The 115343-nt window shown below is 46.8% G+C and carries 90 protein-coding genes and 1 riboswitch (2 of these 91 cut by a window edge); of the genes, 67 read left to right on the top strand and 23 right to left on the bottom strand.

Annotated features, from left to right (window positions below; all coding sequences use genetic code 11):
• A protein-coding gene (locus AC58PV_RS05955; protein WP_497431345.1) for a response regulator crosses the window boundary here: on the top strand, nucleotides 1–198 show its 3' end. It extends 1596 nt beyond the left edge of the window; only the last 198 of its 1794 coding nucleotides appear in the window; the start codon falls outside the window, past its left edge; it ends in the stop codon at nucleotides 196–198.
• Nucleotides 199–289: 91 nt separating this feature from the next.
• Complete coding sequence (locus AC58PV_RS05950) at nucleotides 290–1084, top strand: hypothetical protein (protein WP_497431344.1); 795 nt, start codon at nucleotides 290–292, stop codon at nucleotides 1082–1084.
• A gap of 413 nt (nucleotides 1085–1497) precedes the next feature.
• Here AC58PV_RS05950 and AC58PV_RS05945 read toward each other — a convergent pair whose 3' ends face one another.
• A complete protein-coding gene (locus AC58PV_RS05945) occupies nucleotides 1498–1677 on the bottom strand; it encodes a hypothetical protein (RefSeq protein WP_497431343.1) in 180 nt (59 codons plus the stop codon).
• Nucleotides 1678–2049: 372 nt separating this feature from the next.
• On the opposite strand from AC58PV_RS05945, the gene AC58PV_RS05940 reads away from it, so the two are divergent.
• The 10 genes from AC58PV_RS05940 to AC58PV_RS05895 all read left to right on the top strand — a co-directional run bounded on the left by AC58PV_RS05940 (nucleotide 2050) and on the right by AC58PV_RS05895 (nucleotide 16892).
• Nucleotides 2050–4953: a polysaccharide lyase family 8 super-sandwich domain-containing protein gene (locus AC58PV_RS05940; RefSeq protein ID WP_497431342.1), complete on the top strand. Its 2904-nt coding sequence runs from the start codon at nucleotides 2050–2052 to the stop codon at nucleotides 4951–4953.
• 110 nt (nucleotides 4954–5063) lie between these two features.
• Complete coding sequence (locus tag AC58PV_RS05935; RefSeq protein WP_497431341.1) at nucleotides 5064–6575, top strand: hypothetical protein; 1512 nt, start codon at nucleotides 5064–5066, stop codon at nucleotides 6573–6575.
• 5 nt (nucleotides 6576–6580) lie between these two features.
• Entirely contained in the window at nucleotides 6581–7483 is a 903-nt protein-coding gene (locus AC58PV_RS05930) for an ABC transporter permease (RefSeq protein WP_497431340.1), read from the top strand.
• Nucleotides 7484–7495: 12 nt separating this feature from the next.
• Complete coding sequence (locus AC58PV_RS05925) at nucleotides 7496–8368, top strand: carbohydrate ABC transporter permease (RefSeq protein WP_310500902.1); 873 nt, start codon at nucleotides 7496–7498, stop codon at nucleotides 8366–8368.
• 38 nt (nucleotides 8369–8406) lie between these two features.
• Nucleotides 8407–9939, top strand: a complete 1533-nt coding sequence (locus AC58PV_RS05920) for an extracellular solute-binding protein (protein ID WP_497431339.1) — start codon at nucleotides 8407–8409, stop codon at nucleotides 9937–9939.
• A gap of 91 nt (nucleotides 9940–10030) precedes the next feature.
• Nucleotides 10031–11836 (top strand): sensor histidine kinase, encoded by a 1806-nt coding sequence (locus AC58PV_RS05915; RefSeq protein WP_497431338.1) that lies wholly within the window; start codon nucleotides 10031–10033, stop codon nucleotides 11834–11836.
• Between the two features lie 12 nt (nucleotides 11837–11848).
• On the top strand, nucleotides 11849–13480 hold the full coding sequence (locus AC58PV_RS05910) for a response regulator transcription factor (protein ID WP_497431337.1): 1632 nt from the start codon (nucleotides 11849–11851) through the stop codon (nucleotides 13478–13480).
• Nucleotides 13481–13540: 60 nt separating this feature from the next.
• On the top strand, nucleotides 13541–14725 hold the full coding sequence (locus tag AC58PV_RS05905; protein WP_497431336.1) for a glycoside hydrolase family 88 protein: 1185 nt from the start codon (nucleotides 13541–13543) through the stop codon (nucleotides 14723–14725).
• Nucleotides 14726–14990: 265 nt separating this feature from the next.
• Complete coding sequence (locus AC58PV_RS05900; RefSeq protein WP_497431335.1) at nucleotides 14991–15614, top strand: TetR/AcrR family transcriptional regulator; 624 nt, start codon at nucleotides 14991–14993, stop codon at nucleotides 15612–15614.
• 72 nt (nucleotides 15615–15686) lie between these two features.
• On the top strand, nucleotides 15687–16892 hold the full coding sequence (locus AC58PV_RS05895; RefSeq protein WP_497431334.1) for a YhgE/Pip domain-containing protein: 1206 nt from the start codon (nucleotides 15687–15689) through the stop codon (nucleotides 16890–16892).
• Nucleotides 16893–17053: 161 nt separating this feature from the next.
• On the opposite strand, the gene AC58PV_RS05890 is transcribed toward AC58PV_RS05895, so the two are convergent.
• Together AC58PV_RS05890 and AC58PV_RS05885 are read right to left on the bottom strand one after the other, a co-directional pair.
• The gene (locus tag AC58PV_RS05890) at nucleotides 17054–18088 is read right to left on the bottom strand and encodes a sensor histidine kinase (protein WP_497431333.1); all 1035 of its coding nucleotides are present in this window, start codon (nucleotides 18086–18088) and stop codon (nucleotides 17054–17056) included.
• Entirely contained in the window at nucleotides 18085–18756 is a 672-nt protein-coding gene (locus AC58PV_RS05885) for a response regulator transcription factor (protein WP_274318784.1), read from the bottom strand. Before AC58PV_RS05885 ends, AC58PV_RS05890 begins: the two co-directional genes overlap by 4 nt.
• 190 nt (nucleotides 18757–18946) lie before the next feature.
• On the opposite strand from AC58PV_RS05885, the gene AC58PV_RS05880 reads away from it, so the two are divergent.
• Both AC58PV_RS05880 and AC58PV_RS05875 read left to right on the top strand, forming a co-directional pair.
• On the top strand, nucleotides 18947–19714 hold the full coding sequence (locus tag AC58PV_RS05880; protein WP_497431332.1) for an ABC transporter ATP-binding protein: 768 nt from the start codon (nucleotides 18947–18949) through the stop codon (nucleotides 19712–19714).
• Nucleotides 19701–21626, top strand: coding sequence for an ABC transporter permease (locus AC58PV_RS05875; RefSeq protein WP_497431331.1), 1926 nt, complete (start codon nucleotides 19701–19703; stop codon nucleotides 21624–21626). Before AC58PV_RS05880 ends, AC58PV_RS05875 begins: the two co-directional genes overlap by 14 nt.
• Here AC58PV_RS05875 and AC58PV_RS05870 read toward each other — a convergent pair.
• The 5 genes from AC58PV_RS05870 to AC58PV_RS05850 all read right to left on the bottom strand — a co-directional run bounded on the left by AC58PV_RS05870 (nucleotide 21588) and on the right by AC58PV_RS05850 (nucleotide 26337).
• On the bottom strand, nucleotides 21588–23174 hold the full coding sequence (locus AC58PV_RS05870) for a HAMP domain-containing sensor histidine kinase (RefSeq protein WP_497431330.1): 1587 nt from the start codon (nucleotides 23172–23174) through the stop codon (nucleotides 21588–21590). The two genes, AC58PV_RS05875 and AC58PV_RS05870, sit on opposite strands and share 39 nt — an antisense overlap.
• Nucleotides 23171–23869 (bottom strand): response regulator transcription factor, encoded by a 699-nt coding sequence (locus tag AC58PV_RS05865; RefSeq protein ID WP_497431329.1) that lies wholly within the window; start codon nucleotides 23867–23869, stop codon nucleotides 23171–23173. Before AC58PV_RS05865 ends, AC58PV_RS05870 begins: the two co-directional genes overlap by 4 nt.
• 101 nt (nucleotides 23870–23970) lie before the next feature.
• On the bottom strand, nucleotides 23971–24777 hold the full coding sequence (locus AC58PV_RS05860) for a hypothetical protein (protein ID WP_497431328.1): 807 nt from the start codon (nucleotides 24775–24777) through the stop codon (nucleotides 23971–23973).
• 189 nt (nucleotides 24778–24966) lie between these two features.
• Entirely contained in the window at nucleotides 24967–25809 is an 843-nt protein-coding gene (locus AC58PV_RS05855; RefSeq protein ID WP_497431327.1) for an SDR family oxidoreductase, read from the bottom strand.
• 111 nt (nucleotides 25810–25920) lie between these two features.
• On the bottom strand, nucleotides 25921–26337 hold the full coding sequence (locus AC58PV_RS05850; protein ID WP_497431326.1) for a MarR family winged helix-turn-helix transcriptional regulator: 417 nt from the start codon (nucleotides 26335–26337) through the stop codon (nucleotides 25921–25923).
• 231 nt (nucleotides 26338–26568) lie between these two features.
• On the opposite strand from AC58PV_RS05850, the gene AC58PV_RS05845 reads away from it, so the two are divergent.
• Complete coding sequence (locus AC58PV_RS05845; protein ID WP_497431325.1) at nucleotides 26569–28794, top strand: sensor histidine kinase; 2226 nt, start codon at nucleotides 26569–26571, stop codon at nucleotides 28792–28794.
• Nucleotides 28791–29492 carry a response regulator transcription factor gene (locus AC58PV_RS05840; protein ID WP_497431324.1) on the top strand — a complete coding sequence of 234 codons (702 nt, stop codon included), beginning with the start codon at nucleotides 28791–28793 and terminating at the stop codon, nucleotides 29490–29492. The genes AC58PV_RS05845 and AC58PV_RS05840 overlap by 4 nt, the downstream gene beginning before the upstream one ends.
• Nucleotides 29493–29620: 128 nt before the next feature.
• Here AC58PV_RS05840 and AC58PV_RS05835 read toward each other — a convergent pair whose 3' ends face one another.
• The gene (locus AC58PV_RS05835) at nucleotides 29621–30802 is read right to left on the bottom strand and encodes a YncE family protein (RefSeq protein ID WP_497431323.1); all 1182 of its coding nucleotides are present in this window, start codon (nucleotides 30800–30802) and stop codon (nucleotides 29621–29623) included.
• Between the two features lie 144 nt (nucleotides 30803–30946).
• A complete protein-coding gene (locus AC58PV_RS05830) occupies nucleotides 30947–32428 on the bottom strand; it encodes an S-layer homology domain-containing protein (protein WP_497431322.1) in 1482 nt (493 codons plus the stop codon).
• A 207-nt stretch (nucleotides 32429–32635) separates the two neighbouring features.
• Between AC58PV_RS05830 and AC58PV_RS05825 the strand changes: the two genes are divergently transcribed.
• Together AC58PV_RS05825 and AC58PV_RS05820 are read left to right on the top strand one after the other, a co-directional pair.
• Nucleotides 32636–33490 (top strand): AraC family transcriptional regulator, encoded by an 855-nt coding sequence (locus tag AC58PV_RS05825; RefSeq protein ID WP_497431321.1) that lies wholly within the window; start codon nucleotides 32636–32638, stop codon nucleotides 33488–33490.
• 83 nt (nucleotides 33491–33573) lie between these two features.
• Nucleotides 33574–34971: an ADP-ribosylglycohydrolase family protein gene (locus tag AC58PV_RS05820; RefSeq protein ID WP_497431320.1), complete on the top strand. Its 1398-nt coding sequence runs from the start codon at nucleotides 33574–33576 to the stop codon at nucleotides 34969–34971.
• 52 nt (nucleotides 34972–35023) lie between these two features.
• On the opposite strand, the gene AC58PV_RS05815 is transcribed toward AC58PV_RS05820, so the two are convergent.
• The gene (locus AC58PV_RS05815; RefSeq protein ID WP_497431319.1) at nucleotides 35024–35254 is read right to left on the bottom strand and encodes a hypothetical protein; all 231 of its coding nucleotides are present in this window, start codon (nucleotides 35252–35254) and stop codon (nucleotides 35024–35026) included.
• A 1262-nt stretch (nucleotides 35255–36516) separates the two neighbouring features.
• On the opposite strand from AC58PV_RS05815, the gene AC58PV_RS05810 reads away from it, so the two are divergent.
• The 9 genes from AC58PV_RS05810 to AC58PV_RS05770 all read left to right on the top strand — a co-directional run bounded on the left by AC58PV_RS05810 (nucleotide 36517) and on the right by AC58PV_RS05770 (nucleotide 49219).
• Nucleotides 36517–39636 carry a hypothetical protein gene (locus tag AC58PV_RS05810; protein WP_497431318.1) on the top strand — a complete coding sequence of 1040 codons (3120 nt, stop codon included), beginning with the start codon at nucleotides 36517–36519 and terminating at the stop codon, nucleotides 39634–39636.
• 160 nt (nucleotides 39637–39796) lie between these two features.
• Complete coding sequence (locus AC58PV_RS05805; RefSeq protein ID WP_497431317.1) at nucleotides 39797–40927, top strand: amidohydrolase family protein; 1131 nt, start codon at nucleotides 39797–39799, stop codon at nucleotides 40925–40927.
• Entirely contained in the window at nucleotides 40924–41307 is a 384-nt protein-coding gene (locus AC58PV_RS05800) for a Rieske (2Fe-2S) protein (RefSeq protein WP_497431316.1), read from the top strand. The genes AC58PV_RS05805 and AC58PV_RS05800 overlap by 4 nt, the downstream gene beginning before the upstream one ends.
• A gap of 134 nt (nucleotides 41308–41441) precedes the next feature.
• Nucleotides 41442–42314, top strand: coding sequence for an AraC family transcriptional regulator (locus AC58PV_RS05795; protein WP_497431315.1), 873 nt, complete (start codon nucleotides 41442–41444; stop codon nucleotides 42312–42314).
• Nucleotides 42311–44065: a sensor histidine kinase gene (locus AC58PV_RS05790; RefSeq protein WP_497431314.1), complete on the top strand. Its 1755-nt coding sequence runs from the start codon at nucleotides 42311–42313 to the stop codon at nucleotides 44063–44065. The genes AC58PV_RS05795 and AC58PV_RS05790 overlap by 4 nt, the downstream gene beginning before the upstream one ends.
• Complete coding sequence (locus tag AC58PV_RS05785; RefSeq protein ID WP_497431313.1) at nucleotides 44046–45644, top strand: response regulator; 1599 nt, start codon at nucleotides 44046–44048, stop codon at nucleotides 45642–45644. Before AC58PV_RS05790 ends, AC58PV_RS05785 begins: the two co-directional genes overlap by 20 nt.
• Nucleotides 45645–45809: 165 nt before the next feature.
• Nucleotides 45810–46757 carry an ABC transporter permease gene (locus AC58PV_RS05780; RefSeq protein WP_497431312.1) on the top strand — a complete coding sequence of 316 codons (948 nt, stop codon included), beginning with the start codon at nucleotides 45810–45812 and terminating at the stop codon, nucleotides 46755–46757.
• Between the two features lie 22 nt (nucleotides 46758–46779).
• Nucleotides 46780–47646, top strand: a complete 867-nt coding sequence (locus AC58PV_RS05775; RefSeq protein ID WP_497431311.1) for a carbohydrate ABC transporter permease — start codon at nucleotides 46780–46782, stop codon at nucleotides 47644–47646.
• Between the two features lie 52 nt (nucleotides 47647–47698).
• Nucleotides 47699–49219: an extracellular solute-binding protein gene (locus AC58PV_RS05770; RefSeq protein WP_497431310.1), complete on the top strand. Its 1521-nt coding sequence runs from the start codon at nucleotides 47699–47701 to the stop codon at nucleotides 49217–49219.
• Nucleotides 49220–49638: 419 nt separating this feature from the next.
• On the opposite strand, the gene AC58PV_RS05765 is transcribed toward AC58PV_RS05770, so the two are convergent.
• Nucleotides 49639–50253, bottom strand: coding sequence for a biotin transporter BioY (locus AC58PV_RS05765; RefSeq protein ID WP_497431309.1), 615 nt, complete (start codon nucleotides 50251–50253; stop codon nucleotides 49639–49641).
• Nucleotides 50254–50394: 141 nt separating this feature from the next.
• Between AC58PV_RS05765 and AC58PV_RS05760 the strand changes: the two genes are divergently transcribed.
• The 5 genes from AC58PV_RS05760 to AC58PV_RS05740 all read left to right on the top strand — a co-directional run bounded on the left by AC58PV_RS05760 (nucleotide 50395) and on the right by AC58PV_RS05740 (nucleotide 58389).
• Nucleotides 50395–51279: an energy-coupling factor ABC transporter ATP-binding protein gene (locus AC58PV_RS05760; protein WP_497431308.1), complete on the top strand. Its 885-nt coding sequence runs from the start codon at nucleotides 50395–50397 to the stop codon at nucleotides 51277–51279.
• Nucleotides 51270–52964 carry an ATP-binding cassette domain-containing protein gene (locus tag AC58PV_RS05755; RefSeq protein ID WP_497431307.1) on the top strand — a complete coding sequence of 565 codons (1695 nt, stop codon included), beginning with the start codon at nucleotides 51270–51272 and terminating at the stop codon, nucleotides 52962–52964. Before AC58PV_RS05760 ends, AC58PV_RS05755 begins: the two co-directional genes overlap by 10 nt.
• A 116-nt stretch (nucleotides 52965–53080) precedes the next feature.
• Complete coding sequence (locus AC58PV_RS05750) at nucleotides 53081–54145, top strand: polysaccharide deacetylase family protein (RefSeq protein ID WP_497431306.1); 1065 nt, start codon at nucleotides 53081–53083, stop codon at nucleotides 54143–54145.
• Nucleotides 54146–54313: 168 nt separating this feature from the next.
• The gene (locus tag AC58PV_RS05745; RefSeq protein ID WP_497431305.1) at nucleotides 54314–56884 is read left to right on the top strand and encodes a diadenylate cyclase; all 2571 of its coding nucleotides are present in this window, start codon (nucleotides 54314–54316) and stop codon (nucleotides 56882–56884) included.
• 14 nt (nucleotides 56885–56898) lie between these two features.
• Complete coding sequence (locus tag AC58PV_RS05740; protein WP_497431304.1) at nucleotides 56899–58389, top strand: alpha/beta fold hydrolase; 1491 nt, start codon at nucleotides 56899–56901, stop codon at nucleotides 58387–58389.
• Between the two features lie 113 nt (nucleotides 58390–58502).
• Here the strand turns inward: AC58PV_RS05740 and AC58PV_RS05735 are convergent, their stop codons facing one another.
• The 3 genes from AC58PV_RS05735 to AC58PV_RS05725 form a co-directional block, all read right to left on the bottom strand.
• The gene (locus tag AC58PV_RS05735) at nucleotides 58503–58982 is read right to left on the bottom strand and encodes a hypothetical protein (protein WP_497431303.1); all 480 of its coding nucleotides are present in this window, start codon (nucleotides 58980–58982) and stop codon (nucleotides 58503–58505) included.
• Between the two features lie 177 nt (nucleotides 58983–59159).
• Nucleotides 59160–59672, bottom strand: a complete 513-nt coding sequence (locus AC58PV_RS05730) for a hypothetical protein (RefSeq protein WP_497431302.1) — start codon at nucleotides 59670–59672, stop codon at nucleotides 59160–59162.
• Between the two features lie 57 nt (nucleotides 59673–59729).
• Nucleotides 59730–61829 carry an ABC transporter transmembrane domain-containing protein gene (locus AC58PV_RS05725; RefSeq protein ID WP_497431301.1) on the bottom strand — a complete coding sequence of 700 codons (2100 nt, stop codon included), beginning with the start codon at nucleotides 61827–61829 and terminating at the stop codon, nucleotides 59730–59732.
• Nucleotides 61830–62026: 197 nt separating this feature from the next.
• Here AC58PV_RS05725 and AC58PV_RS05720 point away from each other — a divergent pair, with 197 nt between their 5' ends.
• Nucleotides 62027–62791 carry an EcsC family protein gene (locus tag AC58PV_RS05720; protein ID WP_497431387.1) on the top strand — a complete coding sequence of 255 codons (765 nt, stop codon included), beginning with the start codon at nucleotides 62027–62029 and terminating at the stop codon, nucleotides 62789–62791.
• An 82-nt stretch (nucleotides 62792–62873) separates the two neighbouring features.
• Here the strand turns inward: AC58PV_RS05720 and AC58PV_RS05715 are convergent, their stop codons facing one another.
• Nucleotides 62874–63446: a GbsR/MarR family transcriptional regulator gene (locus AC58PV_RS05715; RefSeq protein WP_497431300.1), complete on the bottom strand. Its 573-nt coding sequence runs from the start codon at nucleotides 63444–63446 to the stop codon at nucleotides 62874–62876.
• 222 nt (nucleotides 63447–63668) lie between these two features.
• Here AC58PV_RS05715 and AC58PV_RS05710 point away from each other — a divergent pair, with 222 nt between their 5' ends.
• The 4 genes from AC58PV_RS05710 (at nucleotide 63669) to AC58PV_RS05695 (ending at nucleotide 68040) form a co-directional block, all read left to right on the top strand.
• Nucleotides 63669–64871, top strand: a complete 1203-nt coding sequence (locus AC58PV_RS05710; RefSeq protein WP_497431299.1) for a quaternary amine ABC transporter ATP-binding protein — start codon at nucleotides 63669–63671, stop codon at nucleotides 64869–64871.
• Entirely contained in the window at nucleotides 64868–65698 is an 831-nt protein-coding gene (locus AC58PV_RS05705; RefSeq protein ID WP_497431298.1) for an ABC transporter permease, read from the top strand. The genes AC58PV_RS05710 and AC58PV_RS05705 overlap by 4 nt, the downstream gene beginning before the upstream one ends.
• A 4-nt stretch (nucleotides 65699–65702) precedes the next feature.
• Nucleotides 65703–66590, top strand: coding sequence for a glycine betaine ABC transporter substrate-binding protein (locus AC58PV_RS05700; protein ID WP_497431297.1), 888 nt, complete (start codon nucleotides 65703–65705; stop codon nucleotides 66588–66590).
• Nucleotides 66591–66807: 217 nt separating this feature from the next.
• Complete coding sequence (locus AC58PV_RS05695) at nucleotides 66808–68040, top strand: NAD(P)/FAD-dependent oxidoreductase (RefSeq protein WP_497431386.1); 1233 nt, start codon at nucleotides 66808–66810, stop codon at nucleotides 68038–68040.
• Between the two features lie 64 nt (nucleotides 68041–68104).
• Here the strand turns inward: AC58PV_RS05695 and AC58PV_RS05690 are convergent, their stop codons facing one another.
• Nucleotides 68105–70399 carry a helix-turn-helix domain-containing protein gene (locus AC58PV_RS05690; protein ID WP_497431296.1) on the bottom strand — a complete coding sequence of 765 codons (2295 nt, stop codon included), beginning with the start codon at nucleotides 70397–70399 and terminating at the stop codon, nucleotides 68105–68107.
• Between the two features lie 285 nt (nucleotides 70400–70684).
• On the opposite strand from AC58PV_RS05690, the gene AC58PV_RS05685 reads away from it, so the two are divergent.
• Genes AC58PV_RS05685 through AC58PV_RS05670 form a run of 4 tightly spaced genes read left to right on the top strand, consistent with a single transcriptional unit; the run spans nucleotide 70685 to nucleotide 75107 of the window.
• Complete coding sequence (locus AC58PV_RS05685; RefSeq protein ID WP_497431295.1) at nucleotides 70685–71632, top strand: ABC transporter permease; 948 nt, start codon at nucleotides 70685–70687, stop codon at nucleotides 71630–71632.
• Nucleotides 71633–71646: 14 nt separating this feature from the next.
• Nucleotides 71647–72549, top strand: coding sequence for a carbohydrate ABC transporter permease (locus AC58PV_RS05680; protein WP_497431294.1), 903 nt, complete (start codon nucleotides 71647–71649; stop codon nucleotides 72547–72549).
• A 33-nt stretch (nucleotides 72550–72582) separates the two neighbouring features.
• Nucleotides 72583–74223 (top strand): type 2 periplasmic-binding domain-containing protein, encoded by a 1641-nt coding sequence (locus tag AC58PV_RS05675; RefSeq protein ID WP_497431293.1) that lies wholly within the window; start codon nucleotides 72583–72585, stop codon nucleotides 74221–74223.
• Nucleotides 74224–74246: 23 nt separating this feature from the next.
• On the top strand, nucleotides 74247–75107 hold the full coding sequence (locus tag AC58PV_RS05670; protein WP_497431292.1) for an MBL fold metallo-hydrolase: 861 nt from the start codon (nucleotides 74247–74249) through the stop codon (nucleotides 75105–75107).
• Nucleotides 75108–75344: 237 nt separating this feature from the next.
• Here AC58PV_RS05670 and AC58PV_RS05665 read toward each other — a convergent pair whose 3' ends face one another.
• Nucleotides 75345–76787 carry an MFS transporter gene (locus tag AC58PV_RS05665; RefSeq protein WP_497431291.1) on the bottom strand — a complete coding sequence of 481 codons (1443 nt, stop codon included), beginning with the start codon at nucleotides 76785–76787 and terminating at the stop codon, nucleotides 75345–75347.
• A gap of 441 nt (nucleotides 76788–77228) precedes the next feature.
• A riboswitch (cyclic di-AMP (ydaO/yuaA leader) is annotated at nucleotides 77229–77380 on the top strand.
• 195 nt (nucleotides 77381–77575) lie between these two features.
• On the opposite strand from AC58PV_RS05665, the gene AC58PV_RS05660 reads away from it, so the two are divergent.
• The 4 genes from AC58PV_RS05660 to AC58PV_RS05645 all read left to right on the top strand — a co-directional run bounded on the left by AC58PV_RS05660 (nucleotide 77576) and on the right by AC58PV_RS05645 (nucleotide 81876).
• Nucleotides 77576–79411: an APC family permease gene (locus AC58PV_RS05660; protein WP_497431290.1), complete on the top strand. Its 1836-nt coding sequence runs from the start codon at nucleotides 77576–77578 to the stop codon at nucleotides 79409–79411.
• Nucleotides 79412–79456: 45 nt separating this feature from the next.
• Nucleotides 79457–79717 (top strand): YqkE family protein, encoded by a 261-nt coding sequence (locus tag AC58PV_RS05655; protein WP_497431289.1) that lies wholly within the window; start codon nucleotides 79457–79459, stop codon nucleotides 79715–79717.
• An 11-nt stretch (nucleotides 79718–79728) separates the two neighbouring features.
• A complete protein-coding gene (locus AC58PV_RS05650) occupies nucleotides 79729–80622 on the top strand; it encodes a polysaccharide deacetylase family protein (protein WP_497431288.1) in 894 nt (297 codons plus the stop codon).
• Nucleotides 80623–80787: 165 nt separating this feature from the next.
• Entirely contained in the window at nucleotides 80788–81876 is a 1089-nt protein-coding gene (locus AC58PV_RS05645) for a polysaccharide deacetylase family protein (RefSeq protein ID WP_497431287.1), read from the top strand.
• A 63-nt stretch (nucleotides 81877–81939) separates the two neighbouring features.
• On the opposite strand, the gene AC58PV_RS05640 is transcribed toward AC58PV_RS05645, so the two are convergent.
• Nucleotides 81940–82155 (bottom strand): hypothetical protein, encoded by a 216-nt coding sequence (locus AC58PV_RS05640; protein WP_497431286.1) that lies wholly within the window; start codon nucleotides 82153–82155, stop codon nucleotides 81940–81942.
• A 148-nt stretch (nucleotides 82156–82303) separates the two neighbouring features.
• Between AC58PV_RS05640 and AC58PV_RS05635 the strand changes: the two genes are divergently transcribed.
• Nucleotides 82304–83716 (top strand): hypothetical protein, encoded by a 1413-nt coding sequence (locus AC58PV_RS05635; protein ID WP_497431285.1) that lies wholly within the window; start codon nucleotides 82304–82306, stop codon nucleotides 83714–83716.
• Nucleotides 83717–83942: 226 nt separating this feature from the next.
• On the opposite strand, the gene AC58PV_RS05630 is transcribed toward AC58PV_RS05635, so the two are convergent.
• Nucleotides 83943–84098: a sporulation protein Cse60 gene (locus tag AC58PV_RS05630; RefSeq protein ID WP_173108889.1), complete on the bottom strand. Its 156-nt coding sequence runs from the start codon at nucleotides 84096–84098 to the stop codon at nucleotides 83943–83945.
• A gap of 316 nt (nucleotides 84099–84414) precedes the next feature.
• A complete protein-coding gene (locus AC58PV_RS05625; protein WP_497431284.1) occupies nucleotides 84415–84786 on the bottom strand; it encodes an iron chaperone in 372 nt (123 codons plus the stop codon).
• A 191-nt stretch (nucleotides 84787–84977) separates the two neighbouring features.
• Here AC58PV_RS05625 and AC58PV_RS05620 point away from each other — a divergent pair, with 191 nt between their 5' ends.
• From AC58PV_RS05620 to AC58PV_RS05610, 3 genes are all read left to right on the top strand, one after another.
• Nucleotides 84978–85757, top strand: coding sequence for a sporulation protein (locus AC58PV_RS05620; RefSeq protein WP_497431283.1), 780 nt, complete (start codon nucleotides 84978–84980; stop codon nucleotides 85755–85757).
• A gap of 149 nt (nucleotides 85758–85906) precedes the next feature.
• Nucleotides 85907–86482: an NUDIX domain-containing protein gene (locus AC58PV_RS05615; protein WP_497431282.1), complete on the top strand. Its 576-nt coding sequence runs from the start codon at nucleotides 85907–85909 to the stop codon at nucleotides 86480–86482.
• Nucleotides 86479–86901, top strand: a complete 423-nt coding sequence (locus tag AC58PV_RS05610; RefSeq protein WP_497431281.1) for a DUF1284 domain-containing protein — start codon at nucleotides 86479–86481, stop codon at nucleotides 86899–86901. The genes AC58PV_RS05615 and AC58PV_RS05610 overlap by 4 nt, the downstream gene beginning before the upstream one ends.
• A gap of 463 nt (nucleotides 86902–87364) precedes the next feature.
• Here AC58PV_RS05610 and AC58PV_RS05605 read toward each other — a convergent pair whose 3' ends face one another.
• A complete protein-coding gene (locus AC58PV_RS05605; protein ID WP_497431280.1) occupies nucleotides 87365–88012 on the bottom strand; it encodes an SOS response-associated peptidase in 648 nt (215 codons plus the stop codon).
• A gap of 134 nt (nucleotides 88013–88146) precedes the next feature.
• Nucleotides 88147–89259, bottom strand: coding sequence for a GGDEF domain-containing protein (locus tag AC58PV_RS05600; protein ID WP_497431279.1), 1113 nt, complete (start codon nucleotides 89257–89259; stop codon nucleotides 88147–88149).
• 156 nt (nucleotides 89260–89415) lie between these two features.
• Here AC58PV_RS05600 and AC58PV_RS05595 point away from each other — a divergent pair, with 156 nt between their 5' ends.
• The 18 genes from AC58PV_RS05595 to AC58PV_RS05510 all read left to right on the top strand — a co-directional run.
• Entirely contained in the window at nucleotides 89416–91620 is a 2205-nt protein-coding gene (locus tag AC58PV_RS05595; protein WP_497431278.1) for an ATP-binding protein, read from the top strand.
• 230 nt (nucleotides 91621–91850) lie between these two features.
• Complete coding sequence (locus tag AC58PV_RS05590) at nucleotides 91851–92429, top strand: Pvc16 family protein (RefSeq protein ID WP_497431277.1); 579 nt, start codon at nucleotides 91851–91853, stop codon at nucleotides 92427–92429.
• Between the two features lie 13 nt (nucleotides 92430–92442).
• Nucleotides 92443–93246, top strand: a complete 804-nt coding sequence (locus AC58PV_RS05585) for a beta-sandwich domain-containing protein (protein WP_497431276.1) — start codon at nucleotides 92443–92445, stop codon at nucleotides 93244–93246.
• Between the two features lie 125 nt (nucleotides 93247–93371).
• Nucleotides 93372–95105, top strand: coding sequence for a phage tail sheath family protein (locus tag AC58PV_RS05580; RefSeq protein ID WP_497431275.1), 1734 nt, complete (start codon nucleotides 93372–93374; stop codon nucleotides 95103–95105).
• Nucleotides 95106–95146: 41 nt separating this feature from the next.
• On the top strand, nucleotides 95147–95581 hold the full coding sequence (locus AC58PV_RS05575) for a phage tail protein (RefSeq protein WP_056612231.1): 435 nt from the start codon (nucleotides 95147–95149) through the stop codon (nucleotides 95579–95581).
• A 145-nt stretch (nucleotides 95582–95726) separates the two neighbouring features.
• Nucleotides 95727–96098 carry a hypothetical protein gene (locus AC58PV_RS05570; RefSeq protein WP_068664310.1) on the top strand — a complete coding sequence of 124 codons (372 nt, stop codon included), beginning with the start codon at nucleotides 95727–95729 and terminating at the stop codon, nucleotides 96096–96098.
• A gap of 11 nt (nucleotides 96099–96109) precedes the next feature.
• Nucleotides 96110–96292 (top strand): DUF6760 family protein, encoded by a 183-nt coding sequence (locus AC58PV_RS05565; protein ID WP_081787256.1) that lies wholly within the window; start codon nucleotides 96110–96112, stop codon nucleotides 96290–96292.
• A 17-nt stretch (nucleotides 96293–96309) separates the two neighbouring features.
• Entirely contained in the window at nucleotides 96310–96759 is a 450-nt protein-coding gene (locus AC58PV_RS05560; protein ID WP_497431274.1) for a phage tail protein, read from the top strand.
• 35 nt (nucleotides 96760–96794) lie between these two features.
• The gene (locus AC58PV_RS05555; protein ID WP_497431273.1) at nucleotides 96795–102380 is read left to right on the top strand and encodes a hypothetical protein; all 5586 of its coding nucleotides are present in this window, start codon (nucleotides 96795–96797) and stop codon (nucleotides 102378–102380) included.
• A gap of 56 nt (nucleotides 102381–102436) precedes the next feature.
• Nucleotides 102437–103063, top strand: coding sequence for a CIS tube protein (locus AC58PV_RS05550; protein ID WP_497431272.1), 627 nt, complete (start codon nucleotides 102437–102439; stop codon nucleotides 103061–103063).
• Between the two features lie 4 nt (nucleotides 103064–103067).
• Entirely contained in the window at nucleotides 103068–104156 is a 1089-nt protein-coding gene (locus AC58PV_RS05545) for a phage late control D family protein (protein ID WP_497431271.1), read from the top strand.
• Nucleotides 104156–104881 (top strand): phage baseplate assembly protein V, encoded by a 726-nt coding sequence (locus AC58PV_RS05540; RefSeq protein WP_497431270.1) that lies wholly within the window; start codon nucleotides 104156–104158, stop codon nucleotides 104879–104881. Before AC58PV_RS05545 ends, AC58PV_RS05540 begins: the two co-directional genes overlap by 1 nt.
• Before the next feature lie 26 nt (nucleotides 104882–104907).
• Nucleotides 104908–105309, top strand: coding sequence for a GPW/gp25 family protein (locus tag AC58PV_RS05535; RefSeq protein WP_068664321.1), 402 nt, complete (start codon nucleotides 104908–104910; stop codon nucleotides 105307–105309).
• A gap of 50 nt (nucleotides 105310–105359) precedes the next feature.
• Nucleotides 105360–108434: a baseplate J/gp47 family protein gene (locus AC58PV_RS05530; protein ID WP_497431269.1), complete on the top strand. Its 3075-nt coding sequence runs from the start codon at nucleotides 105360–105362 to the stop codon at nucleotides 108432–108434.
• Between the two features lie 54 nt (nucleotides 108435–108488).
• A complete protein-coding gene (locus AC58PV_RS05525; RefSeq protein WP_497431268.1) occupies nucleotides 108489–110726 on the top strand; it encodes a putative baseplate assembly protein in 2238 nt (745 codons plus the stop codon).
• A gap of 393 nt (nucleotides 110727–111119) precedes the next feature.
• Entirely contained in the window at nucleotides 111120–113237 is a 2118-nt protein-coding gene (locus tag AC58PV_RS05520; protein WP_497431267.1) for a phage tail protein, read from the top strand.
• Between the two features lie 29 nt (nucleotides 113238–113266).
• The gene (locus AC58PV_RS05515; protein WP_497431266.1) at nucleotides 113267–114955 is read left to right on the top strand and encodes a hypothetical protein; all 1689 of its coding nucleotides are present in this window, start codon (nucleotides 113267–113269) and stop codon (nucleotides 114953–114955) included.
• Nucleotides 114956–115120: 165 nt separating this feature from the next.
• Nucleotides 115121–115343, top strand: partial view of a 3-oxoacyl-[acyl-carrier-protein] synthase III C-terminal domain-containing protein gene (locus AC58PV_RS05510; protein ID WP_497431265.1) — the beginning only. Its footprint extends 1646 nt past the window's final position; 223 of the gene's 1869 nt are visible here — the first part of the coding sequence; its start codon is at nucleotides 115121–115123; its stop codon lies beyond the right edge, outside the window.

Genomic DNA, 115343 nt, shown 5'->3' with positions numbered 1-115343 from the left:
TATGACCTGACTTACAGGGAAATAGAAATATTGCAGCTTGTTGCCAAAGGGCTCGGGTACAAGACGATAGCGTCCAAGCTGTATTTGTCGGACGGCACGGTCAGAAACTACGCCTCCTCGGCCTATTTTAAGCTAGGAGTCCGCAACAAGGAAGAAGCAGTCCAGAAAGCGTTGGAAGTCGGGATCATTGTTAGCTAACTGATGATGATAGTAGGCCAGGTTTCTTGAAGTGATACATTGAAATATAAAATGGATATTTTGAAGCATTTTGCTAGAGGGGGGGGAGAAAATGATGCTTTCCAAAGAAATACTATATTCATTTAATCTTAGTGGGGATATTGTGCCGTTGAGTGGCGGGCAGAATACATCAGTAAAAGTCGGTAATGCTGTATTAAAACCTGTGGATGACATACAACATTCTGAATGGTTACTGAATATAATTTACAATATAACTCCTCGAGGTTATAGAGTATCAAAGCCTGTTAGAAATAACTACGGTACCTTTGTAAGTAGAGGATGGTCTTGCACTCATTATGAGGTAGGTAAGAATGTAAAAGGGCAAATAGAAGAAAAACTTCTGGTGTCGAAGTTATTTCACCGTGACCTATCTTCCATTGATTTTCAGAACTTCCCTCATACTGATAATCCTTGGTCCAAGGGTCATCGCATAGCATGGCAAATAGATGAATTGCCAGGGGAATTCCCAAGAGAGACACAAGAAATAATTAATAAATTACTATGTAGCTTAAGCCTAAAAGAGCAATATAAGGTGCAGATTGTTCACAGTGATTTGTCGGGAAATATTCTTTTTGACCATGTTTTGAGTCCTTTAGTAATTGATTTTTCTCCAACAATTGCTCCAGTAGAATATGCGGAAGCCATTTTAGTTTGTGATTGTATAGCATGGCAAGGAAGCCATATTTCTGAGATCGATCTGCTTCCAGATAATGAAATATATAAAGAAATGATTATTCGGGCAATCATTTTCCGTTTATCTGTTTCCGCTATATGTTCTAATGGTGATTATTTTAAATTTTGCCAAGAGTATCAGGCATATAAACCCATAATAGAGTATATAAAGTAGCATTCGACTATTGAACTAACTCAGAACTATAGCTGAATTCAATATGATGGAACTGGACCATGATTATTGCGATGAGTTTTCAATAAATGGAAGGTTAAAATAATCTAACTGGATATTCTCCATCTATTTGAATCGGATTTGTAGAATTCGAAAGGTTAACTGTATTTCCTGTCGTTAATTCCCTTCAATTTGCTCATATCTTCAAACTTCCTGCAAATTAGCTGTAGTTTTTCCATTTAATCCTGCAAATAGGTCAGATTCGGATAAATTAACTGTAGTTTATACATCTAAACACGTAGTGGTAGCAAGGAAGAACATCCCATTGTTAAAGGTTCTACTGCGCGTCTCCCACGAGAATGAGGAGCTAAGCGAGAAAGACCGCTTAGCTCCTCTAGTTGCTGGGGGTACGCCTATTAATGCTTATTATTATTTGTTAAATTGTTAATTGCGTTAGCTGTTGCATCAACAGCGTTCATTGCAGCATTTTCAGTTGCTTCTAACCCTTCATGAACAGAATGAAATACAGCCCCTGCAGTATCCTTAATGTTCTCTGAGACATTTTTGGAGTTTCGGTTGTTGTTTTGATTAGACATTTTTTTCACCTCCTAAACGTCTTTAAGTTGTGTAAAATAAAATATGTTATTCAGATGAATAAGACGAAATTAATGACTGACTGACGAATGTGCTCAATTATTTTTACAGCAGAGTATTGTTAAATGGAAATAATGTGTTGGACAGGGAGAATAAGTTCTAGATTTAGTTCTAGATTTAGTTCTAGATTAGTTTTAGATGTTTTGCCGGTGGTAAGAATCCTAAAGAGTCAACAGGCGATTAGAAAATGTCAAAATCCGCGTGTTGAAGTTCCAATCTATCTTATCCTATGCTAAGGGAAGTTGGAGTTGCCCAGTTGACTGGTCAGCTGACAGCTTCAAGGCGATCAAACAGTTGAGAAGGAGTGTGCTGAAATGGAACGATGGTTGCGAATGATTTTGGTTGTCGCATTGCTGATCTCAGGATTAGGTTGGAAGGGAGAAGAGGCAAACGCAAGTGATGCGTATGATGATTTACGAAGCAAATGGACATTCATGCTGACAGGGGGGAGAACTTACGATCAAAATGACAGCGCTATCAATGCGGCGATTCAGCGGATTACAACGAGTGCGCAAAGCGCTTGGAACACAATGAGTCCCTCGATGGGCAGCAGCGATCCTTGGAACAGCGCTACAAATTCCGCCGCTATTGTTCAAGGGTACGGATTGATTTATCAAATGGCTCTAGCCTACCGAACGGAAGGCTCTACGCTGGAAGGTAACGCGCAATTACTTAGCGCCATTAAAACAGCGCTCGATTGGATGTATACCAATAGATACAATACGTCGGGCGGGTACGGAAACTGGTGGGATTGGGAGATCGGTGCGCCTAATCACCTCTTGAATATCGTAACGCTGATTTATGATGAGCTTACATCTGTGCAGATTACAAACTGGATGAACGTAGTCGAGTACTACTCACCTGTGGCGGGGCAGCTGCACAATGCGACTACGCCGGCGGTGGCAACAGGCGCGAATTTAGCTTGGAAGGCACGAATCGTTGCCCTTCGAGGCATCCTTGTTAAGGACAGTGACAAGCTCATAGGTGCCCGAAATGCGTTGTCCCCATTATTTCTTTATGTAACGGATGGGGACGGGTTTTATATAGACGGATCCTTCATTCAACACACGGCTCAGCCATATAACGGTGGCTATGGTGTTGCACTCATGATGAGCATTGGTGATCTTGTTCAGCTGCTGAATGGCAGTACTTGGGCTGTCATCGACCCCAATCTAAGCCGTATGTATGAGTGGGTATTCTCTGCATTTGAACCGCTGCTATATAACGGAAAAATGATGGATATGGTTCGTGGCAGGGAGATTTCACGCGCTGTCAATGCCTCGGGCAGAAATGCAATTAGTGCCCTTATTCGCATCTCGCAATTTGCCCCGACTGCTGAGCGCAATGAGATTCGAAGTATCGTCAAGTCGGTTATGGATACGAACACGTCATCCGATTATTATTTGGCTTCTTCCATTGAAATGATTGAGCTGGCACGAGAAATCCTGCAAAATGCAAGTCCACGAGGTGACCTGTATGTAAATAAACAGTATCCGGGGATGGATAAGGCTGTTCATCTTCGGCCGGGATTTGGCTTCGGATTAAGCATGTATTCAAGTCGTGTCATGAATTATGAGAAGACGAATAACGAAAATTTACACGGATGGCATACTGCGGAAGGGATGACTTATCTCTATAACGGCGATTGGAGCCAGTATGCTGATTATTGGCCGACTGTTGATGCATATAGGCTTCCCGGTACTACGGTAGAAAGGAACACGACGCAAGCGGCCAAGCAGTTTAACACCAAAGGTTGGGTCGGCGGCGTAGCAGTGGGAGATACCTATGGTGTCAGCGGGATGAGCATTAAAACGCAGGATAAGACGCTGGAAGCGAAGAAATCCTGGTTCATGCTGGATAATGAAATTGTGGCGCTAGGGGCAGGGATTTCCTCCTCCGATAGTCCGGTTGTGGAGACGATAGTCGAAAATCGCAAGCTAAATGACAGTGGAAATAACGCATTTATGATTAATGGCAGTAATCAATCTACTTCATTAACACAAGGCTATCAAGTGCATACGAATACGAGCTGGATGCATCTGGCTGGAACAGGCAGCGGTGCGGATATCGGGTACTATTTTCCGACTTCACCTACGTTAAGAACTATGAGGGAAGCCAGAACTGGGGCTTATAGCGATATTAGTCAGACAGGTTCGACGACACCGATTACGAAAAACTATTTGACCATGTGGCTGGATCACGGCACAGTCCCTTCGAATACAAGCTATCAATATGTCCTTCTCCCAGGCTATACGAGTTCACAGGTTAGTGCTTATGCATCCAATCCGGATATCCAGGTGTTATCTAATAACGCAAATGTACAGGCTGTACGAGAAAAGAACATTGGCATTGTCGGCGCGAACTTCTGGGAACATGCCGTGGAGACTGTGGCTGTAAACGGCGAACCCTATTTAACGAGCAATAAGAAATCGTCGGTCATGGTAAAGGAAACACCTACCGAAGCTGTCATCGCCATATCTGATCCTACCCAAGTGTTAAACGGTGAGATCGAAGTGGAACTGTATCGCAACGGCAGTCTTGTACTTGAGAAAGACAGCAGCGTTGTGGTCGATCAGCTGAGTCCAAGCATCAAATTGCGTGTGAATGTAACCGGTGCGAACGGGAAGGGTTTTGAAGCACGAATCAAGCTGGCGAATCGGGCGTACTGGAAGTTCGACGAAAATAGCGGCTCGACGGCTGCCGACAGTACTGGCAACGGACATACCGGAACCCTCTATAATGCCTCATTTACGAGCGGTGGATTTGCAGGTGGCGCGCTCTCTCTAAATGGCACGAGCAGCTATGTATCCGTACCGGATGCAGCGGAGTTGGATTTTACTAATAAGTTTAAACTGGATACGTGGATTCGCTTCTCAACCGGAGCGGGGACGACAACACAGAAGATTATTGAGAAGCAGGGAGCTACGCTGCCCTATTCCGTCCGTATATCGAATGCGGGGAAGATCGGATTGTACTGGAATGGGACATGGAGGGAGAGCAATGCGATTAGTTGGAACAACAATACTTGGTATCATCTAGTGATTACACATAACGGAAGTGCTATCGATTTTCAGCTTGATGGAGCCAGCAGAGGCGTCGTGTCTAACACAGAGTCGACCTTCACGAACAACGAGAATCTTTATATCGGACGCGGACGTGCGGGAACCGAATCCTGGTTTAACGGACAGATTGATGAGTTGAAGCTGATTCTCCCATGAAGATGAGGTAAAGAATCGAACAGATCATGTCAAGAACGTGCTCTACATCAGATCGTTAAAATCCTCTATGATGAATATAGGTAATATTTTCAGCAGAGAGGAAGGTAGTGATGAACGTAAGGAAGGATACCGTTAATTACGAAGATTTTGGCGCCGTCGGTGATGGTCTGTACGATGATATGGAAGCCATCTGTGCCGCACATGCGTATGCCAATCAGCATCGGCTGCCGGTGCGAACGAAGCCCGATGCCATCTATTATATTGGGAATCGGGCACTGACGGCAGTCATTGAAACAGAAGTAAACTGGAGTACAACCTGTTTTACGATCGATGATACGAAGGTTGAGAATCATAAGCTCCCTTGCTTTCTTGTACAATCCGCACAGCGCCCGTACGAGTTGGAGATTCTATCCTTAGTAAGGGACCAGAAGCAACTGGACATATCACTCGAAGAAGATTGCTATGTCATGGTGACCAATAGCAAAGTGAAACGATTTATTCGCCATGGTTTGAATCAGAACGCGGGGACAGATCAGACGGATTGTTTTATAGTGCAAAAGGATGGAGCGATTCCCACACCTATTGATTGGAACTATGAGCAGATCACAGCAGTTGAAGCATCGCTGATTGATCGTACAGTTCTTTATCTTCGCGGAGGGATCTTTACCACACTGGCTAATCGTGGGGAGTCCAAATATGACTACTATGCTCGTGGCATTGACATTACGCGTTCTAACACTGTTGTTGACGGTGTTACGCATTACTTGTCAGGCGAAATAGGGCATGGATCTCCGTATCGAGGTTTTCTAAGTGCCATGCGTTGTGCTTATATAACCATACAGAACTGCTTTTTAAGTGGACACAAAATTTATACAACAGTAGGTGCGGCAGGTGCGCCCGTTAAAATGGGCTCTTATGATTTGCATGCGAACCATGTTGTGAATCTAACGCTCATTAATTGCACCATGAATCACATTCATGATCGAACACGCTGGGGTGTAGTCGCTACGAATTTTTGCAAAAACATTCACGTTGATGGCTGCACATTTACCAGACTGGATGCCCATATGGGGGTATCCGGCGAATATTCAATTAAGAATAGCACAATCGGATGGCAGGGAGTTAAAGCCATTGGTCGAGGACATCTTACGCTGGAAAATGTCACGAGCTACGCCAATGCTCTGATTGAATTACGTCAGGATTACGGAAGTACATGGGACGGTGACGTCCATATTCGAAACTGCAAGTGGATTCCTTCCAATGGAGACATCGTCCTACCGGAGCTATTTCTGATGAGAAATAGAGGCAATCATGATTTTGGATATGTGTGTTACATGCCACGGCATATTGAGATCAGCAATCTTTTTGTGGATGATTCGCACGTTCCTGAGCATTACGAAGGTATGTACATATTTTCAGATCCCTGGGACAGCGTGTCAGTGAACATGGAGAATCAGCTTTATTCTTACGTTGCATGTCAGTCATTTGTCGCTCGTCAGCTAACAACAGCAAGCGGAATCCGTCCAACGATCAGCAGCAACCCGTTACCTTTTAGGCAGACTGTATGGTCAATGACAGAGGAAGAAGCAAGACATCAGATGCTGACTGAGGGGGATTCCTAACCGATATGCATAAAGCAAGATATTTTTATTCGCACTGGGAATTGTACGCAATGCTTATTCCCGGAGTGGCGTTTCTTCTATTATTTAAATATACGCCAATGTACGGAATATTGATTGCTTTCCAGGACTTCAATATTTTTGGCGGTATTACTGGTAGTGAATGGATCGGCCTTGAGCAATTCCGCAAACTGTTTCATTCGGATGAGTTTTACCAAGTATTTCGCAATACGCTGTTAATCAGTCTTTATAAAATCGTCATTTTATTTCCCATCCCCATTGTGGTAGCACTGCTGCTCAATGAAATAAGAAGAATGATATTTAAGCGCGTTGTGCAGACGATAATCTACTTGCCACATTTTTTATCGTGGGTCATCATTGCCGGATTGTTCGTCAACCTGCTCTCCACATCAAACGGATTAGTCAATCAAGTCATCGAACTTCTTGGCGGAACTCCAATTGGTTTCTTGATTGATAACGCTTACTTTCGAAGTATTCTCGTCTTTACTGCCGGCTGGAAAGAGACGGGCTGGAACGCAATCGTATTCATTGCGGCGATTGCCGGTATTGAGCAAGAGCAGTATGAGGCAGCGTCTATCGATGGAGCGGGTAGAATAAAGCAAATGCTGCTTATTACGCTTCCTGGAATTGTTCCGGTGATCATTCTGATGTTTATATTGAGAATCGGACACTTGTTGGACGCCGGTACAGAGCAAATTTTAACGATGTATAATCCGCTCGTCTACGAAACCGGTGATGTGATAGGCACTTTTGTCTATCGAATCGGTCTCGGACAAATGGATTACAGCTTTAGTACTGCAGTAGGTTTATTTAATTCCGTTGTTGGTTTCGTGATTATAATTCTTGGGAATGCATTGAGCCGGAAGTATGCCGGACGCAGTATATGGTAGGAGGAGAAAACAATGAAGAGGCTCAGCAAGGCAGATAGGATCATGGATGGCTGTATATACTTCCTTCTCATCTCCTTCTCCATTATTACGCTCGTCCCGTTTATTAATATCTTTAATAAAGCCGTCAGTGAGGAATGGGCGGTTGTGTCCGGTCAAGTCGGGCTGCTCCCAGTAGGATTTCAACTGGAAACGATGACTTTTGTAATTACATCGGCAACGTTCTTGCGTTCCTTTCAAGTGTCTGTTTTTATTACCGTTGTGGGGACCTTAATGTCATTAGTTATTACTGCGCTTACAGCATATCCGCTTTCCAAAAAGCAGCTAAAAGGCGGGAAAATCCTACTTGTCCTATTCGTCTTTACCATGCTATTTAACGGCGGTATTATTCCGAATTACCTGTTAATCCGTCAGCTGGGGTTGATCAACAATGTCTGGTCGTTAATCCTGCCTTCCATGCTGAGCGTGTTTAATCTATTGGTTATAAAAAGTTACTACGAAAGCTTGCCGGAAAGCCTAGAGGAGTCGGCCAAGATGGACGGCGCTCGGTACGGAACCATCCTGTTCCGTATTATTCTTCCCCTTAGCGGGCCTGTATTAGCAACGATAGCCTTATTTTACGCCGTACAGTACTGGAACGATTTCTTTAATGCCATGTTGTATGTGAGCGATCCGAAGCTAAAGCCGCTGCAGCTATATCTGCGAGATATTGTTATGGATGCGTCAAATTTGCGGGAAGATCGAAAGTTGGACGATGTCATGAATGTTACTCCTGAGGGGATTCGATCTGCGACCGTCATTGCCTCTACGGTTCCAATCCTACTCGTCTATCCGTTCCTTCAGAAATATTTTATCAAAGGCGTTTTAATTGGCTCCGTAAAAGGATGACCAATATTCTAAATTACAAATAGAGAGAGGTAGTTACAATGAGGAATAGCTTCAAAATTACCGCAATTACGGCTTCACTAATTTCTCTAAGCCTACTTACTACAGCTTGTGGAGGTGGCGCTGCGAATGCTCCGGCAACCGGGGGGCAAGCGACTAAGGCAGCAGCTGGGCCAAAGCCTACGCTTAAAGCACTTCAGATTTGGCAGAAGGATGATTATAATACGTATCCAGTAGCCAAGATGCTCGAAGAAAAGACGGGTTATAAAGTACAGTACGACATGCTGCCTCAGGATAAACCCGAAGATAAGCTGAATTTGCTAATGTCCACGAATGAACCTTACGATGCGGTGACGATCAGTGGGACGAGCGATTCCAAAGCGCAATGGGCCGACTATGCCAAGCGAGGTGCGTTGGTCGATTTGACACCTCTCATCGAGAAATATGGACCGAATATTAAAAAGATGATTTCTCAAGAAACGTTGGATGCCGCTAAAGTGGACGGGAAAATTTACGCGATCCCGACGAAAGCGAACCCGAATACGGGAGGAGGTATCTTGATTCGTACGGACTGGCTTGAGAAGCTGAATATGAAGATGCCGACGACATTAGATGAGCTTACTGCCGTGTTGAAAGCTTTTAAAGAGAAAGATCCAGGTGGGATTGGCGCTAAATTGCTTCCTATGTCTATCCGTGGGGATTTACCTTTTGTGGATAATATCGTAGGCGCTTTCGGTATGGCGAACGCCTGGAACGAAGACGGTGGTAAGCTGACTCCGCGTTTGCTTGATCCTGCATTCGAGAAATATATTGCATTCATGAATAATTTGTATAAACAGAAGCTGCTCGACAATGAGTTTGTGCTGAACAAAGCAGATAACGTGAAACAGAAATTTTCAAGCGGACAAGTCGGTATTATTCAAGCGGCGTATTCCGACGTACCGACACTCATTGATGCTTTAACAAAAAATATTCCAAGCGGTAAAGCACAATTCCTCTCCGTCTTGAAAGGACCGGATGGTGAGATGGGCTTCCCGGGCAATGCCGGATTCTCGGCAATTACGTTCGTACCGAAATCTTCCAAGAATCCGGAAGATGCAGTCAAGTGGCTGAACGCCAAGCTAGATTCGGATACGTTCAAGAATATGGCGATTGGGGAAGAAGGCAAGCATTATTCGTTTAAGGACGGCGCGTACAGTCCGATTCTGCCGATTTTCGTAGATGAGCGCAATGCGGCTAATAACTATCTTTCAGGAATCGATGAAAAGAATTACTTAGCTTACTGGCAAGCACGCGTTAGAAAAGATCCAAGATTATTTGAGGCGTGGGAGATTCTAAATCTAAAGCAACCGTCAGACTCCCGTGTGATTGATCCATTAGGGATTTCCCCTTACTTAGCTGTGTATTCCAAAAATAATCTACAGCTAAATCAGATGACAACGGATTACGCAGTAAAACTTATCGCAGGTGGAGATACCATCTCTACGCTTGAAGCAACAAGGCAAAAATTTAAAGCTTCAGGCGGGGAGGTCAGCTATAATGAGGTAAACGAATGGTATAAGCAGAAAAAGTAATGGCATGAATGATATGGAACGAACTTCGGGTGCATTTGCGCCTTACGCTCGTTCCTTCTGTCTCTGCGCAATCATGGAGAGGATGAAAGCTATGGAACGGAGATGGCTGCGTTGGCCGAAGAAATCGACGCAAGTCCGGTTGACGATCATTTTCGTCCTTACCCTCATTCCGCTAGTTGGAACTGCACTGTATGCAAATCTGAAGTCTAAGGATATTCTGCAGAATAGGCTGATGGAGCGAACCCAACACGGATTGACAGCGGTGATGAATTATATTGATCTGAGTTTTCAAGGTGCAGAGGAGCTTTCGCTACAGCTTGCCAATGACAGTGACTTGAATATGATGCTATCGAAGGCTGGGAGTGAGCTTGAGGGCGAGACCTTGTTTGATTTTCGCTTAATTACGAGTAAGCTATCTCAAATTGTAACGTTGAATACAATGTTTGCTCATGCAGCCATTCTACATTCCTATTCGCATACCTTGTTGACGACGCTAGGCTATCAGCGAATCGATCAGCCCGACCAGGAGGAATGGGTGAAACAAGCTGCTGCAAGCGGATTTGCGGACGCCATCTTTATCCCATCATCTAATCGTTTACAATCAAGCGGACAACCGGATCCTGTTTTGAATACCCAAAATATCGTCCTGATGCGGCTCATGAACAATTATGACCAGCATCAGCCGGCAACGCACAATGTGGTTCTTCTTGTCCTGCGTAAAAGCTATTTTGCGAATTTAATCCGTGATTTATTGCCGACTTCGAAGGCGTCGGTGTACTTATACACGGCAGATAAGAGACTCGTTGCTTCAACAGGAGCTGAAATGTCAGGTGAATCGGAACTTGCGAAGGAAATTATCGAGCCGAGGGAGAGTGGTTCAATTCGGTGGGGAGATCAGTTGATTACACAATCTGTATCGGATAAATCAGGTTTGTCGCTTGTGCTTGTTCAGCCAGCCGCTGAAATATTTCATGAAACACAGCAGCTGCAGAGATGGACGGTTGTCATTATTATTATCAGTCTATGTATTGCCTTTTGGAGTGCGTGGGTCGTCTTTATCTATATTTCCAAGCCATTGCGTCATCTTGTCAATGCGATGCAGAAAATGCGAAAGGGACAGCTCGTAACACGGATTACACATCATCGAGAAGATGAGTTTGGCTTTGTGATGGATTCATTTAATCAAATGGCAGAGGAACAGCAGCAGTTGATTCAGGAAGGATACGAGCTGCAACTCCGATTAGCAAGGACAGAGCTTAAGCGCTTACAAGCTCAGATTAATCCCCATTTCCTATATAACACACTCGATTCCATTTATTCGGCGGCCATGTTGAGCGGTGAGAAGGATATCGGCTCTATGGTTGTCAACTTATCTAAGTTTTTTAGGATTAGCTTGGGGAAGGGAAGAGAAATTATTACGGTTGGGGAATCGGTGTCCAACTTACAATATTATTTAAATTTGCAGAAACTGCGTTTTCGAGATCAATTAGTGGTAGAAACGTTTGTATCGGAAGAAGCGGTGAAACGTTCCATTTTGCGGCTGCTGCTGCAGCCGTTGGTCGAAAATGCGATTTTGCACGGTTTAGAGAAAAGGGTAGGCAGCAAGCTGTTGCGGATTGAGGCTAACGTGCAAGAAGGTAAGCTGATTATCCGCATTAACGATAATGGCCAGGGTATTTCTGACGAACGCTTGACTTTTATTAGGGATAAGCTAGCGCAAATAACAGTCGGCCAAATGTTTCTGTTGGCCAAAGAGCAGGACACGCCAGACGAAATTTTTGGATTAAGCAATGTGAAATCTCGCATGCTGCTTTACTACGGTGAAGGTGCCGATATGGATATCAAAAGCAACACGTCGGGAACCGAGGTAACGCTCATTTTTCCGCGAGAGGCATAGGGGAGATTCAGCATGATGAATTTAATTCTCGTTGAAGATGAAATTGCGATTAGAACGCGAATTGCTGTAACCATACCTTGGGAGGAACACGGGATCCAGGTTGTCGGTCAGGCAGAGAACGGGGTGCAGGCGCTTGAATTGATGAAGCGTAAGCTGCCGGATATCGTGCTGCTGGACATTCAGATGCCGGAAATGGACGGTTTGGCGTTGGCTAGGCAGATTGCTTCTGAATGGAGCGAGATTAAGCTGATTGTTCTAAGCGGCCATGAGCACTTTGAATACGCTCGAAGTGCCATGGAAGCGGGCGTGCAACGTTATTTGCTGAAGCCGGCGGAAAATGAAGAGATTTTGCAGGCGGTCTTAGAGGCTGCTGGAAAGCTTTCCAAGGAAAGGGAAAGCCGTCACAGCTTGTCGAAGCTTGAGACCAAATGGCGCAGCCACTTGCCTCGACTTCGTGATTTGTTTCTGAGCAGTTGGATGGCCGGTGCATACAAGGATTGGGAGATTGAGCGGCATAGTCAGGAAGTTCAACTGTTACTTCCGGAGCAGGGAGATCCTTATACTATTCTAGTGATGGAGATGGATGCACCGGAAGCAGGCACGGATCGTTATAAAGCCGACGATACGGATTTGCTTAACTTTGCATTACATAGTATTTCATTTGAATTATTTGATGGAGACAATACCTATGTGTTTCAGGATGATAGGGGAGCTACGGTTATGCTGCTCGCAGGAAACGAGGAGGAATCTGACGGAGATCTTCAACTGCGTGCCGGCTTCTACGCAGCTCGGGTTCAGTCTACCGTTCGTGACTGCTTGAAAGCATCGCTTAGTGTAGGTATCAGCGGCACAGGGCGATACCGGTTGGGCGGGGCTGATCTTTATCGGCAGGCTTGTGCAGCACTTAGCCAGCGAATCCTATACGGTGGTGGGGTCGTCTATCCGTTCCACGAGAATAACGGTCTAGTCAGCGTAGAAACCGTGGATGAAATCCACGTTCGCGAAGCGGTATCCTCCGATGAACGTTTGCTTGAAATCAGTATTGAAAAAGGGGACGAACCGACGGCCGTTGAAACGGTGCTTCGCTTGACCCACTCGGCGGTTAACCGATCGGGGACCGTCGAAGAGGTGAAGACAGAGGTGCTGCTGCTCGTGCATTTGCTGCTAGGCATTATCAAGCGTCGCGGTTGGTCAGTCCAAGAGATTGCCGGTACGGATTACGATACCATTCAAAATGTGCAAATGCTGCAAAGCCGAGAGCAGATCGATCATTTCTTTAAGCGTCTTGTACGGAACATCACCAAATTCGGTCGTCAATCAAACAATCTGAGTGGCAATAAACTCATTCAAGATGTACTGAACATCATTGATAACGAACTGGCTAATGATATTAGTTTATACAATGTGGCGGAACGTCTGTTTATTAACCATTCTTATTTAAGTCGGTTATTTAAATACGAGACTGGGCAACTATTTTCAAGCTATGTACTGGAACGAAGGATGACCAAGGCGAAACAATTACTTAATGAGGGCGCTCAGGTCCAGGAAGCGGCAAGACAAGTAGGGTATACAAATACGGGTTTCTTTTCCAAATTATTTTTAAAGCATTGGGGCATACTGCCAAGCGGTTTGAAACGTTCATAGCGCTTGAAGAGTAGATTTTTAGGGAGGTAACCTCCATTCGAGGTACCGGAAGGAGCACAGATGAAACAGGTTTATGATGAAGGTATAAAAGAGCGGGCGAGGTATACACAGTCCGAAATCGATACGGGCTATCTCGATCAGGCGATCGCTTATGTCATCAAGCAAATTGACAGAAAGCTTGAGGCATTTACAGAAGTATTTCCTGGCCCAACCACCGAGAATTTGGTGTATATGCCGGGTCCTAATGTCGGTTGGACGACCAGCTTCTGGACGGGCATGCTATGGCTCGCCTATGAAGTGACCGGAGAGGCGAAATATCGGGCATGCGCGGAAATCCATGTCAACAGCTTTATCGAGCGTATACAGCAACGAAGCGACATTGAGACCCACGATCTTGGCTTTCTATATACGCTCTCATGTGTCGCCGCTTATCGTCTTACTGGCAGCGATGCAGCGAAGCAGGGGGCGCTGGAGGCAGCCGATAGACTCATGGACCGGTATTGGGAACAGGCAGGTATTATTCAAGCATGGGGCGATTTACAGGACCCGAAGCAGCAGGGCCGGATCATTATTGATTGTACGAACAATTTGCCCTTATTGTACTGGGCTAGTGAAGTAACCGGAGACCCTCGTTATGCGGAGGCCGCTGTCAAGCATGTCGAGCAAACAGCTCGACATATCGTAAGAGAAGACGCTTCAACCTATCACACGTTCTACTTTGATGTAGCCACAGGCCAGCCTCGCTTCGGGCGTACATCAGGTGGGTACTCCGATGAGTCCTGCTGGGCGCGAGGTCAGGCTTGGGGCATTGCAGGGCTGCCGTTAACCTACAGCTACCAACATGACGAACAATATCTTCACTTAAGCAAAAAGCTGGCCAACTACTTCTTGAACCGCCTCCCTGTCGATCAGGTGCCTTATTGGGATCTTAGCCTGAACGGGGCCGGCGTCCCCCGTGACAGCTCAGCAGCGGCTATTGCCGCAACCGGAATCTTAGAAATGTCTCGTCATCTCCCGCTTAGCGATCCCGATAAGCGAGCTTATGAAGGAGCGGCGATTGCAATCGTCCGATCGTTAACTGACAGCTACACAGCCGCTCAAGAGCCTTCCTGCACCGGAGTACTTCTTCACGCCGTTTATAGCGTTCCGCAGAATATGGGTGTGGATGAGTGTAATCTATGGGGCGATTATTACTACTTTGAAGCCTTAGTTCGATTACGGCGCGATTGGTGCATGTATTGGTAAATGGTGAAAAACCGGTGCGCTGGTAATATCCCCTTTGGTAGACACTCAGAAAAAACCTTATGGTATCTTAAGGAGAACTGAGTACAACTTGAAGGGGATTTTTCTATGGCTAAAAAAGGACAAGAAACTGTACGCAATTGAAGGTATGGTGAAGAAATGCTCATAGTCTTGACAGTACTGAAACCCCCCCTTGCTTTTACAAAAAAAGTGGTCTATAATTCATTACACGATCGTTGAACGAAACAATGAGAGCGAGATTACATGTATGAAAAGAGTGCCCAAAACAAGCCGCGATCTGCAGGCTGCCGAACGTAGAGAGCAAATCTTACTTGGTGCTAAGCAGTTGTTTGCGGAGCACGGCTACCACGGGACGTCGATTCGCGCGATGAATAAGCATATCGGGATCACAGATGGCTTGTTGTATCACTATTTTCCAGGTGGCAAGCAGGAGATATTGGAGACCATTTTCCATGAGGCTCAGCGAGCTCGCATGGAAATTATGGATCAGTTAATTAAAGGGATTCATCCAGGCCAGCCGTTAGAAGAATCTTTATTTCTGTTTATTTCAAGATTGGTGGGTACCCTCATTGGGGATCCAGACTTTATGAAAATTATGCTGCGAGATTCGGATAATATCTTATCGGAAGATAAGAATTTTATGACGCAATTGATTTTGCAGCGGCACCAAGCGTTAACAGAGGCATTGGCGAAGAGAGCCGAGGCTGGAGAAATCCGAGAGATGGACTTTGGCTTAGCAGCCAAACAAGTGATTTCCGTCGGCATGATGGCGGTTATCGGACGATTCACTGCAGTCAAGATGATAGAGACCGATGTCGATGATTACTTGAAAAAAATGGTCGCTTTCACCGTATCACTTTGGAGAAAGTGATTTCTTTTTAATAATTTCGTTCACACAACGTTGAATGAAAAATATATTTCATAAATTTAAGGGGGCGTTACGATGAATCACTTTTTTAAACAGAAACACCCGTATATCGCTATTATTGCCGTTTTCCTCGTCATTCTATTATTAGGTATTGCGCAGCTCGGTTCGACGGTGAATCCTACGCCTAAGAATCTTCCAGTGTTGCTCGTTCAGATGGATGCGGGCGAGAAGCTGCCAACAGGTCAAGAGATGAACTTCGGTAAGCTCATTCAGGAGAAAATAACGGCTGCTCCAGCTCAAACGGACACCGTATCTCCGCTCCAGTGGAAGACTTTGGCTACTGAACAAGAAGCCATCGATGCGATGGACAGAGAGCAGGCCTACGCTGCGATTATCATCCCAGCAGACTTCAGCCATAAGCTAGCAAGCTTATTGTCCCCACTACCGCAGGCTTCATCCGTAACGGTCTATGTGAACCAAGGGATGAATAATACCGCGGCTACGATGGCTAGTGGCGTGATGAACCAGATCCTTAATGGGGTTAACGGTCAAGTTAGAGAACAACTGCTAGCACAAGTCAGCCAAAAAGGCGGGACGCTCACCGTCGATCAAACCAAAGCATTCGCTTCACCGATCGTCATTACAAGCAAGAATATCAATGCTGTTGGCACGAACAGTTCCAATGGTAACGCACCTGTGGTGTTAACCCAGCTTGCTTGGTTTGGAGCGATGGTGACGACCCTATTACTGTTCATGGCAGCCGGAAAAGCAACCCAAACGGGCTCCCGCTCGCATCGCTTCGGGATTCAACTATCCCAGATGCTCAGCGGCATCGTCATCACCGCGGCTTCTGCTGCCAGTATTCTGCTTGTAGCAGGCAAATGGCTAGGCTTATCCATCCCGAATTATTGGGAAATGGGCTTGTTTCTTGCTTTCGTCGGCTTCGCCTTCTTCCTGTTGCAAACGGCCATTGTTAGTTGGCTTGGTTTAAAAGGAGTACCATTGTTCGTCCTCGTGTTCTTCTTCGGTGCACCTGTACTCTCGTTGCCGCTAGAGCTATTGCCATCGTTCAGCCAAGATTGGCTGTATTCGTGGCTGCCGCTTCGCTTCTCTGCGGAGGGTCTTCGAGATCTGTTCTACTTCCGTCAGAACTTGAATCTGAGCAGCCCGATGTGGACCTTAGGCACGATTGGTGCCGTGGCTATGGGAATTATTTTCTTGTCCCTATTAAAAAAGCACGAGCAACCTGCAGCTAAAGTTGAGGCTTCCCGTTCTATGTAACATAGTTTTATCTGTTGTAGATACCACAGAAAAGTGATTTGGGCGAACAACGGCCCTTGCCAACCGCCTGCCCGCCCCAAGCACTCACGTTCTCTTAACCAGTGAGAAGAAGCCTCCAACCAGGTACCCAGGTTTGGAGGCTTTTCGTTTTTACTGGAACATCAACGCAAATCATTATAATGCTGCATCTTCATAAAGTGGATGGTGACCGTTGTCCCCTCGCCAACCGCACTATTAATTGAAAGGTCATGACCTAGTTTCAGCGCCATTTGTTTGGCTAAGTAGAGTCCCATTCCAGTGGAGCGGCTGTGTGTTCGGCCATTCACCCCGGTGAACCCTTTATCGAACACGCGGCCGAGATCAGCGGCATCGATGCCAATCCCCGTATCCTGGATGATCAACCGCTTCTCGGAGTCGCTTTCCTCTGAGCGGAAGGCAATGCTGCCACCGTTGTCTGTGTAGGTCAAGGCATTCGCCACGATCTGGCCAATGATGTAGCCCAGCCACTTGCTGTCACTGTTCACGATAAGGGTAAGTGATGCCATGTCGGGACGTATTCTTTTGGCGATAAACAATTTGGCAACCTTCTTGATATTCTCCTTCACAAGTGTGTTCAATGACAACTCCGAGATGAAGTAATCTCGGGAGAAGGAGTCAATTCGCGAATAGTAGAGCGCTTGCTCGACATAGCTATCGATCTTGCTAAGCTCGTCTTCGAGCTTGTCTACGAGGTATTCCGCGGTTTTGCCGGCGCGGTTCTCCATGATAAGACGGCTGGCCGCGATGGGCAGCTTCACTTCATGAATCCAGGAGAGGATGAACTCCTGATGATTGCGAATCTCCGACTGCAGGAGATGCGTTTCGTTGGCTTGATCCTTGGACAGCTGCGTTAACAGCTGTAGATAGAGCTCTTGCTCGTTGGTCTGAGGTTCGGGCATCGCCGCGATGGCCCAGTCTTGATGTTGGCTTTTGCCGAGAAATTCACTCAATTCCTTGTAGAAGGACTTTCGATAGAAGTAGCCAAAGGTTATATATAAGGCAGCGAATAGAAAACAGCCCGCATTCGTGTAGGCGATATTATTAAGGGCGGCCTGTCCTTTTACACTGACAAGCATGATCATTGAAATGAATAGCATTGTCACCGCATACATGCCCATGAAATAGCGTTTATCCTTCAAATAAGAGAGAAAACTCATGGGATCATGTACCCTTGCCCTTTCTTGGTGGTGATGAAATCATCGCGTCCAAGTTCTGCAAGCTTTTTGCGCAGGCGGGTAATATTAACGGTTAACGTATTGTCGTCTACGAAGCTTTCATCCTCCCAGAGGCCTCGCATCATCTGCTCTCGGCTGACAATAGCACCTTGATGCTGCATGAGGATAGTGAGAATTTTGAACTCGTTCCGGGTAAGCTCTGTTTTCTGATCCCCACACGCAATGTCACCATCCTTCAAGTTCAGGACGACGCCATTATGGGCCATTACGTTAGCTGATGTTTCCATATAGGAGTAGGTTCTGCGCAGCAGAGCATTGATTTTCGCCACGAGGACGTCGGTGTAGAAAGGCTTCTGGATAAAATCATCGCCACCCATATTCATCGACATGACCATATCCATGGGTGTATTTCGAGACGAGAGAAAGAGAATAGGGACATTCGAAACTTCCCTGATTTGGCGGCACCAATAGAATCCGTCGAACGCCGGTAAATTAATATCCATCAGCACGAGATGGGGGTTTTCGTTCACATAAACGGTGAGCACGGCGTCAAATTGCTCGATAATAATCGTTTCAAACCCCCAGCGGCCCAGTGCTTCAGCCACCGTATCCCGTATCGTTTTATCATCTTCCACGATCATAATTTTCACAGATAGTCGATGCCTCCTTAAGGGACGAATGAGCCGATTATACCATTTCATCAGTGATGGTAGCATAATCATGACAAAATTGTAAGGTAACGCAGAAGAGTTGTAAGCTACTTCGATGGTTGCGTGATCCCGCAGATAGTAGGATAGAGGTATCAGGAAGCAAACCATGTTTATTGGAGGAATAACCGATATGAAAACGATCGTTGAAGCTAAGCAGTTGAAGAAAGTATACGGGACCAAAGGCAATGTATTTACGGCGCTGAAAGATATCGATCTATCCATTACACAAGGTGAATTTGTGGGCATTATGGGACCGTCTGGATCGGGCAAAACGACGCTCTTGAACCTGTTGGCCACAATTGACCAACCAACTTCGGGAGAAATCGTTGTCGACGGGGTCAGTCTCGTGAAGATGAAGGAGGCAGAGTTGGCGAAGTTCCGCCGTGATAAGCTGGGCTTCATTTTCCAAGATTATAATTTGCTCGATACGTTGACTGTGAAGGAGAACATCATTCTCCCGCTTGCCCTAGCAAGAATGAAAGTGTCTGAATTGGAGCGCCGCGTTGAGGTGATCAGCAAGAAGTTCGGCATTGATCCCTTGCTGGATAAGTACCCGTACCAAATCTCTGGCGGCCAGAAGCAACGAACAGCCGCATGCCGCGCCATCGTGTCGAACCCCAGTCTCGTACTGGCAGATGAGCCGACGGGGGCGCTGGATTCGAAGTCTGCGACGGAGTTGCTGGAGAGCTTACAGAGCTTGAATGTGCAGGATCAATCCACGATTCTTATCGTGACGCATGATGCCTTTGCAGCTAGCTATTGCACGCGTGTTGTCTTTATTAAAGATGGTCAATTATTTACGGAGTTAAATAAGGGGACGTCTTCGCGCAAGGAGTTCTTCAACAAAGTGATGGATGTGCTCTCGGTGCTAGGGGGTGGGGCAAGTGAACTTATTTAGTCTGGCTAGAAGGAATGTGATTGGTAATCTGAGGAATTATTTGATTTATTTCATCTCCATGATTTTCAGTGTCGTCATCTATTATACGTTCGTTTCTTTACGATACAGTGAGGAGATCGCGGCGAATATGCAGAAATGGGAGGGTATGAAGTCCGTCTTCACGCAAGCTTCCATTATTCTCATTTTGTTTGTAGCGGTGTTTATCTGGTATTCCAATTCTTTTTTCACCAAAAAGCGGAAGAAAGAAGTAGGTCTATACGCCTTGCTTGGTGTGAGGAAGCGTAAAATTGGTACGATGTTATTTTATGAAAATATGATGATGGGAATTGGCGCGGTTGGCGTGGGGATCGTACTAGGTACGTTATTATCCAAGTTATTCGCGATGATGTTCCTCAAGCTGTTGGATTCAACAGTTGAAGTCAGCTTTAGCATTTCCTCGGAGGCGATTGTGAATACGTTGATCGTATTTGCCATCATTATCGTGGTCACTTCCATCCATAGCTATCGCTTGATCTATCGCTTCCAGCTCGTGGATTTGTTCAAGGCAGAGCAAGAGGGAGAGCAGGTTCCGAAGCCATCGGCATTCTCAGCCGTGTTAGCAGTTGCCCTATTGATAATCGGCTACTGGACGGTGTTTCAGCCTATGACGACTTCGGCTCAAATGGGACGGAACTTCCTCCTTATCTTCGGCACCCTGATCGCCGGTACGTATCTGCTATTCCGGTATGCGCTCATTTATATCTTGAAAATCGCCCAAAAGACGAAGTCTCGCTACTATAAAGGCATGAATATGATATCCACGGCCCAATTGATCTATCGCATTCGCGGGAATACGCGGATGTTCACAATGATTGCGCTGCTCAGTGCGCTGACGATTTGCGCGGTTACGGTAGGCTCAAGTTCCTATTTCACGATCACCAAGGATGCCGAGGAGGAAGCGCCTTTCAGTTACATGCACATTTCCCAAGGCGCAAGCTTCGATGGGCAAATCCGTGCTATGTTGGAGGAGGACCAAGAACACCCCATTGAAACGAAGCTGGATGTTCCCATTATCCGAGTTGCAGCGGATGTGACGAATTTCTTTTATCATCCATCGGGTCATTCACCGAATTCCGTTCCTATCAAGCTTGTGTCGGCGACCATGTACAATCGGACCTCAGAAGTATTAGATAGGGAGGGGCAGGTTACGCTCAAAGATGACGATATCGCGATCATTCAACCGAGATACTCAACGTTTACTTTGAATGAAGTGAAGGGAGATACAATTACTCTGGGTGTGCAGGGAGGCAAGCAAACACTAACGGTCCAGCAGCTTATAGTAGGCAGAATGCTCCCGTGGAGCTTCCCCGATCTCGTCTTCATCGTCAGTGATACCTTGTACGCTAAGCTGCTGCCAGGATTAGAAGAAGTGACGTACAAAGGGTACGTCGTCAAGAATCAAGGATCGACGAAGACGACGTCGAATTCCCTTATGAAGCTGAAGACAGAGCAGAACGGAATGTCCACCTACTACTATCAATATCGTCAAAACATGGAGGGGGCAGGGTTGGATATATTCACGCTGTGCTTCTTAGGACTTGTCTTCCTTGCAGCGACAGGATGTATGATTTACTTCAAGCAGTTAACGGATACGAACGAAGATAAAGCACGCTATGCGATGCTGCGCAAGATCGGTGTAAGCCGCAAAGAAATTAGGACGACGATCGCCAAACAGACCTTGTTCGTGTTCATGTTGCCTCTTCTGCTTGGCGTTACCCACAGCATCATGGTTCTTAAAGCTTTGACGACCATCCAGCTCATTAGCGGAGAGATCCTCATCCCAGTGCTGATAACGACGATTCTATATGGGGCTATATATTTCTGCTACTTCGTGCTATGCGTCGGAGCCTCGAACCGTATTGTCAGCAGGTAAAATGGTAAACGTGACGCCATCGGTCTCATTCTTAGCCCCAACGTTCATTCCGTGATGATCCATGATTTGTTTCACGATGGCGAGACCGAGACCGAACTGTCCCTTGCCGCCCGTGCGGAAGGGCTCGAACAGATTGTCCGCGATATCTTGATCAAGCAGTGGACCATCGTTATTCATCCGAATTTCAAAATGAGGAGCGAGAGTCATGCGGATTCGAATGCAAGTTTCGGCATAGCGCAGCTGATTATCCAGCATGTTTTCCAGAGCGATCTTCCATTGCTCTTGATCGCCAAGGAGCGTGTGAGGAGCGATGTTCAGCTCCCACGTGATCTCAGGGCGCTTATAGCGCAGTCGCTCGACGACATCTTCAATAACCGCTTTGATGTCAAAAACATGGAAAGGCTTCTCTTTGGCCGTGAAATAATTCAATTTGTTCAGCAATAACAGATCGCGGATGCGCTTCTCTAGGCGTTCGCCTTCTTTCATAATGACGCCTAAACTGGCACTTAACGTGCCTTTGGGAAAAACACCGTCTTGGATGGATTGCGCATAACTGCGGATGACCATGACGGGTGTTTTTAGTTCGTGCGACGTATGCTGCAGGAAGAACTGCTGCGCACGATCTTGCTTCACAAGCCGCTGCCGCATAAGTTCGATCGCTTTGCCTAGGCGCCCAATCTCATCTTTGCGGCGGCCCGTATCGATGGGATCGTGCCAATCGCGTTCCGCCATGCGCCCCACATGCTGTTCCATCTGTACGAGCGGGCGTGTGAAGTAGCGCGCCAGCAATAAGCAAGGCATCCAGCTCACGACAATGAGGCCAACCATCAGCAGCATGAGTCTGCCGAACATCGACATAATGAGGTCGTTGCGGTAGTTGCCCCAGGCATAGGAAACGATGAAGTTAGGTGCTCCTTGGACGGTTTCTTTGCGGATAACATAGAAGATACTGTTGTTATCAATCATGCGCGTATACTTGGCCACAGGCTGCATTTGGGCCAAAGCATCCTTCTCCATGGCCGCCATGAAGGGTTCTGCAGCACGCAGAGTTGTCGTAGTAGCAGTTGTAGCTGCTATGGCCTGAGCTGCTTGTGTGCCGCTAATGGTGAAATGGCGGATGGACGGGCCGGTCAATGTACCCTCTAAAGGCGCTGTTATCTGAGCGGATAGCGTAGCGGCTGCTGTCAATGTGCCAGCAGTTGTGCTAGAACTCAGCGGTGTCCCCATAGTGGCCATGCCACTGGCTTCCATACCAGGCACAACAATGACACGGTTACCTTGCAATGGCTGTGCTTGTGATTTGATAAGGTCTATAGGACTTTGCGCAATCGGAATGGCAAAAACAGGGCTAGGAGGCTGTGCGAGGGTCGCTTCTACTTGAAGACCGCTTTGGGTATCCAGCAGAATATTATAAAGCTGCTCGGTGAAGAAGCCTTTTAACGTCCAAGGCAATAGCACTGCGAGCAGTGTGAATATCAGCAGGGTTAGTGCAGCAAAGGCACCCCATAATTTCAAAGCGAGCGGCCACTGGCCAAGTCGAACACTCATGATTTCACCATCCTATACCCGTATCCGTATACGGTTTCTAAACGCAGATCAGGTAATTTGCGGCGGACTCGTCGCACCAAATCATCCACAACACGATCGGTGCCGAAGTAGTCGATGCCCCATACGGAGCGAAGCACTTGCTCCCGTTCAAGCACGTGTCCTTGATGCTGAACGAAATAGAGCAGCAGCTCGAATTCCTTCGAGGTCAAATCGAGCGTTGCGCCATCGCTATCGGTTACCGTGCGAGCGGGCTCGTCGATGGTGTAGGAAGCTAACGTTGTGAGCTGTGCGCGTCGCTCCATGGAGGCTGTTAGCGGGCTGTTCCCTTGTCGCGCATAGACGCGCTCTAGCAACTTGCGACAGCGGATGACTAGCTCGCGAGGCAGGAACGGCTTGGCCATATAGTCGTCGCTCCCAAGCTCAAGGCCAATAACGCGATCGATATCGGCATCGCGGGCCGAGATGAAGATGACCGGCTGCGTCGGTTGATCAGCTTTAATCTCGCGGATAAGCTGGAAGCCATCCACGCCAGGTAGCATAATATCGAGGACCCACAAGTCCGGCCGCTCCGAGATTGCCTCTCTAGCTGAAGTTCCATCGGGGAACGAACGCACCTGCCACCCCTCTTTCTCCAAATAGGCTGCTAACACGCCTCGTAAATGTTCTTCATCTTCGACTAAATAGATGCTGTACATCTTATATCACGCCTTCCATGCCTTCTCTAACACCTTCTCTAACATGAGGAAAAGTGGAGCCGAATCGCAGGGTATGCGATCGGATCCACCATACGTACCATTTATTTTTTCTCAGCTTCTGTTGCTTGCTGCTCTTTGATTTTCGCCGTCATTTCACGCATGTCTGCTGTACCTTTTACGAAATCCTTCAACACATCCGGCAAGATTGCACGGATGGCTTCTGCATCATCGGCTTCTATTGCCTCTGTTAATTTTTGTTGAAGTTTCATGCTCTCTGATTCTACCGGCTTAGCTATCATTATATCACTCGCAACACCAGCCTCAACTGGAAGAACACGGGTAATCTGCTCGGGAAGTGTTCCATCGGACTTCGTTATGCTTGTAAAAATGCCTCTAGTAGGATGAGCTACCCCTTCTGGAAGGTCTTTGATCTCTGCAGCTGAGAGAGTAGGTAATGAAGGCAGTGTTTCAATGGCTGTGCCACCTTCCAATGAAGTAACGAAAGTAGCGCCTTCAGCAGGGACGACTTGTAGGGCACCATCCGCAGCATCTTTGCTTGAAATGGTCACGGTCTGAGCGAAAGTAGGCTTAGGCAGATCTGCTTCTGCTTGCTTCCGATCGTCGAGTGCTTTCTTCCAGTCGGCAAGGGTGTCTGGTGCGTATGTCGTGGCTAGCATTTTCAAGTAGTTGCGCTCATGAGCAGGTTGGTTAAGCAAGCCTGCACTCGAAGAGCGGAAGAGCAGGGCTGGCGCTGCTCCAACAGCCTTTACCATTTGTACTGCCTTGACGGTGGGGGGTGTTTCACTTGTTGTATCTGCCGCAGATGCACTTACTGCACCGAATGCGATGGTTGTCATAATAGCTAGCAGGCTCGTTTGAACGGCGCGTTTTTTCCATGTTGTTTTCATCGTGTGAAAACTCCTTTCGATTTATGTAGCATGCAGGGATGGTTGATTTCCCTTACACCCTTACTGTACCGAAAGATTATGGACATCCTATCGTAAAATTGTGGGAAATTATGTGATGGAACGCCAAACACCACCTTAGAGGAGTAGGCCTCTGTGGTGGTGTTCGGTGTATGTTGCTGATAGGTTCGCTTACATCCCCAAATGCAGCTTCCGCGTATTCAGAACCCCTGCAAGTCCTGTTGGATCTTGACTTACTTTATACTGGACGAAAGCTTCCGCTTGTTCAGAAGTACGAAGGCGAAGCGGCTTAGGATCCATCTCGGTGACGAGCTTCACGACGACATCGGCAACGGATTCTGACGTTTGTGGGACTGAATTTCGTTTGGAGAATGCATCTAAATATTGCGTGATGATCGGTTTATAATCATCTTCCAAGATGCCGCCGGTCTTCTGCACGTGCCCGAGTACCGTAGCGTTGAAATTCGTCGCAATTGCTCCAGGCTCCAGCAGCGTGACGTCGATACCAAAGGCAGGCTTATAGTAAGTAGCTAAGCTTTCAAGTAAACCTTCTACAGCGAATTTCGCTGCGCAGTAGATCTCATTGAAGGGCTGACCGACCAATCCGCCAACACTTGTCGTTGCGATAAGATGCGCCGAATCTGATTTGCGAAGAAGGGGAAGTCCTGCCCGAATCGTATGCATCACACCGTATACATTCGTATCGAATACAGCTTGAATCTCCTCGAAAGTCGCTTGCCCCAACGCACGCAGAAAACCGAAACCTGCATTGCAAAGCAATACGTCCAGGTGCCCATGCTTCGTTTCAATCTCGCTGAAGGCTTTGTTCATAGAAGCGGGATCCGTTACTTCCATTTCCATAAAATGAAGGTTCGAGACTTCTGTATATTTCTCTTGATCGCGAGCGACATTGCGCGTACCTGCGTAGACGGTCCAGCCAAGCTCGGCGAATTTCAAGGCAGTTGCAAGTCCAATACCTGATGACGCTCCAGTAATAGCCATAATTTTATGCATAGGATGAGCTCCTCATGTGTTTATTTGTTTAACTGTTTAGTAATTAAACAATATATGTAGATGCAGAATTCGTCAACTGGAAAATGAAAAATCCCAACTTCCGTTGGGATTTTAAACAGGCATCTTCGTCAATAGTTGTTGCAATGTTGCGAGCTCTTCCTCTGTATAGGCAGCGAAGAGTTGTTCAATTTTCGTATTATACGCTGCAAGGATGAGAATTATGAGCTCGTTTCCTTTATCCGTCATTTGTAGAAGATGACTGCGGCGACTAGTTGGATGGGGCTTGCGGACGAGTAGTCCTTGTTCCTCCATTTTATCCAGAAGCTGTGTAATCGCCCCTCGGGTTAGCCCGAATTCGTTGGCAATATCGACCGCGATGCAGTCAGGATGCTTGCGCAGATACTCTAAAACGTACATCATGATCGGTGATATCTGGAATTGAGGCAGAACCTGCGTTAAGTAAGAGGAAATGACATTCTTGATCCCGCGAAATTTGGTCGTCATCCATTCATGGTCAGGTGTTGTCATACGAAGCCGTCCTTTAGTGATTAGTGTCTACCTAGTATGCCAAAAAAAATGACCCACAGCAACGGGCTGTAGGTCTAAGTTTATATTTTAAAGGGGGGTTGGTCTTTATTATAGGCAAGTTACATTAAAACAACATGAAAGTTAGATTTCATTTTCATTACAAATTTGTCAGTGGTAAAATAAGTAGGAAAGCTAAGCGGGAGTTTAAGCTAGAGAGTGGGGTATTTTCTATTGAAGCATTATTCTATGAGGTCGCATCTAACGATAACTTTTGCCCTAATGGCCTTGATTCCCATTCTTATTCTAGGTGGTTTCCAGGTTTCGCAAATTAAACATATCACGCAGGAAACGAATCAAAACCAACGCCAAACGACCTATCGACTCGGAGATGCGGTTGAAGCTTATATGTCTTATCATCGCAATGCGGTTGAAACCTTGGCGGCGACGATCTCGGCTTCGGATGCAGCTTTTCGCAATCGGGAGAGTCTGACCTTGAAATTGCAGTCCTTGCAAGAAAATCTAGAGGGATTTGCGGGTATATATGTGGTCGATGATCGGGGGACGATCAAAGCAACACATGGGATGTCGACAGATCTGATCGGTGTTGATGTGAACGCTCGTGACTACACAGCTCGTGTGAAGGCTGGACAGAAAGCGATTATATCTTCGCTATTCAAAGGCCCTGAGAGCTTGAACGAACCAGCTATTGCCATTGCTGTACCGATTTACAAGGGCAACAAGCAGGTGGACGGTTTCGTGTTGGCTGTACTTGAATTAGCACCTATCAAGACACTCGTTACGAAGTATGATTATGGGACGGAAGCCTACCCTGTTGTGCTGGATCATGCAGGCAAGCCCATTTACCATCCGAATGCCGAGCTAACGGCAACCATGGTGGATTTATCGAAGGAACCAGTCGTCACCGATGCCAAAATGCTTAAACAAGGTGAGGGCACCTACTCGCTAAGTACCTCGTCACATAAAGAACTTATTACCTATAAATTGATCCCAGACCTGAATCTTATCGTATGGGTAAGCAGGTCGACAGCAGCTGTTAACGCAGCTTTCACGGAATCTTTACGGATCACGTTGCTATTGGTTGTGTTCACGCTGATTGTAACGTTGTTGCTAGGCAGCCTCTTGGCCCAAAGATTAAATGGCACGATCCACGCCTTAGTCGGTTATACCCAGCGGTTAGCTGGAGGCTCGTTCGCCCAGCCTGACCAGAAGGTGGTACCGCGTGGAGCGCCGTCGGAGCTGCATCAGCTCGCGGAGCATTTCTTCCGCATGGCTGCTCAAATTAAGGAGAACCAACGTGCTTTGTTGGATTTAAACAGCGAGCTTGAACATCGCGTCGAGGAGCGGACTCAACGATTGCAGGACGAGCATGCGACATTGAATGCGGTTCTGGAGAGCATGTCGGATGGGATTGTGCTGATTGATGTGCAGCATAACGTGCTGTATGCCAATCATCAGATGGCGGAAAGTTTCGCGATTCCAATGGGCGATTTGTCCAATATGGCGGAAGCTGATTTGTTTGAACGGATTGCGGAGCTTTTGCCTGACCCTCAGGACGAGCTTCAATTGCGTAAGTTAACGGCTGAGCCAAGAGTACAGAGTGCCTTAACGGTGAAAACAGCGCAAGGCAAGCCACGCTTTATGATGGTATCCGCGTTTCAGGTTGCGCGGGAGGGGCGAGTATTTGGCCGCGGGTATGTGTGGCGTGACAGAACGAAGGAGCATGAAATCGACGCCCTTAAGAACGATCTCATTTCACTCGCATCGCATGAATTCAAAACTCCGATCACGAGTATCCGAGGCGGCGTGGAAACATTGCTGCGCAGGGATGCGCACTGGGATGAGGACTTTAAGCTGGAGCTGCTTGAGGGTATTCATGAGGATATAGGCCGTATCCAAGATCTCATAGATGAGTGGTTGGATATTTCCAAAATCGAATCAGGTGCAATGGGGATTCATCCTCAACCGTTGAAGCTAGCTGCTGTTATCGAAAGCGCCAGACATCGACTGCCTGAAGATATCAGCGCGGACCGGTTGCAGTTCGAGGTTGAGCTGCCTGCGGATATTCCGCTAGTCTTTGCAGATAAGCTCCGCATGGAGCAGGTATTCTTGAACTTGTTCATCAATGCGGTTCGCTATAATGAGCGGGAACCGATTATTCAGGTGACTACGCAGGCGGATGAAGCATATGTCTACGTGCACGTACAGGATAATGGGATTGGGATTGCCCAGGAGCATTTGGCTAAATTATTCGATCGCTTCTATCGCGTGGACGTATCTTCCAGTCGTCAAACTGGTGGCACGGGGCTTGGGCTGGCAATCTGCAAAGGAATTATGGAAGCCCACGGCGGCGCCATCCAAGTGGAAAGCAAGCTCGGTGAGGGAAGTCGATTCACACTGTTAATTCCGCGGTTTAATGGGGGAGATGAGCTAACATGAGCATGAGTGCAAAGAAAATCATGATCGTCGACGATGAGCCCAAAATCATTCGTTTCATCGCGGCGAATTTGAAATCCTTAGGTTTTGAAACGGTGGCCTGTCAAAGCGGGGCAGAGGCGCTGGAGAAGGCAGAAGCCGTCGATCCGGATTTGATTTTGCTGGATCTGATGATGCCAGGGATGGATGGCTTCGAAGTATTGCGCAGACTCCGCGCGTATTCGAGTGTGCCCGTCATCATGCTAACTGCAAGGAGCAATGGTGCGGATAAAGTGCAGGGACTGAATCTCGGGGCAGATGATTATTTGACCAAGCCATTCTCGCTGGACGAGCTATTTGCTAGAGTCAATGCGGTGCTTCGGCGCTTGGATGGACGCATGCCTGCGCCTTCTACGGTGAGTGAATTGACCGTTGGCCCTGTGAACGTCAACCAAGCACAACGCCGTGTTCGACTTGGTGGCGTGGACGTGAAATTTACGGAGACCGAGTATAATCTGTTCGTGCTTCTCTTGCAGCATGAAGGCAAAGTCATGACGCATGAGCAGTTATTGGGCGAGATTTGGGGCAGCGAGTATCGCGATGAAGTCGAGTACCTGCGCGTGACGATCGCGCGAATTCGTCAGAAGCTGAAAGCCCACACCGAGGGGCAGGAGCTGATTGTGACCTACCCCGGTGTTGGTTATATGGCGAAGGGGGATTAGTTGTAGAGGGTGAGGCAAAGGCTACTCATGGAAATAGCGCTATGTCATAACGTGATCTATTACTCGAAATGAGCATGGTGATGCACTTCGGATTTCGAGTCGCCTCGAAGGGAAAGAATGAGCCAAAACTAATGACTTGCCAGAAGCTGCACATCAAGCGGGTAATCGGGCAGCTCCATTTCGCGCGTTGTCCCAGTCGTTAGGTCGACCACCGTCATTCCATTCCAGCCGGTATCCGCATAAGTTACGCCTCCTGTGAGATAGGCATAACGACCGTCACCGCTGGTGGCGACCATTTGGTGCATCCGACTTAATGGAAGGATCTTCTCTGAATAGGTGTTCACATCGAGCACAGTCAAGTTAGGCTTGCCCGTAGCGCTGCCAGCAGAACCGATGCCAACGATGAGCAGCTGCTTGCCGTCAGGCGTAAGCGTGACACCCTCTTGATGGGTGTTGCCCGTCAACGGTTCCGTTGTGTAGCTGCCGCTCTTCGGATCAAGCACCACAAGGCCGCGGCCTTGGTAAGGCAGAAGCAAGCGGCCATCCGCGCGGACGGCGGCGTAGTGCGGCTTCTCGAAGCCGCCTTTGCCGAAAGGAGCAGCCTCGAGGGTGCGGCTTGTGAGGCTTAAGGGATCGACAGCCGTCACCGTGTATCCGTCGTGGTCAATACTGTAGACTTCGCGGCCGTCTAGGCTGGTCACCACATCGAAAGGTCGGACACCTACCGCAACTCGGCCCGTCATCGTGAGCTTTTCCGTATCCAAAATCTCAAGCTGGCTCTTGCCACCGTCGAGATACACACCGACATACACGAATTTACCATCTGGCGATACCGCGATGCCCATGCCGCCAGACCGATATTCACCGAAGCGTGGCTTGCCCACATTGGCATGATAAGGGATTAGCGCAAGCCGTGTGCGGGTCTTCGTATCGACGACGGCGACACCTTCGGCAGTCGAGACATAAGCGCGATGATTCAGCCCTTCAGCAATTGCAAAAGGAGCTTTGCCAACGACAAGCTTCTCCATACGCCCTGAATCGGGATCGAGGAAGGACATGTAGTCACTTTTGGAATGCGTCACCAGCAAAGTTGTCGTTGCAGCCGCCGCTGTGGGTGAAGGGATCGCAGTGGAAGGTGAAGAACTTGGCGCAGGTGTTGATGTGGCAGCGGTAGTTGGAGATGGTGTTGATGTCTTCGTCGGGGGAATGCTGCCCACTGCGTTCGGTTGTTGGCTGCTACAGCCAACCAGGACAAGTAATAGGGTGAGCGGTGTTAAGCTTGCGAATAAGGATTTATGAGTGAATAGCATAGCGATGATCACCTCTGGAAGTAGCGTATTTAATAGCTAAATTAATAGTACCTGTGGATAAGTTTAGCAAAATAAGGTAAGGAAGAGAACCTGATCCCAGGTCATCTTCCTTATCTTTTTGTTATTCAATGTTAGCTTCTATACTTACTTGTTCAAGGTCAATGTAACACCGGAAGCCGTAGCCCATGCCCCCACTGGCGCAACTGTGTAAGTTGTACCTGGAGCCAACTCCTTATTATTGAGAAGCGTGAACGTACCAACAGCACCTTTGCGTGTCGTCAAGCTGTATTCAGCAGTCAGAACTGTGCCATCGGCTGCTGTTAGAGATACGCGGCGTGAAACGAAGATTTCATCCTTCGGATCTTGCGATAACGTCACTGCGATCGTCTTCGCATCAACTGCGGCAGCGGATTGAAGCTGGAGCGGAGCGATTTCTTTTGCCGTAAACGTAGGGTTCTTCAAAGTCGCCCAGTCTGCGGAAACCGTATAGGTGACACCAGGGTGGAAAGTCTCTCCGTTAGGCAAAATGAACTTCGGCGCTTGGCGACCATCGGTTGCTTGCGTGAATGGCAAGTAATTCGCTGTCATCGTTGCCCCGCCTTCAGGGGTGATTTGAACTTGACGATTCCGCATGGAAGATAGGATTTGGTACGTCATCCCGTTGTAACGATTCTTCTCGTCAACAATAAAGGAACCAGGGCGGCCCTTGGCATAAGCGGCAATGACATAACCATAATCCGCAACACCGTCAGTCAGATGGGATTGGGCTTCAAAGAGATCATTGGCAACCTGAGCCGTTGAATCCAAACGGATTTTCTCTGTGCTAGCTGTGAACGTAACAGCAGGTTGACCTTTATAACTCAGCGAGTACGTTGTTCCTGCTTTCTGTGTTGGAACCGGTACTATATACGTGGATACAGAGCCTGTTTTGAGACGCGGCACGTTATTGATGGCAAGACCATTGTCAAAAACAAAGTTTTTGGACGCTGGATCCAGCTCTAATTCTGCCGTCGGAATCGGTGCTGAGAAGGTCACCTGAAGGGAGATCGCATTCAGCACTTCCAGCTTCGTTACACGAACTGGAGCCACTTGCTGAGCTTGGGTAAGAAGCAAGGCAGCTTGGCCGCGGGTTACTTGGCTGCTTAGCGAAGCATAGCTTGGCAACTGACGAATCGTTGCAGTGTCTACTTTAAGTACCGACGCAATGATGCTGCTTAACTGCTCGGCAGTGATCGTTTGCGCCCCGGCGAATTGCTGGCCAGTTACACTGTTCATAGCGCCGAGTGCCTGAAGGGAAACCGCATATTTATAGAACCAGTCTTGGGAAGTCACATCTGAGAAAGGACTAGCAGTCGTTGCATCCACAGAAGTGTTAACGTGGAAAGTCAGGGCTACCATTTTGGCAATCTCACTGCGCGTAACCGCTTGGTTAGGTTTGAAGCTATTGTTCTCATAACCAGACAGTACTTGCTGCTGGGCTAATTGCTCAATCGCCGTCTGGATTCCTGCAACGCTTGCCGAATCTGTGAATGGATTTGCTGCTAACGCATGGTAAGGGAGAATAGCGGATAATCCGACAGTTGCTGAGATGGTAAGAGCGGCTAGAACTTTTTTATTATTTTTCATCGAGAAACACTCCTCAAGTGGATTGGATTTGTTTGTTGCGCTGTTGTCTACAGGACTAATCTTACTTCTTCGGGCATAACAATCGCATAAAAATGAGGAGCGAGACATTACAATTCCGTAAAAATGAGACGCGCATTTTATTTACCACAACATTTTGGCGGATGGTAAAATAGAACTAACTTAATTTCGAAGGTGGACTGAAACCCATTGAAGCAGAAGATCGAGTATGACAATCTCATTCCAATTAATGCGTATACGTGGTGTCCCAAACCGTATCCTGAACCTCTGCATTCCCATTCTAGCCTGGAAATTGGCTATTGCTTGGGAGGACGAGGGCAATTTATTTTTGAAAATAAGCTGTACGAAGTTCGCAAAGGGGATATCTTTATCGTCAATAATACGGAGCTTCATATTGCGCAATCCGCGCAGCATGATCCAAGCCGATATATTTTTTTGAATTTTGATCCAAGCCTCTTCCTTGAAGAAGATGATAAATTATTGCTGCCATTTGCCTATCGGTCGGAGAGATTTGAGAATCATATTGGGGCTGGAACACCGCTTGCTGGGCAAATCGGAATCCTTATTCAACAAATCTACGAGGAGCTTAACGCAAAAGCGGAGGGGTATCTAACAATTTCACGCTGCAAATTGCTAGAGTTAGGTGTTATCTTGCTTCGCAATTATCGGAGTGCTTTCAGTAATGAACAATGGGTGAAAATGTCCAATTCGCAACGCGAGATCAAAGAAGTGATGCTATTCGTAAAAGAACGGTATCAGGAGCCCCTTCAACTTACCGATGTTGCAGAGCACCTAGGTTGGAGCACTGCGCGGACAAGCCGCCTTTTTAAGGAACATACAGGAGTCAGCTTCATTGCCTATATGACACAGTTGCGGATTAGCGAAGCCAAGAAACAGCTTGTCACGAGCCTAGATAGTATCGCAGATATTAGCTTTTCCAGCGGGTTTCAGAGCTTGGCCTCTTTCTATCGCGCCTTTAATTTGGATGCTGGACTATCTCCGCAGGCATATCGTAAACAATTTGGCGTCAAGCAATTATTTTGAGAAGTGTGAAAGAAATTGAGAAGATTCGCTAAGGCCAAATTCGTATAATCAGCTTAAAATCTATCAGTAAAGGTGGTTAAACAATGGCTGGCTGGGAGAAATTAAAGGATATTGTGCGTTTAGAAATTGTACAAAGGGGAGAAGAGGGCTGCGATGTCAGCGGATTTCTGGACAAGTGGGCCGCGGCGGAAGATGATGATGCGAAGCTAATGGCTGTGTACCAGCAGTTGATGGCGCTTGAAATTCGGGCAGACTTCCCATATCAGGAGCCTTCTGACTTGCCTGGCATTCGTGCGGCTCGGCCTGAAGGGCCTCGGCAATTACCGGCTGACAAATCGGAAGCTGCATGGCGCAATCAATTTCAGGGTGCGTGGCTTGGCCGAAGCATCGGGTGTGCACTGGGGAAACCTTTTGAAAATGGTCAATTTATGTATGGCTTCGGGGGAAGAGACGGATGGAAGAATATCGAGCTATGGTTCAAGGGAGCAGATGCTTGGCCAATTCGCGGATATGTTCCAGGGACTTCACGAGCGTCAACGGAGTATGATTTGAAAATAAACGACTGGTGCCAGAAAAGCTGGAAAGAAAACATTCAGTTTATGGAAACCGACGATGATATTCGTTATACCGTATTAGGTTTGATTCTTCTAGAGGAAAAAGGGTTGAATTTCGATAGCTGGGATATTGGCAAGCTGTGGCATAAATATCTTAGCTACCAGCAAGTATGCACGGCAGAGACGCAGTCCTATTTGAACTTCGCTCAGGTGACCTCCCATATGAACGGTCAAAAAACAGCGGATTGGGATCAAAAGAGTGACTGGGTGCGGACATGGTTAAATCCGTATCGGGAGTGGATTGGCGCTCAAATTAGAGCCGATGGCTTTGCTTATGGCGCGGCGGGGAATCCAGAACTGGCTGCTGAATTAGCATGGCGGGATGCTTCCTTTTCCCACGTGAAGAACGGTATTTATGGGGAAATGTTCGTGGCAGCCATGATTGCAGCGGCTTTCAACGAAACCGACAATGAACGCATTGTGGAAATTGGACTTAGCGAAATTCCAAGCAATAGCCGTTTGGCTCAAGATATTCGACAAGCCGTGGAAATTGCGCGTACGGCAGTTGATCAATTAGATTTAGTCGAGCGCATTTGGAATGCATTCGAGCACTATCACTGTGTACATACGAACAACAATGCAGCTTTGGTTGCTGCGTCGTTGATTTTTGGTAAGGACGATTTCGAACTAGCTGTCACGACATCGGTTCTTGGTGGTTGGGATACCGATTGCAACGGGGCTACCGTTGGCTCCATTATGGGTGCGAAGCTAGGCGCTGACCAGCTTCCGGCCACGTGGGCCGAGCCGCTTAATGATAAGCTATATGCTGAGGTGACAGGTTTCCATCCAATCGCGATTTCGGAATGTGCGAATCGCAGCTATGAGGTATTTAAGAAGATTTCAGCTGAGTATGCGGCTGGGAAATAGCTCATGTAAAGACTGGCCATGCGGCTAGTCTTTTTTGTGGTTTTCAGATTGGTTAGGAATCGGAACCAACAGCAACAGCAACCGAACCCGAACCAGAACCCGAACCCGAACCCGAACCCGAACCCGAACCCGAACCCGAACCCCAACAGCAAACCCCAACCCCAACCCCAACCCCAACCCCAACCCCAACCCCAACCCCAACCCCAACCCCAACCCCAACCCCAACCCCAACCCCAACCCCAACCCCAACCTCCACAGCAAACACCAACACCCGAACCAGCATCGCAGTAAACCGACACAGCATCCTGGCCAAGTGAAATAACTGGATTTTATGTAGCTAATTTGAGTGAAATCCCGCCATTCTTGCAATTAACTGGATTTCCTCCCGTTATTTCAAGCTGATTTCACCAAACGGGACACTATGAGCCAAATTAGCTGTAGAAAATCCAGTTAAACTCTCCACAAGCTAGTTTTAGCCGGAAATAGCTGTAGAAAATCCAGTTATTCCGCAAACTCTGACTCGACATGCAACTGGGGGGACGTGTAGGAAAACTAGCAGCCTCAACATGCAACTGGGGGACGTATAGCAAATGTATTCCAAGCTAAGCATCGCCGTTAACCGACACGGCATCCTGGACAAGCGAAATAACTGGATTTTATGTAGCTAATTTGAGTGAAATCCTGCCATTCTGGCAATTAACTGGATTTCCTCCCGTTATTTCAGGCTGATTTCACCAAACGGGACACTATGAGCCAAATTAGCTGTAGAAAATCCAGTTAAACTCTCCACAAGCTCATTTTAGCCGGAAATAGATGTAGAAAATCCAGTTAATCCGCAAACTCTACCTCAACATGCAACTTGGGGACGTGTAGGAAATCTTGCAACCTCGACATGCAACTGGGGACGTGTAGGAAATCTAGCTATCTCGACATGCAACTGGGGGAGTGTAGGAAATCTAGCTACCTCAACACGCAACTGGGGGACGAATACGAAATCTAGCTACCTCAACACGCAACTTAGGGACGTGTAAGAAATCTAGCTACCTCAACATGCAACTTGGGGAGTGTAGGAAATCTAGCTACCTCAACATGCAACTGGGGGACGTATAGGAAATTAAGCTACCTCAACATGCAACTGGGGGACGTATAGGAAATTAAGCTACCTCAACATGCAACTGGGGGACGTATAGGAAATTAAGCTACCTCGACATGCAACTTGGGGACGTATAGGAAATCTAGCTACCTCGACATGCAACTGGGGACGCATAAGAAATCTAGCAGACCCATCAGCTACTCCCCTCCCAAAAGAGGAGTATAGACGTACGTTTTACACCGCCAACCGCCCACAGCCTACAAAATCACAAAACGGAAAGACAAACGATCATTGTTGGTTTTGTGGGAATTGTCATATAGTAGGCTGGCACCGTGTTTTTAATATGACATGAAGGGGCGTGATTTAGAGATCATCAAGGCAACATTTTTTAAAAGCGCTTTCAAAGTTAATTTTAGAAAGTGTCTCACAATCAAATGTAGGAGGAATGAAAGATGAGAAAAAAGATCATACCAAAGCTTGCAGGACTCATGATCACAGCCGTACTACTGCCACTTGTTGGAACTTTAGGCTATGCTCCAGCAGTAAGTGCAGCACCGATCGTGGCAGACAGTAATTGGCGGCCCCTGGATACCACGATGGCGGTTGTTCCAGGCAGTGCCATGGATTTGTCTATTCTGAATCATACACCAGCGGGGTCTAAGGGGTCCGTGAAAATCGATGTGTATGGCGATTATTATTTTGAGAATGAGCCCGGTACGAAAGTGAAATTCTACGGGGGGAACTTGAACGGTAGTTACGGGACAGATCCAACCAAGGATGAAATGGTCATCATGGCCGACCGAATTGCGGCGATGGGCTACAATGTGGTGCGGTACTCGTCCATCGATCAAAACTATGACTGGGCAAGAGGACTCATGCAGCCACTCACGTCCACGACGGTAACGTTGAATCCAACCAAGATGGATAATTTTGATTATTTTAATGCGTTGCTCAAGGCACGCGGTATTTATATCGATCTGGATATTTTAGCATTTGCAAATTTCAAAGATATACCTAGCATAGGTGAAAGCGTATATGGATCAACCGCATCCAAATACTTGGCCACGCTTCTGCCGGATGGGCAGGCCATTTGGCAATCTTTTGCCTATCAATTGTTTAATCACGTGAATCCATATACAACAGTTGCCTTGAAGGATGAGCCTCAAATCATGGGCGTATCCCCGATGAACGAAGTCATTCTTTACAATGCGAATTATTCGAACCCGAATTTTAAAGCCTGGGTGATGAATGACTTTAACACGTTCTTGGTTGGCAAAGGCCGTCCGACCGTTACAACGTTCCCGGATACTTTCTGGGGCGCGACGCCGGGCATGAAGAACGATCTGGCCGAGTACTTTACCGAGAAGCAGTTTGCTACTTATGGCGCCATGAAGTCCTATCTCAAGGACACCATTGGGGTTCAAGCGCCGATTGGCGGTATTAACTATATCAATGACTCCTTAGCGAATTATTGGCGGACGCAAGCGGATGTTCATGAAACGCATCTGTATAACGGCCTTGTCGATGGCAGAAAAGACTCCTTCACCTACAATCCGCTGACACATCCGCGCTACAGCATGATCTTTGATCCAGCATCCAGCGCCAATTATGTGCAGCAGTACGGCTCGTTTATTTTCAAAAATTATATTCCTGGTCTTGCGCTGGGACAGTTGTATAACAAGCCGTTTGCCTTAACTGAATTCAATCACGAGTTTCCGAACAAGGGACGGGACGATGTTGGCTTGATGACGGCGGCGGCCGGTGCTTACCAAGGCTGGGATATGCTGAACCGTTTTCATTACGTAAGCCGTGTGAGTGAAGCCATCAATCAATCGCGGCAGGGCGGAGAGACTTCTTTTGACTCGCTGACGGATGCAATTGCTACGATGTCGGAATACCAAGGTACGCTTGTGTTCCGTCAAGCTCACCTCACGCCAGCTGATGCTAAATTTGTTATTGTAAGAGACAAAACGTATGTCAGTACGCACTCCTCTTCTACGGAGAATGAATCTCCTGAACGGAATCGTATGTACATCCCGCATCTGTTCAAGACGGTAACCGTCTATGCCGATAAGCCGGGAGAGCCCTATGCAATTTATAAGATTACGCCGGACCTCACAGATGCCCAGATTGCAAGCGGAGATATTCCTGCAGCCAACAAGATTACGGTTACGAACGCCATGACAATGAAGCAAGTAGCAGAAACATTTATCAATGCCATTGATGATGTCACCCTGAAAGCAAGTATGCTGGCTAATTTAGACAATAATAAGCTGGTTTCCGACACGGGTGAGCTCCTCTTTGATCTTAACCTGAATACCTACTTCATTAACACGCCTTACGTGGCAGCTGCTGCAGGAACGATGAACAACAACAGCTATGAGCTTGGCCCGATCACCATGGAGGCGAATCTGCCGAAAGCAACCGTATCTGTAGCTTCCCTGGATGATCAGCCGCTGGATGAAAGCGACAGAATGCTGATCATTTATACGACAGATGCAGCAGGAACGGGAGAGCGTGAAGAGACGGTTGGCAGTGTGACCTATTTCTATCGTGGAACTTTACCGACGCTGGTGAAGTATGGCACAGGGGAAGTGAAGCTGCAGACAACCAAAACACCAAGCGCATATAAAGCCTATAAACTCACAATGAATGGCGTAAGATTGCAGGAAATTCCGATCAGTGTAGTTGGCGATACGATTACGGTTCCGCTTGAAACCGACAAAGGATATGGCTTCGAGTTGGTGTATGCGCCGCTCATCGGCACCGATGTGACCGCTCCAACAACCCCAGCCAATGTGACGGCTGTTTCTCCCTTCTCAACGAAGGTGAATGTCGCTTGGGACAGATCGACAGATAACGCTGGCGTATCCGGGTACAAAGTGTACCGGAATGGCACTGAAATTGCGACATTGAACGGGAATGTGAACACGTATACAGATACGAGCGTATCGGCGCTCACTGCCTATAACTATGTCGTTAAAGCATTTGACCCATCTGGGAACTATTCGGCTGCGAGCAGTACGGCATCAGTGACGACTTCGGATATCATTTTTTATGAAGGTTTTGAGAATGGGACCAGCGCTTGGACGAAACATTACGGCCTCTTCAGCGTCGTAACAGAAGGAGGGTCGCAAGTTTATTATGGGGACAATTTAGGCTATGGAGGGTCCAAAGCCTCAGCAGGAGATGCATGGCAAAATTATAGTGTCGAGGCAAAAGTAAAAGCGAATAGCTGGAGCAGCATATACGGACGTATGGGGCTGATTGCCAGATTGGTTGATAGCAAAAACTTTTATTACATGTATTATGATGATCACGCCCATACGCTTACGCTTAGAAAGCTTGTCAACGACTCGGATTCCACGCTTGGCACTGTGGCACTTACGTTAAGTACGGGTGTTCAGCATCAGTTCAAGCTAGAAGTGAATGGGAGCTCAATTAAGGCCTATGTCAACGGAACGCTCAAGATCAGTGTAACCGACAGTACGTTTTCACAAGGGAAGATTGGTGTGTACACGCATATTGCGCAGGCTTACTTTGATGATATTTACGTTAGAGCCATTCCATAAGCAAGCATAGACACCTTACAAAATCGCAAAAGAGACATGGCACGACAGCATTGTTGTTTGGACGCTGGGAACGTAACATTAAGGTCAAGAAGCCAGGGTGAGTAACGGTAACAACCTCACATCCTGCTATCTAATGTACATTGTTGGAGGGGCACAAGATATGCACACTTCGAATTCCGAAACAAAGTTACAAGCGAACCAGCGTCCCAAGCTGAAACGATCCATTATTGATTGCGACATTCATCAAGGCACGAGTTTGGATGCCATTAAACCTTATTTGCCGCGAGCGTATCAAGAGCTCATTAAGCAATATGGGCCAGCCTTGCCAGGCGGCATGCACTTTAATGGCGGCGTTGGCGGTCGCATGGCTGATGCGTATCCCGAAGGCGGCGGCTCTGCTGGCAGTGATCTCGCCTTGATGCAGAAGCAGCATTTGGACCGTTACAATGTCGAATATGGCATTCTGACGGGGGAAGGCTATGCCATTCATGCGAATCCCAACTATGATTATGCAGCTGCCTATTGCCGGGCAATTAACGAATACACCATTGAACATTGGCTTGCGCGAGATAGCAGGCTGAGAGGCTCTGTCTTTATTGCGAAGCAGGCACCACAGCTTGCTGCACAAGAGATTGACCGCGTTGGGGGCAGATCCGACATGGTTCAGGTCGTTGTCTCCAGCGGATCTACGATTCCTTACGGCAGTCGGCACTATGATCCGATCTATGAGGCTTGCGTTCGCCATAATCTCCCCTTCACGATCCATGTTGGATTAGAAGGGGAGGGGATTAACGGGCCTCATACTGGAGCAGGCTACGTGACGCACTACATTGAGCAGCGTTGCGCACGTCCTGCGGTCATGGGCGCACATTTGGCCAGCTTCATCTTCGACGGGGTATTCGAGCGTTTCCCAACGCTGAAGGTTGTGCTGCAAGAGGCAGGCGTACTCTGGTTAGCTCCATTCCTATGGAAGCTCGACCAAGAATGGAAAGGGCTTCGCGTACAGACCCCATGGGTTCGCAAGAAACCGAGCGAATATTTCCGTGAGCACGTGCGCGTTACGACGCAGCCGTTTGAGGAAACGCCGAATCGTGAGGTCCTCGATCATTTGTTGGATAGCATCTATGCCAAAGAAACGTTGATGTTCTGCAGTGATTACCCACACTGGGATTACGATTCACCGAGCCAAGCACTGCCTAAGCTCGAGCCTGAGCTATGGGATAACGTCTACTACCAGAATGCAGCGAAGCTATATGGTCTGCCTCCACGCCAAACGGAGGAGATCAAATGAAGCGAGGAACGCAGCATCAAGTGGGAACAGTAGGTGAAATTCCACCAGGCCAGCATAAGATTGTGGAAGTTGGAGGACGCAGTGTTGGTGTTTATAATATTGGCGGTGTCTTCCATGCCCTGAGGAATATTTGTCCCCATCAAGGAGCGGAGCTATGCAAAGGGCTGGTGACGGCCTATGTGACTTCAGAAGGCCCAGGTGATTTTCAGTTTGACAGAGAGGGTGAAATCGTACGCTGTCCTTGGCATCAGTGGGAATTCGATATTGCGACAGGCTGTATGATTACGGATGCGGCCATGCGTACCAAAACGTATGAGGTCACGGTAGAGAAATTCGGTGTCTCGATTGAGAACGACCTCATCTTCATTCATATGACCTAACATGAAAACCTCTCTCTATTGGGCCGCCGAATGCCAGCACCCAAAGGAGAGGTTTTTATTTCGCATGACGTCATGTTCATTCCTCTTCACCATTTGCTACAATAGAAGTGATAACGGATAGGAGGGTGATTGGCATGCAGGAAACCGCTAAGGAATTTTATGAATCACAGATGTTCGTCCCTGACGAATTCGCCAAGAAAGGCGGCATCTGGCCCCTTCGCCTCGGTCGAAATATCGCAAAGCCTGGCTATCATTCAGGTCTCCGCATTCTGGAGTACTATAATTTGCATTATATTATGGAGGGGAAGGTCGAGTTCACCTTCGATAAAGAGTCCATTATGTTATCCAAAGGCGATGTGTTTGCGATGTTACCGGGAAGTACGTACCGTTATCAACTAGCTCCGAACGAGACCAATCTCCAGATGACTTGGATCTCTATGGATGGGCCGCACGTGCCAGAACTTTTCGCTGCCGCCGGCTTCAGTAAGACGGTTCCTTACCTATTCGGGGTTATTACAAAGGAACTTGAATCTACCCTACGCCAGTTGTTCCTTCCTTGGAAATATGATATGAAACGGCATAATGAACTTTGTTCCATCCTATACCGTATATGCAGTCTAATGATTGCATCGGACCCTTCTGACCATAGCCAAACTGGCAAAGAAAACTGGATTCCTAAAAGCGTTGCTTTTATGGACACGTACTATATGGAACATATTACAGTTCGAGATGTTGCCGACTACTTGTCCCTGCACCGGACGTATTTCTCCAAGGTATTCACGGAGGAAGTGGGGGTAACACCTCTCCAGTATTTGCATCGGTTGCGGATGGAAAAGGCAGCTGAGCTGCTTGCTTCTCATTTTATGATTAACGAAGTTTCCTTACTGCTGGGGTATTCCGATGCCTATGCTTTTACACATGCTTTCAGCAAATATTACGGCATCCCTCCAGGAAGCTGGAGAACTGCACAACGGGGCAATGGCATAGGGGGGAAGCAACCGCTGTGAAACGTAGAAAGGGCTCGATCTCCTTACAACTTAAGCTTACGTTAACTTTCTTGCTGATTCTCATTCCGCTTGTCAGTGTCAGTATGTTTGCGAATAATTACTCGCAAGGCATTATGAATGTGCAAATTAGTGACCGGACGAAAGGCGCACTGTTAACCTCCCTTGCCTATATGGAACAAATAGCTAACAATATGGATCAACAGACCCTCCTGATCAGTTCCAATTCGAGCATTGTGAGCATCTTCAGAGACATTGAAGATCCACTTGCTCCTCATAACTTGTACGATATTCATATGGTGCAGCAGCAGTTGGGTTCGCTTACTAATATCAATGGTGCCATTCAAGAGGCCTATATTGTTCATGGGGCTAGCGGCAATGGCGTTTCGACGGAGCTGGGCGCGATGAGATGGCCGAAGGTAAAAGAAGAAGCTTGGTTTAGGCAAGTGGTGAATGGTATTGGGACTTTGGTTATCTATATTCCACATTCCAATCCTAGTGTAGAACAGAACCTCTACTTGAAGGACTCCAATATATACTATATTAGGTTGCTCGATGTGTTAAGAGATACGCCAGAGCCGAACATCTTAATATTTGCTGTCAACAAATCGTCGCTTCAAACGATTATTCAACATCTTCAAACGACGGAACGGATGAACATTTCCTTATTTTATAACAACAGACTGATCTTAGAGACGAATGCTGCTGCTAAGCAAGGGAATACTTCCGACATGTTCACGATGAAAGAAACAAGCGGGGCGTGGTCCATTCAATTAGAGCAGCCCAAGTCAGAAATTTTCAAACTATCCCATCGGTTGCAATTATTTACCTACCTCATCATCCTAATCAGCATCTTACTTGCCGTGTGGACGGCTTGGCTGATCTATAATCAAATCCTGAAACCTTTGCGTCAATTATCAGGTGCTTTCAAATTCATTGGCAAGGGAGACCTGAACTATCAAATTAGGCACGATCGAAGAGATGAATTCGGGCTTGTGATGAACGGGTTTAATCAAATGGCGGAGTCCCAGCGCGTTATGATCGAGGAGGATTATGAGAAGGAACTGCGCTTAGCCAAATCGGAGTTCAGCTTGCTGCAATCCCAGATTAATCCTCATTTTCTCTACAATACGCTGGATTCGATCTATTCGGTCGCCGTCAAATACCAAATGAAAGAAATCAGCGAAATGGTCTTGAACTTAGCCAAATTTTTCAGAGTTAGCTTAGGAAAAGGACGGAACCATTTTACATTAGAAGAAACAATGCAGCATCTGCTGTATTACATTCGTGTTCAACAGATGCGGACAGCACACTTTTCCGTTGAGATTGATTTGGAAGAAGGTACGAAGGCTATTCCCGTACTCAAATTACTGCTGCAGCCCATTGTTGAAAATGCGATTATTCATGGACTTGAGAAATGTCCGTTTGAAGGCGAACTGCGAATTCGCTCCAGGGTTCATGGGCATCTCTTATTTATCGAAGTAGAGGATACAGGCCTAGGCATGTCTGATGACTTGCTGAAGCAACTCCAACTGGAACTAAGTATACTGACAAGCAAGCTGTACCGAGTGCCGCAGGAAAGCCCATCGAGTCAATTTTTTGGGATGAAGAATGTGAAATCAAGAATGAAGTTATATTACGGAGAAGAAGCAGACGTGCTGATTGAAAGTGAAGAGGGACTCGGCACCAAGGTTACCTTAATCATGCCAATTCGAGTGGAGGAAGAAGAAGATCATGAAGCTGCTCGTCGTTGAAGATGAATTTCAGGTCAGAGAGCGAATTGCCTATGGGATTTCATGGGGAGACTATGAGATTGAAATTGCCGGAGCTGTTGGTAACGGAAGGGAAGCCATCTTAGCCGTAGAGAAGGACTTCATTGATATCGTCATCACAGATATTCATATGCCCGATATGAGTGGTCTCGAGCTTGCTAAGGTCCTGAAGAGTGACTACCCTCATGTAAAAGTTATTATATTAACGGGCTTTGACCATTTCGAATATGCGCGAGACAGCATCGATTATGGTGTTGTTAAGTATCTTGTGAAACCGGCGGAGAATGAGCTCGTACTGGAAACGGTGTTAAGAGCCAAGCAGCTTCGCGAACAGGAATTGAATGACATTCATAACATAGCGCTCCTGAAACAGAGATGGAAAGAGCATTTGCCGCATCTGAAACAATCCTTTTATAAAAATTGGCTGAATGGACGTCTGTCTACTTGGGAATTAGAGAAACGCAGTCAGGAGATCGGTTTCTCACTAGAGGGAAGCATCTATTTGCCTGTTACGCTCGATATGGATCCGATTGCCGAAACCGATGACCGATTCCAGTCCGGGGAGAGGCCCTTAATTCAATACTCGCTATTTAACATTACCCGAGATGTCGTGGTGGATATGGACGGAATCGTTCTCCAGGATGATGACGGTTTGACGGCCATTATCTTCCTGGCTCCTTCAAGTGCTGAGGTGTCAGGATTTCAACTCAAAGTCAATCAACAGCTGGGCAGACTGCTTAGCACGGTTAAATCTTGTTTGAAACTGACGGCGAGCGCTGGCATAGGCACGTGTGTGGAGGATCAAGCTCTGCTGCCGATAGCCTATAAACAGAGTAGAATGGCACTGCAGGAACGTATCGTACTAGGCAATGAAACCGTCATTCCTTATCGGAATGATGCGCCTGCGAAGACTGTCTGGTTGAATATGAATGATTTGGAGAAAGACATTGAAATCGCTGTGGAAACGGGCAATGAGAGCAAGCGATCCGAGCTCATCAACACGATCATGGACGTCGGTTTCTCGCCGAACCATCCTATTGCCGATGCCAAAGAAATGCTTCTTCGCATCACGGCATTACTGACACGCATTGTCAATTCTCACGGATGGAGCCTGCAAGAAACACTCGCTGAGGATTATAACGACTTCATGAACTTCAATCAATTGCTGGCGAAGGAGCAGCTGGTGGAGTGGCTGCATCGGATGATGGCGCGAATTAGCCGTTCCATAAGTGAACGCCGAAGGTCGGGTACGCATATTACGGTAAGTGAAATTATGGCTTTCGTTGATCGCCATTTATATGAGGAAGAGTTAAGTTTATATTTTGTAGCGGAGAAAATGTATATGAATTATGCCTATGCTAGTCGGATTTTTAAAGAGGTGACGGGTAATTCTTTCTCGGATAGTGTGCTCAGACTGCGCATGGAGAAGGCCAAGGAGCTATTGGCAACGGGGAGCAAAGTGTATGAAGTAGCTGAACGAGTCGGGTATAAGAACGGGAATTATTTCTCGCGAAGCTTTCAAAAGTATTGGGGCATCAAGCCGAGTGAAATAAACAAGTGATGGAATAGAGAAGGCATTCAACTTAACGGTTGGTGTCTTTTTTTTGCATGTAAAAACGTAGAATTTGTTGTCACTAAAGTAGAAGGATTAGTCTACATTTCAAGCTCTTGCAGAGCTATGATTAATACATAGAGAAGAGTTGGTTAGCTAAGGAGAACACATACGATGAAGACAAATGCTATGCACGTAAGTAGTCAAAAGACAGTAACAAAAGGGAGGGTCGTGAAACTCCTCAAGTATTGGGATCTATATCTGATGGTATTGCCCGCAGTCATTCTCATCTTTCTATTCAAATATATGCCGATGTATGGCGTCATCATTGCCTTTAAAGATTACAATCTCATGCAAGGCGTGTGGGGCAGTGACTGGGTGGGTTTTCAATATTTTCGCGAGTTGTTCACGTTCGATGAATTCCCAAGAGTAGTACGCAATACGGTCATGATTTCTTTAATGAAACTGCTCATAGGCTTTCCGATTCCAATCGTACTAGCCCTGCTGTTGAATGAGCTCAAATTCGTCAAATTCAAACGGATGGTTCAGACGATTACGTATCTGCCGCACTTTATTTCGTGGGTTATTATTGGCGGTCTTGCCATTGATATGTTGTCTCCTAGCAGTGGAATTATCAATCGGATTATCGAAATGCTAGGATTCCAGCCGATCTTTTTCATGTCAGACGAAAGAATATTCCGATGGATTCTCGTTGGCTCGGATATCTGGAAGGAAGCCGGTTGGGGAGCCATTATTTATCTAGCTGCTTTACTGGGGATCAATGAGGAATTGTACCAAGCAGCTACCGTCGATGGGGCGAATCGGATGCGGCAAATTTGGCATATTGCACTGCCGGGGTTGAAGTCGACCATTATTATCATTCTCCTGCTGCGAATCGGTTATATCTTAGATGCAGGTTTCGAGCAAGTCTTAGTGATGTATAATCCAACCGTCTATGATGTGGCAGATATTATTGATACGTATGTATTTCGAGTAGGCCTAGGGTCTATGCAATTTGGTTTAACGACGGCAGCGGGGTTATTCAAGTCAGTTATTGGCTGCGTACTCTTGATTGTGGCTAACGCTATTGCAAGGAAGATGGGGGAAGAAGGAATTTTCTAAGGCAGAGAAAGAAGGGTTTGTGATGAAAAGTATTCGGGGAGAATCCCTATTCGGTTATGTAAATGTCATCTTATTATCGTTGCTCTCAATATCAACCATTGTACCCTTTATCCATATTATTGCGAAGTCCCTGAGCAGTGAAACGTATCTGTTAGCCAAAGAAATTTGGCTATGGCCGAAGGGGTTTAACTTTGCTTCATATGAATACGTACTCTCGTATAAACAGTTTTACATCTCATTCTGGAATTCATTGATCATTACAGTTGTTGGAACAGCGGTAAGTATGGCCGTTACCATATTGGCTGCATTTCCGCTCTCTAGACGACAGTTTCCTTTAAAAAGAGGACTAATGCTGTTCTTTGTCATCACGATGTTTTTCAGCGGGGGATTAATTCCTACTTACCTTGTGGTGAAACAATTAGGGTTATTGAATACACTCTGGTCGATTATGCTGCCGTTGGCTTTGGCACCGTTTAATCTAATCCTGGTTCGCAACTTCTTTCTGAGCCTGCCAGAGGCATTGGAAGAGTCGGCGATTATGGATGGGGCTTCCAATATACGGGTTCTTACTTGGATCTATCTACCTTTATCTATACCAACCATTGCCACGATTGCGATGTTTTATGCGGTCGGTTACTGGAATAGTTTCTTTCAAGCGATGATGTATATCACCGATCGTGGTCTCATGCCACTGCAAGTATTCCTGATGCAAATCGTGACGAATGCCAAGACGGGAGACATGACGACGGGGGACATTCTGAGTGAACTCACACCAGAGTCAACCACGGCTGCGGCTATCATCTGCGTCGTATTTCCAATCCTTTGTGTGTATCCTTTCATCCAAAAGTATTTTGTCAAAGGTGTTATGTTAGGTGCGGTTAAGGGATAATCCATCCCAATCCAAACTTTCATATGTATAATGAAATAGGGAGGTTCAATTTATGGTTTTTAGAAAAACAGCAGCAATAAGTATGAGTGTGATTCTGAGTATGCTAGTCATGGCAGGGTGTAGTAGTACAAGCAAGGATGCGGGCCAGGCTGGAACAGGCAAGACGGCAACGGCAACGAGTGGAAGCGGTGGGGAAGCGAAAGCGTTGAAGGATTTGAAAATCACCCGCCTGTATCACGGCGTTATGGAGCAATTCAAAGGTTCGGACACCATGAATAATAACAAAATTATTAATAAGCTCAGAGAGAACTCCGGCTTCAATATTCAATATGAGTCGCTTCCGAATGAAAACCCATCACAAAAAATATCGATTATCTTCGCATCCGGCGATGTGCCTGATCTGATGATGGTTGCTGGCAAATCGGATTATTTTAAGCTGGCGAAACAAGGCGCACTAGAGCCTCTCGATGATTTAATTGCGAAGCAAATTCCGAATCTATCCTCGATGGCAACCAAGGAGTCATTGGATGCGTTGAGATATGACGGAAAAGTGTATGCGATCCCTTATCGCAATGCCTTGAAGGTAGGGAATGGTCTTATCGAGCGTGGGGATATTTTGAAGGATCTAAACTTGAAAACCCCAACAACGATCGATGAATTCTACACGACGATGAAGACGATTAAAGAGAAGAAAAATATTGCGCCACTCACCATGGCGACTTCAAGTGCGGGATCTTTCTTTGATGGATTCTTCCCGTTCTCCGCTGCCTTTGGTGTATCCACGCCCACAGTCGTCAAAGACGGGAAATTGAAATTCTCCTGGGTGCAGCCGGAATACAAGGAATTCATAACAACCCTTAAGAAATGGTATGACGAAGGATTATTGGATCCTGAATTTGCAGTTAACAAAGATAGCAAAGCGAAGTTGATTAACGGAACAGCCGTGTTTAATACGTTGTATTTCTCATCAGGCATTGATGTGGATAAAGCCCTGCAGGAAAAGAAAGCTGGCGGTTCTGTAGAGTTCATCGCGCCTCCAGTTGGCAAGAATGGTCAATCGGGGATTCAAGATGCTTCGATTTCAACGCAGTATATTATTATTCCGAAACAGGCGAAGAACAAACTAGGTGCAGCCCAATATCTGAACTTCTTGTACAAGCCGGAAACCGATATCCTGATTAACTACGGTGTTAAAGGTGAGGATTATACAGAAGCGAATGGAGAATACACGCAAACCAAAGAGCAAAGTGATAAAATTAGCTGGCGTTCGATGTACGGCTTAGGAGATACCGATTTCGGGATTGATGCAAGGTTGAAAGCGAAGAGCTTGTTGCCTTATTACACGCATCAGCTTAAGTTCAACAAAACGCGTGAGGAAACGAACTTTGCTCCATCCATTGAAGCGTACGATTCCAAATTCACAGAATTACGTAATTACGTTGAAGAGAATTCGATGAAATTCATTATGGGTAAACGTGATTTGTCAGAATTCGACAAATTTACACAGGAGTTTGACGCTAAAGGCGGGAAAACTGCCATTGATGCTTTGAATGAGTGGTATACGAAGAAATAAAAGACAGTATAGGAAGAAGAGCCATCCTCAAGTAGATTAGCTACTTGGAGGGTGGCTCTTCTTTGTTTGGATGAATACGAGTAAGGTACTAGGCGATTATGTGTGAATGTCGATAAATGAAAAGGTGCATCGCATGCAAGTTGAAATAAGGTTCTGCAATAACGCTATTTGCTCTGTATGCATGATCTACGAACAAATAGCACTACGAAACAACGCTATTTTGATCAAATTCAGTCAAATTAACCTATTTAGGTCGATATAGCGATGTGCCATAACTCTATTTTTCGGAATTCTCTGCCAGACGAGCAAATAAGATGATTTCATAATGTTATTCTAAAGAATGAGGCTCTGTTCCAAGGCATGGAAGCGATAAGTTGGTGCTAGGATACTCACAATAATCGACAGTCTCTATGTGCGAATTAGTGAATCAACGCATCTTGCGAATTTTCGGTTTTCACAACGCTGTGTGAAGATGAACCTGTCAGACGCTGCGGAGGGAAGACTTGGCGAACGGGCGTAATGATGAGGGCAGCTACGACTGCTTTAATCGCATCGCCTGGAAGGTAAGGATAGCACCCCTGAACCATTGCTTTTGCAAATGAATAGGAAGGAACTTTATACATCAACCAAGGTACGCCAGCTAAATAAGAAAAAAGGGAACCGAAAATTTCAAGAACAAGGAATATCGCGATATATCCCATGATGCCTTTCAGACGAATCCGCGGTAAAATAAGACCAATGAGCATGGCGCAGATCGGCCAAATCATGATGAATCCACCAGTCGGTCCGAGGACTTTATCGATACCGCCCGTCCCATTTAGTAGAGGAAAGCCTAGAGCAGTAAGGACCACGACAAGTGCCATACTTAGGAATCCATAACGTGCACCTAGTAAACCTCCAGCGAGCATAACGGCTAATGTTTGAAGAGTAATCGGCACGGGTGAGCCAGGTACATGGATGATAATAGAACTGAATAACACAAGTATAGCTGCAAATAATGCACTGAAAATAACACCACGTAGTGTAAGTTTCATATTGTTGATCACTCCTGTTTCTGTTATTGTTAATCTATTGTCAACTAAATGGTTCACAATATAGTTAACAATACAGATGATAGCACACCTGCTAGAAAAGTGAAAGGAACTTTTTTACATATGCCTACAGAAGAGAAATTAATGTCATTAAAGAATGCTTCGATCGTCTATCGTATGGAATCAGGAGAAGGGCGACGCGTATGGTCAGGTGTCTCGTTAGACATTCATAGCGGTGAGTGGATTGCAGTTGTGGGACCCAATGGAAGCGGGAAAAGCACGCTTGCCAGCGTACTGCTAGGTTTGAATCCCTTGTCGGAAGGGCAAGTTCAGCGTAGAACGAATGATGTGACGCAGGCGGCCAGAGGCGTGCTTCAATTGCCAGAAGCCCAATTCATAGGAGAAACGATTGCAGAGGAGCTAGATTTCTTGCCGCAAGCTCAGCGATTAACGGCTGAAGAACGGTGGCGTTGGTATGCCGAAGTCTTAGCTGCTGTAGGATTGTCACTTTCACCGGACCGTACAATAGCTACCCTGTCTGGGGGGCAGAAACAATTGGTCAACCTTGCAGCTGCACTCGCCGCTCATCCAGAAATTCTAATGTTGGATGAACCTACGGCGATGCTGGATCCAGCTTCTCGCAAAGAAGTAAGGGAAGCAGTTCGCCAAGCCCATCAACGTGGAACGACCATTGTATGGATCACACATCGTCTGGAAGAGGTGGCGGATGCGACGCGAGTGATTGGGTTTGGAGCGGGAAGGATTACCTTTGATGGGGAGCCGCGGAGGTTCTTTTATGGGGATGTTGGAGAGAGAGCTGGGAAATTAGAGGGATATGGGGAAAAACCTGAGAAATACGAGAGATTAGAGGAATTAAAGGAATTGGAGAAATCTTCGCCTTGTGTGGAACTTGGCTTTGATCCGCCTTTTGCGGTTCAAACGGCCATGCATCTGTTAGAACAGGGACTTCATTTAGATCCTCTACCACTGAACATGGAAGAGTTGGCGGAGGTGATCTCATGCCGATAGTTGTGAAGGAAGTCGGAGTAACCGTTGCTGATTCACCCCAGGTGACACTGCTTCGGGATATAAGCTTTACGTTGCAGGAAGGTTCCGTGACATTGCTGATCGGTCATTCGGGCTCAGGAAAATCTACATTGTTGCAAGTGATGTCGGGTTTACTTAAACCTCAAACCGGAACGATTACATTGGATGAGCAGCCGATTTGGCTAAAACCCTTGAAGGCCGATCCTAAGCAACTGCTTCGCTTCGGCTTGACGTTTCAATTTCCTGAGCAGCAGCTGTTTGCAAGGAGCATACAGCATGAATTCGCTTATTCGCTCAGGCCTTATAAATTGGACAAAGAAGAGCGCGAGCGCCGCATCCGCGAGGCGACCCATGCACTCGATCCCCGTGGCGTCTTCGCCATGGATCGTTCGCCCTTCGCGCTCAGCGGTGGCGAGCAGCGCCGGCTCGCGCTGGCGACGACCTTCGCCACGGCGCCGGATTGGCTCCTCATGGATGAGCCAACCGCCGGCCTCGAGGCGGCCGCCGTGCGCGAGCTGCTGCGCATGCTGCGCGAACGCAGCGGTCGTGGCGGACTCGTCATCGCCACGCACGATCTGGACACGTTCTTTCCGCTTGCGGAACGTGTCCTCGTTCTAGACCATGGCGAGCTCGTCTTCGACGGCTCGCCGCAACAGCTCTGCCGCGCGCCCGAGGTGCTGGCGCGCACCGGGGTTGGCCTCCCGAGCTGCGCGGAGGCCTCGCAAGAGCTGGCGCGCGTTGGCATCGCCATCGCGCCGGATCAGTTCACGCCGGCGGCTGCCGCGACGGCGATCTTGGCTGCGCTGCGCGAAGCGAGCAGCGCCGGTGCGCCGGCGGCTGCGGCAGCGGCGCCGATAGAGGCCACACGCGAAGCGAGTGTGGCGGTAGAGCAGCAGCAGCTGGCGAAGCCGCTGCTGTCTGGGCATGAGCCACCCCCGCCGCAGGCGGGGTGGCTGGGTCTGGACCCGCGCGCGAAGTGGCTGCTCTACCTACTGCTCGCCATCGGTACGATGGGGCAGCAGGGGTGGGGCAGCCTCGCGGTGGCCGCGGCGCTCGTCGGCTGCGCGTACCTCGGTCTACCGCGCAGCGCGTTGCGCGGGATCAAGAAAATCGCGTGGACCTATGCGATTTTCCTGATCTTTTCCGTCGCGCTAGCAGGGATCGAACTCTCGCCGCTCGGCTACTCCGCGAGCAATGGCTGGAGCACAGCCTTCCTACTGGTACGCTTATTTGTTGTCTTGCTGGCGGGCTACTGGCTTGCCAAGTCGACACCTTATGGTCAGCTCGTTCAGGGATTGAACTGGGCATTAAAATATTTGTACAAGGTGAAGCTGCCCGTGGCCTCGTTCTCCTTGGCGGTTTCGTTTGTTTTTCGCTTCATCCCGCTCATCATGCGGGAGTGGCAGCAATTCTCGGTCATCGTGCGAGCCCGAGGGAAAGCGTCTGTTCGCCCAGGCAGTGTTCGCGTGCGTGATCTTCCTGCGCTGGTAGTGCCATTATTACTAGGAATGTTCCACAAAGCAGAACAAATGACCGTTGCAATGGAGATGAAACAGATCGACGGTACAACGCTGCTACTCCGGAAGAACACGCTAGAGTGGAAGAGAACGGACACAATTTTAGCGGTGGTTGCTCTACTTGCATGGGGGCTTTTGTTAGTTACGTAGCCGTATCAGTTGCACATAAATAGTATCCCACCCATTATCCGAATCTAGGAATATTTCTCTCCATTACTGCTTACAAATAGAGTAATAGATTATTCCAGAGAAATGGGTGGTTTACTATGAACGTCCGTAGGAAGTGGCTCCTATTTTATACATTACTAGCGGGGTTGTTTACACTTCTTTTGCTCTTAGTTATCAGTGGTGTTAATTCTTCGACAGCTCCCATTCTCATAGAAGTACAAGCCGAGGAATCGATTCAATCTCCTGTGTCTATACCTGGGTTCGTGTCTGACCTTGAACTTGTGTCTACGTCTATACCTGTACCTGTACCTGTACCTGAGCCTGCCCCTGTAACTGTATCTGTTCCTGATCCGATGCCTCAGACTTTGCCTACACCCGTAGAGGTTTCTTCCCTACCACTGGACAAGCCTGAGCAGCCACCCCCACCTCAGACAACATCCGTTACAGTAGACACCTACATGCCCAATGGGGCTGCCACACCTTTTGCCTCGATTAAAGTTAGCATTCCCGTCCTCAATTATCATAGTGTCACTATAGATCCAGGAAATGTAGTCGTTATTTCTCCCGCCAAGCTGGAGGCACAGATGAAATATCTGCATGACCATGGGTACACGCCTATTTCTCTCGACACATTCATTAACCTAATTGAAAAGAAAAGCGGGATCGTGGTGCCAAATAAGCCTGTACTGCTCACCTTTGATGATGGGTATGTGGATAATGTGGAGGAGGCGATGCCGATTCTTGCCAAATACAATTTCCCTGCCACACTTTTCATGTCACCAGGCATGGTCGAGGACCCCAGTTATTTGAGTTGGGAAGGGGTTAAGCAGCTCCAACAAGCAGGCTGGGACATTCAGCCGCATGGCATGACACATCCTCATCTACCTAAGCTATCAGCGGAAGAACAAGCGTATCAGATTACAGAAGCTAGAAAGTTAATTGAGGAGCAGTTAGGCACACAAGCAGACGTTTTTTGCTTTCCTTATGGGGAATATAATCAAACAACGTTGAAGCTCTTGAAAGAGCATGGCTTTCGCTATGCGTTTACGATTGAGCAAGGATACACAACGAACCAACAGTCACCTTATTTGCTGAAAAGGTTGTTTATTAACGGGGAAGAAAGCCTGAAAGCCTTCATAAACAAGCTTCACAAAGCCAATTAGGGAGTCGTTTTCTTGTCCCTATAGCTTCTTAATATTTTATACTTAAAAAGAAGAATGTTTGGACTTGTTAGTTAATATGACCTAAAAATCTAAATAAGTATAGTGACAAAAAGACTATATATGTTAATATTGACAGGAAAATATTACTATAAAGGGTGGTAGTTTTCCTTGGAAGTATTTGAGTATATAAATAAGCAAGTATACGAAAATCTAGAACAAGTTCTGCAAAAACTGGATGACAGACTAGATTTAAAGCTATATGCTTTCCTTTTGGATGAGAATCAAGAATGTATTCAAACAGTTCGAGTTAAAAGTGTTTTAAGTGATCTTCAAGGTCAAGAAACCGATGTTATCCAAGAAGACCTAAGCGGCCCAGAGGAAGTTTTTAGAAAGATTGGCTTAGCCCACAAAGACCCGGGTATAAACTTAAAAGAATTCCTTATTGATCTTGACACAGCTAGCTTTAAAACTAGTTTGCGTCCATTAGGAGTACTAGCTGAGTCCAATATCAGCGAGAATGGAGCTGCTATTGAAGGTAGTGAGGAGCAGCCACTTAGACAAGAAACAAATGAATGGAATATTTTCTACTCCAATAGTTTTGAGCTTGAAATAGATGATGAACACTGCACCCTTAAATACATTTTGTCGATTGAATATACAGATTCGGTTACAAGAAATATTTTTCTTGAAAGGCCACAGTTATCCTTTCTTCGAATGATCTTGGATTATTATTTCAAGGATTATTATAAGGTATCTGGTAATCAGGAATTGCTATTCGTTAATGAGGATAACAAAGTTGAAATTAAGTACAAAGAGAATAGCAGTCAGTTCCTTCAAAGGATGGCACGCTTATTTTTTGGGAAAACACAGGACTTTATCGCAAACGGTTTCGATTTAAATGATGTTTCAAGAGCAGATATGGAATTGACAGAAACGGAAAGAAATCAATATTACATTAACAACTTGCTTGAGAAGATCGATGGAATTTCTACAAGGACGTATGAAGGTGAGATTCCGTTTGGTTGTATGCTTCTTCTTAATACTAGTATGCTGGAAGATAGCAAGCTTGTTAAATATTCAATCAGGTTTCAAAATCATCAGCCTATTTATTTAGAAGATGCTCGGCGAATTAGAAAATTACTTGAACTAACAAACAAGGAGAAAGATTTGTACTTGATTGCTGATGATACAGCCATCTATGGTGTGGGTGAAATAGATTGGGGCCAGCTTGGGAATAACCTATTGTTCAAAGTGGAGTTCAAGGGAATATCTAGATATGATCTCCTACTCGTCACAACGGAAAAGAAGCAAGATACGGACGCTCATGTTGTGGCAGAAGAAGAAGCGAAGATATTCAAAATGACCATGAATTTAGAAATTGTATCACGCAAATTAACAAGTATTTCTTTTAAACATCCGGGAATTGGTTCCGGGGGCTTTACGCCTGAGCTTTTTGAACGCACTATTAAAGCACAGTTTAAGGAAGCTATTCTCCCTATCACTGAAAAGGAGATTGAAAAGCTCCGGCTTATCATTCAGAAGGCAACTGAACAACAAAGTGGAACTATGGTTGTAATTACTGATGACATAACTGCGAAAAGTGAATTGCAGAAGCTTAGAAAACAGTCTACCCCGATCCAACCTACTGAGATTAGCCCGGCATTCATTAAACATCTTACATCCATTGATGGTGCGATTTATTTTGACACAACGGGTGCTTGTCACGCTATTGGTGTAATTTTAGATGGATTGGCTCAAGAGCATCTTGGAGATGCAAGTCGTGGAGCTAGGTTTCATTCGGCTCACCGTTATCTTGAAAAGTTGAAATCAGATAAAAAAGGGTGCGTCATCGCCATAATCTCGGAGGACGGCATGGTCAATTTGATTCCTGAACAGGCAAACGAAGCCATTGTACGACAGAGGGTGAGAGCAATGATAAGCTATATAAAAGATAATGATGAAATCAATGAGGAAACTCTTCAATACTACGACAGACGTCTTAAAGAAGTTGAAAGTGAAACCGCGATAGATCATCACCATTATTTTAAAATAGCAGAAACATTTTCTGGGAAAAAACACTTTTTCAAAGCAACATATTATTATGACAAAGGCTTGAAGGCTTGTGGTCATATTATTTTAAAATATAATCGCGCTCTTGCGCTTTCTTTTATTAGACATGGATATAGTATTGGAATTTCAGAAGATAGTAAACTGCAATCTTTCAAAAATGCTATAGAACAAGTTGAAATAGTAATGAAAGGGGCAGCAGATTCTAAGATCAACCATCACGAGTATAATAACCGCGCCCTTGCCTTAACCGGAATTGGAAGACTATCGAATAAAATGGAGAAAGCAGAATGCTTCAACAACGCTTTACTTGATTATACTAAGGCAATAGAAATGAGTAAATTTAACAAATATGTACTTTTTCGAAATCGTGGGTATCAACATCAAGATTTAGGAAATTTACACGAATCTCTAGATGACTATATAAGTTCGGAAATGGCATTATCAGAAGAACAAACTCTCACATTAATAGAGAAACTTATTAAACAGGAAGTCTCCTTATTTTTGCATGCTCTCACCAGTTACTCGCAAAAAAAGAATAATAAGCGTGATAGCGAAGGCCTCAAAAAGTTGTTAGAGGAATACGGTATGGAACTAGCCGAAGATCATCCCGAAGTAGCTGCTGCATTAGAACAGCATGGTATCAAACAAAAGCAACCAGAAGATGAATAATTGAGGAGAAACAAATGAGCATACAGAAAGCACAACTCCTAAAAGTAGGAACTGGGTTTCCAGGGTGTCAATTAGCAGTTATCTTTCTACATGGTATAGGAGGGGGGCTTTACGACACTTGGCGAAAAGATTCCTACTCTCAGACACTTATTGAAATGTTGGATCAAGATCCATTATTAAGAGATGCGGAATTTTACAGTTATGGCTATCGTACTGGTTTGAAGCCTTGGCAGTATGATTTCAAGACGGTGGCAGAATTATTGCACTCGGATATTCAGGTCAATTTGCCTGGGAAGGATATAGTATTCGTGGCGCACAGTATGGGCGGGTTAGTGGTACAGCAGTATATCGTGAACCGCTATGAAACATTTGACAGTAGTAATCTGAAAAGTGTAAAAGGCGTTGTTTACTTATCTGTTCCTTTCCATGGATCCGGATTGGCTGAGTTGTTTCCAAAGATATTTGCTAATAAGCAAATAAAATCGTTACGCAGAAAAAATCCGCAACTTGCTTTACTTGAGGGGAACTGGAACAAGTATGCATATAGAGGCGGAGTGGAGGCTTTGCCAGAAAATTTGAAACATAATATTTCACAGATTGCCTTGCGTGGGGAGCGTGATCGGGTAGTAGCGAGTGCCTCCTCAACTCCCTTATACTTAGGAGCAGAAGTAATTGCAGTCGATGAAGGACATTCGAGTATATGTAAGGTTGATAGCAGCAGTACAGTTTATAAAACGATTCGTGATTTCTTGCACAAGCATTTGGAACCTATATCTATAAGTTCTAAAGCAATGATTTTTCATATACATGGCTATGACAAGCAGCAATATGAAGTGCAGCCGCAGATCGAATTGAATTGGACTGCATATTTTGATGCATATACATCCCCTAGAAGGCTGCCTACAACATCTGAGTGGAGTATTATGGCAAAGGCATTAGGAGAAGCCGCTGATATCTGGTCACAGAATCGAGCTATGAAACGATGCGTTCGGGTATATGCTAGTCTTAGTTTGCCCGGAGGAATTCTCATCGGGAGCAGATTTTCTCAAGCAAGAGGGGCTGTACTTGAAGTAGCCCAAGGTGAAGGAATATGGTCTTCATTGAGACATGATCCTTCATTTGAAGTGAATGTAAAACAAAGTTTTGGTAACAATTCAAACAGTAAACGTGCTGTCGTTGTGCTTAGTGTCTCTAATGATATTGAGAAGACAGTTATCTCTCATTTGAAACAAAGTGATGTTCAGTACGAGCTTTTAATTAATTTGACCCCTCAGCTAGGGGCTGGTCAGCGAAGTATAAGTGGTGCAGAACAGGCAGTTTCGTATGCAATTGAAGTTAAAGCTGCTGTGAATAGACTAAAACAACAGGGTATTGATAAAGTTGATTTATACCTAAATTGTCCATTTGGTGTAGCTGTCTTTGTAGGACATTATTTGACCGCTGCTGGTCCCATACAAGTATTTGATTTCATGAATCCTGGGTACGTTCCAGCATGTGCTTTGTAAATAAAGGGAACTAGTCACAACGAACTTATCTTACTAAATATTATTAACCCAAAAAGGAGCTAGCCACATTGCAGAGGCTAACTCCTTTTTATCCTATTCAACAATTCGCACCATTACCTCAATCGATTACAATAAGCTTCAAGTTCATGGAACGGTACTGTAAAGAGAGCCAAGTGGTTCACAATGGATTTGGTGGATCCGGGCAAAGCTAGGAACTTGGCAAAGAGCCGATTCAGCCCATCCTCAGCCGCGGAAGTCCAGAACTGAACCTGCCGGACGTCTGGATTGCCTTTTTTGATGGCATGTATCAGTGCACGTAATCCTTGTACGAATAAAGTTGATCTTCGCAGCTCTTTCTCAATAAAGGCAACTTCGATCTGACATATATGCTGGTCCTCATAGTCGCCGGGGCCCGTGCCGTAACCAAAGCCGGCCGCGCCGACGATGTCGTAGGACTCTTCGCTGATGATGAGCATGGCTTTACCTAGTAAGAGCGGGCTACCGATGAAACTGAGTTTCATGCCGAACGTGTAAGGCAAATTCAGTTCGTCGTGATGACGCAGCAGGAAGTCCATATAGGCTTCATGATCCATTTCAAATTCACTGACTCGAAATTCATAAGACATTACTGTGGCTGTACGCGAAGTGAATCGTTAACCCTAACGATTCTTCCGAAGCCGCTTCCTTTTTTGGAACCTTTGTCGATAGTAGGGGGAACTGGAAACATACGGATAGCCTCCTTATTGTCGTTATTTGTACTTCTTCTTCCATTATATCCTAGTGAATTTCTTTAGGGTATCCCTTAAAATGTTAATTTTTTCACAAAAAACGACTTCTTTCCCATGTGTACCCTCACGAACAGAGCTTGTGCTAGTAAATTTGGCATACAGTCGGCATATATAATCGTTGTCGGCTAGTGCTGCAAGCCTGAGTTCCTGGACCTCTGGACCTCCCGCAATAATCTCATTGACCATATACACCAGCCCTTGGATAAACAAGCGTGATCCTCGGTAAGCTTTGTCAGCAATAGCCACGTCCACAAGGGCAATATCCGTATCCTGAAAATCCTGCGCTGGTGTTCCATAGTAATAGGCCGCTATGCCAACCACTTGGTTCTGAGCATTCTTTGCACAGATCAGGTGGCCCTGAGTCACGTAGGAATATATGAGGGTGACCATTTCCAAGGTAGAATAGGCGGGGTGCAGGTCGCGCTTGCGGGCTAACAGAAATATACTGGCCTTAGCGAAATCGTCATCACTCACACACTTGTGGTAACTTAACATCAACGTGTTCCTCCTTCCTAAACTTCTGATGTTCAGATTTTCTCTGGCATCCAGTCTTTATCCCATTCTCTTCTGAAGCGTTTGCTCCAAGGATTGCTTAATTTGAGGATGTTCGGCCATTAAGCGGTGAAACGCTTCTTGCCGGACAGACAGTAGAACCGATGGGCCCAACGCCCTAACGGTCGCATTCCGAGGGGCATTGTGAAGCAGCGCAATTTCGCCAAAATGATCCCCATCCTGCAAAACAGCGACCCGCCGCTCCCCGCCATCAGGCATATGCTTTAGAATTTCAAATTTACCACGGACAATAATGTAAAATTTGTTGCCTTCATCGCCTTCGCGTACAATATCCTCGCCTTCTTTACAGGTTTCAGTTGTAAACAACAGCGCGATGTTCTTAAGCAATGAAGGTGCAATGCCTTCGAAGAAAGGCAATTTGGCAAGCCTGTCCATATCCACTGTCGCATAGAGTCCATCCTGAGACAGGTTGAATCCGTACTGCTTATCCCATAAGGTGCGGTATAGATTGTTTTTAGTTAGAAGCTCTTGGTGGGTACCGGAATCGACGATGCGGCCATCTTGGAAGACATGAATGCAATCGGCGTTCATGACGGAGGATAGTCGATGCGTCACGGATACAATCGTCTTCTCGGATTTAAGCCGTTCGATGAGCTGATTAATGTCGGACTCGGTAGCCGGGTCTAATGCTGACGTTACCTCATCGAGCAGCAGCAGGTTCGGTTTCCTTAACAGGGCTCTTGCTATCGACAAACGTTGACGTTCGCCACCAGAAAGCGAGCCGCCTTCATGATGTACCTCTGTGTCGTATCCGTTAGGCCAGCTTACAATGGTATCATGGATGTTCGCTTGCTTAGCAGCCTCTATCATTTCATTCTCAGATGCACCACTATCCAGCAGCAGGTTATCCCGAATGGTCGTATTAAATAAGAAGGTATCCTGTGTAACAAGTGTGGACTGTTTGCGCAAAGAGGCTTCGCTCAAGGTACGTAGGTCATAGTCATTGATAGAGACCGAGCCTTGCTTGGGATCATAAAAGCGGGACAGCAGCTGCAATGCCGTACTTTTCCCAGAACCACTGGGGCCAATAAATGCCACATAGCTCCCAGGAGCAATTTGTAAACTTACGTTATGTAGCTGATCGGCCTCCGCGGTATAACCGAAAGTCACCTCATCCATCCGGATCGAAGGAAGAGAAGGAGGGAGCTCTAGTGGGTGAGCATCTTCTGGAACGCTAGGCTGGTGATCAAGAATTTCCCGTATCCGATGAAAGCTTGTACTTGAATCGATAAGGCCTGGGATGATGGACGATAGATTCGACCCTGACTGCCCTACGCTTAAGAATAAGGTGAAAAAGGCCATGAAACCGCCTATGCTCATCATGTCGTGGAAGATCAAGTATCCGCCGAAGCCAATCATAATCCCATTCAGAACTAGCAGTGAGATTAGTGGAAGGCGTTCCATCATCGATCCAGCTAGCTGCAATTTCAGCCCAAAGGTAAAGAGTTCATGCACTTGTTTACGGGCGCGCTCCTGAAACCTGGTTTGCAGATGCAAACTTTTTATCGTTTTATGTCCCTTAACCATCTCATCAATCGTATTGGTGAATCGTTCCTGCGATTCTTTGTAGTTCACATTAGCGGTTTCCGCACGCCCTTGAAGGAGTCTTGGCCCAATTAACATGAGCGTGGAACCAGCAAGCATGGCCAAAGTGAGCTTCCATTCAATAGAGAATAATAGAATCAGTCCGAGTAAGACACTTAAAGCTTCCTTCAGAAAAAAGGGGAATGCGATACGAACCACTCTTTCCACGGAGCCCATATCGGTCGAGAATCGGGTGACAAGATCACCAACGCGGTATCTTTGATGAAAAGGAAGCGATTGCTTCTGCAAGTGAGTAAACAGTTCGATCCGAAGTTTCTTGACGATCTGGCCGCCAAGATTTCCTAACGCGTATTCACCGCCTATACTTGCACAAATGTTGAGAAAGCCGCTGCAAAACAGCACAATAAGGATGATGGCGAAGTTATGCACGCTTTTTGGTGTAAAAGCCTCATCAACCAGATATTTCAGGCTGATAGGAGCTGCTACCGAATATCCAACTTCTATGAGCAGACAGAATAAAAAAATGCCGGTCAAACGCTTATAGGGAATCCAAAGGTTTAGCAGTGTTCGTAGGAAATCCAGGAGTAATCGCCACCTTTCAATAAGATAAGATTACAGCACTTTTTTTGGGTTGTAAACGACATGATTTGTCATAATTCGGTAAAAAATTAGGTAGAGAGAGCTTGTTCATGTGTATAATACAACTATTACTAACTGACGGTGGTGAAGTCTTGGAACAGCCGTACACAAACTACGAACAGGAAATACAGAGGAAGCTGACGCGGTGGGGAATTCGTATGCAGAAGAAGCCCAACCTGATCGAACGTGCATCTAAATCTGTTCAAAATCGCATCAATCAAGTGATTCCCGAGAAAATCCACACGACGATTACCGCGACGGTGAAAGGGATTGTGCAAACAACGTTGTTCGGAATCAATTATATGCCAGCGGCTGAGCCACTGAAGGGTGTATCCATGGCTGAACGCGATGCGAAAGCCGAGGAGTTGCTGTCACTCTACAAAAAAATCGCCGCCGCGGAAGGCGCAGGTGCAGGAGCCGGTGGGATTTTACTTGGTCTTGCCGATTTCCCTGTTCTGATTGGGATTAAGCTGAAATTTCTTTTTGAATTAGCACATATTTACGGGTATTCTACGAAGGATTACAGAGAAAGATTGTTCATCCTGTACGTGTTCCAGTTGGCCTTCTCCAGCTCGAAGAAGAAGCCGGATCTGCTTCATACGATTAAGACGTGGCCAGATATCTCGCAGACTTTCCCGCCTGCCGCCGACTACATGGAGCAAGTCGATTGGTTGCAGTTGCAGCAGGAGTACCGGGACACGATTGATTTCCGTAAAATGCTTCAGCTCATCCCCGGCATCGGGGCTGTCGTTGGCGCATGGGCTAACTTTGGCTTGCTGGAAGAGCTGGGCGTGGTAGGCATGAACTGCTATCGGATGCGCAATTTGCAAGACAAAGCTAGGAACGCCAGTAAGTAATCATTGAATGGGAACGCAAAAACCTGAACGACAGTCGGACTAATGTCCAGCTATCGTTCAGGTTTTTCTTGTTGTCCGTCATTTATGATTGGTCTGAGGGTAAGTCTTTGGGAACTAGCTTGAAAATATCCCCCGACTCGAACGAATCAATAAGCCTATCAAGCCATTTGTAATAATGAATGGCTGCATCTATTTTATCCAAATCCCCTTTGAGAACAGCTTGTAAGGAGACACTGTCAGGAAATTGTTCGCTCAGTTTTCGGAATTCATTCTTGGATTTGGTGAGAGCAAGCAGGTTAACTTCAAGCGCCTTGCGCCACTTGAGGCCAAAGAAATCAGCGAAGGTTTGGAACCAGTCGGATTCGACCTCATAGAGATCCTTGCGGGAACCTTTTTCCCACACTTTATTCACCATTTTAAGATCAACCAGTGTCCGCACGCCTGTGCTCATACTGGTTTTACTCATTTCCATAGCTTTTCCCATTTCGTCTAATGTCATCGGCTTTTCTTGAAATAAAAGTAAACCGTACAGATGACCGGTAGATTGACTAACGCTATATAAATCCATGTTGTTTCCAATAGATTCAATAATTCGTTTTCGCGCCTTTTGTATGACGAGATCTTGTTCTAAGCTGATGCCGTCTATATGATTCATTATCTCTCACCCTACCTTTAGGTTTACATCGTTATTGTAAGAAACTATTTTGAAAAAGTAAAGAACAATGGCTGCTAGAAAGAGTATACTAAAAGTCGATAAAGTTTGTACAGTTTTTTCTGTTTGAACTGTTTGTACAGATTTTAAGGTTGACATAACCAATGTGTATTCGTTAGAGTATATGAAGTGGATGACATGCAAATCAAAGAAAGGAGTGAGCATATGTCGGTTATTCAAGTTAATCAGGTGACGAAAATATTTGGTCCCGACCCCGCATCTGTTCTTCCGTTACTTTCGCAGAAACATTCGAAAGAAAGAATTTATATGGATACGAAGCATACGGTAGGCGTCAATAAAGCTAGCTTCTCTGTTGAAGCTGGTGAAATATTTGTCATTATGGGTCTTTCAGGTAGTGGTAAATCAACATTAGTTCGACTTCTGAATCGGTTAATTGAGCCCACGAGCGGAAGTATTGCTATTCATGGTAAGGACATCGTTCGCATGAACGATGAGGAGCTTAGAAATGTCAGACGGGAACAAATCTCCATGGTATTTCAGAAGTTTGCCTTATTTCCTCATCGAACAGTCGTTGAGAATGTGGAATATGGGTTAGAGGTTCAAGGATGGGATAAGTCACAAAGACGTGCGAAAGCGCTAGAGTCGTTGAACTTGGTAGGGTTACAGGCTTGGGCAGACAGTAAACCTTCCCAATTGAGCGGTGGCATGCAGCAGCGAGTGGGGCTTGCGCGGGCCTTGGCCAACGATCCGGATATTCTTCTGATGGATGAGGCTTTCAGTGCATTAGACCCTCTGATTCGGAAGGATATGCAAGATGAACTCGTCGAGTTGCAGGATAAGATGAAGAAGACCATCATTTTCATTACACATGATCTGGATGAAGCTCTTCGTATTGGAGATCGCATTGCACTCATGAAAGACGGCGTTATTGTTCAAATCGGGAAGCCGGAAGAAATAATGATGAATCCAGCCAATAAGTACGTCGAAAGGTTTGTGGAGGACGTCGATCTGTCCAAGGTACTGAACGCATCGACGGTTATGCGCCGGCCTGAGACCATAGGTCTTGATCGTGGGCCGCGTGTGGCGCTGCAGCTCATGAGGCAAAGCGGGATATCTAATTTATTTATTGTAGATAAAGGCAAGAAGTTAATTGGTGTGATAACGGCGGAGGATGCTTCGGGTGCTGTTCACTATGAGAAGAGTCTTGAAGATATTGTGATTCGAGATATTCCAACTGTCGGGCCAGATCAACTGCTCCATGAATTATTTGAAGTGTGCAGCCATGCCAAGTACCCTGTGGCCGTTGTGGATAACGATGGGAGAATTCAGGGTGTCATTGTTCGCGGCGATGTTCTTGGGGCTCTTGCAGGTAACGTTGTGGCAAGAGAGGATGTGAGTAACGTATGACGAAAGTTCCATTAGATACTGGGGTTGAGAAGGTTGTTGATGGGTTAGGTGCTAACCTATCGTGGTTTTTCGATTTCTTATCGCTCCTTATAGAGGGAGTGGTGAATGCATTTTCTGCCGTTTTTCATTTCCCGCCAGCGCTTGTACTTATCGCGTTGATTACGATTCTTGCTTATTATCTTGGCAAATGGACGTTTGCGCTATTTGCTGCTGTAGGGTTGTTATTAGTTGATAATCTTGGCTTATGGGAACATACGATGGATACACTGGCACTGGTTATGACCTCAGCAGTCATTTCCGTTCTCATTGGTATTCCTTTAGGGGTATGGTGTGCCCAAAGCGATCGAGCACGAAGGATCATCACGCCAGCACTTGATTTCATGCAAACGATGCCTGCTTTCGTTTATCTCATCCCTGCCGTTACCTTTTTTGGACTAGGTGTGGTGCCTGGGGTCATTGCATCCGTTATTTTCGCTGTACCGCCGACGATTCGCCTGACCAATTTGGGTATAAGACAGGTTGCTGAAGATTTAGTTGAAGCCGCAGATGCTTTCGGTTCGACTCCTATACAGAAATTAGTAAAATTGCAATTTCCGTTAGCGATGCCATCTATTATGGCAGGCATCAATCAAACGATTATGCTTGCGCTCTCGATGGTAGTTATTGCTTCTATGATCGGGGCTCAGGGAGTAGGGGCTGATGTGTATAGGGCTGTTACTCAAATCAAAATTGGTCAAGGCTTTGAAGCCGGATTGGCTATTGTTGTATTAGCTATTTTACTTGATCGCATCACACAATTATGGATGAAGAAAAAAAGGAGTGTGTAGAGATATGAAGAAAGTCGGTAAGACGTTACTATTCGCTAGTTTGACCGGTTTACTTATCGTGACAGGCTGCTCGAAAGATAATGCTTCAGAATCTAGTGTAGGCAGTAGTGTGAATCACCAAATTATCGGTATTGATCCTGGTGCAGGAATCATGAAGCAGACGGATCAAGCGCTGAAAGACTATGAGCTTACCGATTGGAAAGTAGTTGAAGGCTCTAGCGCGGCCATGGCGGTAGCGTTAGATAGAGCGTATAAAGCGAAGGAACCGATCATCGTGACGGGGTGGACACCTCATTGGATGTTTGCTAAATATGATTTGAAATATCTGAATGATCCGAAGGGAACATTTGGTAAGGATGAAGAAATTCATACGATTGCTCGCAAAGGTTTGAAAGAAACGGCGCCGTCGGCATATGCCATGCTCGATCGATTCGAGTGGACGCCGGAGGATATGGCCGCGGTCATGTCAGCTGTGGTTGACGGTAAGAAGCCCGAAGATGCAGCTGCAGATTGGGTTGTGGACCATGCAACTAAAGTGAATACTTGGGTGAAAGATCTCTCGCCAGAACAAGGCAAGAAGCTAAAATTAGCTTATGTAGCTTGGGATTCGGAGATTGCCAGTACGAATGTCGTGAGGAATGTTTTGGAAAGGAAGCTCGGGTATAAAGTGGAGATGCTGCAAGTTGAAGCAGGTCCAATGTGGGCTGGACTTGCGGATGGCAGCGCGGATGCGATAGTGGCCGCATGGCTCCCGACGACACATAAGGATTATTTCGAGAAGTATGCGACCAAGCTAGAAGATCTAGGTGCAAACTTAAGAGGGACCAAATTGGGTCTAGTCGTTCCTGCCTACATGACAATCAGTTCTATTGAAGATTTGAAGGCGAAATAGTCCATATATGTAGAGAGAAGTCTATCGATCATCCGATCGATAGTCTTTTTCGTAGAGAGACGCGGACAATCCTAGATAATTAGGTTATTCGGAAGTGATATTTGCAGAACGCACGCATACACTAGTAGAGAGTCGGTTACCGGCTCACCTTGTGAAGAGTTGTGATTATTTTCACAAGTAAATATGTGATAAATTTCACAACCGGAGGAGTGTTGCGATAATGAGTAAACCGAGAATTGTGATTCTAGGCGCAGGCTATGGCGGACTTGTTACAGCGATCAGGCTGCAGAAGAAGATGAGAAGAAATGAGATGGACATCACACTGGTTAACAAACATGATTATCACTTTATTACGACACATTTGCATATGCCAGCAGCCGGTACGGATCATCATGATAACGCACGCGTGACCATTTCGGATTTGATTGATGAGCGGAAGATTCGATTCGTGAAGTCGACGGTTAGACAGATTCTGCCCGAGGAAAAGAAGATCATCTTGGATGAATCTACGCTAGACTACGATTATTTAGTCATTGGACTCGGGAGTGAGACGGAAACCTTCGGAATCCCGGGCATGCATGAATATGCCATGTCGATCAAAAGCATTAACACTGTCCGCTTCATTCGGCAGCACATTGAGTATATGTTCGCGAAGTCCAAGGTGGTCCCGAAGCGCAAGGATTACCTAACCTTCGTCGTTGGCGGCGCGGGTTTCACGGGGACAGAGTTCGTCGGAGAGCTGGCGGATCGCATACCCGTTCTGTGCAAAACCTACGATGTCGATCCCGCGGATGTCAGCATCTATAATGTGGAAGCCTCCTCATCGGCGCTGCCTCCAGGCTTACCAGAGGATCTGATCCTATACGGTATGGAAGTCATGCGCCGCAAAGGCGTGCAGTATAAGCTATCGACCGCGATCAAGGAATGCACATCAGAGGGGGTTATTCTGAGCAACGGGGAGTTCATTCGTGCAGGCACAATTGTCTGGTCGGGAGGGATACGCGGCAATTCGTTACTGCAAGAGGCGGGCTTCGAGGTGCAACGGGGCAGAGTTAAGGTAGACAGTTGCTTGCGCTCCTATCAATTCCCAGAGATCTTCATCACAGGTGATTGCTCGATTGTCACTAGCCCAGAAGGCACGCCATATCCCGCGAATGCACAAATTGCTGTTCAACAAGGATACAATGCAGCGAGAAACCTTGTTCAGATCATACGAGATAAAGAATTGAAGCCGTTCGTCTATGATTTCAAAGGCACGGTAGCAACACTGGGCCGTGGTGAAGCCGTTGGGTTACTCAAAGTAAAGAAAGTGAAAGGCCGCTTGGCGTTATTTATTAAAAAGATGATCGATGCCCGTTACCTATTTCTCATCGGTGGCCTTCCACTCATTTGGAAGAAAATGATTTGGAAGCAGAAATCCACGACCCGTAATTATCATGTGCCTAATTAACGCGCGTATAACGTAAAATCCCCTTCAAGTAGATACTTGGAGGGGATTTTACGTCTAGGTACCACTAACTATAGCTATTGGAACGATATTGACTCGGAGACACGCCTTCACGTTTGCGAAAAGCGCGGGAGAAATTGTTTTCATCCACGAACCCGACTTGCTCGACAATGTCCTTGATCGAAAGGTGGGTGGTTTCGAGCAACTCTTTGGCTTTCTCGATGCGGATTTTCGAGACATATTGCATGAAAGGAAGGCCGTTTTTATTTTTGAAATAGCGTGTGACATAGGAAGGTGTAAGGGACAGCTCTTCAGCAACGGTAGAGAGACTGAGGTTATCGTCCATATAATTCTGGGAAACATACTCTAACATAGATGCATATAAACGATTGTTATTGGCATCTTCGCCTAAGCTGTCTTGTATGCTGCGCGCTGCATCAAGTAGATTGGCACAAGCCTCAGCAACGGTTTTGGATTGGAATTCGGCTAGGGCTTCCAGTTTAAACTTGATCGCTTCCCGATGGGAGAGCGGAATATTATTAACAAGTTGGTTCAAGGTGAAAATGATTTGTTGAAACGTAAGACGGAAGGTGGGAACATCCTCCAGCCGTGTAAAACTTTCCTCCATTTCATGAATCAGCAGTTGCAGATGCTCGGAGCTCTTGGAGCGGACTGCCGCATGGAGCGCTTCGGCAAATTCGGAAATTTGCTGCTTCTCGATCGTCGTATGCTCGATTTTTTGCTGTGACCATTCAGAGGGCGTGATAATGGACTGCTTCCCGGCGAAAATCCGATACTCCGCAAGCGTTGTGGCGGAACTGAACGATTGATGCAAGTCATTCGTTGGCTGAGGTTCGCCGACCATGCAAGACAACGAAAGGGCGAAATGCCTCTGCATGAACGCGATGATCTGCTCGGAAAAGGCGCGACTACGCGCTTCCCACTCCTCCGCGAATTCGTTATGCCACGAAACAATGCCGACAATCCCATTATCGATGGCCAAATCAAGGGCATAATTCACGCCGTGAACACCTGATAAATTTTCGAGCACATTGCAGATCGTATATTTCATCAACCACTGCTCACTAAGCGGCTCTTTACTTACCTTGGCGTTGTAATCGTCAAAAATGATGACAAGCACGCTGCTTGTATGCCGATCAGCAAATAGTTTATCAAGAGCGCTGCGGTTATCCTGCGTCGTATTGTCTACGTTCAACTTCCCCATTAATACCGCTAACAACAATTGGTTCCTCGTGAGAACCTCCTGATTATGCATCATATGGGACAAATGATTGCTCTCATCCCTCATCTGCTCAATGTAACGAGTGAGTTGGTCTAGTTCATCGTTATTGCCTGTGGCCTGCTTGTCCGATGGCAAGGTTGGAAACCGATTGGATAGCTCTTGGATCGGTTGATAACTTTTGCGGGCAGACCTGAAGCACAGCACAATTCCTAGTGCAAGCGATATCAGAAAGATGGTTAGTGAAATTGTTAACGCTACATCATATTCATGGAAATAGTCACTTCGGCGAATGGCGTTCACGACATGAATGTTCTGTTTGGACGATGTTTCCTGCATGAAGAGATAGCCAGGGATTCGCGCTTTCGCATTGTGCGCCGCTGCGGTAAGTTCACCCCACGCGAGATCGGAAGAACCTTTTATATAGAGAAAAGGCATCTTGGATTGGTCAAAAGCGATAAGGGAGCTGCCGCTGTCAATGGTTTGCTGGAAATTACTTATAAGTGCTGGATAGTTCAATTTGTACATCATAATGCCACTGGAGAAAGGTGTGCTGTCAAGCGGGACTAAGAGCAGCAGCACTTGTTCCTTGCCTTCAGGATGATCGTCATTAGCTAGTGAAGACAGAAGTAGCGGTGATCTTAGCTGCTCCAGTTTGCTCTGTACAATTTCCGGAGAGATTCGGCTATCGGTGATGAGACGGCTATAGCTCTCAGGTGAATAAATGCCCGTATCCGTAAAAATCGTGTTCTCTAACGAGCTGTAGGCTGTGTTGCGATAGAACAGGCCAATGGAATCGAGATCGGCGGACAGCGCCTTTAATTTCTCGAGTTCATCGGCGATGAGATACGGATATTGTAAGGACTCCTGTAATTGATAGGGAAGCAACTTGGTGTCCCGTGACAAGGTTAAGGTCAATTTCTGCAGGTCCAAAATGCGCGTATCCAGCAGACTTGTCGTATTGGCCATCGATCGCTGGGTGTTATCCATCAACCGATGATACGTATTGGATAGTGAAATGATATTGGTTACTAGGAACAATAGTCCGGTTACCGCCAGAATCAGAAGGTGCCCTAATAGAAATTTTCGATAGAGCTTGGACTGAATCGCTTTCCGCAACATAAACACATCCCCTGGTCGAATAGGTCTTGATTTCTTACGAGTATATAAATTTTGCGCCATGAGATCAATTCATGTAGGCCGAAAAGCTGAAAATTGACTAGGTATTGAAAAAAATGCAGGGTGTATTTGTAGGGTTATACCCTCTTTTTGCTGTGAAAAGCCGATTATTAGCGATTGTCGGGCGTTCCATATTTACGTATACTCGGAGCCATAGGATACCGATTCAGGCGCCGAATCGTTTTCTGGGTATCCGCGTTTCTAGCGTTCGACGAAGGAGGCAGCGATATGACTGCGAAGACCAAGGCGGCACATGCCCCTCTACCGAGGTCTACCCCCAAAAGGTTTGGGCTGCAAAACAATTGGGATTATCTAATCTTTGTTATCCCTGTTGTTCTCTATTTTCTTATTTTCTGCTACGGACCTATGTATGGTGTGCAGCTCGCATTCAAACGCTTCAACCCGATTCTCGGGATTATGAATAGTCCTTGGATTGGTTTTGATAATTTTGAGCGGCTTTTTAATTCCTTTCAATTTTATCGTATTGTGAAAAACACATTAGTTATCAATCTGTTTAAAACATTAATTAGTTTCCCTATTCCGATCATGCTTGCCCTCATGTTTAATGAGATGAGAAAAGAGCGATTAAAGAAGACGTTGCAGACGATCACGTATGCTCCTTACTTTATTTCAACAGTCGTCTTCGTCGGTATTATTAATTTATTTCTCGGTGGGGAGAATGGGTACTTGAATCATTTGCTGGGGATGATCGGCATCGATGCGATTCCTTTTCTAACCAGCCCAGACTATTTCCCCGGTGTGTATATCGGTTCTGACATCTGGCGGAACAGCGGATGGAACTCCATTATTTTCATCGCGGCGTTAGCTGCTGTCGATCCACAACTGCATGAGTCTGCACAAATCGATGGGGCTAGTCGGTGGAAGCGGATGATTCACGTGAATCTGCCGTGTATTATGCCGGTTATCGTCATTCAATTTATTCTCCTCATGGGCAAAATGATGACACTCAGCTATGAGCGTATTCTTCTTATGCAAAATAGTTTGAACATGGAAACCTCAGAGGTTATTTCCACTTACGCTTACAAGACGGGTTTGATCAATATGGATTATGGATTCTCTACCGCTGTGGGTCTCTTTAACAATGTCATCAACATCATATTGCTGCTAGCAGCTAACAAGATTGCCAAACGATACAGCAGCAGTAGTCTGTTCTAAAAGGAGAGGTGAACATGGAGGCCGTTTCTCACAAAATTCGGGAATCCAACGGAGATCGGATTTTTCTAGCCATAACTTATGTCCTTATCGGAATTCTTGTGTTAATTGTGCTTTACCCGCTGATCTATGTCGTAAGTGCCTCATTCAGTGATCCCAAACTGGTCATTGCCGGCAAAATCGGGCTGATTCCCAACGGATTTAACGTGGAAGCCTATCGCCGGGTATTTACGAACACCGAGATATGGATAGGCTATCGCAATACGCTGCTCTATACCATCGTAGGCACGATAGTCAATATATCACTAACGATGATGGGCGCTTATCCGCTGTCACGCCGGAATTTCCGTTGGCGTCGCGGGCTTATGATATTCTTTACCATTACCATGTTTTTCAGCAGCGGGATGATCCCGATGTACTTGCTCGTTAAGAATCTGGGACTTTACAATTCGATGTGGGCCTTAATATTGCCAACGGCGATCAGTGTCTACAATATGATTGTGGCTCGCACGTTCTTGGAAACCAACATTGATGAACAACTCTATGAATCGGCCTATATGGATGGCAGCGGCAACATTCGATCGTTTTTCTCCATTGTGCTGCCCCTGAGTGCACCAATTATGGCTGTTCTTGTATTATTTTATGCCGTGTATCATTGGAACTCGTATTTCGAGGCCATGATTTATTTGAAGGAACGTTCCCTGTATCCGCTTCAGCTTTTCCTGCGGGAAATTCTAGTGATGAATCAGTCGGATAACGTGATGATGGATTCGATTGAGATGGATACGAGCAAGTTTCTCGTTGCAGAAGGTGTTAAATATGCCGTTATTATCGTATCCAGTGGACCGATTCTTATGCTGTACCCATTCCTTCAGAAGTATTTCGTTAAAGGGATGATGATTGGTGCACTTAAAGGTTAATGTGATTAATAATTGAGGGGATGACTAACCACTATGAAAAGAAAATTCGTCTTGCTAACAGCTGCCATGCTGATCACGTCAATACCAGTACTTAGCGCTTGCAGCGATAAGGATAAAGGGACAGAGCCCGTTGCAACTGGTGCCAACAAAACAAGTGCCAACATTACGAAGACAGGTATGCCGATTGCAAGTGAGCCTGTTCAATTGAAAGGGCTTGTCTCCAAATATGAGTTGGTCAAGGATTGGAACGAGCATAAAGGCTTGAAAAGTTATGAAGCCAAATCGAATGTGGTTATCAAATGGGATACAGTCCCGCAGAACGCCTTCGATGAGCGTCGGAATCTGATGTTTGCTTCCAATGACTTGCCTGACTTCGTCATGCGGGCGAATTTGTCGCCGCAATTGATTACTTCATACGCCGCAGCAGGTCAGATTATCCCGTTGGATCCTTTGATTGAAGCAGGCTATGCGCCGAATCTGGCAGCACTTATGAAAGAAAATGACGGGATTCGCAAATCGATTACGTCGGCTGACGGCCATATTTATTCCCTGCCGAATATTAGTGAAGCAGATGGACGTATTTCGTCCTCCTGGATCAATAAGAAGTGGTTGGACAAGCTGGGGCTTGCAATGCCGACAACAATGGACGAGTTTTATAAGGTGTTGAAAGCCTTCAAGGAGCAGGACCCTAATGGGAATGGCAAAGCGGACGAAGTTCCGATTTCGGGGTACAAAGAGGGCAATAAGAACTACGGTGATCAATTTGTTAAATCGTTTTATGGCAGCTGGGGATTCGGAGGAAATTCCGGGATCATCGCACCTTTTATGGATGTAGACAATGGGGGCAAAGTGCGCTATATCGCAACGGACAACACCTTTAAAGATATGATTACCTTCTTTAATAAGCTCTGGATGGAAGGTTTGATTGATAAAGAAATTTTATCACAGGACATGAAACAGGAGATTGCGAAAGTTGACGATGAGCGTGTCGGCTATGTAGCGAAAGGCAACAACAACTTATGGATGGGCAAAAATCGGAATAACTACGTCCAGAACCCTGTCTTGAAAGGCATCGACGGCAAAGTGTATTGGACGGGCATCTCTCCAAAAGTGCGCGATTTAGGCTCATTTGTAATTACGAGCAAGAACCCGAACCCTGCTGCAACCCTGCGTTGGGGCGATTATTTCCTAAGTGAGGAAGGGACTGCGCTGGCCCGTCTTGGTATCCAAGATGTAACGTATACGATCGGCAGCGATGGCTTTTATAAATTGAAGGATGAGTTTGCCAAAAATCCGAACGGACTCACGGTGGATGAGGCGCTATCGGAATATACGATTTTCCAAGGCGGGGGCATTCCGCAGCGTGTAACGCAAAAGGTTGACCAAAGTGCAGCAGTTCTTCCAGAAATGATTGCCAATAAAGATGTCATTCGACCTAATTTAGTACCCGATGAGAAATTAATGATTCCTACGTTTACGGAGAAAGAGAATATTGAATTGAGCACGTACGCAACGGATATCGAGGCATATGCCGATGAGAATATCGTTAAATTCATTACAGGGGCTAAACCGCTCAGCGAGTGGGACAAGTATGTAAGCACACTGAATAAAATGCAGCTAGATAAATATCTCGCGATCTATCAAGCAGCCTATGACCGCTGGAATCAGAAGTAATCAGCTACGGAAAGGAGGAGCCAATGATGAGATTTTACGGCACGAGTGCAGCCGAAGGCATACCGAACCCATTCTGCTCCTGTTCCGTGTGTAACAACGCACGGGAAGTAGGCGGCGCAGAGATTCGCCGCCGTTCGATGTTCCGAATCAATGAGGAGATGTGTATTGATTTGGGGGCAGACTCATTCCAGCAGGCTATGGAATATGGGGACTTTACTAAGCTGCAGCATGTCTTAGTGAGTCATACCCATGAAGACCATTTCAACTATATGATGATGAATGTTAGGAACATGGCGATTGAACGGTTGAAGGAGCCGCTGCATTTTTATTTTACAGACAAGGCTTACGAAATCGTCGATTTCTATCGGCAAAGCCGGCCGATCATGAAAGGAATGACTGCCGATTTGGAGGCGCGCGGCATCGTGGCCTTTCATAAGCTGGCGTTTAACGAAACCGTTACGATTGGCGGCATCGAAGTAACGCCACTGCGTGGGAATCACAAAGGCAATATGGGGGAGAATTGTGCGAACTATCTCATCCACCAACCGGATGGCCGTAAGCTATTTTACGGCGTGGATACTGGCTGGTACTTGCCAGATGCGTTCAAGGAGCTGGAGAATGCTTCCCTTGATGTGTTGATTAGTGAATGCACCTTTGGGCTGACCACCGGGCGTGGTCTTCATCCAAATGGCCATTTGGACGCCTTTAGCTGCATGGAGCTGTTCCGCAAGCTGTTAGAGCAAGGGACTTTGCATGCCAACTCACGCATTTATCTTACGCATATTAACCATTTTACCTCGACACATGGGGATTTAGTAGGCTGGTTTCAGGAACAACAATTCCCATGCCCGATTACGGTGGCATGGGATGGGATGAAAATATAACACAAGAAGAGGCTGTCCCCGATGTCATAGGAGGGACAGCCTCTTCTTGTGATAAGTGTGAGCAACGACGTCGGATAACGTTATAGTATAGCGCTATTAGCTCCAAAGTCGAAATTTTCTGTGTATTTAGACACTTTAACGTTATGCCATCACTTTATTCTAAGTAAGAATAAGCCCAAGCCTTAATTAAGATGATATCATCACCTTAATTTGGACTTGGGCTTTATCTGACGGTACTTATTCTGTTGCAGTCTTAGGCATAGCTGAGCTTTCTACCTTCTCCGCCGCGGAGCGATCCGAGAGCTGCTTTTTTGCATAATTCCTGTATAGGATGGAACTGGCAATGGTTAGGAACGCAATGACCGCCATCCCCCAGATGAGGTTATCGAAAGCACGTGTGAGCGGCAACGATTTCTGCCAAACGAGTGCACTCCCCGAGAGCGCCACGGCGAAAGCGCCGCTGAAAAACTGCAACAATTGGAACAAGCCCATGCCGGAGCCGATGCGATCTGTAGTCAATTGCCGGGAGAGCTCATTGGATACAGCGCTAGAAAGCGTTGTGAAGCTAATGCTAACCAAGATGTAAAGCGCAGCAATCCAGTAAGAGGAATAGCTAGCTGTCAGGGCCAAAAGTACGGTAGAAAGCAGCATCAACCATGGGACGTAACGAAGTAGTGCTGTGTTCCCGTAGCGGTCTATGATGCGTCCGACACGATTCGACACCAGCATCGCCAAGAGTGCACCGGGGAAGAGCAACAGTCCCGAAGTAAGTGGAGCTAAGCCAAATACCCGTGCAAGCATCTGCGGCGCAAGGAATAAGAAGCCGAAGCTGATCATGTAGGATGTCACGCCGATTGCGCTAAGCGACATATAAGTTCGATCGCCGAATAGGGCTGGCAGCACGAACGGTTGTGAGGCGCGGCGAATGCGCAGCGTGAATAAGGCAATCGCAAGTACGCCCGCTATGAGGGCAACGATGCTTTTGGAAGTTAGGAAGAGCAGCAGCCCCGTCGTCCCAATCCCCAGGAGCAGGGCACCGATGAAATCGAACGAGCCGCTCTCTGGTTTTTCCTTTGGCAGCAAAGCGAGAAAGATAGGTATAAGCAGCAGGGTGACCCCTGTAATGACGAATAGGAAATGCCAGCCCAAATACTGAACGATGGAACCTCCCGCGACGGGACCGAGTCCTAAGCCGAGTGAGGCTGCAGATAGGATGAGCGACATCGCTCTGCCCCTGCGAGACAACGGAATGTAGCGGGTGACGAGAACGATACCGAGCGATGGAATCGCCCCAGCGCCGGAGGCTTGAATAAGCCTTGTCAGCAGCAACAGTCCGAAGCTGTCCGTGAACAGCCCTAGAATAGAGGCACCACCTAGCGAGAGCAGGGCAATGACGTAGAGCCTGCGAATAGGCACGAAGTCGGATAAGCGGCTGTAGGTAATCGATGCTATGGCGAAAATAATAGAATATCCCGTAACAATCCACGACGCCGTTGAGGGGCTAAGCTCGAATTGCGCGGAAATTTTGGGCAGTGCCAGATTGAACATCATCGTGTTCATGATGACAAGCACAATAGTGAAACAGAGTAACCAAGAGACCGGCGTTTCACGTAAGCGACCCGGCGTCTCAGTTGGCGTTGGCGCTGTTTCCTGATGTGAGGTAGTCCTAGGATTTGACATGGTACACCATCCGATCTTAAACTATAAATTTATTTGTGACAGTTTAGCATGGCAGGTAGCATGTGTCAATGAATTGACCGTAGTAACTATTTGAAAAGTTGAATATTTATGCATTTTCCTGTATGTATTTCAATCAACTTGTATTTTTCCACCTATACGACCGTCACCTTGCTAGGTGAACACATCACCGAGGTAGTGCCCTAAAGGAAAAATCCCTTTGATCCACCGCATTGCTTACATGGAAGGTTAAGTTTGTGAATTGCAACCGTGCCCTTTATTTAAAATACCCCGATTGGCTAAGAGAATGGAAGATAATCAACGATTGGGGGGATTGTAAGCGAATTATTGATGGAAACGTGAGGCGGAAGACGGCTTTTTACGTTTTTTCCATCCTTTACTATGTGAGTAGAAGAGAGTAGTATTCAACACGTACTAGAACAGTTGAATATTTCGCTTAATTTTCTGTGAAGAAAAGCGGGGGAACCAAAAGTAACATGGGGTGAGTAACGGTGCTGATACCTGGTACCTTTTAGGGCAGATTTCTCGCGGCCCGAACCCGACAGCTAACCTCGTAAGCGATCGTGAGAAAGGAGAACATGTGTTCAAAACACAAGGTCTATCCTTGTGTTTTTTTGCGTCCATTTTCAGGAGTATAGCATTTTTATATAGATGTCACACATTAATTTGGCTATATATCTCGCAAAACGCTCCCTTCTTTGGATGAAGGTGTGGCCGTTTATTGTGTGTGATGCGTACGATTCGATTTAATTTGGAGGAGCAATTGCGAAATGACGAGTGATTCATTGAAAAAAATTATGTTTGGTAAGCCACTAAAGTCGAGTGAGATTGAGTCGGAGAAAATGCCTGTCTGGAAAGCTCTCCCTATCTTGTCGTCCGATGCCTTATCATCCGTATCGTATGGGACAGAGCAGATTCTGTTAGAGCTTGCGACCGTAGGGGTTGCTGCTTTTGCCTTCTCGTTGCCGATTGCGGTATCGATCATTGCTTTGATTCTATTGCTCGTGCTCAGCTACAGGCAAGTGATCGAAGCGTACCCGATGGGTGGCGGCGCCTATATGGTTACCAAAGAGAATTTAGGTATGGTGTGGGGACGTCTCACAGGTGTGTCTCTGCTAATCGATTATACCTTAACCGTGGCGGTTTCGATTTCGGCTGGTGTTCAAGCGATTACGTCCGCTTTTCCATCAGCCGTACCCTATATCGTTCCGCTTACCATCTTGCTGGTGTGGATCATGGTCTGGCTGAATTTGCGAGGAACTTCCGAATCGGGAACGGTATTCGCAATTCCAACGTACTTTTTCATTCTGTGTATCCTATTGTTAGTAGGTAAGGGTGTTTTCGATCTGCTAACAGGATCCATGAATACACATGCGATCGAATTCGCTCCAAGCGCAGCGACGAACTCATTAACGCTATTCGTCCTTCTCAAGGCGTTCTCGTCCGGTTGTTCAGCTGTAACGGGGATCGAAGCGATCTCCGATGCCGTACCACATTTTCGGACGCCATCTGTCAAAAATGCCAAACGCACACTACTCTCTCTAGGCGGACTATTGGCCATCGTCTTCGGTGGGGTAACCCTGATTGCCTTAGGGTATGGCGTGGCACCGGATCATAACGGCCATACATCGGTTCTATCGATGGTGACGGAGCAAGCCTTCGGCCGAGGCGCCATGTACTATGCGACGCAAATCGCGACGATGCTTATCTTGGTACTTGCTGCGAACACAAGCTTCAATGGATTTCCGATCTTGGCGTCGATCATGGCCCAGGACAAAAACTTCCCGCGCATGTTTTCCTTCCGTGGGGATCGGCTTTCGTACCACTATGGCATTATTACGCTAGGCGTATTAGCCAGCTTGCTGTTGATTGGTTTTAAAGGTAAAACCGATGCACTCATTCCGCTTTATGCGATTGGCGTATTTCTATCTTTTACACTTGCTCAGACAGGTTTAGTTCGTAAATGGCTCAGAGAACGCGTATCGGGTTGGATCGGGAAGCTGATCATTAATGGCTTGGGCGGCATCGTCTCCCTTGCCGTTCTAATCATTTTCTCCGTTACCAAATTTAGCGAGGGTGCTTGGATTGTTATTATCATTACACCGATCCTCCTCTGGCTCATTACCAAGGTTAGTCACCATTACGACGACGTGGCCAAACAGCTGCGTATTGATATCACGCAAGACCGTGTATGTACCAAAGAACCTGTTATTATCGTTCCCGTGGCTGGGATTCACAAAGCGGTAGAGCATTCCCTTAGTTATGCCAAATCGCTTTCGCCTAATGTTATCGCGTTCTATGTCTCCTTCTCGGATGAGGATGAAGAATCGATGCAGGAGAAGTGGCAGATCTGGGATCCAGGCGTGCGACTTGTTGTGTTCAAATCCCGATACAGGACGATTCTCAAGCCGTTGGCTGAATTCATTGAACGCATCGATACGCATGTGTCAGAGAAACAGTCGATTATGGTTATTCTCCCGCAATTCATGCCGAAGAAGTGGTGGCACCGTCTGCTCCATAATCAATCTGCGGCACGCATTCGTTCGAAGCTGCAAGCCGATAAGGATATCGTTGTAGCGACAGTACCGTATCATTTACATCAATAGAGGTGTACAATAATAGGGAGAACTTGTAGATGAGGTGACCTTATTATGGTGAAAAAGAAAGCTAAAGTGACGCCAGCTGCGGCTAGCGTGCAAGATAAACCAGCAACGCTGAAGGATCTGCTGCGTCCAGAAATACTGGAAGGACTCAAAGCCCAGGCTGACGCGATGAAAGCGGAAGAGCAAGCGAAGAAGGAAGCAGAGAGAGCGAAGGCAGAGGCGGCTCGCAAGGCGGAAGAGAAGCGTCTTGAGAACGATTTTGCCTACCAGTTGGAGAAAAGTAAATTAGACTGGCGCAAACATAAATGAGGGGGCGCACGATGTGCCTCCTTTTCTTTTTGAGCGTGATGAGTGCGCTTACAGGTTGTGGGGAATCGGCTGCTGTAGCAACACCAACCGCTGCTCCTGATCCAGTGGCTTTGGCAACGGTGACACCAATACCAGTTGTTGCAGCAACACCGGAAGTGACACCGACACCAGATCCAACATCAGTCCCAACATTTGCGTCCTTGGAAAAGAAGTTGATCAACCGCTATGCTGCCAGCATACCAACCAAATGGGGCGAACATGTCCCTGGTGTGCTAACCCAGTTGGCCACGAAGGAACGAGTCATTGCTTTGACCTTCGATGCATGCGGGGGGACATTGGGGAGCGGTTACGACGAGAAGCTGATCGACTATTTAATCAAGGAAAACATTCCTGCGACATTGTTTATGAATGCAAGGTGGATCGGGGCTAATCCTGACATCTTTGCCACTTTAGCTGCGAATCCCTTATTCGAGATTGAAAACCACGGAACAGAGCACCGCCCATTGTCTGTGACGGGCAAGCCCGCTTACGGTATTGCTGGAACGAAGAATGTCACTGACGTTATTCGTGAAGTAAAAGACAACGCGGATGGGATTGAGAAGCTGACGGGTAGACGTCCTTTATTTTTCCGCTCAGGCACGGCCTTCTATGATGAAGTCGCTACGTCTATCGTTCATGATATAGGCTTCGAAATCGCGGGATACAACGTCCTCGGGGATGCAGGAGCGACGTACAATACTGAGCAGGTATATAAAGCGCTAATCAAGGCCCAAAGCGGCTCCATCGTGCTCGCGCATATGAACCATCCGGAGAAAGATACCGCGGAAGGCGTCATCAAAGCGATCCCCGAGCTGCGCAAGGCGGGCTTTCGATTTGTGCAGCTGGCTTCAGTTGCTCAGCCTTGAGGTAAGCTGCAACCTTGAATGTGAGCTAGCCAATTTTTACGGAACGATGGGTTATTCGGCCTAGTGAAATAGGAGGAGAACGTGTAATAAAAAGTTTACAAGAAAGCGTTTTCATGTTACTATCTTCGTATTTATTACATTCTCATCTATGGGGTTGTTGCCAGCATGAACATACAGAAATTAGGGAATCCAACGAGTGTGGGATTTGCCGCTCTGTCCATTTCGATCGTTTTATTATGCCTCTATGTTGTATTGCCTGGGGCTGGGGCATCGCCGAAGGCCTTAGAGCAGACCCTACTGCCAGAAAAGCTTATAAGCGAAGAACAACTGGTACCTTCTTATGACCCGTCAACTGTGCAACCAGCAGTCCCACCAGTTCAACCAGTCCAACAAGCCCTACAGCAGCTAGAACTGGAAACGCAACAACAACCCCAGCAGTATCAAGCACATGCACTCTCTTTTAATCAAGAAGATTATAGTAAACAAAAAGTTTATTACACAGACAAAGTCATTGTACTGACCTATCATCACATTGATGAGAAAGAAAATGGCATCACCATTTCTCCAAAAAGATTTATAAGTCACATGCAAAGACTGAAAAAAGAAGGTTACAATGTCATCTCCATGGAGCATTTTCTTCATTTTATAAAGAGTGGGGCTCAGGTTCCTCAAAATGCCGTTTTAATTACATTTGATGATGGATATGAATCATTTTATACCCAGGCGTACCCCGAATTACTTCGCTTAGGCTTTCATGCTACCAAATTTATCGTTGTGGATTCCATCGATCATCCGAAGTCGCCGCGTCTTACATGGGATCAGATGAGAGAAATGAAAGAGAACGGAATGAGTTTCTATTCTCATACATACGATCATCATGACAAGGTCAAAGCGGGAACAGGATCTTCCAATACATTAATGCCAATGCTTACCAACCCTATATATGTAGAAGCGGAACAGCGATTAGAAACCGATGCGGAGTATCGTACGAGAATTAAACAGGATTTGTTAAAGGCGGAGAAACGGATCGGGGAAGAGCTTGGACCTCAGTATCGCCTGCTTGCGTTTCCGTTCGGGGCTTATAATGACACCGTGCTTGAGGTAGGGAAGGAAATGGGGATTGAACTTTTCTTTACGACCCAAGAGGGGATTAATCATAAGGGAAGCACGGAGATTTATAGAATTCATGCGGGTGCCGCGTATGTATCTGAAGACGATTTGATGTGGAAAATGAAATTATATCATAAAAAATAAAGTGAAATGAAAGCTAGGAGCCGCTATTGAAGCGGCTTCTTTTCATTTTATGAAGCGGGTGGTCTACCTTCTTTTCATCTCAAAAAAATCACAAGCCCCACGGTCATAGTAAGTCAAGTCACTGACATGTGTTTGCACGACGACGGTCGTATCACTAAAGCGAAGAACAACTGCGTTGGAATCGACGATATGGTCATCTTTGAATATACGAACAACCGCTTGCCGATCAATCGCCTCCTGAAAATCTGCATCGGTAAATAAACGTTGATTTCTGGCCATGGTGAGCATTCCCCTAACGTCAAAAATATTGTTCCCTTTATTGTACCACAAGGTGGCAAAATGCCCGAATGGAGATGAACGCCTACGCCTAGCCGAGCATAGAATGTAGCACCAATTGTGCTTGGGCTGAGAGGGTGTGTGGTGCAGGATGGATATTCAACTTTTACCGATTCATTGGGTCTATTTAGTGTTTATTGGTTTTATTCTTACGCTTCTGGTTAAACGCAGAGATACGACGATGATTTGTGTGGTGGGTATTTTTACATTAGGGTTGTTGGCGACGGAAACGTTGAGCGGCTCTGTATCGGGTGTGTTCAACAGCTTTATTTATGCGACCAAAGAGTTGATGGGGACGATTATGATCATCTCGATTATCGTTGCCATGAGTCGTGTTCTGATTCGGACGGGGATTAATGAAACGATGGTGGCGCCGCTGACTAAGTTTCTAAGAACGCCAGCACTCGCTTTCTGGGGAATCGGCATCATCATGATGGTGACGTCTTGGTTTTTTTGGCCTTCACCTGGTGTTGCGCTGATTGGTGCTGTGCTATTGCCAGTTGCTGTTCGCGTGGGATTGCCGGCACTCGGTGCCGCGATGGCGATGAACCTCTTCGGACATGGGATTGCGCTGTCGGGTGATTACATTATCCAAGGGGCGCCCAAATTGACAGCAGATGCAGCCGGATTGCCGGTATCCTCTGTTATGGAAGCGAGTGTGCCACTCGTCATCGTGATGGGGCTTGTTACAACGATCACAGCTTTCTGGTTGATGCGGCGCGATATGAAGAATGGCAAATGGCGCAGCGGGCTCGTCGATAGCCGTTTAGAAGAAAGCGGCGGGCTTGTTCCTGTAGATGAAGAGAGTAAAGTGCTGATCGGGGAGCGTTTGAAACGAATTCTAGCTATTGCAATTCCGATATTGTTTGCATTGGATGTTATTGCGATGTTCGTCTTGAATCTGCAAGGCGGTGATGCAACCGCTCTCGTGGGCGGTACAGCGGTGTTTATTCTTATTGCGGTCACGTTAATCGCTCATCGCAATGCAGGTGTGGAGAAAATTACTTCCTATTTAATAGAAGGCTTTGTATTTGGCTTCAAAGTCTTCGGCCCCGTCATCCCGATAGCGGCGTTCTTCTATCTAGGTGACTCCGCGATTACGGATCTATTCGGCAAAATATTACCCGAAGGTTCACACGGCATCGTGAACGATCTCGGCGTGGCCCTTGCAGGCGTCGTGCCATTGAATGGGGCCATCGGCGCCGTGACGCTAACCGTCGTCGGCGCGATTACTGGCCTCGACGGCTCCGGCTTCTCGGGCATTTCCCTGGCGGGCTCCATCGCGCAGCTCTTCGCGACCGCCATTGGCTCTGGCGCAGCGGTGCTGACTGCGCTAGGGCAAGTGGCCGCCATCTGGGTCGGCGGCGGCACCTTGATCCCGTGGGCGCTTATTCCGGCCGCGGCGATCTGCGGCGTGAGTCCGTTCGAGCTCGCGCGACGGAATCTGAAGCCTGTGCTTATCGGCTTAGCGGTGACAACGATCGTGGCGATGTTTATGGTTTAAGCAGCGAGGACGTAAGGAAGCGGACGATAGAGAAGAGGCCCCCCAAGCCACGCGTGGCGGGGGCTTCTTTGCTCTTTTTAACCTCAGCGTCTGAATCATGCACCAGAGACCGCACCAGTGCTAACAGTAACGCAAACCCGATGCCCTCTGCTGGAACTACAACCGCTACCTACCGCTACCGTAATCCGGAGCCATACATGTTGCCCGAACCGTCCGCACGCCCGAACTATGATTTATAAGTTACTAAGATATCAAAAGTGCCTTCTGCTGAGGAAAACTTAACATCAACAACGGATGAGTCTGGCAATGTCGCCAAGAATTTATTGGCATCATCTTGAACAAGCATCTTATTCGAGCTAGAAAACACCCTAACTTGAATCATTGTATTCACCTCGCTTAAATGGTCGTTTGTTCCATTATACTTCGCATAAATAGCTCATGTCGAACATGCGCCAGTACCACACGAAAAGTGCAAAAAGGCACCCTTTTAGGCAGATTTCTCCTCTATTTCTGAAATGCGTGCAAAAAGGCAACCTTTACTGCCGTAACTCGAAAATTTGGTCCATTTCGGTCCAAAAGGGTGCCTTTTTGCATCAATTTGCCAATCCGGAGCCGTTTCCTCTGAAAATAAGTGTATTTTCGCATTTTTGCCCCCACAGCGCTAAAACTGAGCAGCGTATCTAGAAGAGCATGTACGCTTATTTCCGCCAAAAAGTTGAACAATCTGCCTTATCCGCCACATTAAACGCAATCATTCTCTCAAGTAATGAATAGTCAACTGGACTACTCCACTTGATCCGCACTAACTCCTTGGTATGATCATAGCCAGCTTGTACAATATCATCAGCGAATTGAAGAATTCCTGCCTTTTCAGGGGCTATAGCCAAATGAGGTTTCGCTACGCTAAAGCCGATAATGAATGTGCCGTGGTCGGTAAACATGGGCTGATTCCATGCGATTTTTGGCTCCAAATTCGGAAACGTCTTAGCTACCCAATTTAAAACTTCTTCCGTTCGCTCCCGATGTTGCGGATTATCGATACGTCCTACAAACTCTGCGAAAACGTCCATGATATTCCCTCCAATTCAAGTGATGTACTTCACAGGCCATAAGTATTTCCTCGTTACGAGAAGAATAACATGAATTTTATATAATAGCACTTGAGCCTAACGTAACGTAAGGTGGGCAGCTGGCAAATATGAAACCACTTGGGCTTCACGTCGTATCATGAGTATACGAATGACAAGGAGGCAATTTACACATGTCCATGTTCAAACGAATGCTCGCAAGCGTCGGAATCGGCGCAGCCCAAGTGGATCTCATGCTTCATCAAGATACAGTGAATGCCGGTGATGAAATCAGCGGCGTTGTCCGAATTCAAGGAGGGCGCGTCGATCAGCAAATTAATGACGTATATGCCTTCGTAATGACACGTTACGTGAAGGAGCAGAACGATACCAAGATGCAAGTTGAAGCTCCCGTTGCCAAATTCCAGCTTACTGGTGAATTTACCGTCCAGGCGGAGCAGGTCTATGAGTTTCCTGTCTCGTTCCAGCTGCCCAACATTACGCCAGCAACGTTAGGAAGAACCCCTGTATGGATTCAAACAGGACTTGATATCACAGAAGCACGGGATCCGAAGGATCAAGACCAGCTCCAGGTCAGCCCACATCCGTATTCCGAGGTGGTATTGGAGGCTGTGAATGACCTTGGATTTCGACTTCGCGAGGTAACTTGTGAATACGCACCAGCTATCGGCAGGGAGAACGGGTTGCCTTTCGTACAAGAATTCGAATTTGTGCCAACGATGCAATTCCGGGGCCAATTGGATGAGTTGGAAATAATCTTTTTCCCGGACGAAGATGGTGTCGACTTATTGCTGCAGATTGATCGCAGAGCTCGCGGTCTTGCCGGCATTTTTGCCGAAGCGACAGGTACGGATGAAAGGTTTGTAAGGGTACGATTCGACCGTAGTCAACTAGATGCCGGAACAGGCTACGTTGCCGATGAACTAGCTGCATTGATCCGCAGATACTTATAAGATGTCAAGTAACGCGAAGAGGCCTTTCCCGTTGGGGAGAGGCTTTTTTCTCGTATCTTATGATGAATATAGGGTTGCCTATGTCCATCTTTCGCAGTATCCTTGCATATAGATGATTAGACGATGATTGACCAAGGGAGCTGAGGAAGATGGAAGCCAAATTTTGCATGAGCTGTGGAGCTGCCATGGAGACGCGTGATGTGGATGGAACGGAGAGACGGGCCTGCACATCGTGCAGTTTTGTTCACTGGGGGAACTATAGCATCGGCGTTGGTGCACTTGTGATGAAGGATGAGAAGATTTTGCTTGTGCGTAGAGCGCAAGAACCGGGAAAAGGGCGCTGGACGAACCCTGGCGGCTATATAGAGCAGCATGAATTAATTCAAGATACGATTGTGCGAGAAGTTATGGAAGAATCGGGAGTCGAGGCATCGGTCACACGACTGGTTGCTGTGCGCGATCTGCCTAGAAGCATACATAATGTGTACATAGCTTTCGAAATGTCCTACATAAGTGGAATCCCTCAGCCAGATGGCGTTGAGGTAGATGCGGCAGGCTTTTACAGCCTAGAAGAAATGGCTTCCATGCCTGTGGCAGATTTCACCAAATGGCTCATTGATGTTGCCCTGCATGCCAAAGGGGATGGTCTTATAGAGGATAAAGAACCTGTCATACCGATGGCTGGATACGGCTTGTACCGTGTACCCAAGGTTAGCAACGTATGATTGGGCTTCGCGGACATCACTTGCTCTGTTTGTTAGGCTACCGAGGAATGGGGTATTCCCCAGCGTTTTGTGAAAATATGACGACGGTGTATGAACAACTGCGCACAGAGCCTGAGACGATGATTCGCGTTGTGCTCGGACCCGATGATCTGTGTGCGGAATTTCCGAAGGATGAAGTTGCGCATTGCGAGAACCGCACGGTGTATCAACGGGATGCGGAGATTGTTGCCAAGCTAGGCTTGGAGGTGGGGATGGAGCGGTCCTGGTCCACCATTTGCGGCCAAGTTGCGCTAGAAGTAAGGCCCACAGATATCAGCAATCTCTGTGCAACATGCCGTTGGGAGCCTTATGGCGTTTGTGCAGAAGGCGTTCGGATTATAGGGGAGGGTGGCGTATTGCCGCCTGTGCCCAAGAAATAAACTCGTGCGGATTCGAGCTTTGATGGAGAGAATCCAGTTCGTTTGCGGGAAGAGACTGTTGATTCATATATCGAGGCCACATCATATTTCAAATAAGGTGCTATAACGCTATTCACTCCAAATGTATGTTCTGCGACAAATTAGCGTTACGAAATAACGTTATTCGACTAGAATGACTGAATTCGGCTACTTATCCTGAAATAACGTTGTGTCATATCGCTATTCGCCCGAATGTTCTGCCTGACGAACAAATAAGATGGTTTCATAACGTTAACTTCGTAAACGATAGCTGTAAAAGGGATTCTCGATAAAGAGTAAATCGACAGTCTCGGGAAGCAGATTATTCTACCGCGGGCAAAAGAAGAGGCTGTTTCATAAAGTCTGCATCGACTTTTTGAAACAGCCTCGTTCTCTCTTCACAAATTTCTTGGAGGAACTAATTCTTATTCAGTAGACATTGGGCTTATACAAAAATACTGACGTCAGATCCCATTTCCAGCTTCTCAGCTGGGGAACTAAGAATATTAGCGACCATCCGCATCTCATCAATAGGGTGTAGATAGGATCTTAACTGACGACTGTCCTTCTGATCGGGATGCAGCCACTTCTCCATCCCTTCCTCATCAAGAATAGCTGGCATGCTTGCATGGTACGGCGAGACAACGGAGTTGGATTCCGTCATAAGCATCATACACGTACGAAGCTCCTCTCCCCCTGATGGGGCTTGCCAAATGTCGTACAGCCCAGCAATGCCGAACGTGCCGCTTCGCATTTTGAAACGAATCCACTCCGTCTCTTTACCCTCCGTCCGCCCCACATAGAAAGAGCTGCATGGGATGACGCAACGTTGTTTTTTGACGATGCGCTCGAACACGATATTGGAGAAAATGGAGTTGCGATCACCGCATACGGCATCTTTCGCCCAGAAAGGCATCAAACCCCAGCGGAATTCATCTAATAGACGTTCCCCCTTGCGATTGATCATTACAGCCGAAACTGATTCAGTTGGGCGCACCTCATACCGATTGGAACTGTAAGATAAGAGCCGATCTACGCGGAATTGCTTCATGACTTCGTGAACATCAGCCAATATGGCTATGGAATGACACATGGTTAGCACCTCATTTGATTTTGGTTCTTCTCATTATTTTCCTAATGCAGCCAATTCATGTATGAGGGATAACACTTTTTTCCACAGCGGTTTAAATGAAAAAACCAGGAGCACTTGGCTCCTGGTCGGGAAGATTATTCAGCTAGAGGCATTTGAATATCGGCAGCGTGGACATGTATGCGGTTCTTGCCGTTGCGTTTGGCAGTGTATAAGCATTCGTCGACAAGTTGGAACCAGGCCTTTTTCATCGTATTCCGATTATAGGTGGCAAGCCCAATACTCATCGTCAGTCTCTGATCCGGCATTTCAGGAATGATCGTTTCACGTACGGATTCCATGATTTCTTCGCAAATGGCTAGCACATCTTGTTGCGATTTCCCTACGAACAACACGGCAAACTCCTCGCCGCCATAGCGAAAGGACATATCATCAGGGCCCAACACGTCTTTGAGAATGGAGCCGATCGTTTTGAGCACAACATCGCCAACCCAATGACCATAATTATCATTAATGAGTTTGAAATTATCGATATCCATCAAAGCAAGCTCCAAGGGTGTATCAGAGGGCATATGGGAGATAAGATGGTCGGTATGCTCCTGAAAAGAACGATGATTGAACAATTCGGTAAGGGCATCGACCTTGGATAGACGGTCAATCATGACGTTGCGAATTAGCAAATCTTGCTCGCGTATGACGGAGTGTTTAAGCTTGGCAATCAGTTCAAGCCCACGGCTCATAATGGCAAAACAAAGCATGGAAGTAGCAGTCAAAGAGGTCAAAGAAACAATAACTTCGTAAGGGTTTGTGGTTTGTCCTTGTAGCATCGGTACAAGCAATAGAATGAATAAGTAGAAAACACCGAGACCGAATGCGAAAACAACATATTTTTTATGAAAATAGATCGAGGCTAATAAAATCGGCATGCAAAGCAGCTCATAACTGTGTTTCATTTCAGGGATACAAAGGATGAAAATACTAACCATGGTCATAGTCCATACGATCATGATAAACTCACTATAGTTCTTCAAATAGTGGATAGCCAAATAACCTAGGCCCATAAGAAGAAGTTGTAAAGTCGTAGGGAGAAGTTGAAAACGGATAAAGCTATTCCACCAATTCGATGGCTGCAGGGTAATTTCATAGCCTAGAGCAATCGTAGCAGCTACTTCATAAATGATGAGGATCCACCATAACGTTAGAATGAGTTTTCGATTCCAAGTTGGATCATGTGCTGGAAATTGTTCCATTAAAAGGTGGCCACTTTCCTTTCAGGGCAGTAGGTGTCGAAATGAATTGTGCCTTATCCTGATATTGTAAAGAATAACCCCCTCTTAACGCAAGCTATTAATCATGAGGTCAAACGAAATGTTTTGTAAAAATCTATATAGTCATTGGGGAGGCCTATGACAGCACTAGGGTATGTCCATGCATGGGAGCATTATAAGGATGAGCTGCAACTGCTAGATAAGAAGCTGGAGCTTCTCTATAAGCGCCGTCAAAAGCTTACGCCAGATCCACAAACGGATTCATTCCGCGGAATGTTTGTTTCGGAGGACGAATTTATTCGTCTCATTGGCGGGGTTGATAGTGAAGAAGAGATCGATGAGGAAGAGCAAGACGTACTGGGTATGATAGCGTTTCTCGAAAAATCTATTGAGAGCCGCCTTACAGAAAGCCGCAAAGCGGGTACATTCCTGCCTTTGGCTTATTTATCTACTGTATTCGGCTTCTCTTCTATAGAAGAACGGATCGTCATGCTAGGGCTTGCCGTAGAATTAGATCGAAAATATGAGCGGATTTTTGGCTTTCTACTAGACGATCTAACTAACAAAACGCCGAATATTAGCTTGGCGCTGCAAATTGCCTGCCCAAGTCCGGAGGATATGCGGGCTGCGCGTACGACCTTCATGGCACCTGACGGTAGATTGGCACGTTATGTGCTGCACCCAGATACATTGGTCACCAGTGTGCAAACATTGTTATCCAGACCTTTGCAGCTGGACAAGCGGATTGTGACTTTCTTGCTGGATTCGGGTGAACTTGATCCCAAATTGAAACCAGCCGTTCAGATCATCTATCCGGATGATGAGATCTCACCTCTGCTTGTGCAGGAAGACTTCCAACAACGGCTGCGTGGTTTTATTACAGACGTGTACGAAGTACCGGCAGCGGAACGCAAACGTCTTGCTTTTCATATCTGGGGGAATGCCGGCGCAGGCAAAAAACTGCAAGTGAAGCATCTCAGCCGCTCCTTCCATAAGCCGCTGTTGTTAGTAGATCTTGCTGATGTACAGCTGCATGCGGCGAGTTTTGAAGAGCAGCTTAGCGTTATTATTCGCGAAGCGATTCTTCATCAAGCCATCCTGTGCTTCACCAGGCTAGAGGTGCTTTACCCCGCAGAGCCGGACTTGGCCGCGCAGCAGCGGCTCGGGCGATTCCATGAGGAGCTCGATGGCTATGGCGGCATGGTCTTTCTGTTGGCCGGGCGGGGGGGCCGGCTAAGCTGGAAGCCCAAGGAGCGGCTGCTCCTTGAGCATGAACTTGCCGTGCCGGACGAAGGCGGGCGCGAGCGCCTTTGGCAAACATTCGCGCAGGAGATCGGCGCCGGCGCGGATGTGGACTACCGGGTGATGAGCGGCAAATTCCGCTTCACCCCGGGGCAAATACACCGCGCGTTGACGCTCGCGCGCGGGTATTCCTCCTGGCAGGCAGCCGCTGCCGGGGAGGGTAGTATGGGCGCGTCGCTGCGCAGCGACGCGCTGTATAAGGCGTGCTACCAGCAGGTGCAGCACAAGCTGGAGCGCAAAGCGACGCGTATTGAGCCTCGCTATGGGTTCGGGGATGTCATCCTCCCACCAGAGCAGAAGGATCAGCTCCGCAACGCGTGCAATCAAGTGAAGTATCGTGGCGTCGTGTACAACGATTGGGGCTTCGAGAAGAAGCTGGCCTACGGCAAGGGGCTCAGCATGCTCTTCGCCGGCCCGCCGGGCACGGGGAAAACCATGTCAGCACAGGTTGTAGCCGGCGATTTGCAGCTGGAGTTGTACAAGGTTGATCTCTCGCAGGTGATCAGTAAATACATCGGTGAAACGGAGAAAAACCTGCATGAAATCTTCGAAGAAGCGCAACTCAGCAATGCGGTGCTGTTCTTCGATGAAACGGATGCGCTTTTCGGTAAACGTTCCGAAGTGAAAGATTCACACGATAAGTACGCAAACATTGAAACCGCGTATTTACTTCAAAAAATGGAGGAGTACCAAGGTATCACAGTGCTCGCTACCAATCTATTAAATAACATTGATGAGGCCTTCCTAAGGCGGATCAATTATGTCATTAAATTTCCATTTCCGGATAGTGAATACCGGGAGAAAATATGGCAGTCGATGTTTCCGCCAGCGGCTCCCCTTAGCGATGATGTTGATTTCAAATATCTTGCACAGCGATACGAGATTGCGGGAGGGAACATCAAGAATGTCGTTCTTTCTTCTGCATTCTTGGCCGCGGAATCGGGTGAACCCATCCGCATGGGGCATATTATCAAATCAATTCGACATGAGCTGCAGAAATCGGGTAAAATCCTCGCGCGACAAGAGTGGGAGGATTACTAGAATAGTGAAATAGTAGACAAAGGATAATCTCACTTTAGGTGGAATTATCCTTTGTCGGTTATATACGCCGATTTTCAGCCAAAAATCGTCATTTTCCGGGACAAAAGGATAAATTAAATACGAGAATCCTATAGTCAACCCGGCGGTTTACATTTATAATAGAAAAAGATACACAAAGTGACAGATTAAGCATCTTTTTTACATGAATTATAGGTATTTAGAGGCAGGAAGTGACACTCATAGGCAATTATTCTGTGATCGCTGATGTAAGTGCGTCTTTAGTTAAGCTACTTAGAGAAAACATGACCCCAGATCCTATCCCACAGCCAGAAATGATTGGTCTTGCATCACCTGTAGATAAAGGGGATTTCTATCTTTCACTCTATCTATATAACGTTCGTGAAAGCGGCAATAATCGACAAACGCATATGATTGCTAGAGGGACGAACGAAATTCAGTTTCCTCCTATGGTAGTCGATTTAAGTTATCTGCTTACCGTGCAGTCGCCAGCTGAACTCTCATCTAGAGCGTTAGATGAACATCGCATTCTAGGTAGAGCCATGCAGGTATTCTACGATCACTCCATCCTTCGAGGTTCGATGACAGTAGGCACATTAGCTGAGCAAGATGAAGAAGTTCGTATCATTATGGACCCTTTCAAAGGCGAAAGTATTATGAATATGTGGAATTTCTCAGACACCCCATACAGATTATCAGTCGCTTATACGGTTGGACCTGTACATATTGACTCAACACGTATCAAAACAACAAAAAGGGTTTCGGAAACCGATTTTCGCATTCAAGGTTAGGAGGATTCCACTCGTGGATCAGATACGCATATCACATTTAAGATCCCGTGTTTCCCTGGTTGTGTGTGTGATTGATGCACTCACCTCTCAAGCTCCTCTTGGCAACAAGACCACAGTTCACCTAGAAGGCTCCCGTTCGAAAGCGATTCGCAAAACGAATGGTTCCTATATATTTAATGATTTAACCCCCGGCGAATACCGGTTATCGGTACATAGCGAATATTATTTTCAAGAACAAACAAACATCACGGTTAATACACACAATTTTATTGAAGTTGTTCAAATGAAACCGTTACCTTCGTACCCCTTTTCTCAAGGGGCAGGACTGATTCGCTTCATGCTTCAGAACGCAGTTGGTTCCCCGATTCGCGATGCTCGCTTACAATCGACCGTTTTGACAGAAGATTGTGCGCGCGCGCGAGTAATGGTCGATCAAGCCGATAAAGGTGCTAGTGAAATGACATTAGGCTCATTTACAGGAGGCATCGTAGTTGGTGATGCGTACTTGCTGCGCGGGAGAGGTTCCCAACCAGCAGAGGAAGACATCCGTATTTCCGAAGTACTGGAGCACCAGAAACGGTTTCGGCTAGCGAGTCCATTGACGCAGTCATATATGCGCGGTGCTTTGCTGCTCCCCATTCAGGAAACCCGCAGTACGGAACGAGGAGAGGTCGCCATTGCTTTTCGAGGCAATCGAATTCCAACGTTTCATACCGAATTGGTAATTCAATATGGGGCGAATAGCGAGCATACGATCAAGGATCTCGCAGTAGTAGAAGGAACAACCACTAACCTTGGCACGATACAACTCGCGTAACCCTAATTAGTAGAATGGACACGTCCATCTTCTATACAAAATGACAAGCAGAAAGGAGAGAACTGGTTTCATGTCTTTGGCCATATTAATAAGTAAGCAGTGCCATCTGACTGAACTGGGGAACAATGGCTGACTATTTATCACCTGGAGTCTATGTGGAAGAGTTTGACAGCGGAGCACAACCGCTTGAAGGTGCAAGCACAAGTACGGCCGGGTTTATAGGGCTTGCGCAAAGAGGGGAAATTGAAGGTGTCCCTCAACTGGTTACGAGCGTAGCTGATTTCCACCGTTTATTCGGGAGCTACTTGTCCGAGAATGAATTCGGCGAATATCGTTTCCTTTCTTATGCTGTAGAGCATTTCTACTTAAACGGAGGTAATCGCTGTTTCGTTATGCGTGTAGCGCCAACTGACGCGAAAGTAGCAACGAACAAAGCGGCTTCGAATAAAGAATCGGCAATTATCGAAATTGCTTCCAAGAACCCTGGAACATGGGGGAACCAAGTTCGTATTGTTGTTGTGCCAGCTAGCAAAGCTAAGACGCAAATCTATGAAGTGCTAGGCGAATCACAATATCGTGTGAAAAACAATGCTGGCTTTAACGTAGGCGACGTAGTTGCTTATGAAGCTGCAGGTGTGAAGCAATACAGTAAAGTAGTAGCTTCCCAAGATAACATTATCTCATTGTCTGATGCACTTGATGGTGATGTTGTAGATAGCGGATTGCTACCTGCTAAAGTGTTGACAACAAGTGAATTTACACTTCACGTATTCTACGGTGATGAAGCTGAGACGTATGAGCGGGTATCCCTGAACATTACGGCAGCGAATCACATTGAGAAAATCGTTTCCCGTTCGAACATTATTACGGTGAAGGATTTGACTGAAGGTCAAGATCTTGGCGCAATTGCTCCTTTCGAGGTGCTTTCTGGCGAGAACGAATCCGTTGGCAAATTCCAAATCGCTTTGTCTGGCGGCAGCAACGGTTCTATCGCGAATGTAACGCCTGATATTTACATGGGTGTTGATCGTGGTCCTGGTAAACGTACAGGGATTCAGTCCTTCATCGATAACGATGTTGTGTCCATCATTGCGATTCCTGGTGTAACTGAGCCTACAGTTCAATTATCCCTAGTAGCGCACTGTGAAAACTTGGGCAGCCGGTTTGCGGTTCTCGATATTCCACGCGAGAAAACCAAAGTAGCGGACGTTATGACACACCGCAACATCTTTGACAGCTCTTATGCAGCGATGTACAACCCATGGTTGCAAGTATTTGATCCATTAGACAAACGTAACATTTACATACCGCCATCTGGTTCCGTTATCGGTATTTACTCCCGTTCTGACCAATCCCGTGGCGTTCAAAAAGCGCCTGCGAATGAAGTTGTGCGCGGTGCAGTTGGCTTGGATTGTCAATATAACAAAGGCGAACAAGATATCCTGAACCCACAAGGCGTTAACTTGATCCGTCATTTTGCTGGACAAGGTATTCGTGTATGGGGTGCTCGTACAACATCGTCGAACGGTTTATGGAAATATGTGAACGTTAGACGTTTGTTCATCTTTATCGAAGAGTCCATCAAGAACGGCACGAACTGGGTTGTCTTCGAACCGAATGACGAACAGCTTTGGGCACGTGTACAGCGGACAATTGATGCGTTCTTAACGCGTGTGTGGAGAGATGGTGCTTTGATGGGCGGAAGTCCTTCGGAAGCGTTCTACATTAATATTGGTCGCAGCACAATGACACAAGATGACATCGATAATGGTCGATTGATCTGCGTAATCGGGGTTGCTCCGGTGAAACCTGCCGAGTTCGTGATCTTCCGCATTACTCAGAAAACAAGAGAAGAATAGTCTAACGATAGATATTACGCATATTAGGAAAGGGGTATACTATGGCTGGCGAACGTAGGGATCCATACCGCAATTTTAGATTTAGAATTGAAGTAGAAGGTATTCAACAAGCTGGATTCAGCGAAATCTCTGGATTTGATGCTTCCTTATCGGTAATTGAATACAGAGAAGGAAACGAAACCATCACGCCTCGGAAGCTTCCGGGTCTTGCTAAATACGGTAACATCTCATTGAAATGGGGAGTAACAGACTCCATGGATATGTACAACTGGATGTCAGAGTCCATTCAAGGCAAAATCTCCCGCAAAACGGTCACGATTATCGCGATCAACGAAGAGGGCGGAGATGTAGCTACTTGGCAAGTCATCGAAGCATGGCCATCCAAGTACTCAGCACCAAGCTTCAAAGGGACTGGGAACGAAGTTGCCATCGAGAGCTTAGAGCTTGCACATGAAGGTATGACACGTACGAAGTAATGTTTAGCTAGAGTAGGTGCCGGAGCGTATGTCTCCGGTTCCTAACTCTTCTTTTTGTTAGGAGGCTAGGCTAGAGCCTCATCATTATGAGATTATGCTTACGAAGTCAGTCTTCTGAAGAAAACTTTAAGGAGGTAACAACAACATGGCTTTCAAAACAGAATATGAATTTGAACTTCCTAGAGGGTATGTCGATGACAATGGTACGCTTCACAAAAAGGGTGTTATGCGTTTAGCGACAGCTGCGGATGAAATTCTACCGATGCGTGACCAACGTGTTCAGCAAAACCCAGGCTATTTAACGATCATTTTGCTTACACGTGTCATTACCAATTTAGGGGACCTGCGTGCGATTGATACGCGTGTCGTTGAGAAGTTCTTCACAGCAGACTTAGCATTCTTGCAAAACTTCTATCGCCAAATTAATGAAATGGACGCGCCAAGGGTTCATACAAGCTGTCCCAAATGTGAGCATGAGTTCGATGTGGACGTGTCTTTTTTGGACGAGATGGCGTAACGGGCTACCCCATTGACAAAATATATGAAGAAGTAGGCTTCATTGCTTATTATTTTCATTGGTCGCATGACGAAATTATGTCCATGGAACACCGTGAACGCCGTACGTGGTGCGAGGAAATTTCCCGCATTAACCGTAATTTGAACGAAGAGGGTAAAAAACAGCCAGACAATCCGTTTGATGTGTTTCGGTAAGAGGTGAGTAACAAACAATGGCAAAGAATCCATCCAAATTGCATAATGTAGGTGGCAATTTTCGCTTTCTCGTTGAGCTTGATGGTCTGATCGTCGGAGGATTCTCCGAGGTAACGGGCATGAAGTCAGAGATCGAGGTCAAACCTTATTGGGAAGGTGGCTTGAACACCCATCCACACTACATGATCCAACATACGAAGTACCCGAACATTGTGCTCAAAAGAGGTATTAGCAATTCTAGTGAATTGTGGGATTGGTACAGTAATGCTGCACAGGGTAAGATCAGTCGGAAGAATGGCTCTATTCTTTTGTACAACGTCGAGGGTAAAGAGATGTGCCGTTGGGAATTTACGAGTGCATTTCCTGTGAAATGGAACGGACCTGATCTCAATGCAGGCAACGCCAATGTGGCGATCGAGTCGGTGGAGTTAGTACATGCGGGATTGAAGACGATTTTTAAGAAATAAGCGTAGGATTGCCAAAACTTTTAGGGGGATTGTTCATGAAATCTCGACAATCGCATAAACCCCGTGAAAGAAAGAGTAAGGGATCGTTACGTTCTGCTGTAGGTAAACGCACGTCAACTGTCGGCCAGACTTCTCGTCAAGCGAAGCAATTTGCTTCTGGGATTATGGGGAAGTATGGATTCGATCGGACTAATTATTTAGGGATGTTTGCTCTTATTTTCAAGGGCAAGGGATTATTGACGGACAAGGAATTAGCATCGATACAGAACCCGAGTGATCGGGCATGGATTCTACAATTACAGCTACAGCTGCAAAACTTGAAACATCCAGAATCAGCACCGCTCATTACAAAGCAGCAAACGATTCGGCAAATTGAGAAGTTAGTAACTCAAAGCGGGTATCAAATACCAAAGCAAGTGCTCGTAGATGAAAGTGAAAAAGAAGAAAAAAGAGTGTCCTCTGAACAAATGCCAGCAGCCGTTGATGCGCCTGTTAAGAAGAAGCGGGGACGTAAAAGCAAGAAGGACAAGGAATTGGCAGCCCAAGTCTTAGCTGAACAAGAAATTGTTCATGCTGTTAAACATAATCATACACAATCTAAACAAATAACAATTAACAACGTTAATAAACGAAACTCACCGATTATGCAACGCTCGATGAGGCAGCTCGTTGCTTCGATAGGCATGTTAGCTCATTCTACAAGCAGCAAGATGAATCAACCGAGCCCTACGGTGAATGGCGTTCAACATACAGGTCGAACAACGAATATTAGCCAGAAGACAGTAAATTTATTATTTAAACAAACTTTACGTGAGAATGAGAGCAGCAGCCTAGTCCCTTCTATTGAGAAGGATGGACAAACAACATCTAGAGCGAATCATTTTAATGTTGCTCAGCATGTAGATGCTATTCGAAATACTTCACTTTGGCTCGAACAGTTTCAATCTGGGAAGTTGAGTTTGGGACGAAATGACGATGAGGCTGTTAGTGTTCGTGTATCCCAGCAATCCAAGCTGCCATCGAATCCTTCACTTGTTAATGTGGCTAAATTGATCTTGCAAGATATAACGCACACGCCAATAAGTCATCGCGGTTGGACACAACCAAGTTCATCTATCATGAATGATTATGAGGTGCCAAGAGCGAGATTTGCTGATCCTCAAACATTCGATAATCGGACGCCAATAAAGCTCGGAGAGGGCCCTTTTTCAGAAAAATCATCGCCAAGCACAGTACGCTTTATTCGTAGTTTATTGAGTAAACATGCCGAAGGGCAGGATGTACAAGCTGGTAAACGACAATCCGTCAATTCAGATCAGACAGAAAGTTCTCTACGACCAAGTAGAAATGAATCTGCCATTGCGAAGGGATTTCTTTCTTCTAGCCTACAACCAATGGCGATTAATGCTGCAAGTATTACGTCACGTTTACCTAGATCTATGCATGCTTCCGCCACTTCATCTAGTCCTAGTCGTTCTGGAATGAGGGGATTTGATGCAAGCACAACAACGATTTGGCGTAAAAGTGGTGAGCAACTGGACATTCCTCAGGCACAGCCAACTTCACATGTGTCGCAAGAAAAAGGGACACTAACAGAAGTAATCCAGCGATTGCAACAAGAACGTGATGGAATAAGGTTACAGGAATCGGCGTCAAGTCAGGCAGAAACGATTGAACAACTGCGTTATCAGCAGGAACAGCAGGAAGTACAACAACGGGTACACCGCGAAGAGTTGCAAGAGCAGCAGGAAGTACAACGGCGGGTACAACGTGAAGAGTTGCAGGAGCAGCAGGAAGCACAACGACGCGTACAAAGAGCAGAGCTACTAGAGCAGCAAGAAATTCAGCAACGGAGACAACAAGAAGAGTTTCAAGAACGATTTGGAGTTCAACAACGAGAAGAATCCCAAGAGACTGAGCAAGCTGCGAGGTCAGCCCATGAGCGTGAACGACAAGATTATACACAACGTTTGGGTAGAGATAGTTCCTATGAACGGTCGGGTACACAAGTTACTCAAAGCAATAACGAATCTGGATTACAACGTAATCCTGAAGTGAATTTTGAGCAAGAAGAACAATTCGTGCAACCACAACAGCAGGCTGGGCTGGTAGAGCAAGGTAAGCAAGACCAACAAAAGCAGGATGTGGATGCTGCAGAATCCGTGATTGTGCAACAAGTTGAACAGCCTGTTAAGCGAAAAAGAGGACGACCACGCAAAAACAGCGGTGTCCTACAGACAAGTAAAGAGACAACGAAAGAAATCATGGTCGGTTCTCCTGAGAGTGCACCTAGTAAGACAGATGTACAACTACTAGAGAACATGACTTCTGATGCTGAGACAGAGAGCACGCTAGAGCAGCCCAAAGCAGCTTCCAAATACGTTGAAGTTGTGACGGCTCATCCAAGTCAGGTGTTTAGAAAGCCTGTGCTTATGGAAAATAGGCGAGCAAAAGCTCAGAAAATTCAAAGCAACGAGAGCTGGTTGCAGCAGCTCGTTACCATACAAAGACAACCCTCTCCTACTAACGATTCTTCCAGTAGGAGTACAAATAGTGTTAACCAAGATAGCAAGCAAGTCCTAACTAGTAGGGCTGCTACCCAATTATCTGTGAATGTAGTTAAGCCTGATTTAGGTGCAGATGTGTTGGCTAGATCAACAAGTAGGCTAAGAGAACAGCGTAGAAGCAATCGGCAACATCGTCAACAAGGGAATCGAAGTGAAGATCGTGATAGCCTACATATTCAACGAGAGCTGGGAGTATCAGAAAGTAAAACGCAAAGCGCGCAAGAAGATAAGACTAGATACCAACTGATAAAGCAGGAGGACCAGCTTCAAAGCAATAGGTTAGTAGTGAGTGAGAATCGTCCTATTGCGCAGTTAACTCCTGAGAATGCTGCTAGAATCGCTGGAGCGAGTGTTCGAACTATAGGTACTTTGCTGCCATCAAGTCCTAGTGAGCAGAGAAGTACAACAAACAGAGAAGTTGTTCGACTAATGCGGACTGCATTACGCTCCCCCACAGTCGAAGCCATCAACAATAAGTCAGCAGCTCAACAACAATCTGGTTTACGAGAAGATCATGCAAGAACGGGTCCACAAGGGACGACAATCAGGCATACCTTAGCCGCTAAAACAGCAACAAGGATTGCAGCAAGTAGTATGACCTTTGTGAATTCAGGCAAAGTTGCAAGGGATGGTTCCCAGCAGCTTCAGCGCAGCTTACTACAACCAGCTAGTTTGATTCAAAAGGCGCGTAGTACGGTGTCAACAGAAGCGGAGAGAGAAAATGGGCTGCGCAGCACTGTTGGAACTAGTGAAATACAAACCCGTGTCAAAGAACAAGCTCCTGACAAATTAGTGAATGAAATAACGAGTGTTGGATTTGTTCAATCTGCTAGTCATACTCCACTCGATATCGTTAGACGAATTGGAAGTCCAACTCGGGTTAATCAAGTGAGGGAGCAGCAAGCAAGTATTCAGCGTAAAATTGACTTAGGGCAATTTATTTCACGCAAACCAACGCTTAGTCCTCATACTCAATCGTCTATAACAAATAGCGATGGTGATACTACGATTTCACGCTCAACGGGATCCAGTGTAAGAGTTCAGCTTACGCTCCGAGCTGGACGAATCGAGCATGGCATGGTACCAAGGCGAGCAAATAGTTTGAAGGATGCGCAGCCATTGGAAATGCCAAGCATGGCTGCGCAAGGAAGCACGCAGCGTTTAGTTGATGCTGAGCAGAAGGATGAGAGACAGCAGAATAGTGCTGTAAGTGATGTATTAACAAGCGGACCTGCAACTGGGGACGTTGATGTACAAACTTCTTCGATCAGAGAGAATCTTAGTTCGAGTAGCAGAACGGACGCTCATCATGATCAGCAGAATTCTGAAGCTGCTAGACCAGGCGAATTGCGTCGAGTGGATGGAGAGGTGGACACACAACTCGAACAACCGGCAAGAGAGATTGTCCGTGGGGAGATTGTACAACGGCCGTTTTTCGTTGAATCGAGCAGGCAAACGAATCCGAGCAAGGGAAACGAACATGCAATACAAGCTAGAAGTATAAGAAATGGTTTATTCGGAACTCTCGTTCAGCGCTCATTGGGGATTGCAAATGGTCTTCAGGTAAGAAGAGCTGATCACTCTGGCAATATCCAATCACGAAGTGCATCGGGTGAATGGATACGTAGAAATCTTGAACAAAGATCGTCAGAGGACGGAATTAGGCATAATGCAAGGCAAGTAGTTATAGGTGAGATAGAAGGAAGAATTGACAGAAGAGTTGATTCAGAGCCAGCAGGTTCTGCAAAACGCACTTCTGGAGGAACAATAAGTTCGCCTCTCACTAAACGATCTGTTGACCTAACAAACCGCCAGGTACTTGGTCAGAATACGTTGGAAGCTTCCAATCGAATACAAGGTACAGGATCTAATGGTACTGGCCATCTGCTTCAACGGGCGAGTGAAACAAGAATTAGGCAATTGATTCAACAAGTATCTGCCCAAGCTAGCAGGCAAGTTTTATTGCAGGGTGCGAACGGTGAAGCATCGCCCAAGCGTGAAGCAATCAAATGGAGCGGGGCGCAAGCCGAGCATCTCCAGAGACGCAAAGCCGTCGATGGCAGTGAGCGCGCGCCTATGCAGGAATCACATGGTTCGGAGAACCGCTTGGAAGCGGAACGATTCCAAGTGGATTCGGCAGAGCAAACCATCAGGGCTATGGTGAGCGCGCAGATAGAAGAGCAGCGCGCACAAGGGCTAGAGCCTGCGGCCGCTTCGCGGGCCGCAGAGACGGTCTCGACCGCGCGCGCTGCACGCGCGTCGAGAGCTCGCCAGAGCACGAGCATGACACCGCGTGTCATGCCGCTGCTGGCGAGCAACGCAGGAGCGCTTGGCGCTGCTCCTGCGGGAATGGCTGCGGCTTCGCTTGCCGCAGCAACAGCTGGCGCGCTAAGCGGCGCCAGCATCACGAACAGCAGCAGCCAAGGCTGGGCTGCTGCATTAACGAAGCCGCTGCCAACGCAAGTGCAGCGGCTTGCCAGACCCGGCGACGCCATGCGAAGCGGCGCCGACAACATGCAAGGCACGCCAACGCTAAGCGTGCTCCAGCAATCCCGCACGCAGCAGCCGCCAATCGGCGCGAGCCACCAAGGCACGCCAACGCTGAGCGTGCTCCAGCAATCCCGCACGCAGCAGCAGCCGATCGGTGCGAGCCACCAAGGCACGCCAACACTAAGCGTGCTCCAGCAGTCCCGCACGCAGCAGCAGCCGATCGGCGCGAGCCACCAAGGCACGTCACCGCTGAGCGTGCCGATGCAAACAGCAAGTCAAGAGCACCTTGCCTCGCCACTCAGCATGTTGGAGCATAAACAAGCTCCAACGAGTCAACTGGCGAATGCACCGCTGGAAATGGATTGGCTGCGCACCAAAACGAGCGCAGACTCCGAACCCGCACCAGCAGAGCCAGTTGATCTGGCACCGCCAGAGTTAAGTGAAGGGCAGCTGCAAGAGCTGATTAAACAGCTTCCACAGCTGGATATCTCCAAAATCGCGGACAAAGTATACCGCGAGATTGAGAAGAAAATGAAATTCGAACGGCAACGCCGAGGTATATAGATTTGAGAAGTTACTCGATCTGAAACGATTCAATATGGCAGAAAGGACGGACTCCTATGGCACTTAAGAAAGCAATGATTATTGTACACAAAGGCAGTAAAACAGAAAATGTACAAGTCATGTTTAATCCAGGTGAGTACACAATTGAGACGAACAATAAATATGACTGGAAAACAGTGCCGGGTCTGTCCATGCCAATTGCTCAGTTCGTGAGCGGAGGGACGACGACACTCACCATGGATTTCTTCTTCGATACCTACGAGAAAGGGACGGATGTTCGTCAGTTGACGACGAAGATTTCAGGGCTCCTCGATGTAGAGAAGGAGATCCATGCCCCACCGCTATGCAGATTCGTATGGGGGTCATTGGATTTCAAGGGAGTCGTCGTCGGTGTAAATCAGCATTTCACAATGTTCCTAGATACTGGAGTCCCCGTCCGGGCTAAGCTTAAGGTGACATTTAAATCTACCCTAAGCAAGAAAGATCAGCTGAAGCAAATTCCGCGTCATTCCGCAGATCGTACGAAATTGAAGATGCTGAACCAAGGGGATCAACTGTGGACGATAGCTGCCACGGAGTACGAGGATCCTACGATGTGGCGAGAAATCGCCAAAGCGAATGGGATCGATAATCCAATGAAAGTAGCCACGGGACGCCGCATTTCAGTTCCGAGGTTGGACTAAGCCGATGGCCTTAGATCTGGATACAAGCACTTTTACCTTTGACGACCTGGCCAAAAAGTACAGTGATTTTTACGCGCCTTACTATGATATTAAAGTGGATGGCACGAAGCTGTCGGATGATATCGCACTGGATAATCTACGCGTGGACACAACGATTGACGGCACGGCAGACTCTTTTTCTTTTCGAATAGCGAATGCGTACGATATTACGAAGAATGAATTCCAATGGTTATCTACCTTCACATTAGGTAAAGCCATTGATATTGGTTTAGGTTATTTAGATAAATTTACCCCTGTTTTTACAGGTCAAATCACATCCGTTGTTGTAGATTTCCCAGAAGGCGGAGCTCCGGGTCTCATTGTGCGTGGGATGGATATATCTTATCTCATGATGAAAGGGACGAAGTCTCGTTCTTGGAATAAGAAGAAATACAGCGAGGTCGTTGAAGAAATCGCCAAAACATATGGTTTCAAAACAAATGTGGATGCCACAACAACGGTATTTCCGGCGCTTTCACAAAGTCAGATTAATGACTATCACTTCATTCAAAATTTAGCGAATTTAGTTAACTACGATTTCTTCGTTGTGGGGAAAAATTTGTATTTCCGTAAGCCATTAACGGCGATGACAGCCGTGATGACGTTGGAAATGGGGAAAACACTCCGCAGTTTAATGATAGATCACAATTTAGCCGAGCAAATTACGGGCGTAACCGTACGAGCTTGGGATAATAAAGAGTTAAAAGTTATTGAAGGCAAGTCAGCAAGTGTGACGAAGCTCGGTTCTAATAGCAAGACGGGCAAGGATATTCTAGGCTCCAAAGGTGACTTCATTGAGCATATGTATACGAATGTAACCTCTGTGGAGGAAGCGAAAAGCTACGCAGATGCGATATTAAATCGCCGGGCTATGAAGCTAGTTAGCGGCAGCGGAGAATGCATTGGGATTCCAGAGATTCGAGCGGGGCGCTATATCAAGCTCAGCGGGGTGGGTAAGACGTTCGACCAACCGTATTATATTACGGGAGCGACTCATATTTTGGACGATGAAGGTTATACAACTCGGTTTCAATTGGGAGGGAATGCGGTCTAATGTTCAAAACTCCCGATATTACCATTGGTGGCATTTCCGATTTCGCCAGTCAGAAGATTGGCGGCGTCATGGTGGCTGTGGTTACGAATAATACCGATCCTGATAAAATGGGACGCGTCAAGCTTAAACTGCCGATGCAAGAGACGGAAACAGAGACAGATTGGGTCCGTATTGCGACGTTAATGGGCGGTAAGGAAATGGGCAGTCTTTTTATTCCGGAGGTCGGGGATGAAGTATTGGTTGCCTTTCATTTGGGCGAGCTGCGAATGCCATTCGTGATTGGTATGCTATGGAATCCAAAAAATATGCCGCCAGCACCCGCAGAAAAGAATGATTTGCGCATGATTAAGACCAAATCAGGTCACGAACTGTCTTTCAATGATAAGAGCGGTGACGAGAGTATCACTGTGAAGACCAAAAAAGGCCAGATTATTGAACTGAAGGACAAGGACCAAAGTATTTCGATTGCTGACTCCAGCGGGAACAATAAGATCTTGATTAAAGGCGGCTCGGCGAATGAAATCTCGGTTGTCAGTCAAACCTCGAAGATCACCTTGAACGCCAAAGGAGAGGTCGGCATTGAAAGTACGAAGGAAATTAAAATTAAATCCACACAAATTAACATAGAGGCTTCTGCCACAATGGCTTTGAAAGCAGGAGCGACCTTAGATTTGAAGTCAGATGGGATCATTAATATCAAAGGCAGTATGGTGAAAATTAACTAGAATTAATTTGCGAGGGGCGTGGCGAGATGTCGGAAGCATTTTTGGGACGAGGCTGGAAATTCCCGATTCAGGTTGATCCTGCAACGGGAAGAATTCGAATGTCCGAGTATGAGGAAGACATCGCGGAAGCGATTCGCGTCATTTTGGGCACCACGCAAGGTGAACGTGTCATGCGTCCTTCTTTTGGATGCGGCGTCCAGGAATTTATTTTCGGGCTAACCGACGATACGACTCTTCATTTGCTGCAAAGTAATATAGAAGAAGCGATTCGTAACTGGGAACCAAGGGTTCACGAGGTTGAAGTGAAAGCCATTCCAGAAGCGGACGACCCCGCCAAAGTTATGATTCATATTGCTTATCAAGTTCGTACAACGAACAATTTGTTTAACCAAGTCTATCCGTTTTATTTATTTGAAGGTTCGAAATAGAAAGAGGATGCGGAAGCGATGACGATACGTGCGGAAGAGGAGGTGGAATTGTGCAACCTCCCAAAATTGATCCGAGAGACATAGGGGATCTGATCGCCCAAATGAAGGAAATGGCGCCGTACTATACGCCAGAGTGGCGGTTTACGCCTGAGAATCCGGACCCCGGTTCGGCTTTATTCCTCATGTTTGCGGACATGTTTCATGACAACATTAAACGATTAAATCGGGTACCAACGAAGAACCTAATCTCGTTTCTGAATATGTTCGATGTCACGCTGCTTCCAGCAAGACCGGCCAGTAGTTACTTGACATTTGCATTGAATGAAGGGACGAAAGAATCTGTGTTTATTTCGGGGGGGACGCAAATTGCCGCTTCCATAGAAGCCGATACGATTCTATATGAAACAGCGCGCAGTGCGTTGTTGACACCAGCTGTGCTCTCAAGCATTTATGTGACAAGTCGTAAGCAGGATATTATTGTCCGGATTTCGGATGACTTCTTACTTGCTAGTCGCCACGGTTATGCGTTTCCTAAGCAGCTATTTCGACTTCAGGATGGGGAAAATTTACAGGAACACGGTTTGTATTTGGAGCACAGTTCCCTTTTCACAGTAACTAACCCGGCACGGATCGAGATCGAATTCCGCAACAGTACGAAACGCTTCGAGGAGTTCGGCATGTCCAGCCAACTGGCAGACTCAGAGCTTGTGGAATGGCTGTATGCAACAGCCCATGGTTGGAAGGCGTTTGATGCTGTTGAGTCGCAGGGCAACCGGGTTATTTTGCACAAAAATGTTCATGAAGAACTTGCCCTCAAAGAAGTAAATGGTGTAAACGGCCGTTGGATTCAATGTCGATTAAAGCCACACCAATTCGGTCGTACCACACTCACGGACAGCAGGCTTTCTATGGATCACATCTCCTTCAAAACCGACTATGTAGATACACTTGAAACGGGTGGGATTGCTCCTGATCAGATGTTTTACAATGATATTGATGCAGATCCTTCGGGGTTCTATCCATTTGGTGATCAATTCGCAATGTATGGATCCTTCTATATTGGCAGTCAGGAAGTGTTTACGAAGACGAATGGTGATATTAAGCTGAGCTTCGGTTTGCAGGCGATTGAGAATCGTTTTGGAGCGGAAAATGGGGATCCCATTGACTGGAAAATGGTTATGAAGAAGAACAAGTTCGATAAGGCACCTGTTGTGCATGTGACGGTTCTTCAAGTGGCTTGGGAGTATTGGAATGGTACGACATGGGTACGACTTGATGTGGGCAAGGACGCGGAGAAGCTCTTCTACTACCCTGTACAGCAAAAAGTGCGTAAGGAAATTGCATTCCGTTGTCCGCCAGATCTTCAGGCTACTTATGTGAACGGGAATGAGAACCGCTGGATCCGAGCCAGGATCCTACATATCGAGAATGCTTATATCGCGCAGGCTTTATATCTATCTCCTTGGATTGACGAAGTAGCGCTGACTTATCACTATGAGGATCGACTTTATCAAGCTGATCGTTGTTTGTCCTTTAATAACACGGTTTTCGAAGAGAGAACGAAGCATAGCCGTCAATTGGCAGGCGGATTTGAACCCTTCCAGCCTTTGGAGGGCAGCCATCCAGCCTTATGTTTTTCTTTTGATACACCGCCAGTGAGAGGTCCTATTTCGATATTCGTCTCGATAAAACAACAACGATTCTCGGAGTATGACGTGCCTATGCTGGAGTGGGAGTACTTGCGAGCAGGTTTGCTCCCAGGAACGCCACCAGAGTGGGTGCCACTCAAGGTTATTGATGAAACGAAAGGCTTGACGCAAAGCGGAACGGTGCAGTTCGTGGGTCCTTCTGATTTTGCCGGCGTCTCACTATTCGGTCAAGAAGGTTACTGGATTCGGGCTACGAATCGGGATGATATCTATGATGATATGACAGGACGCGTACAGATTCCGACGATTCAAGGCGTGTATATGAATACGGTTCATGTCCTGCAGCAGGAGACGATTACCGGTGAAGTTCCTGAGGTCAAAGGACTGGAAGAACTGGAGTATCAGCTAGCCAGACAGGGGATCGTGTCAGAAGAAGTATGGGTAGATGAGACTGAATTCATTACAGAAGAAGATATCTTGGAATACGAGTTATCTGGCACTCCTCTCATGGACATTCGACGCGATTCAGAGGGCAATATTCTGCAGGTATGGGTGCGTTGGACATCTGTTCGTGATCTGACGTTATCGAGCAGCCGAGATCGGCATTATGTGATTGATCACACCTTTGGACGCATACGTGTTGGAGATGGTGTCCATGGGATGCACCCGCCGAAGGGTGGATTGGAGCAACTAAGGGTCACTTACCAAGTTACAATGGGTCAGATCGGCAATGTCGCTGCTCGTCAGATTAATCAGATGCAGGATTCGATTGCTTTTGTAGGTGAGGTGTATAACCCTGAGCCCGCATCGGGTGGTTGTCAAGCCGAGAAGCTGGAATCTGCGCTAGTGCGGGGGCCAGAGCTGTTGAAGCACCGTAACCGAGCTGTTTCCTCCAAAGACTACGAGTGGTTGGCTAGGGAAGCCTATCCGAACATTGCGAAGGTGACATGTATTCCGAATCGAAATGCGTATATGAAGAAAGAAATCGGAGCGATGACGCTAGTTATTTTGCCAAAAGAAGGCCAACAAGGCAGTTCAACGTTTCCTGAACTCAAAAAACAAGTAGAGCGATTCATTCTGGGGCGTGCCTCGAGTTTGGTTGCTTTCCCGGAACGCTTGCAGGTGATTGAGCCGGTATATATGGAAATTTCGGTTTCGGCTATTGTCGCTGTTGAAGGAATGGATACGGTCGTTCTCACGGAAATTCAGGCCATTGAGAAGTTAAATCGATTCCTTGACCCGTTAACGGGCAATTTTGATAATAAAGGTTGGGCGATTGGGGCACAGATTCATCCTTCCGTCTTTTATGCGCTGCTAAAATCGATTCGGGCGATCAGCCATGTCGAAAAGCTGTATATGTCTGTCTTCAAAATTGAAGACGGCGAGCGCGTGGAGCTGGACGTTAATCGTCTGCCATCGCTGCCGCATGGCATTATTGTGAGCGGAAAGCACAAGGTCGTTGTGAACGTACTTTAGGAGTAAAACAATTAGCGTACGCTTAGAAAATTTTAAGGAGGTGAGCACAAGTAAATGCTGCCCATACCTAATTTAGATGATCGCATGTTTGAACAAATGGTGATGGAGGCGCGGAAGTCGATTCCGAAGCTTTTTCCAGAGTGGACAGATGAGAATGAGCATGATCCTGGGATTACGCTGCTAGAGCTGATGTCATGGATGACAGAGATGCAGCAGTATTACCTGAATCGGGTGACGGAGCGCAGTGAACGCAAGTTTCTCAAACTGTTGGGAATTCGTCCTCGCGATGCGGTATCTGCCGTATGTGATGTGACATTTACTGGCGCTACGCAGCAACTTGTGCTCCCTAAAGGGACGCCGCTGTCTGCGATGGATTTGCGTTTTGAAACGCAGGCAACCCTACAGCTGGTCCCGGCTGCATTGGAGAAAGTGCTCGTACGTACGGAAACGGCTGCTGCTGACTATACATCGAACAATCAGGCTAAAATTGCTTATTACGCCTTCGGTGCGGATGCCCGTAAGGGAGCTCATCTGTATCTTGGTTTTGATCAAGCGTTGCCTCTGGACACGGAGATATCGATCTATTTTAATCTCTTTGATCGCTACCCTGTGATGGTAAGTCATCAGGCAGAGAAGCTGGCACCGATGATTTCATCCGCGAAAGTCGCTTGGTCTTTCGCAGGTGGAGACGAAGAGTCTGAGAGTTGGTTGCCGATTGAACCGAAAAGCGATACCACAGTTCATTTATCGCAAAGCGGGGAATTCAAATTCTTCATTACATCAGAGATGAAGCCGATGTCCTTGTATCCGGCAGATGATCGTGGCCGTTATTGGCTCTGCTGTACACTGGAAGAGGACGGCTATGAGCTGGCTCCCAAAATTGAGAAGATTACGCTCAATGCTGTTAAAGCAGTTGAGCAGGAAACTTTCAGCGAAGTGACGGCTTTCAATTCTTCGGGGGAGCCAGATCAGAGCTTTGAGCTGAGCTCGTATCTTGCTTACAACGGCCTGCACACGATTCAGGTGCAGGACGAACACGGCCATTGGCGCGACTGGCACACGGTCGCTGACATAAGCACCTGCGGGCCATCGGACCTCTGCTGCGAACTGCAGCAGGATTCGGCCCGTGGAACGACCCGTCTTCGCTTCGGCGACGGGGTGCACGGCAGTATCCCGCCGCAGGGTGCGAAGCGGGTAAGGCTTGTTGCTTACACGGCTGCTTTTGACTACAGCCGGTATGTAGGAGGCAGCAAAGGTCTGCCTGGGCAGACCTTTGAGATCAGCCGCGGCCGCGTGTACAAACCTAGCAGCATGCTGCTGCAGGTTGGATACCGCCCGCGGGGCGAAGACAGCTTCGTCTGGGACGACTGGACGGCCGTGGATGACTTCGATAACTCGAAGTCGACGGACCGCCACTACGTCTACGACGCCGCTGCAGGCACGATCCGCTTCGGGAATAACGAAGCGGGGTTAGTGCCGCGCAAGTCCGGGGAACCGAATATTCGGTTCCTGGTCTTGCAGGCAGGCGGGGGCGTACGAGGCAACGTGAAGGACGGCCTCGTGACGGGGCTCACGGCTTCGCCGGCTGCGCCGAGCGTGAGCGTGACGAATCCGTTCCCGGCGCGTGGCGGCCTGGAAGCGGAGACGCTCGCGCAAGCGAAGCTGCGCGTGCAGCGCGAGCTGGCTGCGCCAACGCGCGCGGTGACCGCGGAGGACTACGAGGCGCTCGCGAAGGCGGCGCCGGGTCTCCGCGTCGCGCGGGTGAAGGCGATCCCGCTGTATAAGCCGGGGATGCGGGATTTCCCACGGGTATCGGCGCCAGCGCAGATGACCGTGGTGGTTGTGCCTTACAGCGAGAGCGACAAGCCCAAGGCTGGCAAGGGCTTTTTGCAGACGATCAAGCTGCATCTGGATCGGCATCGGTTGTTGACAACAGAGCTGCATGTTATTCCAGCCGAGTATATTAAGATCACTGTTCACGCTGTCGTAGTGATGGAGCCGAAGTATAAGAACGAGCAACGGCGCATCGCGCTCGAGCTCCGCAATCTGCTTCAACCCATGGATCACGGCCAAGGTGCGGAGGGTTGGCGTTTTGGACGGACCGTGTATAAGGGAGATATTTACGGCGTCATTTCCCGCATCAAAGGTGTCGTGTATGTGCAGGACATTTGGCTCGATGCCGAAGGCACCGGCTTCCACAAGGATGGCGCTGGGGATATTCATATCCCGCCATATGCGTTAGTCTACTCCGGCAAACATGAGATTGAGACAATCAGTCAGACGGATTTGTAGCTGCAAAAGTGTAAGTAGACTAGAAGTGCTTCCCCAACTACCCGCCGCCAAGTTGATGAATGTGCGATAGAAGTAGGAGTATAGTCACTTAAGAAGCTAACTTTCAATTAACTGTAAAATCTACAGCTAATTTCTCCGTATCACCTGTGATTTAGCGATTAGATGGAAAAAGTACAGCTAATTTGAGCGATATTGTCCGTTTTGTGGGTTTTAGCAGAAATTAACTGTAGGAAATCCATCTATTGCTCACAAATGGAGTAAATCAGCAAAATTAGCTACATAAAATCCATTTAATTTGTTGGGAGCGGCGGCGAATAGGTTAGGCGGTATTGGTTTAAGTTGCAGTTGCAGTAGTAGTAGTAACCCTACAAAATTGAAAAGAGGTGACGAACGATGCAGGATGGACAAACGTTTTTTTCGCTAAACAAGAGAATGGATTGGGAAGAGGGCTTTGATGCGAATGTGCATATGCTGGAGCAGGGGTTTTCGATTCAGCAGTCGGAGAAGTATAGCATTCATCGCATCGTTCGCACGGACGAGCTGGATGGGATTCCGCCTATTTGCGATATGACGGTGGGGCCTGGGCGGAAGCTGATTTTGTTGGATGAGTCGGCCAATGTGTGGATTTACGATGACGAGAGTCGGCATAGAGAGTTACTGTTTCGTCATGGTCACGAGTTATTCAGCTCGCAAGCGATGCTTGCCTCGATGTCGGATCTACTTGTGATTGCAGATAGTAGTGAGAGTACGGAGAGAAGGCTTGCTGTATACTCCATCTCGAATGGTCAAACCATGTGGGCGGTTCACAATTGGGAAAATTTAAGTTTATATCCCCTATCCCTGAATACGAAGCTTCAAACCGCGAATACGCTATTTATAACAGTTCCTTTGGACATTGCGGTTGGTATGAATGGAAGTCCCGAAGTCCCGAAGGACGGTCGGATTGGCATTATACAGTGGAACTCCGCCGGTGAGGTGATGCGTGTGTATGAGCATGATGCACATCGTATGCCAGAAGCGATTCCGATTTCGAAGCTGCAGGATCGCTTCTATACGGCGGCCGCAGACGGCACAATTGCGCTGCTGGATAACCAGCTTCGGTCGGTGACGGTGTTCCATGAAGATGGGCGAGATCCGTTCCATTTCCAATTGGAGCAAGAGGGGCGATTTGCCGGCATTTCCATTGATACGAATCATAATCTCTATATAGGGGATAGCGGATACGCGCAACAAGAAGGTGTGACGGAGCGGTTTATTTTAAAATATAGAGGCAACGGCACCACATTGGATAAGGTCACAGGTTTCCGGGGACGAACAGATAAATTAGTACTGGATAGTCGCAATCGCATGTATGTGTTTGATCGAATTAGCGGCCAGATTAGCTTGTTGGATCTTCGAGCACGAACGATGCTGCTAGAGGATACCCAATTGCCGGAGGCTGTGTACTTCTCAGCTGACCTAGATACGACGGAGACGGAGACGACATGGCACAAAATACGACTGGAAGCCGATATTCCAGAAGAGACGCAGGTTCGGTTCTCGTATTATGCTTCGGATGAAAGCGAAGGGATGGTTGATGGAGATTATGTCAATCTCACCAACTATTTCACGGATCCAGACATCTCGGTCAAAGAGAAGCTAAGAGCGACGCGTAGTCTCTGGTCAGAGCCGATTCTAAATCCCAAAGATGCGCTGCTAATGCATGCGAAGGGACGATATCTCTGGTTCAAAATCGAGCTCATCGGCAGTGAGCAGAAATCACCTTTTATTCGTAAGTTGAGAGTTTACTACCCACGTACCTCGCTGATTGCGTATTTGCCGCCGATGTATCAACAGGATGAGGAACATAGCCCTTTCCTGGAGCGATTCTTAGCGATGTTTAGTACGTTTTTTGACGATATGGAGGATACGATTGATCGCATTTCAAGTCATTTTGATCCAGATGCCGTATCGGGGCCGTACTTGGAATGGTTGGGCGGTTGGTTGGCCATTACGGAGCACGAAGCCTGGGGTGAGAAGAAGCTAAGAGAGCTCATTAAGCGGGCACCTGAGCTATATAAGTTGCGAGGGACGCGCGAAGGTTTGATGAATATGCTGCAAATTTATACGGGCGCTGAGCCATTCATTTTAGAATATTTTCAATTTAAGCAAATGCAAGAAACGTCGGAACTGCGGCAACTTTTCACCCAGTTATATGGCGATAATCCGTATACCTTCTGTGTGTTGTTAAGGCCAGAAAGTGTACGTACAGATGAACAGCGCTTAGTGATTGAGCACATTATTGAAGATCAGAAGCCGGCTTATACCGAAGGCAAACTGATTGTACTGCAACCTTGGATGTATGCGGATATGCATACGTATCTAGGTATTAATACGTATTTGTCTGAGCCTACTTTGTTAACCCTTGATCAGCGTTCGTCCATGCCTTACAACACCGTGCTGATTGATGTGGATCGTGATAAACGGATGGATATCCATACGCGCTTGGGACTAGATTCCGAAATCGAATAATAAATGGTAGAGAAGGTGAGGGTATCCCTATGAAAAAATCACGTTATTACCCGTTTGAACGCAATCGGTATTTCTATGGGAAGCTGCTGACGGTCAGAGATTTCGAGTCTGAGCAGAAATATTTCAATGATAAACGCCGTATGATGAATCGCTTGCTGCATGGTTCTGGCGTTCTAACCGGATTGCAAGTTGTAGCCGTGGATGAGAAGTCGGTTTCGGTCGAGATGGGTGCTGCCATTGATGCCCTGGGACGGGAGATTGTCGTGCCATCCCCGATGACGATGAAGTTGTCCATGATGGATGGGTTCAGCAATAACCAGTATGCTAAGAACGTCTACCTCTGTATTGCTTATGATGAAAAGGAAAAAGAACCCGTACACGCTGTAGCGAACTCTTCCGTCCGTTCGGACGAAATTAATGATTATAATCGTGTGTTGGAAAGCTATCGTCTGTTTATCCGCGAGGATGCGCCGGACCCAGCTTCATTGCCGCTAGCTATGTTGTCAGATCAGACGATTGTCCTGTATCAGGATAAACAGGTACGCGTCCTGCAAACGACACCACGCTATGTGAATCCAGGACAATTGTTCGAGATGACGCTGCGTTTTGAGAAAACGCTGAAAGCGGGCAGATTGTCCTTCCAATATGAGCTTGATGCACGTCGCGTAGAAGCGATCAATGGGACGACGATTGTGTTCCAAGAGCCGCAAGATGCGCAAGAGAGCGAGTATGAAATGAAAGTGCTGCTTCGTGCTGATAGTACGACTGCTGTGAAAGCTGTAGTCGGTGTGAAAGCAGGAACAGGGGCTTTGAAGCTGGATGATCGGCAGCTGGAGCTTCAAGCACAATCCATTGGCGAAATTAGCATTGTGACCGAAGCGGTGAAAGAGCGGTTGATGTCGGATTTCGTGAAACAATCCTTGGAAGCTTCGTTGGAAGCCCCGTCAGAGCCGTGCATTTATTTGGCCAAAATATGTTTAATCCAAGTCGGACCGACTTACGTCATAGAAACGGTTGAGCAAGTACCGTTCGGTGAATACGTCTACAATACGTCGGTCATGTACCGACTCGGTCAAGCCAGTCAATATCGGGAAGAAACGTCCGGTCAATTCGTAACGAAGTCCAAAGTGAAAACGTTGGCTCCCGGGCAAATGCCAGAGTTAAACGTCAATTACAACCCTCTGATCAGCGAGTTGTCGTTCGATTTGGGGATTCCAGCTGGCGGTGGCAGCGGGATTGCAGGCATTGTAAGCGGATATGTCGACATTCCGATTGAACCTTTTACGAAAATTGCTGTGTCCCCATTCGGGAGAGCTATGAAGAGCTTCTATTCTGGTGAGATTGTGCACGGACTCGGTGAAGGCAACGTGTTGATCATCACAAGCTTAGAAGAGCAAAGCGGCGATGCGTTCTCGGATATTCTTTCAAGTGGAGACCGCGTATATGGCGGGGCTTCGGAAGTGTTTAAAGGTAGTGAATTTGAGCCGGATTCACCTGAAGTAAAGATCGGAACGATCGCGTACCCGCAAAAGGGTACATTCCGTATCGGCGTGAAAGTGCAGCAATCTGGTGAGCAAGGCAATGTACGTGTGCGTTGGTGGGCATACAGTGCCGAGATGGCAGGCGTCGTGCAAGGTAGTGGCGGAAGCGGAGATTCCTTGGACGAAGCGTTGTCGGCCATGAGGGAAGCTGCTTCGGCAGGTAGTGACACGGAGTAGGTTGATAGGACCGTTCTGAACAATTTCAATTGTTCGGGACGGTCTATTTATTTATGTGGTGAGTTAGCCCTAGGGTACTAGACGAACTTAGTACTATGAAATGAGCCTGATATCGTCGAAAATGGATGATAGGACAATAATATTCCACTAGGGGAGTGTGATCTCATGAATTCTGTTTATATAACGAGTATCGGGAAATTTCTGCCAGGTACACCCATTAATAACGATGAAATCGAGGAATACCTTGGGAAAATAGGTGGAAAGAGTTCGAAATCGATGCGACGCATTCTTGAACAGAACCGAATTCAAACTCGTCATTACGCCATAGATAAAAATCAAAAGAGCCTGTATTCAAATGCTGAAATGGCGAATCATGCAATTCGCGATG

It is taken from the genome of Paenibacillus sp. J22FR83, from assembly GCF_059691955.1.
This window is presented reverse-complemented; position numbering and strand designations above follow the sequence as displayed.

Excerpts from the sequence above, each read along its gene's own strand:
- AC58PV_RS05850 (WP_497431326.1), bottom strand. The coding sequence starts at position 26,337 with ATGACAACACCTGACCATGAATGGATGACGACCAAATTTCGCGGGATC.
- AC58PV_RS05550 (WP_497431272.1), top strand. The coding sequence starts at position 102,437 with ATGGCACTTAAGAAAGCAATGATTATTGTACACAAAGGCAGTAAAACA.
- AC58PV_RS05665 (WP_497431291.1), bottom strand. The coding sequence starts at position 76,787 with ATGTCAAATCCTAGGACTACCTCACATCAGGAAACAGCGCCAACGCCA.
- AC58PV_RS05795 (WP_497431315.1), top strand. The coding sequence starts at position 41,442 with ATGCAGGAAACCGCTAAGGAATTTTATGAATCACAGATGTTCGTCCCT.
- AC58PV_RS05615 (WP_497431282.1), top strand. The coding sequence starts at position 85,907 with ATGGAAGCCAAATTTTGCATGAGCTGTGGAGCTGCCATGGAGACGCGT.
- AC58PV_RS05905 (WP_497431336.1), top strand. The coding sequence starts at position 13,541 with ATGAAACAGGTTTATGATGAAGGTATAAAAGAGCGGGCGAGGTATACA.
- AC58PV_RS05890 (WP_497431333.1), bottom strand. The coding sequence starts at position 18,088 with ATGAGTTTTCTCTCTTATTTGAAGGATAAACGCTATTTCATGGGCATG.
- AC58PV_RS05730 (WP_497431302.1), bottom strand. The coding sequence starts at position 59,672 with ATGTTAAGTTACCACAAGTGTGTGAGTGATGACGATTTCGCTAAGGCC.
- AC58PV_RS05940 (WP_497431342.1), top strand. The coding sequence starts at position 2,050 with ATGGAACGATGGTTGCGAATGATTTTGGTTGTCGCATTGCTGATCTCA.
- AC58PV_RS05655 (WP_497431289.1), top strand. The coding sequence starts at position 79,457 with ATGGTGAAAAAGAAAGCTAAAGTGACGCCAGCTGCGGCTAGCGTGCAA.
- AC58PV_RS05650 (WP_497431288.1), top strand. The coding sequence starts at position 79,729 with ATGTGCCTCCTTTTCTTTTTGAGCGTGATGAGTGCGCTTACAGGTTGT.
- AC58PV_RS05600 (WP_497431279.1), bottom strand. The coding sequence starts at position 89,259 with ATGGAACAATTTCCAGCACATGATCCAACTTGGAATCGAAAACTCATT.
- AC58PV_RS05640 (WP_497431286.1), bottom strand. The coding sequence starts at position 82,155 with ATGGCCAGAAATCAACGTTTATTTACCGATGCAGATTTTCAGGAGGCG.
- AC58PV_RS05570 (WP_068664310.1), top strand. The coding sequence starts at position 95,727 with ATGGCTTTCAAAACAGAATATGAATTTGAACTTCCTAGAGGGTATGTC.
- AC58PV_RS05860 (WP_497431328.1), bottom strand. The coding sequence starts at position 24,777 with ATGAAAACAACATGGAAAAAACGCGCCGTTCAAACGAGCCTGCTAGCT.
- AC58PV_RS05595 (WP_497431278.1), top strand. The coding sequence starts at position 89,416 with ATGACAGCACTAGGGTATGTCCATGCATGGGAGCATTATAAGGATGAG.
- AC58PV_RS05645 (WP_497431287.1), top strand. The coding sequence starts at position 80,788 with ATGAACATACAGAAATTAGGGAATCCAACGAGTGTGGGATTTGCCGCT.
- AC58PV_RS05580 (WP_497431275.1), top strand. The coding sequence starts at position 93,372 with ATGGCTGACTATTTATCACCTGGAGTCTATGTGGAAGAGTTTGACAGC.
- AC58PV_RS05810 (WP_497431318.1), top strand. The coding sequence starts at position 36,517 with ATGAGAAAAAAGATCATACCAAAGCTTGCAGGACTCATGATCACAGCC.
- AC58PV_RS05950 (WP_497431344.1), top strand. The coding sequence starts at position 290 with ATGATGCTTTCCAAAGAAATACTATATTCATTTAATCTTAGTGGGGAT.
- AC58PV_RS05840 (WP_497431324.1), top strand. The coding sequence starts at position 28,791 with ATGAGCATGAGTGCAAAGAAAATCATGATCGTCGACGATGAGCCCAAA.
- AC58PV_RS05670 (WP_497431292.1), top strand. The coding sequence starts at position 74,247 with ATGATGAGATTTTACGGCACGAGTGCAGCCGAAGGCATACCGAACCCA.
- AC58PV_RS05610 (WP_497431281.1), top strand. The coding sequence starts at position 86,479 with ATGATTGGGCTTCGCGGACATCACTTGCTCTGTTTGTTAGGCTACCGA.
- AC58PV_RS05635 (WP_497431285.1), top strand. The coding sequence starts at position 82,304 with ATGGATATTCAACTTTTACCGATTCATTGGGTCTATTTAGTGTTTATT.
- AC58PV_RS05540 (WP_497431270.1), top strand. The coding sequence starts at position 104,156 with ATGTTCAAAACTCCCGATATTACCATTGGTGGCATTTCCGATTTCGCC.
- AC58PV_RS05525 (WP_497431268.1), top strand. The coding sequence starts at position 108,489 with ATGCTGCCCATACCTAATTTAGATGATCGCATGTTTGAACAAATGGTG.
- AC58PV_RS05520 (WP_497431267.1), top strand. The coding sequence starts at position 111,120 with ATGCAGGATGGACAAACGTTTTTTTCGCTAAACAAGAGAATGGATTGG.
- AC58PV_RS05945 (WP_497431343.1), bottom strand. The coding sequence starts at position 1,677 with ATGTCTAATCAAAACAACAACCGAAACTCCAAAAATGTCTCAGAGAAC.
- AC58PV_RS05625 (WP_497431284.1), bottom strand. The coding sequence starts at position 84,786 with ATGGACGTTTTCGCAGAGTTTGTAGGACGTATCGATAATCCGCAACAT.
- AC58PV_RS05535 (WP_068664321.1), top strand. The coding sequence starts at position 104,908 with ATGTCGGAAGCATTTTTGGGACGAGGCTGGAAATTCCCGATTCAGGTT.
- AC58PV_RS05620 (WP_497431283.1), top strand. The coding sequence starts at position 84,978 with ATGTCCATGTTCAAACGAATGCTCGCAAGCGTCGGAATCGGCGCAGCC.
- AC58PV_RS05925 (WP_310500902.1), top strand. The coding sequence starts at position 7,496 with ATGAAGAGGCTCAGCAAGGCAGATAGGATCATGGATGGCTGTATATAC.
- AC58PV_RS05805 (WP_497431317.1), top strand. The coding sequence starts at position 39,797 with ATGCACACTTCGAATTCCGAAACAAAGTTACAAGCGAACCAGCGTCCC.
- AC58PV_RS05895 (WP_497431334.1), top strand. The coding sequence starts at position 15,687 with ATGAATCACTTTTTTAAACAGAAACACCCGTATATCGCTATTATTGCC.
- AC58PV_RS05855 (WP_497431327.1), bottom strand. The coding sequence starts at position 25,809 with ATGCATAAAATTATGGCTATTACTGGAGCGTCATCAGGTATTGGACTT.
- AC58PV_RS05900 (WP_497431335.1), top strand. The coding sequence starts at position 14,991 with ATGAAAAGAGTGCCCAAAACAAGCCGCGATCTGCAGGCTGCCGAACGT.
- AC58PV_RS05835 (WP_497431323.1), bottom strand. The coding sequence starts at position 30,802 with ATGCTATTCACTCATAAATCCTTATTCGCAAGCTTAACACCGCTCACC.
- AC58PV_RS05545 (WP_497431271.1), top strand. The coding sequence starts at position 103,068 with ATGGCCTTAGATCTGGATACAAGCACTTTTACCTTTGACGACCTGGCC.
- AC58PV_RS05685 (WP_497431295.1), top strand. The coding sequence starts at position 70,685 with ATGACTGCGAAGACCAAGGCGGCACATGCCCCTCTACCGAGGTCTACC.
- AC58PV_RS05830 (WP_497431322.1), bottom strand. The coding sequence starts at position 32,428 with ATGAAAAATAATAAAAAAGTTCTAGCCGCTCTTACCATCTCAGCAACT.
- AC58PV_RS05910 (WP_497431337.1), top strand. The coding sequence starts at position 11,849 with ATGATGAATTTAATTCTCGTTGAAGATGAAATTGCGATTAGAACGCGA.
- AC58PV_RS05555 (WP_497431273.1), top strand. The coding sequence starts at position 96,795 with ATGAAATCTCGACAATCGCATAAACCCCGTGAAAGAAAGAGTAAGGGA.
- AC58PV_RS05700 (WP_497431297.1), top strand. The coding sequence starts at position 65,703 with ATGAAGAAAGTCGGTAAGACGTTACTATTCGCTAGTTTGACCGGTTTA.
- AC58PV_RS05680 (WP_497431294.1), top strand. The coding sequence starts at position 71,647 with ATGGAGGCCGTTTCTCACAAAATTCGGGAATCCAACGGAGATCGGATT.
- AC58PV_RS05675 (WP_497431293.1), top strand. The coding sequence starts at position 72,583 with ATGAAAAGAAAATTCGTCTTGCTAACAGCTGCCATGCTGATCACGTCA.
- AC58PV_RS05605 (WP_497431280.1), bottom strand. The coding sequence starts at position 88,012 with ATGTGTCATTCCATAGCCATATTGGCTGATGTTCACGAAGTCATGAAG.
- AC58PV_RS05760 (WP_497431308.1), top strand. The coding sequence starts at position 50,395 with ATGTCATTAAAGAATGCTTCGATCGTCTATCGTATGGAATCAGGAGAA.
- AC58PV_RS05740 (WP_497431304.1), top strand. The coding sequence starts at position 56,899 with ATGAGCATACAGAAAGCACAACTCCTAAAAGTAGGAACTGGGTTTCCA.
- AC58PV_RS05750 (WP_497431306.1), top strand. The coding sequence starts at position 53,081 with ATGAACGTCCGTAGGAAGTGGCTCCTATTTTATACATTACTAGCGGGG.
- AC58PV_RS05915 (WP_497431338.1), top strand. The coding sequence starts at position 10,031 with ATGGAACGGAGATGGCTGCGTTGGCCGAAGAAATCGACGCAAGTCCGG.
- AC58PV_RS05870 (WP_497431330.1), bottom strand. The coding sequence starts at position 23,174 with ATGAGTGTTCGACTTGGCCAGTGGCCGCTCGCTTTGAAATTATGGGGT.
- AC58PV_RS05920 (WP_497431339.1), top strand. The coding sequence starts at position 8,407 with ATGAGGAATAGCTTCAAAATTACCGCAATTACGGCTTCACTAATTTCT.
- AC58PV_RS05630 (WP_173108889.1), bottom strand. The coding sequence starts at position 84,098 with ATGATTCAAGTTAGGGTGTTTTCTAGCTCGAATAAGATGCTTGTTCAA.
- AC58PV_RS05560 (WP_497431274.1), top strand. The coding sequence starts at position 96,310 with ATGGCAAAGAATCCATCCAAATTGCATAATGTAGGTGGCAATTTTCGC.
- AC58PV_RS05705 (WP_497431298.1), top strand. The coding sequence starts at position 64,868 with ATGACGAAAGTTCCATTAGATACTGGGGTTGAGAAGGTTGTTGATGGG.
- AC58PV_RS05765 (WP_497431309.1), bottom strand. The coding sequence starts at position 50,253 with ATGAAACTTACACTACGTGGTGTTATTTTCAGTGCATTATTTGCAGCT.
- AC58PV_RS05770 (WP_497431310.1), top strand. The coding sequence starts at position 47,699 with ATGGTTTTTAGAAAAACAGCAGCAATAAGTATGAGTGTGATTCTGAGT.
- AC58PV_RS05880 (WP_497431332.1), top strand. The coding sequence starts at position 18,947 with ATGAAAACGATCGTTGAAGCTAAGCAGTTGAAGAAAGTATACGGGACC.
- AC58PV_RS05575 (WP_056612231.1), top strand. The coding sequence starts at position 95,147 with ATGGCTGGCGAACGTAGGGATCCATACCGCAATTTTAGATTTAGAATT.
- AC58PV_RS05735 (WP_497431303.1), bottom strand. The coding sequence starts at position 58,982 with ATGGATCATGAAGCCTATATGGACTTCCTGCTGCGTCATCACGACGAA.
- AC58PV_RS05930 (WP_497431340.1), top strand. The coding sequence starts at position 6,581 with ATGCATAAAGCAAGATATTTTTATTCGCACTGGGAATTGTACGCAATG.
- AC58PV_RS05815 (WP_497431319.1), bottom strand. The coding sequence starts at position 35,254 with ATGCTGGTTCGGGTGTTGGTGTTTGCTGTGGAGGTTGGGGTTGGGGTT.
- AC58PV_RS05775 (WP_497431311.1), top strand. The coding sequence starts at position 46,780 with ATGAAAAGTATTCGGGGAGAATCCCTATTCGGTTATGTAAATGTCATC.
- AC58PV_RS05690 (WP_497431296.1), bottom strand. The coding sequence starts at position 70,399 with ATGTTGCGGAAAGCGATTCAGTCCAAGCTCTATCGAAAATTTCTATTA.
- AC58PV_RS05755 (WP_497431307.1), top strand. The coding sequence starts at position 51,270 with ATGCCGATAGTTGTGAAGGAAGTCGGAGTAACCGTTGCTGATTCACCC.
- AC58PV_RS05820 (WP_497431320.1), top strand. The coding sequence starts at position 33,574 with ATGGCTGGCTGGGAGAAATTAAAGGATATTGTGCGTTTAGAAATTGTA.
- AC58PV_RS05515 (WP_497431266.1), top strand. The coding sequence starts at position 113,267 with ATGAAAAAATCACGTTATTACCCGTTTGAACGCAATCGGTATTTCTAT.
- AC58PV_RS05865 (WP_497431329.1), bottom strand. The coding sequence starts at position 23,869 with ATGTACAGCATCTATTTAGTCGAAGATGAAGAACATTTACGAGGCGTG.
- AC58PV_RS05710 (WP_497431299.1), top strand. The coding sequence starts at position 63,669 with ATGTCGGTTATTCAAGTTAATCAGGTGACGAAAATATTTGGTCCCGAC.
- AC58PV_RS05785 (WP_497431313.1), top strand. The coding sequence starts at position 44,046 with ATGAAGCTGCTCGTCGTTGAAGATGAATTTCAGGTCAGAGAGCGAATT.
- AC58PV_RS05935 (WP_497431341.1), top strand. The coding sequence starts at position 5,064 with ATGAACGTAAGGAAGGATACCGTTAATTACGAAGATTTTGGCGCCGTC.
- AC58PV_RS05800 (WP_497431316.1), top strand. The coding sequence starts at position 40,924 with ATGAAGCGAGGAACGCAGCATCAAGTGGGAACAGTAGGTGAAATTCCA.
- AC58PV_RS05715 (WP_497431300.1), bottom strand. The coding sequence starts at position 63,446 with ATGAATCATATAGACGGCATCAGCTTAGAACAAGATCTCGTCATACAA.
- AC58PV_RS05780 (WP_497431312.1), top strand. The coding sequence starts at position 45,810 with ATGAAGACAAATGCTATGCACGTAAGTAGTCAAAAGACAGTAACAAAA.
- AC58PV_RS05660 (WP_497431290.1), top strand. The coding sequence starts at position 77,576 with ATGACGAGTGATTCATTGAAAAAAATTATGTTTGGTAAGCCACTAAAG.